The 114,854-nt window shown below is 66.4% G+C and carries 102 protein-coding genes, 1 other RNA gene and 2 pseudogenes (1 of these 105 cut by a window edge); 62 read left to right on the top strand and 43 right to left on the bottom strand.

Annotation, left to right across the window (positions count from 1 at the left end):
• On the top strand, window positions 1-1,098 hold the 3' portion of the coding sequence (locus ABD301_RS07415; RefSeq protein ID WP_344308366.1) for an ATP-binding protein. The gene continues 342 nt to the left of window position 1, outside the view; only the last 1,098 of its 1,440 coding nucleotides appear in the window; its start codon lies off the left edge, out of view; it ends in the stop codon at window positions 1,096-1,098.
• A gap of 19 nt (window positions 1,099-1,117) precedes the next feature.
• Here ABD301_RS07415 and ABD301_RS07410 read toward each other — a convergent pair whose 3' ends face one another.
• The 3 genes from ABD301_RS07410 to pknB all read right to left on the bottom strand — a co-directional run bounded on the left by ABD301_RS07410 (window position 1,118) and on the right by pknB (window position 7,487).
• The gene (locus ABD301_RS07410) at window positions 1,118-2,395 is read right to left on the bottom strand and encodes a lanthionine synthetase LanC family protein (protein ID WP_163566644.1); all 1,278 of its coding nucleotides are present in this window, start codon (window positions 2,393-2,395) and stop codon (window positions 1,118-1,120) included.
• 2 nt (window positions 2,396-2,397) lie between these two features.
• Window positions 2,398-5,514: a lantibiotic dehydratase gene (locus ABD301_RS07405; RefSeq protein WP_344308364.1), complete on the bottom strand. Its 3,117-nt coding sequence runs from the start codon at window positions 5,512-5,514 to the stop codon at window positions 2,398-2,400.
• Window positions 5,515-5,801: 287 nt separating this feature from the next.
• Window positions 5,802-7,487, bottom strand: coding sequence for a Stk1 family PASTA domain-containing Ser/Thr kinase (gene pknB / locus ABD301_RS07400; RefSeq protein WP_344308362.1), 1,686 nt, complete (start codon window positions 7,485-7,487; stop codon window positions 5,802-5,804).
• A gap of 198 nt (window positions 7,488-7,685) precedes the next feature.
• On the opposite strand from pknB, the gene ABD301_RS07395 reads away from it, so the two are divergent.
• Entirely contained in the window at window positions 7,686-8,717 is a 1,032-nt protein-coding gene (locus tag ABD301_RS07395; protein WP_344308360.1) for a hypothetical protein, read from the top strand.
• Between the two features lie 134 nt (window positions 8,718-8,851).
• Here ABD301_RS07395 and ABD301_RS07390 read toward each other — a convergent pair whose 3' ends face one another.
• The gene (locus ABD301_RS07390) at window positions 8,852-10,066 is read right to left on the bottom strand and encodes a glycoside hydrolase 5 family protein (protein WP_344308358.1); all 1,215 of its coding nucleotides are present in this window, start codon (window positions 10,064-10,066) and stop codon (window positions 8,852-8,854) included.
• A gap of 90 nt (window positions 10,067-10,156) precedes the next feature.
• Window positions 10,157-11,173, bottom strand: coding sequence for a LacI family DNA-binding transcriptional regulator (locus ABD301_RS07385; RefSeq protein ID WP_344308356.1), 1,017 nt, complete (start codon window positions 11,171-11,173; stop codon window positions 10,157-10,159).
• 223 nt (window positions 11,174-11,396) lie between these two features.
• Here ABD301_RS07385 and ABD301_RS07380 point away from each other — a divergent pair, with 223 nt between their 5' ends.
• The 6 genes from ABD301_RS07380 (at window position 11,397) to ABD301_RS07355 (ending at window position 18,956) form a co-directional block, all read left to right on the top strand.
• A complete protein-coding gene (locus ABD301_RS07380; protein WP_344308354.1) occupies window positions 11,397-12,698 on the top strand; it encodes an extracellular solute-binding protein in 1,302 nt (433 codons plus the stop codon).
• A 3-nt stretch (window positions 12,699-12,701) separates the two neighbouring features.
• Window positions 12,702-13,652, top strand: a complete 951-nt coding sequence (locus ABD301_RS07375) for a carbohydrate ABC transporter permease (RefSeq protein WP_279578974.1) — start codon at window positions 12,702-12,704, stop codon at window positions 13,650-13,652.
• Window positions 13,649-14,497: a carbohydrate ABC transporter permease gene (locus ABD301_RS07370; RefSeq protein ID WP_344308350.1), complete on the top strand. Its 849-nt coding sequence runs from the start codon at window positions 13,649-13,651 to the stop codon at window positions 14,495-14,497. Before ABD301_RS07375 ends, ABD301_RS07370 begins: the two co-directional genes overlap by 4 nt.
• A gap of 375 nt (window positions 14,498-14,872) precedes the next feature.
• Window positions 14,873-16,549, top strand: coding sequence for an FAD-dependent oxidoreductase (locus ABD301_RS07365; protein ID WP_344308348.1), 1,677 nt, complete (start codon window positions 14,873-14,875; stop codon window positions 16,547-16,549).
• Window positions 16,546-18,060, top strand: coding sequence for a patatin-like phospholipase family protein (locus tag ABD301_RS07360; protein ID WP_344308346.1), 1,515 nt, complete (start codon window positions 16,546-16,548; stop codon window positions 18,058-18,060). Before ABD301_RS07365 ends, ABD301_RS07360 begins: the two co-directional genes overlap by 4 nt.
• Entirely contained in the window at window positions 18,057-18,956 is a 900-nt protein-coding gene (locus tag ABD301_RS07355; RefSeq protein WP_344308344.1) for an alpha/beta fold hydrolase, read from the top strand. Before ABD301_RS07360 ends, ABD301_RS07355 begins: the two co-directional genes overlap by 4 nt.
• Here ABD301_RS07355 and ABD301_RS07350 read toward each other — a convergent pair.
• Complete coding sequence (locus tag ABD301_RS07350; RefSeq protein WP_344308342.1) at window positions 18,925-21,696, bottom strand: AAA family ATPase; 2,772 nt, start codon at window positions 21,694-21,696, stop codon at window positions 18,925-18,927. The genes ABD301_RS07355 and ABD301_RS07350 overlap by 32 nt on opposite strands.
• A gap of 256 nt (window positions 21,697-21,952) precedes the next feature.
• On the opposite strand from ABD301_RS07350, the gene ABD301_RS07345 reads away from it, so the two are divergent.
• Together ABD301_RS07345 and ABD301_RS07340 are read left to right on the top strand one after the other, a co-directional pair.
• On the top strand, window positions 21,953-22,525 hold the full coding sequence (locus ABD301_RS07345; RefSeq protein ID WP_163566659.1) for an RNA polymerase sigma factor: 573 nt from the start codon (window positions 21,953-21,955) through the stop codon (window positions 22,523-22,525).
• 32 nt (window positions 22,526-22,557) lie between these two features.
• The gene (locus ABD301_RS07340) at window positions 22,558-23,481 is read left to right on the top strand and encodes an AfsR/SARP family transcriptional regulator (RefSeq protein WP_344308339.1); all 924 of its coding nucleotides are present in this window, start codon (window positions 22,558-22,560) and stop codon (window positions 23,479-23,481) included.
• A 13-nt stretch (window positions 23,482-23,494) separates the two neighbouring features.
• On the opposite strand, the gene ABD301_RS07335 is transcribed toward ABD301_RS07340, so the two are convergent.
• The 4 genes from ABD301_RS07335 to ABD301_RS07320 all read right to left on the bottom strand — a co-directional run bounded on the left by ABD301_RS07335 (window position 23,495) and on the right by ABD301_RS07320 (window position 27,933).
• A complete protein-coding gene (locus tag ABD301_RS07335; RefSeq protein WP_344308335.1) occupies window positions 23,495-25,237 on the bottom strand; it encodes a peptidase M16 family protein in 1,743 nt (580 codons plus the stop codon).
• A gap of 5 nt (window positions 25,238-25,242) precedes the next feature.
• A complete protein-coding gene (locus tag ABD301_RS07330; protein WP_163566662.1) occupies window positions 25,243-26,172 on the bottom strand; it encodes a hypothetical protein in 930 nt (309 codons plus the stop codon).
• Between the two features lie 274 nt (window positions 26,173-26,446).
• Window positions 26,447-27,511, bottom strand: a complete 1,065-nt coding sequence (locus tag ABD301_RS07325) for a hypothetical protein (RefSeq protein ID WP_344308333.1) — start codon at window positions 27,509-27,511, stop codon at window positions 26,447-26,449.
• Window positions 27,512-27,612: 101 nt separating this feature from the next.
• Window positions 27,613-27,933: a hypothetical protein gene (locus tag ABD301_RS07320; protein WP_163566664.1), complete on the bottom strand. Its 321-nt coding sequence runs from the start codon at window positions 27,931-27,933 to the stop codon at window positions 27,613-27,615.
• A gap of 87 nt (window positions 27,934-28,020) precedes the next feature.
• On the opposite strand from ABD301_RS07320, the gene ABD301_RS07315 reads away from it, so the two are divergent.
• From ABD301_RS07315 to ABD301_RS07305, 3 genes are all read left to right on the top strand, one after another.
• Window positions 28,021-28,368 carry an MGMT family protein gene (locus tag ABD301_RS07315; RefSeq protein WP_344308331.1) on the top strand — a complete coding sequence of 116 codons (348 nt, stop codon included), beginning with the start codon at window positions 28,021-28,023 and terminating at the stop codon, window positions 28,366-28,368.
• A gap of 3 nt (window positions 28,369-28,371) precedes the next feature.
• On the top strand, window positions 28,372-29,490 hold the full coding sequence (locus tag ABD301_RS07310) for a phosphotransferase (protein WP_344308329.1): 1,119 nt from the start codon (window positions 28,372-28,374) through the stop codon (window positions 29,488-29,490).
• Between the two features lie 62 nt (window positions 29,491-29,552).
• A complete protein-coding gene (locus ABD301_RS07305) occupies window positions 29,553-30,602 on the top strand; it encodes a LacI family DNA-binding transcriptional regulator (RefSeq protein ID WP_344308327.1) in 1,050 nt (349 codons plus the stop codon).
• Here ABD301_RS07305 and ABD301_RS07300 read toward each other — a convergent pair.
• The 14 genes from ABD301_RS07300 to ABD301_RS07235 all read right to left on the bottom strand — a co-directional run bounded on the left by ABD301_RS07300 (window position 30,583) and on the right by ABD301_RS07235 (window position 45,975).
• Entirely contained in the window at window positions 30,583-31,356 is a 774-nt protein-coding gene (locus ABD301_RS07300) for a polysaccharide lyase family 7 protein (RefSeq protein ID WP_344308325.1), read from the bottom strand. The genes ABD301_RS07305 and ABD301_RS07300 overlap by 20 nt on opposite strands.
• Entirely contained in the window at window positions 31,353-33,323 is a 1,971-nt protein-coding gene (locus ABD301_RS07295; protein WP_344308323.1) for a heparinase II/III domain-containing protein, read from the bottom strand. The genes ABD301_RS07300 and ABD301_RS07295 overlap by 4 nt, the downstream gene beginning before the upstream one ends.
• Complete coding sequence (locus ABD301_RS07290; RefSeq protein ID WP_344308321.1) at window positions 33,323-35,104, bottom strand: heparinase II/III domain-containing protein; 1,782 nt, start codon at window positions 35,102-35,104, stop codon at window positions 33,323-33,325. The genes ABD301_RS07295 and ABD301_RS07290 overlap by 1 nt, the downstream gene beginning before the upstream one ends.
• Entirely contained in the window at window positions 35,101-35,862 is a 762-nt protein-coding gene (locus tag ABD301_RS07285; RefSeq protein ID WP_344308319.1) for an SDR family NAD(P)-dependent oxidoreductase, read from the bottom strand. The genes ABD301_RS07290 and ABD301_RS07285 overlap by 4 nt, the downstream gene beginning before the upstream one ends.
• A 12-nt stretch (window positions 35,863-35,874) precedes the next feature.
• On the bottom strand, window positions 35,875-36,744 hold the full coding sequence (locus ABD301_RS07280) for a carbohydrate ABC transporter permease (protein ID WP_344308317.1): 870 nt from the start codon (window positions 36,742-36,744) through the stop codon (window positions 35,875-35,877).
• Window positions 36,734-37,669 (bottom strand): carbohydrate ABC transporter permease, encoded by a 936-nt coding sequence (locus ABD301_RS07275; RefSeq protein WP_344308315.1) that lies wholly within the window; start codon window positions 37,667-37,669, stop codon window positions 36,734-36,736. The genes ABD301_RS07280 and ABD301_RS07275 overlap by 11 nt, the downstream gene beginning before the upstream one ends.
• Window positions 37,670-37,676: 7 nt before the next feature.
• Window positions 37,677-38,969 carry an ABC transporter substrate-binding protein gene (locus ABD301_RS07270; RefSeq protein ID WP_344308313.1) on the bottom strand — a complete coding sequence of 431 codons (1,293 nt, stop codon included), beginning with the start codon at window positions 38,967-38,969 and terminating at the stop codon, window positions 37,677-37,679.
• A 557-nt stretch (window positions 38,970-39,526) separates the two neighbouring features.
• Window positions 39,527-39,880: a YciI family protein gene (locus ABD301_RS07265; protein WP_279579045.1), complete on the bottom strand. Its 354-nt coding sequence runs from the start codon at window positions 39,878-39,880 to the stop codon at window positions 39,527-39,529.
• Between the two features lie 45 nt (window positions 39,881-39,925).
• Window positions 39,926-40,528 (bottom strand): hypothetical protein, encoded by a 603-nt coding sequence (locus ABD301_RS42325; RefSeq protein ID WP_425551899.1) that lies wholly within the window; start codon window positions 40,526-40,528, stop codon window positions 39,926-39,928.
• Window positions 40,465-42,231 carry a sigma factor gene (locus ABD301_RS07255; protein WP_344308309.1) on the bottom strand — a complete coding sequence of 589 codons (1,767 nt, stop codon included), beginning with the start codon at window positions 42,229-42,231 and terminating at the stop codon, window positions 40,465-40,467. The genes ABD301_RS42325 and ABD301_RS07255 overlap by 64 nt, the downstream gene beginning before the upstream one ends.
• Window positions 42,228-43,997 (bottom strand): glycosyl transferase, encoded by a 1,770-nt coding sequence (locus ABD301_RS07250; protein WP_344308307.1) that lies wholly within the window; start codon window positions 43,995-43,997, stop codon window positions 42,228-42,230. Before ABD301_RS07250 ends, ABD301_RS07255 begins: the two co-directional genes overlap by 4 nt.
• Window positions 43,994-44,770 (bottom strand): dolichyl-phosphate beta-glucosyltransferase, encoded by a 777-nt coding sequence (locus ABD301_RS07245; protein WP_279578992.1) that lies wholly within the window; start codon window positions 44,768-44,770, stop codon window positions 43,994-43,996. Before ABD301_RS07245 ends, ABD301_RS07250 begins: the two co-directional genes overlap by 4 nt.
• 289 nt (window positions 44,771-45,059) lie before the next feature.
• Window positions 45,060-45,512 (bottom strand): pyridoxamine 5'-phosphate oxidase family protein, encoded by a 453-nt coding sequence (locus tag ABD301_RS07240; RefSeq protein WP_344308305.1) that lies wholly within the window; start codon window positions 45,510-45,512, stop codon window positions 45,060-45,062.
• Window positions 45,513-45,525: 13 nt separating this feature from the next.
• Window positions 45,526-45,975, bottom strand: coding sequence for an anthrone oxygenase family protein (locus tag ABD301_RS07235; protein WP_163566675.1), 450 nt, complete (start codon window positions 45,973-45,975; stop codon window positions 45,526-45,528).
• Window positions 45,976-46,118: 143 nt separating this feature from the next.
• Between ABD301_RS07235 and ABD301_RS07230 the strand changes: the two genes are divergently transcribed.
• The 12 genes from ABD301_RS07230 to ABD301_RS07175 all read left to right on the top strand — a co-directional run bounded on the left by ABD301_RS07230 (window position 46,119) and on the right by ABD301_RS07175 (window position 54,955).
• Window positions 46,119-46,559: a cupin domain-containing protein gene (locus tag ABD301_RS07230; protein ID WP_279578993.1), complete on the top strand. Its 441-nt coding sequence runs from the start codon at window positions 46,119-46,121 to the stop codon at window positions 46,557-46,559.
• Window positions 46,556-47,821 (top strand): beta-ketoacyl-[acyl-carrier-protein] synthase family protein, encoded by a 1,266-nt coding sequence (locus ABD301_RS07225; RefSeq protein WP_344308300.1) that lies wholly within the window; start codon window positions 46,556-46,558, stop codon window positions 47,819-47,821. Before ABD301_RS07230 ends, ABD301_RS07225 begins: the two co-directional genes overlap by 4 nt.
• The gene (locus ABD301_RS07220) at window positions 47,818-49,056 is read left to right on the top strand and encodes a ketosynthase chain-length factor (protein WP_344308298.1); all 1,239 of its coding nucleotides are present in this window, start codon (window positions 47,818-47,820) and stop codon (window positions 49,054-49,056) included. Before ABD301_RS07225 ends, ABD301_RS07220 begins: the two co-directional genes overlap by 4 nt.
• The gene (locus tag ABD301_RS07215) at window positions 49,056-49,313 is read left to right on the top strand and encodes an acyl carrier protein (protein WP_163566677.1); all 258 of its coding nucleotides are present in this window, start codon (window positions 49,056-49,058) and stop codon (window positions 49,311-49,313) included. Before ABD301_RS07220 ends, ABD301_RS07215 begins: the two co-directional genes overlap by 1 nt.
• Window positions 49,313-49,771 carry an SRPBCC family protein gene (locus ABD301_RS07210; RefSeq protein WP_344308296.1) on the top strand — a complete coding sequence of 153 codons (459 nt, stop codon included), beginning with the start codon at window positions 49,313-49,315 and terminating at the stop codon, window positions 49,769-49,771. The genes ABD301_RS07215 and ABD301_RS07210 overlap by 1 nt, the downstream gene beginning before the upstream one ends.
• The gene (locus tag ABD301_RS07205; RefSeq protein ID WP_344308294.1) at window positions 49,768-50,229 is read left to right on the top strand and encodes an anthrone oxygenase family protein; all 462 of its coding nucleotides are present in this window, start codon (window positions 49,768-49,770) and stop codon (window positions 50,227-50,229) included. The genes ABD301_RS07210 and ABD301_RS07205 overlap by 4 nt, the downstream gene beginning before the upstream one ends.
• 23 nt (window positions 50,230-50,252) lie before the next feature.
• The gene (locus tag ABD301_RS07200; protein ID WP_163566678.1) at window positions 50,253-50,990 is read left to right on the top strand and encodes an SDR family NAD(P)-dependent oxidoreductase; all 738 of its coding nucleotides are present in this window, start codon (window positions 50,253-50,255) and stop codon (window positions 50,988-50,990) included.
• Window position 50,991: 1 nt separating this feature from the next.
• A complete protein-coding gene (locus tag ABD301_RS07195) occupies window positions 50,992-51,312 on the top strand; it encodes an antibiotic biosynthesis monooxygenase family protein (protein ID WP_163566679.1) in 321 nt (106 codons plus the stop codon).
• Complete coding sequence (locus ABD301_RS07190) at window positions 51,309-51,608, top strand: antibiotic biosynthesis monooxygenase family protein (protein ID WP_344308290.1); 300 nt, start codon at window positions 51,309-51,311, stop codon at window positions 51,606-51,608. Before ABD301_RS07195 ends, ABD301_RS07190 begins: the two co-directional genes overlap by 4 nt.
• Entirely contained in the window at window positions 51,605-51,796 is a 192-nt protein-coding gene (locus tag ABD301_RS07185) for a hypothetical protein (RefSeq protein ID WP_344308288.1), read from the top strand. The genes ABD301_RS07190 and ABD301_RS07185 overlap by 4 nt, the downstream gene beginning before the upstream one ends.
• Window positions 51,759-53,615 (top strand): asparagine synthase (glutamine-hydrolyzing), encoded by a 1,857-nt coding sequence (gene asnB / locus ABD301_RS07180; protein ID WP_344308286.1) that lies wholly within the window; start codon window positions 51,759-51,761, stop codon window positions 53,613-53,615. The genes ABD301_RS07185 and asnB overlap by 38 nt, the downstream gene beginning before the upstream one ends.
• 269 nt (window positions 53,616-53,884) lie before the next feature.
• A complete protein-coding gene (locus ABD301_RS07175) occupies window positions 53,885-54,955 on the top strand; it encodes an amidohydrolase family protein (RefSeq protein ID WP_344308284.1) in 1,071 nt (356 codons plus the stop codon).
• On the opposite strand, the gene melA is transcribed toward ABD301_RS07175, so the two are convergent.
• Window positions 54,948-56,276, bottom strand: a complete 1,329-nt coding sequence (gene melA / locus ABD301_RS07170; protein WP_344308282.1) for an alpha-glucosidase/alpha-galactosidase — start codon at window positions 56,274-56,276, stop codon at window positions 54,948-54,950. The two genes, ABD301_RS07175 and melA, sit on opposite strands and share 8 nt — an antisense overlap.
• A complete protein-coding gene (locus ABD301_RS07165; RefSeq protein ID WP_344308280.1) occupies window positions 56,273-57,088 on the bottom strand; it encodes an IclR family transcriptional regulator in 816 nt (271 codons plus the stop codon). The genes melA and ABD301_RS07165 overlap by 4 nt, the downstream gene beginning before the upstream one ends.
• A gap of 91 nt (window positions 57,089-57,179) precedes the next feature.
• Here ABD301_RS07165 and ABD301_RS07160 point away from each other — a divergent pair, with 91 nt between their 5' ends.
• From ABD301_RS07160 to ABD301_RS07130, 7 genes are all read left to right on the top strand, one after another.
• Window positions 57,180-58,121 carry a zinc-dependent alcohol dehydrogenase gene (locus ABD301_RS07160; RefSeq protein WP_344308278.1) on the top strand — a complete coding sequence of 314 codons (942 nt, stop codon included), beginning with the start codon at window positions 57,180-57,182 and terminating at the stop codon, window positions 58,119-58,121.
• The gene (locus tag ABD301_RS07155) at window positions 58,118-58,882 is read left to right on the top strand and encodes an SDR family NAD(P)-dependent oxidoreductase (RefSeq protein WP_344308276.1); all 765 of its coding nucleotides are present in this window, start codon (window positions 58,118-58,120) and stop codon (window positions 58,880-58,882) included. Before ABD301_RS07160 ends, ABD301_RS07155 begins: the two co-directional genes overlap by 4 nt.
• A complete protein-coding gene (locus tag ABD301_RS07150; RefSeq protein WP_344308274.1) occupies window positions 58,882-59,802 on the top strand; it encodes an SMP-30/gluconolactonase/LRE family protein in 921 nt (306 codons plus the stop codon). The genes ABD301_RS07155 and ABD301_RS07150 overlap by 1 nt, the downstream gene beginning before the upstream one ends.
• Entirely contained in the window at window positions 59,799-61,109 is a 1,311-nt protein-coding gene (locus ABD301_RS07145; RefSeq protein ID WP_344308272.1) for an ABC transporter substrate-binding protein, read from the top strand. The genes ABD301_RS07150 and ABD301_RS07145 overlap by 4 nt, the downstream gene beginning before the upstream one ends.
• Window positions 61,109-62,050 (top strand): carbohydrate ABC transporter permease, encoded by a 942-nt coding sequence (locus ABD301_RS07140; protein WP_344308270.1) that lies wholly within the window; start codon window positions 61,109-61,111, stop codon window positions 62,048-62,050. The genes ABD301_RS07145 and ABD301_RS07140 overlap by 1 nt, the downstream gene beginning before the upstream one ends.
• Window positions 62,050-62,883: a carbohydrate ABC transporter permease gene (locus tag ABD301_RS07135; protein ID WP_163566686.1), complete on the top strand. Its 834-nt coding sequence runs from the start codon at window positions 62,050-62,052 to the stop codon at window positions 62,881-62,883. Before ABD301_RS07140 ends, ABD301_RS07135 begins: the two co-directional genes overlap by 1 nt.
• Window positions 62,884-62,953: 70 nt before the next feature.
• Entirely contained in the window at window positions 62,954-63,847 is an 894-nt protein-coding gene (locus ABD301_RS07130) for an endo alpha-1,4 polygalactosaminidase (protein ID WP_163566687.1), read from the top strand.
• 131 nt (window positions 63,848-63,978) lie between these two features.
• Here ABD301_RS07130 and ABD301_RS07125 read toward each other — a convergent pair whose 3' ends face one another.
• From ABD301_RS07125 to ABD301_RS07115, 3 genes are read right to left on the bottom strand one after another with little or no spacing between them, the layout of a single operon-like run.
• Complete coding sequence (locus ABD301_RS07125) at window positions 63,979-65,373, bottom strand: glycosyltransferase (protein WP_344308267.1); 1,395 nt, start codon at window positions 65,371-65,373, stop codon at window positions 63,979-63,981.
• A gap of 4 nt (window positions 65,374-65,377) precedes the next feature.
• On the bottom strand, window positions 65,378-66,154 hold the full coding sequence (locus ABD301_RS07120; protein WP_344308265.1) for an ABC transporter permease: 777 nt from the start codon (window positions 66,152-66,154) through the stop codon (window positions 65,378-65,380).
• Window positions 66,151-67,122 carry an ABC transporter ATP-binding protein gene (locus ABD301_RS07115; protein ID WP_344308263.1) on the bottom strand — a complete coding sequence of 324 codons (972 nt, stop codon included), beginning with the start codon at window positions 67,120-67,122 and terminating at the stop codon, window positions 66,151-66,153. The genes ABD301_RS07120 and ABD301_RS07115 overlap by 4 nt, the downstream gene beginning before the upstream one ends.
• A gap of 165 nt (window positions 67,123-67,287) precedes the next feature.
• On the opposite strand from ABD301_RS07115, the gene ABD301_RS07110 reads away from it, so the two are divergent.
• From ABD301_RS07110 to ABD301_RS07080, 7 genes are read left to right on the top strand one after another with little or no spacing between them, the layout of a single operon-like run.
• Window positions 67,288-68,301 (top strand): methyltransferase, encoded by a 1,014-nt coding sequence (locus tag ABD301_RS07110; protein WP_344308261.1) that lies wholly within the window; start codon window positions 67,288-67,290, stop codon window positions 68,299-68,301.
• A gap of 1 nt (window position 68,302) precedes the next feature.
• The gene (locus ABD301_RS07105) at window positions 68,303-68,773 is read left to right on the top strand and encodes a GtrA family protein (RefSeq protein ID WP_163566693.1); all 471 of its coding nucleotides are present in this window, start codon (window positions 68,303-68,305) and stop codon (window positions 68,771-68,773) included.
• Window positions 68,770-69,771 carry a glycosyltransferase family 39 protein gene (locus ABD301_RS07100; protein ID WP_344308258.1) on the top strand — a complete coding sequence of 334 codons (1,002 nt, stop codon included), beginning with the start codon at window positions 68,770-68,772 and terminating at the stop codon, window positions 69,769-69,771. The genes ABD301_RS07105 and ABD301_RS07100 overlap by 4 nt, the downstream gene beginning before the upstream one ends.
• Window positions 69,696-70,685, top strand: coding sequence for a mannosyltransferase YkcB-related protein (locus tag ABD301_RS07095; protein WP_344308256.1), 990 nt, complete (start codon window positions 69,696-69,698; stop codon window positions 70,683-70,685). The genes ABD301_RS07100 and ABD301_RS07095 overlap by 76 nt, the downstream gene beginning before the upstream one ends.
• Window positions 70,682-71,917 carry a nucleotide sugar dehydrogenase gene (locus ABD301_RS07090; protein ID WP_344308253.1) on the top strand — a complete coding sequence of 412 codons (1,236 nt, stop codon included), beginning with the start codon at window positions 70,682-70,684 and terminating at the stop codon, window positions 71,915-71,917. Before ABD301_RS07095 ends, ABD301_RS07090 begins: the two co-directional genes overlap by 4 nt.
• Before the next feature lie 5 nt (window positions 71,918-71,922).
• Window positions 71,923-72,678, top strand: coding sequence for a glycosyltransferase (locus ABD301_RS07085; protein ID WP_163566696.1), 756 nt, complete (start codon window positions 71,923-71,925; stop codon window positions 72,676-72,678).
• Window positions 72,678-73,703 (top strand): NAD-dependent epimerase/dehydratase family protein, encoded by a 1,026-nt coding sequence (locus ABD301_RS07080; RefSeq protein ID WP_344308249.1) that lies wholly within the window; start codon window positions 72,678-72,680, stop codon window positions 73,701-73,703. Before ABD301_RS07085 ends, ABD301_RS07080 begins: the two co-directional genes overlap by 1 nt.
• A gap of 143 nt (window positions 73,704-73,846) precedes the next feature.
• Here ABD301_RS07080 and ABD301_RS07075 read toward each other — a convergent pair whose 3' ends face one another.
• The 5 genes from ABD301_RS07075 to ABD301_RS07055 all read right to left on the bottom strand — a co-directional run bounded on the left by ABD301_RS07075 (window position 73,847) and on the right by ABD301_RS07055 (window position 80,010).
• Window positions 73,847-74,878 (bottom strand): tetratricopeptide repeat protein, encoded by a 1,032-nt coding sequence (locus tag ABD301_RS07075; RefSeq protein ID WP_344308247.1) that lies wholly within the window; start codon window positions 74,876-74,878, stop codon window positions 73,847-73,849.
• A gap of 45 nt (window positions 74,879-74,923) precedes the next feature.
• Complete coding sequence (locus ABD301_RS07070; protein WP_163566698.1) at window positions 74,924-76,588, bottom strand: ABC transporter substrate-binding protein; 1,665 nt, start codon at window positions 76,586-76,588, stop codon at window positions 74,924-74,926.
• A gap of 126 nt (window positions 76,589-76,714) precedes the next feature.
• The gene (locus tag ABD301_RS07065) at window positions 76,715-77,653 is read right to left on the bottom strand and encodes a chitinase (protein WP_344308244.1); all 939 of its coding nucleotides are present in this window, start codon (window positions 77,651-77,653) and stop codon (window positions 76,715-76,717) included.
• A gap of 201 nt (window positions 77,654-77,854) precedes the next feature.
• The gene (gene rffA / locus ABD301_RS07060; RefSeq protein ID WP_344308242.1) at window positions 77,855-79,006 is read right to left on the bottom strand and encodes a dTDP-4-amino-4,6-dideoxygalactose transaminase; all 1,152 of its coding nucleotides are present in this window, start codon (window positions 79,004-79,006) and stop codon (window positions 77,855-77,857) included.
• Window positions 79,003-80,010, bottom strand: coding sequence for an LLM class flavin-dependent oxidoreductase (locus ABD301_RS07055; protein ID WP_344308240.1), 1,008 nt, complete (start codon window positions 80,008-80,010; stop codon window positions 79,003-79,005). The genes rffA and ABD301_RS07055 overlap by 4 nt, the downstream gene beginning before the upstream one ends.
• Before the next feature lie 169 nt (window positions 80,011-80,179).
• Here ABD301_RS07055 and ABD301_RS07050 point away from each other — a divergent pair, with 169 nt between their 5' ends.
• The 7 genes and pseudogenes from ABD301_RS07050 to ABD301_RS42320 form a co-directional block, all read left to right on the top strand.
• Complete coding sequence (locus tag ABD301_RS07050; RefSeq protein ID WP_344308238.1) at window positions 80,180-81,388, top strand: cytochrome P450; 1,209 nt, start codon at window positions 80,180-80,182, stop codon at window positions 81,386-81,388.
• 37 nt (window positions 81,389-81,425) lie between these two features.
• Window positions 81,426-82,499, top strand: coding sequence for a glucose-1-phosphate thymidylyltransferase (locus tag ABD301_RS07045; protein WP_344308236.1), 1,074 nt, complete (start codon window positions 81,426-81,428; stop codon window positions 82,497-82,499).
• A complete protein-coding gene (rfbB, locus tag ABD301_RS07040) occupies window positions 82,496-83,488 on the top strand; it encodes a dTDP-glucose 4,6-dehydratase (protein ID WP_163566702.1) in 993 nt (330 codons plus the stop codon). The genes ABD301_RS07045 and rfbB overlap by 4 nt, the downstream gene beginning before the upstream one ends.
• 5 nt (window positions 83,489-83,493) lie before the next feature.
• Window positions 83,494-85,200 (top strand): acetyl-CoA carboxylase carboxyl transferase subunit alpha, encoded by a 1,707-nt coding sequence (gene accA / locus ABD301_RS07035; protein WP_344308233.1) that lies wholly within the window; start codon window positions 83,494-83,496, stop codon window positions 85,198-85,200.
• Window positions 85,197-85,637, top strand: a complete 441-nt coding sequence (gene accB, locus ABD301_RS07030) for an acetyl-CoA carboxylase biotin carboxyl carrier protein (RefSeq protein ID WP_163566703.1) — start codon at window positions 85,197-85,199, stop codon at window positions 85,635-85,637. Before accA ends, accB begins: the two co-directional genes overlap by 4 nt.
• A 14-nt stretch (window positions 85,638-85,651) precedes the next feature.
• Window positions 85,652-87,010, top strand: coding sequence for an acetyl-CoA carboxylase biotin carboxylase subunit (locus tag ABD301_RS07025; protein WP_344308228.1), 1,359 nt, complete (start codon window positions 85,652-85,654; stop codon window positions 87,008-87,010).
• A 251-nt stretch (window positions 87,011-87,261) separates the two neighbouring features.
• Window positions 87,262-87,573, top strand: a pseudogene (locus tag ABD301_RS42320) (POT-type proton-dependent oligopeptide transporter); the annotation flags it as partial.
• On the opposite strand, the gene ABD301_RS07020 reads toward ABD301_RS42320, so the two are convergent.
• Complete coding sequence (locus tag ABD301_RS07020) at window positions 87,459-87,695, bottom strand: hypothetical protein (RefSeq protein ID WP_344308226.1); 237 nt, start codon at window positions 87,693-87,695, stop codon at window positions 87,459-87,461. The pseudogene ABD301_RS42320 and the gene ABD301_RS07020 sit on opposite strands and share 115 nt — an antisense overlap.
• A 140-nt stretch (window positions 87,696-87,835) precedes the next feature.
• On the opposite strand from ABD301_RS07020, the gene ABD301_RS07015 reads away from it, so the two are divergent.
• Entirely contained in the window at window positions 87,836-88,525 is a 690-nt protein-coding gene (locus tag ABD301_RS07015; RefSeq protein ID WP_344308224.1) for a POT-type proton-dependent oligopeptide transporter, read from the top strand.
• On the opposite strand, the gene ABD301_RS07010 is transcribed toward ABD301_RS07015, so the two are convergent.
• Window positions 88,461-89,273, bottom strand: coding sequence for an FkbM family methyltransferase (locus tag ABD301_RS07010; protein WP_344308222.1), 813 nt, complete (start codon window positions 89,271-89,273; stop codon window positions 88,461-88,463). The genes ABD301_RS07015 and ABD301_RS07010 overlap by 65 nt on opposite strands.
• 821 nt (window positions 89,274-90,094) lie before the next feature.
• On the opposite strand from ABD301_RS07010, the gene ABD301_RS07005 reads away from it, so the two are divergent.
• Window positions 90,095-93,160, top strand: a complete 3,066-nt coding sequence (locus tag ABD301_RS07005; protein WP_344308220.1) for an AfsR/SARP family transcriptional regulator — start codon at window positions 90,095-90,097, stop codon at window positions 93,158-93,160.
• Here the strand turns inward: ABD301_RS07005 and ABD301_RS07000 are convergent.
• Window positions 93,151-93,702, bottom strand: a complete 552-nt coding sequence (locus tag ABD301_RS07000; protein ID WP_163570192.1) for a C40 family peptidase — start codon at window positions 93,700-93,702, stop codon at window positions 93,151-93,153. The two genes, ABD301_RS07005 and ABD301_RS07000, sit on opposite strands and share 10 nt — an antisense overlap.
• A gap of 117 nt (window positions 93,703-93,819) precedes the next feature.
• On the opposite strand from ABD301_RS07000, the gene ABD301_RS06995 reads away from it, so the two are divergent.
• The 4 genes from ABD301_RS06995 to ABD301_RS06980 are packed head-to-tail and all read left to right on the top strand — an operon-like array spanning window position 93,820 to window position 96,814.
• Window positions 93,820-94,644 (top strand): Nif3-like dinuclear metal center hexameric protein, encoded by an 825-nt coding sequence (locus tag ABD301_RS06995; protein ID WP_163570198.1) that lies wholly within the window; start codon window positions 93,820-93,822, stop codon window positions 94,642-94,644.
• 15 nt (window positions 94,645-94,659) lie between these two features.
• Window positions 94,660-95,397 (top strand): zinc ribbon domain-containing protein, encoded by a 738-nt coding sequence (locus ABD301_RS06990; protein ID WP_163570199.1) that lies wholly within the window; start codon window positions 94,660-94,662, stop codon window positions 95,395-95,397.
• Window positions 95,394-96,293: a reverse transcriptase-like protein gene (locus tag ABD301_RS06985; protein WP_390624159.1), complete on the top strand. Its 900-nt coding sequence runs from the start codon at window positions 95,394-95,396 to the stop codon at window positions 96,291-96,293. The genes ABD301_RS06990 and ABD301_RS06985 overlap by 4 nt, the downstream gene beginning before the upstream one ends.
• Window positions 96,290-96,814, top strand: coding sequence for a GNAT family N-acetyltransferase (locus ABD301_RS06980; RefSeq protein WP_163570204.1), 525 nt, complete (start codon window positions 96,290-96,292; stop codon window positions 96,812-96,814). The genes ABD301_RS06985 and ABD301_RS06980 overlap by 4 nt, the downstream gene beginning before the upstream one ends.
• Before the next feature lie 27 nt (window positions 96,815-96,841).
• Here the strand turns inward: ABD301_RS06980 and ABD301_RS42315 are convergent, their stop codons facing one another.
• A complete protein-coding gene (locus ABD301_RS42315) occupies window positions 96,842-97,333 on the bottom strand; it encodes a universal stress protein (protein WP_163570206.1) in 492 nt (163 codons plus the stop codon).
• A 5-nt stretch (window positions 97,334-97,338) separates the two neighbouring features.
• Entirely contained in the window at window positions 97,339-98,595 is a 1,257-nt protein-coding gene (locus tag ABD301_RS06970) for an ArsB/NhaD family transporter (protein ID WP_344308214.1), read from the bottom strand.
• A gap of 144 nt (window positions 98,596-98,739) precedes the next feature.
• On the opposite strand from ABD301_RS06970, the gene ABD301_RS06965 reads away from it, so the two are divergent.
• From ABD301_RS06965 to ABD301_RS06950, 4 genes are all read left to right on the top strand, one after another.
• Entirely contained in the window at window positions 98,740-98,964 is a 225-nt protein-coding gene (locus ABD301_RS06965) for a DUF3311 domain-containing protein (protein WP_163570291.1), read from the top strand.
• 1 nt (window position 98,965) lies between these two features.
• The gene (gene mctP, locus ABD301_RS06960) at window positions 98,966-100,594 is read left to right on the top strand and encodes a monocarboxylate uptake permease MctP (protein WP_344308212.1); all 1,629 of its coding nucleotides are present in this window, start codon (window positions 98,966-98,968) and stop codon (window positions 100,592-100,594) included.
• A 32-nt stretch (window positions 100,595-100,626) separates the two neighbouring features.
• An RNA gene (gene rnpB / locus ABD301_RS06955) (RNase P RNA component class A) lies at window positions 100,627-101,036 on the top strand.
• A 16-nt stretch (window positions 101,037-101,052) separates the two neighbouring features.
• Window positions 101,053-101,640: a hypothetical protein gene (locus ABD301_RS06950; protein WP_344308210.1), complete on the top strand. Its 588-nt coding sequence runs from the start codon at window positions 101,053-101,055 to the stop codon at window positions 101,638-101,640.
• A 50-nt stretch (window positions 101,641-101,690) separates the two neighbouring features.
• On the opposite strand, the gene ABD301_RS06945 is transcribed toward ABD301_RS06950, so the two are convergent.
• On the bottom strand, window positions 101,691-104,303 hold the full coding sequence (locus ABD301_RS06945) for a GH92 family glycosyl hydrolase (protein WP_344308208.1): 2,613 nt from the start codon (window positions 104,301-104,303) through the stop codon (window positions 101,691-101,693).
• 307 nt (window positions 104,304-104,610) lie between these two features.
• Between ABD301_RS06945 and ABD301_RS06940 the strand changes: the two genes are divergently transcribed.
• The gene (locus ABD301_RS06940) at window positions 104,611-105,354 is read left to right on the top strand and encodes an SRPBCC family protein (RefSeq protein ID WP_344308206.1); all 744 of its coding nucleotides are present in this window, start codon (window positions 104,611-104,613) and stop codon (window positions 105,352-105,354) included.
• A gap of 31 nt (window positions 105,355-105,385) precedes the next feature.
• A complete protein-coding gene (locus ABD301_RS06935) occupies window positions 105,386-106,183 on the top strand; it encodes an alpha/beta fold hydrolase (RefSeq protein ID WP_344308204.1) in 798 nt (265 codons plus the stop codon).
• Here the strand turns inward: ABD301_RS06935 and ABD301_RS06930 are convergent.
• The 3 genes and pseudogenes from ABD301_RS06930 to ABD301_RS06920 form a co-directional block, all read right to left on the bottom strand.
• Window positions 106,175-106,675, bottom strand: coding sequence for a hypothetical protein (locus ABD301_RS06930; RefSeq protein WP_344308202.1), 501 nt, complete (start codon window positions 106,673-106,675; stop codon window positions 106,175-106,177). The genes ABD301_RS06935 and ABD301_RS06930 overlap by 9 nt on opposite strands.
• 282 nt (window positions 106,676-106,957) lie before the next feature.
• Window positions 106,958-107,941 (bottom strand): annotated as a pseudogene (locus ABD301_RS06925) (P1 family peptidase); the annotation flags it as partial.
• A gap of 348 nt (window positions 107,942-108,289) precedes the next feature.
• Window positions 108,290-109,744 (bottom strand): FAD-dependent monooxygenase, encoded by a 1,455-nt coding sequence (locus ABD301_RS06920; protein WP_163570212.1) that lies wholly within the window; start codon window positions 109,742-109,744, stop codon window positions 108,290-108,292.
• A 108-nt stretch (window positions 109,745-109,852) separates the two neighbouring features.
• Here ABD301_RS06920 and ABD301_RS06915 point away from each other — a divergent pair, with 108 nt between their 5' ends.
• The 4 genes from ABD301_RS06915 (at window position 109,853) to fgd (ending at window position 114,803) form a co-directional block, all read left to right on the top strand.
• Complete coding sequence (locus ABD301_RS06915; protein WP_344308200.1) at window positions 109,853-110,413, top strand: TetR/AcrR family transcriptional regulator; 561 nt, start codon at window positions 109,853-109,855, stop codon at window positions 110,411-110,413.
• The gene (locus ABD301_RS06910) at window positions 110,410-111,165 is read left to right on the top strand and encodes a helical backbone metal receptor (RefSeq protein WP_344308198.1); all 756 of its coding nucleotides are present in this window, start codon (window positions 110,410-110,412) and stop codon (window positions 111,163-111,165) included. The genes ABD301_RS06915 and ABD301_RS06910 overlap by 4 nt, the downstream gene beginning before the upstream one ends.
• Window positions 111,166-111,174: 9 nt before the next feature.
• Window positions 111,175-113,571: a xanthine dehydrogenase family protein molybdopterin-binding subunit gene (locus tag ABD301_RS06905; protein WP_344308196.1), complete on the top strand. Its 2,397-nt coding sequence runs from the start codon at window positions 111,175-111,177 to the stop codon at window positions 113,569-113,571.
• 230 nt (window positions 113,572-113,801) lie between these two features.
• Window positions 113,802-114,803, top strand: a complete 1,002-nt coding sequence (gene fgd / locus ABD301_RS06900; protein WP_344308194.1) for a glucose-6-phosphate dehydrogenase (coenzyme-F420) — start codon at window positions 113,802-113,804, stop codon at window positions 114,801-114,803.
• Window positions 114,804-114,854 lie beyond the last annotated feature (51 nt).

Here is a 114,854-nt window from a genome sequence, read left to right as displayed (position 1 = left end):
GCGGCCGAGTTCTCGGTCCAGTTCCGGACCTGGTTCCCGATGGCGACGCACCTGCTGCAGGGCGTGCTTTTGGGGCGGCGCAACACCGACTTCGTGATCGGCCAGCGGGAGCGGCTGCTCGCGCTCGGCGCGCTGTCCGCCGGTTTGACGCATGAGCTCAACAATCCGGCCGCCGCTGCCGTACGAGCGACCGCCTCGTTGCGTGAGCGGGTCGCCGGAATGCGCGCCAAACTGGCCAAACTCGCCCGCGGCGACATCAACCCGGATCTCCTTGAGCAGCTGCTGGACATCCAGGAGACCCTGGTCAAGCAGGTCGGCAACGCGCCGAAACTGTCCGCCGTGCAGTCCGCGGACCGCGAGGACGAACTGACCGACTGGTTCGACGACCACGATATTGACCAGAGCTGGGACCTGGCCGCGGTTTTCGCGCAGGCCGGCATCACGCCGGTCGAGCTGGATTCGCTGCTTTCCGCGGTGGGCGACGAATTCCTCGACGGCGCGCTGCGATGGTTGGGCTATGCGGTGGAAACCGAGTCGCTGATGGGCGAGATCGAGGACGCCACCACCCGCATCTCGACCTTGGTGGGCGCGGCGAAACAGTATTCCCAAATGGACCGTGCGCCGTACCAGTGGATCGACGTGCACGACGGCCTTGACTCCACTTTGGTGATGCTGAGCGGAAAACTCCGGGACAAGGATGGCAACAAAGTCATCAAGGTCGTCAAGGAATACGACCGAACCCTGCCGCAGATCCCGGCGTACGCCGGCGAGCTGAACCAGGTCTGGACGAACCTGATCGACAACGCGATCTCTGCGATGCATGGCCACGGAACGCTGACTATCCGTACGGCGCTGGAAAAAGACCAGGCGTTGGTGGAGGTCTGCGACACCGGTCCGGGTGTGCCGCACGAGCTTAAGCAGCGGATTTTCGAGCCTTTCTTCACCACCAAGGGCGTCGGCGAGGGGACCGGGCTGGGCCTGGACATCTCGTTCCGGATCGTGGTGAACCGGCACCACGGCGACCTGCGGGTCAAGTCGGTGCCAGGGGACACCCGCTTCCAGGTTCGGCTGCCGCTGACGGAGCAGCCCGACGCCTGAGGTCCGCGCGTCGTCCTGACTACGTCAGCAGAAGGGCCGCGTCCCAGCCGCTGGGCGCGGCCCCGCCGCTGACAAATCCCTGTAGCGCCAAACCGACTCCGGCCGCTCCCTCCAGGAACCCGGGGCGGTCCACCCCGGCCACCGGCGGGAGTCCGAATGTCAGCTTTTCCTCGTACGCGTCACAAATCAGGTCTACCAGCGGGCGACACTCGGTTTCCGGGAAACCCATGACCGTGGCGACCCGCAGCAGCCCAGCCCAGCCGTGGCACAGCCCGTAGTCGGTGACCCTGCCAACGGAAGTCCTCAGCGCCGCGGTCAGCGCCCGATCCGCCCACTCGCGCCATCTCGGGCTTTCGGCCGCAGCCGCGGCCAGTGATCGCGCACGTGCGATGCCCGCGGCGCCATAACACCACACGTCTCGGGACCGCGGCACGGCCGAACCGGAACGAAAATCAGCGAGAGACAACGTGTGCGGCCAGTACGGCCCGGCCGTGTCGACGGTCTGCCAGCGGTCCAGCAGGGCGACGATCCGGTCGATGGCTTCGTCCTGCCGTGGCACCCGTACGTCGTGCAGCCAGCTGATCGACAGCAGCGCGAGCGGTCCGGCGATCCCATGCGCGAGCCCGAAATTGAGGTGTTCGGCGCCGCCATCGAGCTGGCGGTGCCGGTCATGGCTGACCCACCAGGCGGGCACCAGGTGGCCGCCGACCCGCACGTCGGTCATCGCGACCGCGACCAGTGCCTCGATGAGTTCGGTCAGCGCCGCGAAGGTGACCGGGTCACCGGTTTCCTCGTACCGGCTGAGCAGATACCGACCGATCCCGCTGAACCCGGAAATCACGTCGTACGTCCACGTCTGGATCGGCCCCCCGGCCTCGACGCGCGACTGGGCACGGCGCGCCCAGTCGCCCACGCCCGCCGCGATCTGGTCGTCGAACTGGCCCAGCAGTCGAGAATATCCGCCGTATGCCAACGATGCCGCGTGCGCGGCGAAAGCGAGCGAGCCCATTCCGCCGAAAAGTCCGGCGTCGGTGGCCCATTGTGGATCGATCAGGCCGGCGGACAGGTAACTGTGGGTGGGCTGACGGTACTTTGGCTCGGCGACGGCCAGTTCGGCGAACAACAGCGCGATCGCCGGGTTACCGCAGGAAAGCGACAGGGAACTCCACGGCGGCTGCCGTCTTCCCCGTACCACCGGGCCGTTGTCCGCCCGGCTGGCCAGCGCCGCCACGGCGGCCGGATCGGCCAGTTTCGCCGCGATCGCGGCGACCACGCTGGCAGCGCGGTCGGTCGACATCGTCATGTCCCGAGGTGTTTCTGGCGATCCACGTACGTTTGGACTACCCCGCGGGCAACCGCGTAGGACACGTTCTCGCCATCCCGGTCGATGCCGGCCAGCCGGTTGTGGTGGAGATGCAGAATGCTGCTGTACGCCACCTTCAGTCGTACACCTTCGACGTTTTCCCGCAGCCGCCGGCCATAATCGGCCAGCGCGGTGGCGCGGTGCCGCCACGAAGCCAAAAGCTCGGCACCACCGGGCACCTCGGCGAGGCCACGCCACCGGTGTGCGGGATCCAGCAGCCGCAGCGCCTGCGCCCGCCGACCCTGGAAAGCCACGTGCCAGGAACCCTTGGGGTAGGTGTCGAGCAGCCACCGTGGCCATTGCGGGCCGCACAACTGCTCGGCAAGGTCGAGATGGTTGGCGGCCGACAACAGCTCGATGGGGAGGTCGGCCTTGCCGCTGGCGCGCAGTCGGAGCTGGGTGAGCACGCTCTGGGAGTCCGCCGAAAAAGCATGCTCGGCCGCCTCGAGCGCGTCCGGTCCGCCGTAGCGGTCGACTTCGGGCCGATAGGTGTCAAGGACAACGTCGCCGATCATCCCGGCCGCGGTCAGCCGGGTCGTCCAGTCGTGGACCGCGGTGGTCAGCTGGGTGCGCAGCATTTCCGGCTCGCCGTGAAAACGGACTCTGAGATGTGGCTTTTTGTCCTGATAACGAAGAAAGAACCAGCGATCGGTGATATTTTCCGCGCTGGCAAGCAACGCCGGCAGGTGCTCGCTGAGCAGGTCGTCGTGTCGCGCGCTGTCGGCGTAGATCCGCATCGACAGCCACTCGCCGCCTGGCTGGTGCACTGGTCGGGCCTTGGTAGGGCAGGAGTACGAGGCTGGTGGCGGCGGTCCGGTCGCCGTACGGGCGCGCAGCGGAACGACGATCTCCGTGCTGTGCCCCTGAGCCCATCCGCTGTCGTACGTGCCACCAGCCGGCTCTTCCTGGAGCACCAGCGTCGGATGCTTACGCACGTCGTCCCGCAGCAGCGCCACTTCCAGCGGCGACCTGAGATCCAACCGCAGCCGGCGGTCGGCTCTGACGGCGTAGACAATGTCGGGGATTCCCCAGTGCGCCCGCCAGCGTTCAAACCGGCTGGGCCAGTTCGTCTGGTCAGTGCGAAGGCGGTGGTCCAGCAGCCACCGCGCCGGGGTGAGGATCGTTCGTCCGTACCGAATTCTGGGCAGATACGGCAGGTGCTCGGCCGCACCCCAGCTCCAGAGCTGCCACGGTGGCGTGGTGTACGCGCCAATCTCGACCAACAGGCGTACGACATTGGGCAGGTGGTTGGCGATATTGACGGCGTGCAACGGCAACGGCGCCACCTCTTCGCCGGTACGAGCCGACAACACGAAAAGGCGGTGGTCAGTGGCGCCTACCACAAAATCGTCGATATCGAACATCCCTGGCTCACTGGGGTCGGCGAAAACACCCGCGGCGGCGAGGTGGTCTGTCACTCGCGGCACCTGCGTGAGGTTGCCGAGCCTTGCGCCCACCACTGCACTGAGCAGTTGGGCTGGCACCGCGTGGCGTACCTGCTCGGCGACCAACTCGGCGAGTGCTGGCCGCAGGACCGGCACGACCGGCAGCAGTCGGCCGAACATCGCGGCGAGCCCGGTGAAGTTCATCCCGGACAGCGCGAGCCGGAAATCGCCGGCCAGCAGACGTTCGGGCGATCCGGCGAGCAGCTGCGCGCACGCCTGGATCGGGCGCATGGGATCCTGCTCCGCGCCGGATCGGGAGAGCTGGTCGAGGAGATCGTCATCCAGCAGCACTTCGCGTTCACCGTGTGCGGCCGCCAGCTGTGCGACCGCGAACAGAGCGCGATCGCGATGCTCGTTGTCCTTCGTACGAAAGGAAATGGGTGCCGGTCCGGGCGGCAGTAGGTAACCGGCCGGTGGCCCAATGCCGCGCTGCGGATCCAGCAGCTCTTTGACTGGCACCAGGGTTTGCTTTCCATAATGAGAAAGAAACTCGGCGCGATAGTCGGCGAGCGGGTCCACCGGTGCCTGCCCGACCGGTGCGATCCGCCAGCCGACCTCGGCCGCGCGGGCCAGTTCGGTGGCCACGTCGACCGGCAACGTGAGGTCCGCGTCTATCGCCAGATCGACCTGGATCGCCCGATCCGTGGTGTGCAGACGATCCATGGCCGCGGTCGCGGTACGCCACCGTGCCAGGCCCGCGCCCACCGGTGTGCTGGCGTAATTGGCCAACGCTCGCTCGATCCCGGCCAGCGCCTGGCGGCCGGGATGGTCGGGGATCGGTGCCAGCACGTCAAGAACGTGCCGGATCGGGTCGTCGGCGGTGGAGGGTGGCCGCAGGTCCGTCAACAGGAAACCGGATTCCACCAGCTGGGTGAGCATCGAGACGACGACAGACTCGGTCACCCCTGGGAAATCACCGAGAACTCGCGCGACGAGCTCACCGAATCCGCGGGGCGTACGGGCTGTCTCCATCGCCAGTTGGACCGGGCGGGTGTCGCGTACCGTCTGCTCCCGCCCGTCGGGAAGCCCGTAGTCACCGTCGTCGAGAACATAGGGCAACACCAGCCGGTCGTGTCGAACGAAAGCCAGGTTGTTGCGAACGAGCCGCAGGTGCGCGAGAACGGCGGGGTCCCGCTCCCATGGCCGGATGACCGCGAGCACCCGCCCCATGTCGGCACGTACGTGTTTTCGATGCACTGTGCCGATCCGGACCTGGGCCGGGTCGGCGAACCGGACGGCCGCGACGCCCGCCATCAAGCCGAAAGGGGTCGACCGGTAGGTCATCCGGGCCACGTACCTGGTCGCGGACAAGGCGGCCCGACGCAACCGCTTCGCGGGAACTGGGGTGCCCTCGGCGACCTTGTCAAGAACGCCGGCCAGCCCACGGCTGGACACCGAGATCGCCTCCCGTACGACCGGATCCGCCGCCACTTGAGCCAAGAACGAGGTCAGCTCCGCCGGCTCGTCCCATGACCGGGGTGGTGGTAGCGGCGAAGACGCGGACTGCAGCGATAGCCGCGCCAGCGCGAAGGTGGCCGGTCGCTGGGTTTGTAGCGGTGGTCCAGCGGCCGGCCGGTTGGTCAGTTGCAGGCCGGACTCGCGGTGCATTCGAACGTACACACATTCGTGCACAGGTCAGTGTGGTCGGCCTTAGGGGCCGAATCCGACGGGCTCCACTCGGTCCGTACTTGGTCGTCCAGGCGGACATCCAGATCGAAGTCAGTAAGCAATGAAGTGCTCCCTTCGCTGAGGATTACGGTACGAACGTGAAGCCGGGCGGCGATCCGATGCGCTTGTACCGCTCAACTCGGCAGCACGCTCGGCCGAAGTATGACTGCTCGTCGGTGCCACCAGCCTGCATTTCGACTGGCCTCGAAAGGCCGACTTGGCCAACCTCAGTTGGTGGGGTCGCCGCCGTCGGTGCCATCGCCGCCGCTATTGCCGTTGTTGTTGTCGCCGTTCGAGTTATTGCCGTCTTGGCACAGGAAGGGCGCCCACCGCCGCATAGCCGGCGTGCAGAGCGGATTCTGGACCGGCTGGGGTCCTTTGCTGACGACGACCTTCACGGCGGCGCCGCGGCGCAGTGGGGTGCCGGCGACCGGGTCGGTGGAGACGACATTGCCGGCCGGCACGTTCTCGTCGTACGCGGTGCTCGTCTGCGGGGTCAGGGTGGCGGTTCGGATCGCCTGCACGGCGGTGTCCTTTGGCTGGCCGACCACCGCGGGCACGCCATGCCGCTCTGGCCCTTTGGACAGCACGAGCGTGATCGGCGTGTTTTTGGGCACCTGGGCGCCATCGGCTGGCTGCTGGCTGAGCACCTGGCCGGCCGGCGCCGTCTCGTTGTAGAGCGCCGGGCCGTACTGCAAGCCCAGGTGGGCCGTCCGGATCTTCGCCTCGGCCTGCGCCTGGGCGAGCCCGACCACGCCAGGCACCTGCGTGTAGCCGCTGGCCGCGGACCACCAGCCGATACCGATCGCCACCACCAGGACGGTGGCCAGGACCGCGCCGATCAGGACCGCGCGCGCCGGCCACCGGGACCGCTCGCGAGGCAGGTCGGCGAGGTCCGGCACCGGCTCGGAGTCCTCGACCCGGCGAGGCAGGAAACGGCGCTCGACGCCGGGCTGATCAGGTGGTGCGTAAAGCAGCGTGTCGTGTCGGCCCTGCGGGGTCGGCACAGGCGAGACGGGCGCGGTGGCGAGCAGGTCCATAGGGACCGTGGTCGCCATCGGGCCTGCGCTCGCCGCCCGCAGGTCCGCCAACATCGCGGCGGCGTCCACCGGCCGCTCGTCCGGGTCGCGGCGGGTCGCTCGTACGGCCAACTGGTCAAGCGCCGGCGGGATGTCCGGCATCCGGTCCGCCGGCGCTGGCATTTCGCTGTGAACGTGCTGATAAGCCACCTGGACCGGTGAGTCGCCCTGGAACGGCGGAGCGCCGGTCAGCATCTCGAAAAGTACGATCCCGGCCGCGTACACGTCGGCTCGCGGGTCGGAGCTGCCGACCGTGACGATCTCGGGCGCCACATACGCGACCGTGGCCATCATGACGCCCTTGGTGGTGGCCCGGCTGGACTCGGCGATCCGGGCCAGCCCGAAGTCCGCCACCTTTACCGTGCCGTCGTTGCCAATCAGCACGTTCTCGGGTTTCACGTCCCGGTGCACCATGCCGATCCGGTGCGCGGCGGCCAAACCGGCCAGCAGCGGGTCGAGGACGCCGGCCGCCTCAGCGGGGGACAGTCGGCCGCGGGACGCCAACACCTCCCGGAGCGTACGACCTTGGACGTACTCCATGACCAGGTAAGCGAGGCCGTGGTGGCTGCCCTGGTCGTACACGGCGACGACATTCGGGTGGGACAGCCGCGCGATGCTGAGCGCTTCTCTGACGAATCGGTCCACAAAGGACGGATCGGACGCGTACGCCGGGTGCATGACCTTGAGTGCGACCGTACGCTCCAGTCGCTGATCGACGGCGAGATAGACGGTCGCCATTCCGCCGCGGGCGATCAGCCCACGGATCTGATAGCGCTCACCCAGCACCGCCCCGGGCCGGATGTCGGCAACCACGGCGTCGTCCACGGGACTCACGCGCGTCAGCATACGGGCCACACACACGGTAGTGGCGTGATACCGCCTCTCATGCCGGGATTGTCAAGGCAGGACACGATCTACCAGGAAACACTGTCAAGCCTCTATACATCCGTCGCTGACTGTGGGAGATTTCCTCACCGCACGTGCGGACACATCGGGGGAAAACCGGCGTCCAACACCAAAGTGGGGCAAAACATGTCAGAACGTCGAGCATTGCTGGTTGGCACTCTGCCCGGCGGCACCGCCGATGAAGCCATGAGGTCCGCTGTTGAGCGGCTCGGACCACACCTCAGCCAGCTGCCGGACGGCGAGACCGGGGACCGGCGGATCTGGGTGGTCGGCCTGATCATGGCCTTCGAAGGGCACCCCGACCTGGAGATCGCCCACGAAGGCGACTGGTCGGACTACAAGCACCAGCGGAATTTCCGCGTACGCAAAGGACACCAGCTGCGTGGCGACAAGCTCGACCTGGAATATCTGAAGTGGTACGAGCTCAACCGGCCGGTCTTCGACAAGGTCAAGGACGACGCGAAGTTGTCCGATCTTTCCTTCCAGGTGGGCATTCCCGGCGACCTGGACATGACGATGTTCACCATGGGCCCGACCCGGATGCTGGGCAAGCGCGAGCCGTTCAGCGAGGCGACCGTACGTGACATCACCCAGATCCACGCCGCCGCTGGCGGGGATGTGGTCTTCCAGCTCGAACTGCCGGCCGAGACGGTGTTCGTGGCCAAAGCCGGACCGCTCGGCGGCGTCGTCGCCGGCAAGCTCGCCGCCGGCATCAACCGCCTGGTCAAGGCTTCGCCGGCGGGCGCCCGCTTCGGCATTCACCTCTGCCTCGGCGACCTCGGCCACAAGGCGCTCAGCGGGCTCAGTTCGGCCCGCCCGCTGGTCCGGTTCGCGAACGCCATCGCCGACGGCTGGCCCGCCGGCCGTACGCTCGAATACGTGCACGCCCCGCTGGCCGCCGGCGACGAACCGCCCAGCGTCGATCCCGCTTTCTACGCTCCGCTCACCGGCCTTGAGCTGCCCGCCGGAACCCGGTTCGTGGCTGGCTTTTTGCACGAGGAAAGGACAATCCAGGAGCAGCGCAAGCTTCTGGACGTCATCGAGGCGGCCGTCGGGCACGAGGTCGACGTAGCAGCCTCCTGCGGCCTCGGCCGCCGAACCCCGGAAGCCGGCTTCGCCACCATGGACCAAGCCCGCGCCCTCTGCGAAACCGCCTGATTCGACCCTGGCCACGCTTGGGTGATCCCCGGTAGTTGGCCGCCGCAGCGAGGGGTGAGTTTTCGCCGAGTGCGGGATTTTGTCCCGATCTCGGCGTTGAGTGCGGGACATTGTTCAGCGCTCGACGACCCGGGTTAGGCGGTGAGGGAGGTGCGGGCTGGCGGGACGATCGCCACTGGGCCGAGTTTTCGCAGGCCGACCCAGTCCTGGTGGAAGGTGCTGCCGGGGGCGACCTGGTCGCGGGTTTGCGGATCTCGCGGGTCGACGGGGCACATCAGGCCTCGGCGTGCGGCGTTGGCCAGCCGTGTCGGGCGGTTCGCGGAGCCTGCGCAGACCGAGGCGAGGACGTCGGCGACCGGTTTGCGGCGGTGGTCGACGGTGAACAGACCCAAGTCGTACTCGCGGTGCGGGAAGTCCAGAAGTGCCGGGTCGATGTCGTGCGAGCACCACCAGGTGATGCCGCAGAGAGCCGGATTGTCGACGACGGCGTCCACGGTGGCCTGCGCGAAGGCGGCGGCGGAGGCGGCTGGGATGTCGGGTTCGGCGGCGCCGACTTCCTGGAGCCAGACCCGGCGGTCCGCGGTGGTCGCCGCCGCCGCGGCGAGCTCGACGAGGTAGTCGGCGTGGGTGGTGGTGGCGGGTCCCAGCGGGGCGTCTATTCCGGCGACGCCGTTGAAAGTCCACGAGTGGACGGTCGTGATGTCGCCGAGGTCGACGGCCGCGGCCGGGCTGAACGGGTGCGTGGGCGAATACCAGATGTCGTCGTAGAACGAGGTCAGACAGGTGAGCCGCGGTGCGACGGCGCGTACGCCCGCGACCAGGTCGGCGGTGAAGCCGAAAGTCGCGTCCAGGGTGGTCGGATTGGCCGGCCAGAGGTTGTTCACCTCATTACCCAGGGTGACCGCGAAGACGTTCGGGCGAGTGCTGACCGCTGCCGCCACCGTCCGGGTGTAGTCGGCGAGGCCGGCGCGCACGGTGGGGTCGGTGAAGACGCTGGCCTGATGCCACGTCAGCACCCACGACGGCAGGAAGTCGAAGCTCGACAAGTGCCCTTGCAGCAGGTCGACGGCCACCCGAAGGTCGAACTCGGCGGCACAGTCGATCACCGTCAACAGGTCATCGATCGCACGTTGCCGAATCAGCCCGCGATTGGGCTGAATCCACGGCCAGATGGGAAAAACCCGGACGTGGTCGAGACCGATCGAGGCGAGGTCGGCGAAGTCGCGGCGGGCCGCGTCCGGGTCGAAGTCCAGCCAGCTGTAGAACCACCCGGACGACGGTACGTAGTTGGCGCCCATCCAGAGCGAACGACCGGCTGTACCGCCGCCTGACAGACCATCGGACGGCACGTGGTGACACCCTTCTGCCTTCCGGCCGGCACCGTGCGCGGCCGCCGGTAGACTAAAGCGATTTAGTGACGCCGGCAAGAGCCGGCCGGGTTAAACGGCGGGAGCGGCCGTGCTTTCGCGAGCGACCAGGTTCGGCGTGGGCAGCTTCAGGCCGGTCGTCGAGGCGCCGTCGATGACGTCCAGGAGCGTACGGGCGAGCAGCTCACCCAGCGCGAAAGTGTCGCGTGAGAGGGCGGTCAGCGCCGGATGCATGAGCCGGGCCAGCAACGAGTCGTCGAAGGAGACGATGGACAGGTCTTCCGGGATCCGCAGGCCCATCTCCAGCGCGACGCCGAGGCCGGCGACGGCCATGATGTCGCTGTCGTAGACGATCGCGCTCGGCCGTGGCCGGTTCGACAGCAGTCGGCGGGTGGCAGCGGCTCCTTCGGCATCGCTGAAATCCGTCGGCCAGGACCGCGCGCCTTCCAGATCCAGCCGCGCAGCGGCGTCCCGCAACGCGCGGATTCGGCGCTGGGTATGCCAAAGTTCGGGCAGGCCCGCGACGTGCGCGATCCGCCGGTGGCCGAGCGCGGCGAGGTAGTCGACGATGTGCAGCATCGCTTCCCGGTCGTCGGTCCAGACACTCGGTAGGTTGCCGTGCTTGCCCGGTCCGCCGAGCACCACCACCGGCAGCCGCGAACGTTCGAGCTCTTCGACCCGCGGATCCTGTGAGCGCAGGTCGAACAAAACCACTCCGTCGACGCGGTTTTCGGACTGCCAGCGCCGATAAATGGCCGCCTCGGCGGCGATGTCCTCGACCACCAGCAGTTGCAGTCCGGTGCCGCGCACCGAAAGTCCGGCCTGCAGGCCGGAAACGATCTGCGCGAAGAACGGCTCGACGCCCAGCGTTCGGGCCGGTCGCGCGGAAACCAGCCCGACCATGCCGGCCCGGGCACCGCGCAACGCGCGGGCGGCGCTGTGCGGCCGCCAGCCCATCTCCTCGGCGATCGCGAGGATGCGCTGCCGGGTCGCGTCGCTGACGCCGGGGCGGCCGTTGAGCGCGAACGAAACCGCGCCCTTGGAGACGCCGGACTGCCGGGCGATGTCGCCGATGGTCGGCCGGGTCATGGCCACCTCCCTTCGCGCGCTTCGGGTCGTACGGGTGCGCGTACGCGCCGGGTCATCCTACGAGGCGTAGGCCTTCTCCGGCGGGTCGACGGGCCCGCGAGGCCTGGCCGGATCTTTCCCCGAGGTGCTTGACAGCCCGACGTGACCCGGCGCATAGTTCCGCAACTAGATCAGTTTAGTAACCGTCCGTGGGCGGGGCTGCCGGTCAGAGGAGACAGGGTCGATGCGCAGCAGGAACAGGTGGGTCTCGGTGGTGGCCGCCACGGCGGCCGCGGTGCTGGCGCTGTCGGCCTGCGGGCTTGGTGGCAACAGCGGTGGTGGCGGCGCCAACCAGGTGGTGCCCAGTGGGGGTCCGCTCAAGGGCGAGATCACCTATCAGACGTGGTCTCTTAAAAACGACAAGTTCACCCCCTATTTCACCGCCCTGATCAAGGCTTTCCAGGCGCAGCACCCGGGTACGAAGATTAACTGGATCGACCAGCCAGGCGACGGCTACGAGGCCAAGGTGTCCAGCCAGGTCAGCAGCGGCAGCCTGCCGGACGTGGTCAACCTGCCGCCGGAATTCGCTTACCAGGTCGTCCAGGCCGGGGGTCTTTTGGACCTTTCGAAGAACATCCCGACGCTGACCCAGGACTACGTCAAAAGTGGCCTGAACGCGTACACGTATCCGGGTGTTTCCGGCACGTACGGCCTGCCCTGGTATCTCGGCACCGACGTGAACTTCTGGAACACGGCCCTGTTGCAGAAGGACGGCCTGAATCCGGCCAACCTGCCCAAAACCTTCGACGAGTTGGTCGCGCAAGCCAAGATCATGCACGACAAGTCCGGCGGCAGGGACTACTTGATGAGCCGGCCGCCCGGCATCCTGGACATCTACAACTCCGGTACGGCGATGATGTCCGCGGACGGCAAGAAGTTCGTCTTCAACACGCCCGCCGCCGAGGCCATCGTCGACAAATACACGGCCGCTTTCAAGGCCGGCTACCTGCCGGCGGACGTGCTCACCAAGTCATACGAGGGAAACTCGGCGCTGTTCGTCAAGCAGGTGGTCGGCTGGACGACCGGCACCGGAAACTACATTCAGGGCACCGCGCAGACGAACCCGACGCTGGCCAAGCAGATCATCCCGTCGCCGGCGATCGGCACCCCGCCGCTGTACGTGCAGGGAATTTCGGTTTCGGCGAAAAGCAAGAACCTGCCGCTGGCGCTGGCTTTCGCCCAGTTCTCCACCAACAACGACAACCAGGTCAACTTCATCAAGCTGGCGCAGGGATTTCTGCCCGGCACCACGGCGGCGGGATCCAGCCCGGTGTACAGCAAGAGCGACGGCACCCCGCAAGGTGACGCGGCGGTGATCGCGTACGCGTCGCTGAAAACCGCGGTGAATGTCAAGCCGGCGGCGTGGACCGACGCGATGGACACCTACCTCGCGCAGCAGATCGCGCTCGCGATGACCGGCAAGCAGACCTCCAAGCAGGCATTGGACAACGCGGTCGCGAAGAGCAACCAGCTGCTCGGGCCCTGAGCGTTGAGCACGCTCCGGCAGGACCGGCCGGCGACCGCGCGTCGCCGGCCTTCGCCGAGTGTGCCGGCGCGCCGGCGGATCCGGTTCCAGCGCTGGTTCAGCCCGTGGCTGTTGGTGGTGCCCGCATTGCTCTGGCTGGCTGTTTTCAGTCTGTGGCCAGCGATCAACACCGGTGTGCTGTCGTTCACCAACGTTCGTACGCTCACTGGCGGCGAGTTCGTCGGGTTGACCAACTACGCCCAGATGTTCCAGGATCCGCAGCTGCGGGACGCGATCGTCAACACCGTCCTCTACATGCTCGTTTGCCTGCCGTTGCTGGTGTTCCTGCCGTTGTTGCTGGCCTTGCTGGTGGAGCGGCAGCTGCCTTTCATCACGTTTTTCCGTACGGTGCTGTATTTTCCGGTGATCGCGTCCGCGGTCGTGGTCGCGTTGATCTGGCAGTGGCTGCTGGACGAACGAGGGGTGGTCAACGGACTGGCGCAGCAGCTCAACCTCACGCATGCGGCTGTTCCCTTCCTGACCGACCGCTGGCTGCTGCTGTTCAGCGCCATTGGCCTCACGGTGTGGAAGGGCGTCGGCTACTACATGATTATTTACCTGTCGGCGCTGGGAAATGTCCGCCAGGAACTGCATGAGGCGGCCGCGGTGGACGGCGCCGGCCTGATCCGTCGGTTCTGGACCGTCACCGTTCCGGGCGTACGCGGCACGATGGTGCTGGTCGCGGTGCTGATCTCGGTGAACGCGATGCGTATCTTCACCGAGCTCTACATCCTGGGTGGCTCCACCGGTGGGGTCGGCGGCCAGGACGTTTCGGTGGTGATGCTGATCCAGGGCGCCGGGTCCGGTGCCAACGGCCAACTCGGGTACGCGTCCGCCCTGAGTGTGCTGCTTTTCGTCATCACCGTGGGCCCGATGATCGCGCTGGCTCGGCTCAACAGGTCGGCCGACCAGTGAGCGCCCGCAGGTCTTTTGGATCGCTGACACCGCTCGGTCTGGTGGCGCGGTATGTCACGTTGCTCGGCGTGCTGGCCATCACGATCGGCCCGCTGCTATGGGAATTGGCCACCTCACTGAAAAGCAAGGCCGAGGACGTGTACGCGGCGACGCCTTCGTTTGTGCCGCAGCACCCGACTTTCGCGAACTATGCCGAGGTTGCCCGGACGATCCCGGTCTGGCAGTTCGCCACCAACTCGCTGATCGTCGCCGCGCTGTGCGTGGTTGGCAACCTGATCGGCGCGACCATCGCCGGCTTCGCGTTGGCTCGGCTCAAATTCCGCGGCCGGCGGCTGGTTTTCGGACTGTTCCTGTCGACTTTGGTGCTGCCCGGCGAAGTGACGATCATTTCGCAGTTCCAAACGGTGGTGAACCTCGGTGTTGGCAACACCTTGCTGGGGGTCGCGTTGCCGTCGATGATCGGCGCCTTGAACGTTTTGTTGATGCGCAACGCCTTTATGGCCATCCCGCTGGAGATCGACGAAGCGGCGTTGCTGGACGGGGCGAATGTCTGGCAGCGGCTGCTCTATATCGGCCTGCCGAGCGTACGCGGAATCATGAGTGTGGTCGCGATTCTTTCGTTCATCGGCGCCTGGGACGACTTTCTCTGGCCGCTGTTGGTGTTGCAGAGCCCGGACAAGTTGACACTGACGGTCGGGCTGGCGTACCTGCACAGCACCTTCTCGGCCGATCCCCGGACCATCGCCGCCGGCGCGATGATCGCCTTGCTGCCGATTGTGGTGTTGTTCGTCTCGTTGCAGCGATTCTTCTTCCGAGGCGTCGGCGAAGGAGCCGTCAAAGGCTGACCGCGCTCTCCACTCCACCGACTGGGCGCTGACAGCCACTATCGGGACGCTGGCGCTGTGACGAGGCACACCAGCATCTGTGGCCCCAGAAACCCGAGGAATCTGTGGAACCCGGTAAGGCGCATGCATCAGCGATGGCTGGTAACGATTGGACCTTTTTGTTCCAGCACTTACACGGAATGCAATCAAACGATTACACAGAATAGTCATGACCCTGCCCTTCAGGGCGGTCAAGGGGCGCTGAAAGTACCGCTGGGCGGGCCTTTTCGGGTCAGCGGGGCCGTCTCTCAGTCATTCTGAAAGCAAATCCGGGCCGCGATGTATCAGGCCATCCGGTCGGGCCGTCCTCATAGGAGAGCGCTGGAGGGGATGGAGATGGCTGACGCGGTGGGGTGGGTCGACGCGGTCGTGGTCGGCTCCGGGTTCGGCGGTGCGGCGGCGGCCTGCCGGCTGGCCGAGGCCGGCCGGTCGGTGTGTGTGCTGGAACGCGGCAAGACGTATCCGCCCGGCTCGTTCCCGCGTCGGCCGGACCAGATGGCCGCCAACTTCTGGGATCCCAGCGAGGGATTGCAGGGCATCTTCGACATCTGGTCCTTCCGGCACCTGGAGTCCGTGGTGGCCAGCGGGGTCGGCGGCGGCTCGCTGATCTACGCGAACGTCATGTTGCGCAAGGACGAGCACTGGTTCGTACGCGATCAGGGCCCGGCTGGCGGGTACGAGTCGTGGCCGGTCACCCGCGAGGACCTGGAGCCCTGGTACGACCGGGCCGAGAAAATGATGGGCGCGACCGGAAATCCGTATCCGTACACCGACCGGACGGCGAAGACGCAGGCGATGCGGCGGGCCGCGAGTCGGCTGGGAATGGACTGGTTTCGGCCGCCGCTCGCGATCGCTTTCGCCGGCGACGGCAAGCGGCCCGGCGAGCCGATCCCGGACTCCGCCGACAACATTCACGGCGTGGCGCGGCTTTCCTGCCGGTTGTGCGGCGAATGTGACATCGGCTGCAACGACGGCGCCAAGAACAGTCTCGACTTCACCTACCTCACCGCTGCCGTACGAGCCGGCGCACAGTTGCAGGATCGCAGCGAGGTCAAGGAAATCCTGCCGATTGACGGTGGCTACGAGGTGCGGTACGTCCGGCACCACGCGGACAACGAAGGTATTCGGCGGGGCACCGGGGTGCCACCGAAAACCGTGCTGCGCTGCCGGACCCTGGTACTGGGCGCCGGCACCTTCGGATCGACTTTCCTGTTGCTCCGCAACCGGAAAGCTTTCCCGGGCCTCAGCCCGGCGCTGGGCACCCGGTTCTGTGGCAATGGTGACCTGCTTGGATTTGTTTTGGACAGCCCGGACAAACTGAACGCCTCGTACGGGCCGGTGATCACCAGCACCATGCGGGTGCCGGACGAGCTGGACGGTGGCACCGGCCGCGGCTATTACATCCAGGACGGCGGTTATCCGGGTTTTGTTGACTGGCTGGTGGAAGCGGCGACGCTGACCGGTCCGGCGAAGCGAGCCGCCCGGTTCGCCGTCGGCGCACTGATGCGCAAGTTCGCCGGCGGACCGCCGGCCAGCGAGATCGGCAACCAGCTGGCCGCACTGGTCGGACAGGGCAAGTCGTCTTCCGGCGCGTTGCCGCTGCTGGGCATGGGCCGCGATGTCCCGGATGGCCGATTGCGGCTGGAGAACGGATATCTGGAGCTGGACTGGTGTGACGAGAGCTCCCGGGAGTATTTCGCGACCGTGCAGGCGTCGATGACGGCGATCGCGCAGGAGCTTGGCGGCCGGTTCATGATCAACCCTTCCCGGCACCTGCACCGCATTATTTCCCCGCATCCGCTCGGCGGGGTGCCGATGGGCAGTAATCCGGACCAGGGTGTGGTGGACGCGCACGGCGAGGCGTACGGGCATCCCGGCCTTTTCGTGGTGGATGGCTCGGTGATGCCGGGCCCGGTCGGTGCGAACCCGTCGCTGACGATCGCGGCGCTGGCCGAGCGGTTCACCGAACGCATTCTGGAGCGGCTCGACCAGCGGCTGGCGGTGGCCCGGTGACCGCGCCACCGTCGCCGCGGCGAGCACTGATTATGGCTGGCGGCGGCCTGAAAGTGGCTTACCAGGCCGGAGTTTTACAGGTCTGGCTGGATGAAGCAGAGCTGGATTTCGATCTGGCCGACGGCGCCAGCGGTGGTGTCCTCAACCTGGCAATGTGGTGCCAGGGCATGACCGGCACCCAGATCGCCGACAACTGGCGGGCATATCACCCTCTGCGGGCCGGCACGCCGAACGTGCGTGGGTGGCTGCGCGGACCGTACGCGCCCTCGCTTTTGACCCTCTCGGGAATGAAAAACCGGGTCCTGCCGGGGTTTGGGTTGGACTGGCACGCGATCCGGTCCACCAGACGAGAGGCGACTTTCAATCTTTTCAACGTCAGCCGGCAGGAACACCAGGTGCTGCCGGCCGCGCGAATGACCGATGATTTGCTGCTTTCCGGGATCGCACTGCCGATGTGGTTCCCGCCGGTACGGGTCGACGGCGACACGTACATAGACTCGGTTTTCGCCACCGACGCGAACCTGGAGGAAACCGTCCGCCGCGGGGCCACCGAGTTGTGGGTGATCTGGACGGTGAGTACGCGCGGGCAGTGGCGTCCCGGTTTCGTGTCGGAATACTTCACCATGATCGAGGCGGCGGCGAACAGCCGGCTGCGCGCCTCGCTGGACCGGATCGAGCGCAGCAATGCGGCGCTGACTGCTGGGAAACCGTCCGAGTTCGGCCATAAAGTCACCGTGCACCTGTTGGCCGCTGAGGTGCCGCTGCACTATTTGTTGAATTTCCGCAAGGCGAGTTTCGCCGAGGCGGTCGATCTGGGGGTACGGGATGCCCGCGCTTGGTGCGCCAAGCGCGGGATTCCGGTCCGTACGAAGGAGTTCCTGCCGCAACCGGCAGCGGTCGACTCGGTCAGCTTCCATGAGGTGATGACCGGCACGATCAGCCGCAACCGGGCGCCGGCCGGGCAATCCGCCAAGATGACGCTGGAATTGGACGTGGTGGTCAAGGACACCGCCCGTTTCGTGGCTGATTCAGCGCACGTCGCGGCCGTTTTCGGGGTCGTACGCTGTGCTGCTCTTGGTGGGGAACTGCCTATTCGGCAAGGAAGTTTCAACATCCTGGTGGACGCCGGGTCGACCGCGCCGCAGCCGACCAAACTGATGGTCTACGACCTGGAAGTGACCGACGCGAAAGGCCGCGCTTTGGCCATTCACGGGGTGAAAACCGTCCGCCACGATGCCACTCTGGACCTTTGGCCGGACACCACCACGTTGGCCACCGAGGTCCGGCACGACCATCGGCTGATCGCCGCTGGCACGTTGCGGATCAGCGTCCCCGGGCTGCTCCGCCAGCTTGCCTCTTTCCGGGCCACCGCGTCCACACCCACCGAGCAAGCCGAGGCGCTGGGCCGGTTCGGCACGTTCTTTTTAGGCCATTTATGGGAAGTCTACCGGCGGCGAGCCGCCGCGCCGATCCCGTTGCCGCGCTGGCTGCGCAAGACGGCGGCCAGGTGACCGGCAGATGGACCGTGCTGGCCCGCCGGCACGGGGTCTCGCTGCGGGTGTGCGGGCAGGGCCCGCCGGTGGTGGTGATCCCGGGCATGGAAGGCAGCGGGGAAAGCTGCCTTGATGTGGTACTTCCGGTCGTACGGACCGGAATCAGAGTCCCTGTGGAGGCGCCGGGTGGGCTCGGGGGCGCCTTCGCAGGGACGCCTGGACGGTCTCCGGACGCCGAGACGGGGGCGTCCGGAGGCCGCGTTATCCTGGTCGACTATTCGGCTGAGCGGCACCGGTTGTTGGGGCAGTTGGTCGGTACGATCGCGGGCCTCCTTCGGCAGGTGTTGCCTCCCGATGAGCCGGTGGTGTGGTGGGGTCAGTCATTCGGCAATCTGCTGATCGCGCTGGTGCGGCAGCGGCTCGACCTGGCACCGGGGCGGGCGGTGCTGGTGAGCCCTTTTACCGGTCTTCCGGCCGTACGCGTACGCATCGGTCATGTTGCGATGGCGCTCACTCCGTCGAGCGTTTACGCGAGTACGGCTCGACCCACCGGGCGGTTGCTTTTCGGTCCGGATCCCGACGATGCCGGCGGGCCTTTTTTCGGTGCGCTAGCGGCGATGCATCCGCTCACAGTGCGGCGGCGAATGGGCTGGTTGGCCGGTCAGGATTTCGCGAGTGCTTTTCTGGCTCTCCGCGATCCACTCGGGGTCTGGCTGGGCGATCGGGACCGGTTGGTCGATTTACCGCGACAGCTGGCATTCTTTTCCGCGCTGGCGCGCCGGCCGGGTGACCGGTTGACCGTGGTCGGCGGTTGCGGTCACGTCGTACTTCCGTTGCAGGCTATGGAAAGCGTACGCACCGGCGTGCGGGACTGGTTGAACCTCAACCCGCCGTCGGACGCCCGTCAGCAATAGCGCGGGCCAACTGGCCACGAGAGCGCAGTCCGAGTTTGCGATAGGTGTTCGACAGGTGATATTCGATGGTTTTGGGCGAGAGAAACAATTGTGCGGCCGCCTCGGCGTTGCTCGCGCCATCGGCGACCACCATCGCGACCTGCAGCTCCTGAGGGGTGAGTTGCCCGGAAGGCGACTCCCGGCGCGGGCGGGCGGTCGCGCCGCTGGCCCGGAGTTCGCCGTGCGCGCGATCGCTCCACGGCTTGGCGCCCAGGCGGTCGAACTGCTCGGCGGCGGTTTCCAGCGCTTCCCGGGCGGCCGCCCGGCGGCGCTGGCGGCGCAGCATTTCCCCGTAACAGAGCCAAGTCCGGGCCGCATCGAAGGGCTGCGCGGCGCGGCCGTGCCATTCGAGTGCTTCGGCGAAGGCCTTGTCGGCGTCGTCCGGCGAGGCGGCGAGCAGGCCGCGGCAGCGGGCCGCGATGGCCACTTCGGTCGGGCGGGCGGTGCTGGCGGCCTCGGCGGCGAGGATCTGGTACGGCGCGTCGGCGCGGTCCGGCTGGCCGGCTCGTACCAACGCCTCCACCAGATCGCCGGCCCAGTTGAGCAGCACCGGGTCGCCGAGCTCGTGTTCGGCGCAGAACCGGCCGACCTCGGCGAAGTGTGCGGTCGCCTCGACGGCGCGGCCTTCGGCCAGCTCCAGCAGCCCCAGCGCGCTCGCGACGCGTGCGTTGATGACAGTCGCGCCCGCGGTGGACTGGATCGCCCGCTCGGCGTGCTGCCGGCACTCCTGCCCGCGGCCCATCCCAGCCTCGATGGTGGCGAGCGTGACCAGGCTGTTGGGCACCTCGGTCTGCCAGCCGCTCTGCTCCGACAGCACCAGGGCATCGTGCGCGTACGAATAGGCGGCCGCCCAGTCGCCGGCCCGGAACTCCAACACCGCGAGCCGGGACAGCTGGAAGGGCAGCAGTCCGGCGGCGCTGGCCTGGCGGGCCGATCGTACGGCGTATTCCAGCAGCCGGCGGGCGTGCGCGGGCTCCTCCAGCGACTCCCAGCCCTGCGCGGCGACCAGCAGCAAGTGCTCGCTGCTGAGCGGATCCCAGTCCATAAGGCCGGGCTCGCAGCGGATCAACAGCTCCCTGGCCTCGTCGCCGTGCCCACTGATCGCGCGGGTCAGGGCGTAGACGAGCAGGACCGGGACAGCGACCAGATCGGGCTGGTCGGTGACCTGTTCGGCGGCCCAGCCGGCCACCTCGGACGCCATTCGTTGCTCGCCCATCATCGCTGTCACCAGCGCAACGTGAGCGCTCATAAGGGCCGCCCAGATGGGTTCTTGCGGAGCGATCCGGCGAGCCTCGGCGAGGGTCAGGTCGCGGGCCAGCGCGGGCTGGCCGCCCCACATGCCGATCCGGCCCCAGAGCGCCCGTGCCTCGGTCTGCAGGTGCGGGTCGTCGGTCTCCTCCTGGGCGCTGCTGATCAGCGCTTGACCGAGGTCGATCTGGCCGGACGGCAGGCTCTGGTACGCGGCTTGGATGAGCCGCCGGGCCCGAGTCAGTCCGGGCGGGGTGAGCCGGGCAGCCCGCCGGTAGAGGTCCATCGCGGTGGCGTAGCTGCGTCGCTCGACGGCGCCGGCCGCGGCCGCGTCCAGGTCCGCGGCGGTCTGCTCGTCCGGGCCGATGGACGCGGCTGCGAGATGCCACCCACGACGTTCGGCCGCGCGCGTACCACCCAGGTGCCGGAAAGCCTCGGCGAGCGCGCGATGGGCGGCCCGCCGGTCGGCCGGCGACGCCGACTGGTAGAGCGCCGAGCGAACCAGTGGATGCCGGAAGCTGATGCCCCGCTCGTCGATCAGCACCAGCCCGCTGGTCTCGGCCGGCTCGAGGTCGGTCGCGGACAGTCCTTCCAGGTCCAGCGCGGGCAACAGCACGTCCTCGGCGACCGAGGGCTGCGAGCCGACCGCGGCCAGCACGAGCAGGGCGCGCTGGGTGGACTGCGGTTGGGCGGTGATCTGGCTGCCGTACGCGAGCTCGAGTCGGCGGCTGATCGGCAGCGGTTGTACGGGCGAGACTTCCGGGCCGATCTTGGGAAACTCCAGCAGCGCGAGCGGATTGCCGGCGGATTCCTGGATTCGCTGGGCGAGCAGCGTACGGCTCCAGCCGGTGCTGTGGGCGTCCACCAGCTCCCAGGCGGCCGGCTCCGGCAGCGGTGGCAGCACCAGCTCCGGGATGGTGCCAAGCCAGCGCCGCAGCGGGGAGGCAGCGTCCTCAGGGGAGCGCGCGGCGAGGATGACGGCGATCCGCTCGGCCTTCAACCGGCGGGCCGCGAAGATGATCGCCTCCATCGACGGCAGGTCCAGCCAGTGCACGTCGTCCACCACCACCAACACCGGCCGCTCGTCGGCCGCGGCAGCCAGCAGGGTGAGGGTGGCCGCCGCGACGGTCAACCGGTCACCGCCGGCCGCCACCGGACCCCAGTTCAGCGCGCCCGCGAGGGCGTTCGACTGCGACTCCGGCAGCTGCGGCAGCAACTCGGTCAGCGGATCGAGCAGCCACGACAGGGCCGCGAAGGACAGCTCGGTCTCGGCCTCGTGGCCGGCCACTCGCAGTATCGAGAAGTCGGTCGCCGCCTCGACCGCGAAATCCACCATCCGGGTCTTGCCGATGCCGATTTCGCCGCGTATCAACAGCACGCCGGCCTGCCCCTGGACAGCGGCATCCAGCAGCGTACGGATGTCCGAACACTGCGTCGCGCGCCCCACCAACACACGAGAAGCGTAGAGGGGTCAGGCATCGAGCAGTAGTGACTGTCCGGACATTGGCTGCCCGTACGGGCAGATCTCGGTGAAAGCCCTGGACAGGCCGTCTGTCCGAGCCGGCCGATGGCCACAATTCGGGGCACACGAACGCATTTGGCTGCCCCGGGTGTTGCGGCCCAGGGGCACCCTGGGGTTTTCCCGGATCCACCGGCATCGGGGCGCTGGCAGGGTCTGCGGTGACACCGGCCGCGAGAGGTGACAAGCGATGCGTCCCGCCACTAAGAACCTGACCAGACACGCCAGAAGTGACGGCCAACTGGTGTCCGAGGCCGTCGCCGGAGACACCGTGAGCTGGGAAGAGCTGGTCCGCCGGTTCAGCGTCCGGCTGCACCGGATCGCCGGCACGTACGGCCTGGACAACGCGAGCGCCGCCGATGTGGTCCAGACGACCTGGCTGCGTGCTTTCGAGCGGCTGCACATGCTTCGTGACCCGGCCGCGGTCGGCGGCTGGCTCGTCACCATCACGCGGCGGGAGAGCGTGAGCGTGGTCCGTGGCCGCAGCCGGGAACGGCTGGTCGACACGTACGACAGCATCGACGCGCCGGACGACGGTCGTACGCCCGAAGACGAGATCGCCGCACTCGACCAGAACGCGCAGGTCAGGGCCGCGTTGCAGCGGTTGCCGCAGCGGGACCGCAAGCTGCTCACGATGCTGATGGCCTCTCGTACGCCCAGCTACACGGCCGCTTCGGCGGCGCTGAACATGCCGGTCGGCAGCATCGGGCCGACCCGGGCCCGCTCGCTCGCCGCGCTGCGCCGCGAGCTGGTGCACTCATGACCGACCAATCATCGAAACTTCGGGGAGAGACGATGACGACTTTCGCGGCCGCGGCCGAGCTGTTTTCGCCAGTATCGCTGGCATCTTCGCCGGCCCGGGTGTGCACCGCGGCCCGCTCCCGACCGGCCGGGAGGGCGCAGCTGTGGTGGCTGGGGGAGTCCATCGCCGGCCGCGGTACCGCGAACGCGCCGCTCAGCGCGATCCCGACACCCCATGGTCAGCTGCCCGCCGTACAAACCCTCGGCCGGTTTCGGGTGCTGCCCAGCGGGCAGGCCACACCAGCCGTGGAGTGGCAGTCGAAAAAGGCCCGTGACCTGCTGAAACTGCTGATCGCGCGGCGCGGCCGGGCGATCCCGCGGGAGGCCCTGATCGACGCGCTGTGGCCCGGCGACGACCTGGGCCGATGCGCCAACCGGCTGTCCGTCGCGCTGTCCACCATCCGCGCGGTGCTGGATCCGGACCATCGGCACCCGGCGAACCACTTCGTCAGCACCGGCAAGCACAGCGTCGCGGTCGCGAACATTCGGGTGGACGTCGAGGAATTCCTGGCCGCCGCCCGGCACGCGCTGAACGTCGACCACCCCACCGAACTCGTCCGTACCCGGATGTTCCGCCGCGCCGCCGCGCTCTACACCGGCGAGTTTCTGGAGCAGGACCAGCACTGCGACTGGGCCGTTGGCCTGCGCGAGGAAGCCAAGACGACTTATGTCGAACTTTTGCGTACCCTCGCCGAAACCGCGACAGTGTCCCGCTCGTACGACAACGCCATCCACTATCACCTGCGGATTTTGGAGCGGGACCAGTACGACGAGCAGGCGCATCTGGGATTGGTCGGAGTGCTCAAGATTTCCGGCCGGCACGGCGAAGCCCGCCGCCGGTATCGGTTCTATCTCGATCGCATGGACGAAATCGCCATCCCGCCCATGCCTTTCCCGGCCGGGGCACTGGGGCATTAGGTCCTGGTACCTGTTAGGGGCCATTGCGGCGAAAGGCTCGCCGCGCGAGCACGATCAGTGGCAGCGCGACAATCGCGGCAAGACACCAGACCGCGCCGACGACAAACCACACCCCAGCATCTGTCGGACCGCCGTCTCCGCTGGCCACCCCGAGGGTCGACAAACCGCCCGCACAGACCAAAACAGCGGTCACCACGGCCAGGATGACGAGCGTTATCTTCTCCAGCACACTGGTTTTCTCCGGCGGGCGGGCCGGGCTTGCCGGTCCAGTGGGATAGGCCGTCGGCGAAGTCACCCCGGGGACCGGGGTGCCCTGCGGCTCGGGCCGCGGAACGTCTTGGGCCGCCCGGGCCGGCAGCGGCACGACCACCTGCGGCGGCACCCGTGAATCGAGATAGGCCCATGCCCGTACGTCCGGATAGAAAAGTGTCGGCTCCAGATTAACTGACATGCCGTCCAGACCAACCAACCGGCGACCGCCGTCCGGCCGGCTCAGCATCGCCGCGCATTCGTTGTAGAGCACGGTAACCGTGCCATTCGGTGTGTCCAGGCTGACGCCCTGGTCGCCAATGATCAAGGCCGTCTGGGAGTCCTCCCAGGACGGCAGCCGTTGACCGGTCACCGTGCCGCCTGACCACATCGGAGCCGGCGCGAAGCCGGCCCAGTCAGCGCTCCTGCGCGCCGGCACCTGCAGCAGTGCCGCGCTGGCGGCCTCCACCGCGACCTCATGGACATCTTGCGTGGTCACCGCGTGTATTTCCGACGCAGTGCCGTTCGGCTGCCCGGTCAGCAAATTCGCGGCGTAACTGGGCAGGGCATGCGCATCGGCGTCCGGGTGGTTGAACGTCTCCAGTCGCTTTCCGCGCACTGCCTCGACATCGGCCGGATCGATGACACCGAGCCGAAGTTTGGCGAGAACGTCGAGGAAACCGCCGAGCACCGCATCCTGCTTGTCGGGTAGGGCGTCGGCGAGCGCGGTGATCGTCGCGTACCCGTCACCGCGTCGGCTGTAGGAGCCTGTAGTGGTGTACGAGAAGCCACCTTCCTGGCGAAGGCTACGAAAAAGCTCGCGTTCCAGCACACCGGAATAAATGGTGGCAGCGCCTCGGTGTCGGACCGTCGCCTCCATGACGACCGCCTTTGAGCCCTCCGCGTAAAAAGCCGGAGTGGCCGGCAGGGCTGAAGTCGCCGCGGGCACCGGCATCCGGCGCCCCTCGGGCAATGTCAGCCGCAGTCCCGCCGGCACGTGGTCACTCGTCATCCACAGCACCGCGTTCTCGCGGGTGAACCACGTACGAGTCCAGTCGAGAACGTCTTGCGGGCCGATCCGGTGCAGGCCCCATTCCGGGTAGCTGAGCAGTCCGTGTCCGGCCGCGCCATATCGCCACACCGGCATCGACTCATTGACCGAACGAGACGCGCTGCTTTCTTCGGTGCGAAGAATCGCCTTTTCGGTTTCCAGTCGACTCATGGGCAGGTCCGCGAGCGCGGCGCACACCGCATGGAGAAAGCCGACCACCTCCGATTCGCTGCCCTGAATCAGAAAATGCGTGTTCACCGCGCCGGTGGTGCCGTTGAAGTGATAGTCCGTCGGCGCGTGACCATGCAAGGCCAGGTGCTCGATCAGGTGGGTGATTCCGGTACGGGCCAACGTCTCGTCGGCCCGCCCCACCCGGAAGATCAGTCCCGCCGCCATCGGTCCTGGCATCGGCGACAGGAGCGTGGGCACACCGTCGACCTCGGTCTGTCGGTACATGTGTCTCAGGCTCCCGTCGCGGCGGCACGAGCGCGTGCGAACGCGGCCGCTTCGTCGGCGTAGTTGCTCCATGGATAACTCGCCAGATTGCCGATCGCGTGAAAATGCCGTGCCGCGCGTTGATAATCCGCCACTTCAGTGAAGTAAAAGGCAAAAAGGTTGTGTGCGGCCACCCACCCGTACTGCGGCCGATAAGCGGGGTGGTCGACGGAGCGATCGGCGGCGGCGCAGACCTCGCCATATGCCTCCCGCAAGTAACGTTCGCTCTCGGCGTCGCCGTCAATCTTGAACCAGCGTTCGATGTGCGCCTCGACAATCACCGCCGGGGTGAGATCGCCCAACGGGGCACTCGACACGCATTCCCTGGCGAACGCGAACATCGCTTCCCAAGTGCCGCTCCACTTCGTACACAGCAACTGCACCATCCGGCGCTGTGCGAGGAAGTTGTGCGGATCATGCTTGGCGAGCTGAGCGTACCGGCGAAGCGATTCACTCTTGCCGAGTTCAAGTCCCATCGACGTGGTCAGCCGGGCCTGCCAGGCGGCCACGTTGTCCGGCCGGGCCGCGGTGGCGTCGATCAGCAACTGTTCTGCCTTGCAGAGGTAGTCGCGCAGCGCGGCGAACTGCTCTCGACTGACCTTCTTGGCGCTTAGGGACGTACGAACGTCCCATCCCATGGTGATATATCGAATTCCCAGGAGGGTGTGGGCAAGTCCAGGTGTTCGCTCCTGTGGAACCTGTTCGGCCAGGAAATCCTCGGAGCCCTCGACCGCGTCAACGTTCGCGGCGAGAAAGCTGCGCGAACGGTGGTCCGGAAGGCTCGCGAAAAACGCCAAAACGCCCGGCCAGTCAGCCGCTTGGACAATCGACCGCAAATGGCCCACCGCGGGATACGCCGCCGCCGCGTCGAAATCAGGTTCCCCGTGTCTACTCACGGCCGGGAAGTTTAGCCCGACCGCCTTGCCGCCATCTGCGCCCAGACCACCGTCCGAGTGCTGTTGTTGACCTTGGCCAGTTAGCCCACCGGATGGGGCATTTGCCCGCTCTGGGAGGGCAAACTGGCCAAGATCAACAAAAGGTAGCGATACAACGACACCTCAGCTGGCCCTCTTGTCCGCGTCCAGAACCTCTCGCGTTACCGCCAGTATTGCCGGTGGAGAGCAGTTCTTGCGCTCGTGTTTAGTTACCCGCTGGCGAGGCTAACCGCGCTCAGCTGTCAAAGGAGGGCGGGGCGGCGCCGCGTCCGAAGCCCCAGGTCGACTGTCCGAGCCGGGGTTTTGGCGGCGTCGCCGGGCGTCGACGGAAGCTGGCCAGAGCTGGCGTGGGGTCTACGCAGGCGGTGATGGCAAGACAAGGCGTGGCGAAGGCGCAGTCCCGGCAGTGTGGGCCGGGGGTGGGGTAAGCGGCGAGGTCGGCGGCGGACATGGCCAGGGCCTCTTCGCCGATGAGGCGGCCGGCGGCGGCGATTTCGGGGCGGGTACGGCGAATCAGGGTGCGGCGGAGCGGGCCGGCGGTGCGTTGATCCACCCGGCTGGCACCGGAGGTGGGCAGTCCGCGGGCGTAGAGCCGGCGGTGCTGCGGGATCGATCGACCCCCGCCGCTGGGTTCGTGCTGGGCGACTCGCGGTGGCTCCAGCGCATCGATTTCCGGACTTTCCCGCTGCTGCTCGGAAACCGCCGTTCGGATTTCGTTGTGAATGGTGCCGGCGATCTCCATGCCGAGGTACGCCTGCTCCCACGCCCAGCAGCCGGCCACCGCCTCCTCGTCCAACACCAGCGCCTCCAGGTCCTGCCAGTCCGGCACGACCTGATGGCGTACGACCCAATAAATGTCGGTGGCGTCGACGGCGAGCAGATCGACCCGACCGGCGTAGCTGACTCGCCGGCCGTCCGCGGTCAGCAGGCCGCGGTTGGGCACCGACGGATCGGCGACCATGCCGTCCACGTCGTGGTCGATCTTGATCGGCGCGAAGTCGTCGAGCGTTGGCGCCCATTTGATGTACTGCCGAAGAATGTCCGTGCCAGTGGCGGACCCTGGCGCCTCGCCCATGGAGCGCTCGAATCCCTTGTACACCAACGGAAGGACGATCTGGCGCGGCCAGTCCCAGGTGCCCGGATAGTAGTAGACGGCCAACGCGTCCTTGATCGCGTTTTGCAGGCTGACCTGCGCCGGGTCCGCCGGTTCCAGGTCGCGGCGGTGCGCCGAGCCGAAGTCCCACTGTCGCCGGCAGCGTTTGAAGGCCGCTCGGTCGGTGGCGGTGACCACGAAATCCATCGGCCACCCACCGATCAGCGCCGCTGGTGGCGTTCGGCGGAGACGGTGTCGCCCGGGGTTGTGAACTCGTCGCGATCCATGGCATTTCCTCGCCGAACAATCTACTCCCGGCTCGGCCGCCTGTCGACGAGAACGGTCCGGTGGCTGACGGTCGGGTCGATTTCCAGCAGCATCGCCTGTGCCTCCGGCTCGACCACGGCGACGGTGAAGGTCTCGCCGGCGAAGGAGGTGATCGCGTCGAAGGAATCCCAGAATGTGTGCACGGTCAGTTCGACGATGTCGTCGTGGTCCCTGGACAGCAGGTACGCGCCGCCGAAGCCGGCCAGCTTGCGCAGCTCCGGCAACAGAGTCTGGTCGAAATAGGTGTGGTAGTCGCGGGCGCCGGCTTCGGTGGCGCGCGCTGACCAGGTCCTGGTGATCATTCCTGCAGTCTCGTCCCGCTCACCCGGCGAAGTAAAGGTATTCGGTGCGGTACTGTCCTGGTTTTGCTGGAATGACAGGAGGAGCGCGTGATCGCGGGTGTGGAGCACGAGGTGGTCGCGCGGGTTCGCGCGGTGATCGCCCGGATCCCGGCCGGACGGGTGGCCACGTACGGCGATGTCGCCACTTTGGCGCAGGCGCCGACGGCCCAGGTGGTCGGCCAGGTGTTGTCGTTGGAGGGCGCCGAACTGCCGTGGCAGCGGGTGCTGCACGCTAGTGGGACCTGCTCGCCGCACCTGCGTGACGACCAGTTGGCGAGGCTGCGGGCCGAAGGCGTGCCGTCGGTGGACGGCAAGGTCGACCTGCGGCGGTATCGCTGGGAAGCAGCCGTGCCGGCGCCGGTGGACGAGTCGCAACTGGGTCTGTTCGAGGTCTGACACGTGGAAAACGACGCGGATGGCGTCTTGTTGGACCTCGGCGACGGTACGACGGTGAGGTGCTCACGGTTGCCCGACCGGCTCGGTCGCGGGGCTGTCAGTGCGGAACTATTGCGCCACAACAAGGGAAATGCCGCGACCTTGGGCATCTGGCGGGTGCGCGGACCGCTCGGCTCCGCGGTGCTGAAGATCTCCAGTCCACCGGTTGACGGGCATGTCGGATTTTGGCCCACGAGCGACGATCCGTCGCACTGGAACTACTGGCGGCGGGAGGCTTTGGCCTACACCAGCGGGTTGACGGCCACCGCGTACGCCGGCACCGGCATCACCACCGCGGACCTGCTGGAGTCGACCGTACGTCCGGACGGCCTGGTGGAGTTCTGGCTGGCCGATGTCAGCGGCACCGACGGCTTTTCGTGGTCGGTCCCACGGATCGCGCGGTTCGCGTACGAGCTGGGGACCGGTCAGGCGCGCTGGGTTGGCCGAGTGCCGGGCACTGACTGGTTGTCGCGGCAATGGCTGGCCCAGTATTTGGTAGAGGGGCCGAGTCTTTCGGTGCGGATCCAGGACAACTTTTGGGACCACCCCAGGGTCACCGGATGGCGAGCGTCGGTACGGGAGCGGCTGGGCTGGCTGTGGCCCAACCGGGAACGGATTCTCGCCGTCGCGCGGGCCGCTCCGCGTACGCTCTGCCATCTCGATGTCTGGCCAGCGAATCTTCTGGACAGTGAAGGAAAATCCGTCCTGCTGGACTGGTCTTTCGTCGGCGAGGGAGCGGTCGGCGAGGACGTGTCCAACCTGATCGTGGACAGTTTCGCCGATGGGTTGATGGACCCGAGGCTGGTCGCGGAGGTCGCCGAGACGGCTGTCGACGGCTATCTCATCGGCCTGCGGGACGGTGGCTGGTCTGGCTCGCCGGATCAAGTGCGCACTACCATCGCGGCCTGTGGCGCGGCGAAATACAGCTGGCTGCCGCCGGCCATCCTCGGCCGGGTGGTCTCCGACGATCTCGGCACGTCCTCGTATAACCGGGACACGTCGATAGACGAGGTGGTCCAGCGGGTCGCAGGCCTGTTCGAACTGCTCGCCGAGTGGACCACGGTGGCGGACGCCGCCGGGTAGGCCCGAACGGTACGCCTGTTGGTGTATCGTTTTACCGGCGCTCGTACTCGGAAGGTGGACCGGTGGCCGTAACGATCCAGGAAGTGGCCAGGGCCGCGAACGTGTCACCCAGCACGGTGTCCAATGTGCTCAACGGCCGGGACAGCCGGATGCTGCCGGAGACCAAGGTGCGGGTCGAGCAGGCGATCGCCCAGCTGGGCTACCGGCCGAACCGGGCGGCCCGGCAGCTGCGTACCGGCCGGATCCAGATGCTCGGGTTGGTGGTGCCGTCGGTGGCCAACCCGTTCTGGGGCACTTTCGCGCAACTGGTGGAAAGTGTGGCACTGCGGTCGGGTTTTCGGGTGCTGCTGTGTAACAGTGAGCGAGATCCGCAACGCGAAGCCGAGTATTTGGAGGAACTCTGGGCCGACGGGGTGAGCAGCGTGCTGCTGTGCTCGTCGCTGCCCTCGATCTCCCACGTGCAGCCTTTTCTGGAGCGCGGCATGACGATCGTCGCTTTCGACCGAACCAGCCAGCTCGGCGATCCACCGTCCCTGACCAATGTCAGCGTCGACAACTCGCTCGGGGCGCAGCTTGCCACCAGCCACCTGCTGGAGCTGGGTCACCGCCGGCTGGCGTTCGTGTCCGGTCGGGTGCACAGCGTCAACCGCAAAGAACGGCTGGACGGTTTTCTGTCCACTGTGGACCGCGCCGGCATTGCCGCGAATGAGGTCCTGGTGTGGAAAGACAGCGGTTCTGGCCGGGCCGGAGATCTTGACGCTGCCGAGGTCGGCCGGGCGGCGGCCCGCGAGCTGTTGAGCCGCCCCTGCCCGCCGACGGCTTTTGTGGCTACTAATGACATGTTCGCGATCGGTGTTTGCGCGGGCGTAAGGGACGCCGGCTTGCGGGTGGGTGCTGACGTCTCGGTCGTCGGGTTCGACGACATCATGCTGGCCGATCTCACTTTCCCGGCGCTGACCACGATTCGGCAGCCGCTGCCGGGCATGGCCGCGGCGACCGTCGACTACTTGCTCGACGGCGCCGCTGGCCAACCGGGACAGTCCGTGCTGATGCGACCCGAACTCATCGTCCGGGCTTCCACCGGTCGATGTGCTACTGGTGAGTCACAGTGACCTGGTAGATGATGACCTCGCCGTAATTCGAGCTGCTGCACGGATCGGAGTTGCCGCAGTTCGCCTGGGTGTAAGCGCCGGCCTTGAAATAGTCGCTGGAACTGCTGTTGGCGATGGTCGTCTGCAGCACACCGTTGTAGTACGCCTGGATTTGGCCGCCGCTGGCCACGAATTTCGCCTCGAACTGGGTGCCCAGCTGGTAGTTGCTGGTGACCAGCTTGTGGTGCGTGGTGTTTCCGTCAGTGACGTAGAGATTCGTGCCCTCAAGCCGGAAAACCGTCACATCGTCGTCGGCGTCGTGGATCTGGCCGGCGACGACCTGCGGCTTGTCGTTTGGCAGGTGGGTGATCGCTTCGTCGATGACCATGGTGTGAGTGCCGGAGTCCGCTGACCAGCTCGCGTTTTCGGTCCCGTTGTTGGCCATTTCCCGCAACTCCGACCGCGGATAGCCGGAACCGCTGGTGGTGACACCGTTCACCGCGGCGCGGAACTGCACGCCGTGACAGCCGGAGGTAGGCACGAACCACGGCGACTTCACGTACGTCTTCAGCGCCGGCTGCTTGATTTCGGTCGGGCTGCCCGACGAACCAATGGGCAGGGTTTCCTTCCAGTTGGCCAAACTCAGCACATCTGCTGGATATTGGCAGGTCTGAGGATGATGTCCGGCGCTGGCCGGCGCGGTGGCGGTCGCGGACACCGCCGCGATGACGGCGCCCAGGACGAGAGTCCGCTGGACGTGGGCTCGGATGGTCATGGCAAGCGCCTTCCTGTGGTGGGGCGGATCCGCCGGACCGTGGCATCGGACCGCGCGACCGCGTCGACGATGGTCATTTCCTGGATGTCCAGTTGGACCTGGAAATCCCACCCGTCGTGCGTCCAGCTCACCAGATCCGGGGAGAGGTGGGCGGCATCGTCGGGTGTCTTTTCCAACGCGGAGCCGGGCAAAAGCAAGCTGACGAAACGCGCGGACCTGACCGGGCCCAGTTCTCGGCGCAGCGTGTGCAGCGTGCGGCCGACAGTGAGGCTCGGAGTGCTGGCGGTGGGGTTCGCACGTACGACAGTGTGGTCCGGCCGGATGATTCCCTGCTGAAACGTGGATAGCACGAGCGCGCCGGATCCATTGCGTACGACGAATCGGCCGTCCGACAGCGCGATCGTGGGCTGGTCGCTGTGCAGCAACCAGGTCCAGGTGCGTTCGCTCTCGGCGGCCAGGTCGTCGATGACGAGCAGACTTCCAGTCGGGCTGAACAAAATTTGGCGGGTCGCTCGTACCACTCCCAGCTCCGGTGGATACATCGCCGCGACCTCACCGACCGCGTGCACCCACCCTTGTTCGGTTTGTACGTCATAAACCCGCGCCAGGTGGCTTTCGGGCAGGTCGCGGTAGACGTGATAGCGGCCATCGCCGGCATAGCCGGTGCCGTCGACCAGCACGACATTGTGGTTCGACGTCAGTTTTTCGTTGGCATAGCCGTCTTCGACGACCAGCGGCGAGCCGTGTCCATTGAGGACGAACGTGTTGGCGTCTGGATGGTGGTGGCCGGCGTTGAGCGTTTCCCAGCCGCGCTCGGCCCACAGCCAGTGGCTTGTTTCCCAAGCGCTGTGGCCGCCGCCGGGGGAAGCTTTGAACGACAACGAAACGGCGTTGTCGTCCCAGCTCGTCCGGGCGGTGACCAAGCCCAGGTCCGGAAAGTACGCCGACAACGGCAGTTTGTCCGGCGGCTCAGCCGGCACGGTCGGGTCGTACCAGAGCAATTCCAGATAGCCCTCCGCGCGGACGCCTGGCTTCACCCCACTCTCGTGCCACTCGCGACCAAGGAAATGTTCCCGCACGTGCTCGGCCAGCCACTGCGCCTGCGGGATGCGATAGGCGCTCGCGAGTTTGTGGTAGAGCGCGAGGCTGTGGCCGCTGCGCCGGTCATGGCAGTCGCCGTGGTCGACGATGTGTTCCCAGCCAGGCAAACTTTGGTGCAGCCGGTAGAAAAATGTTCGGCGCAGGAAGGCGCAGGACTCGAAGAGGTCGACGCCGTCCTGGTCCGCGATCAAATCGAAAGCGATGGCGAGCCACGGCACGCCATAGCGCCAGTAGACAATTCCTTCGCTGTCCGACCCGTCGGCCGGCAACATCTTGGAAACTGTACGGAAGTTGTCCACCGCCCGCGCTGACCAGTCTTTCGCGGCCGGATGTTCGTCGCGCAACGCATAACCAGCGGTGAGCAGCCCGGCATAGCAGATCCAGTTGTGGTTTTGCCAGTACGAGGACGACCACCATTGACCCTCGGTTTCCACCGCGTACCGGTAGATGCGGTCCGCCTGCAGGATCAGCTTTTCCCGCAGGGCAGTTATTTCGGGCGCTGGCAGGGCATCGCGCAGCCAGTCGTACGCGAGGCCAAGCCCATGCAGCAGCCAGCCGGCGTCCAGGTCGTGGTCGGGCAGATGGGCCCGGCCCCAGTGCGGGTACGACACGGCCGCGGCGATCCAGCGGCGAGCTTGTGCGAGGAACTGCGGCTGGTCCGTCAACCGGTACGCCAGCGCGAAACCTGCCGAGGCCGGGCCAAGATAGGTGATGGATGCTTCCGGGTGCTCTTTCGGCGGATTCTCGGTGGTGTAATAGTCACACTGGTCAAGCAACCGGTGGAACTGGGCGGCTCGCGGGTCCCGGATTTCGGTGCGCAGCCTCGCCAGCCGGCCGTCGCCGAGCAGCAACTGGGGATCGGTCATCAGTCCCACTCTCTGTCCGCGACCGGCCAACGGACCGTGCCACCGTCAGAATGTCCGATGTGGACGATCAATCGACCGTCGGTCTGTTCGACCCGGAGCCCGGTGGCGGTTCGGGAATAGGCCGATACGAACACCGCTTGTCGGCCGAAAACTCGCCACCGCAGGTGCGGACGGGTCCGCTGCGGATCGTCCGCTGGGCCCAGGTCCGGGCCGGTGCCCAGCGCCGCCGCCGGGATGCTGGCGTGGTGTCCGGTCAGTCCGCCGTCGCCAGGCCACCAGGTTTGGTAGCCGATGGCGGTGTGTCGCACCTGGGTGTCCACATCGGACCGCAGGTGCAGGACGAAGTCGCGGTCCCGGTCAGCCGCCACTCGTACGACGTCGACCAGGTGTTCCGGGTCGGCCCGTACGTGCCGCTCGAACCGAACACCGGGATAGACCTCCGCGCTGGCACCGACCACAGTGGACGGTCCGGGCCGCCAGTAGAGCAGCTGGCCAGTCGCCTCGCGCTGGTCCGCCCCATCCACCGTGAGGGTAGGATGCGCGGCCGTGCGGCGGTAGTAGTCGCGCCTCAGTGAATGGGCGTAGGGCGGCACGCCGTACGCAGGCTGCCAACCGGCAGTCGGACCGTAAAGATAGAGCGCGAGTTTGCCCAGGTGGCCATGCGATCCGCCGTGCGGCCCGAAATCCAGGATCGCCCGGTAGCCGGTGCCGCTGAGCACGGCGTAGCCGGCGTCGGGAAACAGCCGGCTGGATCGGCCGGTTTTGGTCAGGTCGCCCAGATCATCACCGCCCAACCATCCGGCGGCTTCGGCTTCGCGCCAACTCTCCCCACTTTTTGGCCGAAGAAAGACCAAGCTGGGGGAGTGCGGGAGTTGTGCCGCCAACAGGCATAGCTCGGCTATCTCGTCGTCCCAGCGCGCGCCGCCGTACGGCGTGTCCTGCAAGGCCGGCAGCTGGCCGTTTTTGGTGGCCAGCACGGCGACCACCTCGATCATGTCGTGGAGGCGATGGGACAGTCCCGGTGGCAACGTCTCATGTGGACAGTCACGGATGGCCAGCAAATACGCTCGAAGCACGAAAACGTGATAGTACGTGCTGCCTTCCCATTCCCACCCGTCGCCGTTGATCGCCGCCGCCGCGTGTTCCCCGATGCCATAGGGCCCGGCCACCCAGTCGGCGGCCTCGTCGGCTTCGCCCAACAGAGCCAAAGCGTGACTCACGGACGCGCCCGCCGCGTTCAGCCAAGCTGTGTAGTTATGCCGAAAATCGCCCCGCTCGACCAGCAGTTGACGAGCCGAACGAGCACTTTCCCTGATGTCGCGGAGAAGTTCCGCCGCAGGCAGGAGCCGCTCGCGGTCGACGGTGCCGGCCAGGGTGTGCACGGCATGGGCCAGCGAGGTGCCCCAGATCGCTTCGGTCAGTGCCTGCTGGAAAAGTCGGCCGGACAGCATCCACCCCTGAGCGTCGGGATGGGTGGTCGCGCCGAGCCGTGCGTAAAGGTCCGCGTAGCGGTTCAGGCCGTCGATGGCGAGGTCGGCGGCCTCCCGGTCGCCGGCACGGGCCCGCACCGCGAGCCGCCGCAGTGACCGGGCCGCCGCCTGGTGCGCGAGAACCGCCCAGGCGCCGGTGTACGGCTCGCCGGTCAGCACACAGCCGTACGAGCAAGGGAAGGAATCGTTGTGTGCGGGCAGAAGTTCCACGCCGTGCACTGGGCACACGTACTCGTGCCACCAGCCGCCGGCCCGGTCTGGGATGGTCAGGTGGCGGCCAACGGCGCTCACCTGACCCACTGCGCTCCGGTCAGGTCGAGGGTCGCGCCGGACACGAATCCAGCCGCCGGCGAGCTCAGATAGACCACCGCGGCAGCGACATCCTCGGGCGTCCCGCCACGGCCGACCGGAATGCCCGCGACCATCGCCTTTTGCGCGTCCGCAGGCGTGAACGTGTCGTGGAAGGCAGTGCCGGCAATGAAGCCCGGGGCTACCGCGTTGACCGTGACGCCCTGTGGACCGACTTCTTTGGCCAGCGCCTTGGTAAACCCGACAACACCCGCCTTCGCGGCCGCGTACGCCGTCGCGCCGGCGCCGCCGCCGTTGTGGGCGGCCAGGCTCGCCATCGTGACGATCCGGCCGCGGCTTGCGATCAGACTGGGCAGTGCCGCCCGGCAGGTCAGGAAGGTGGAGGTCAGGTTCACGTCGAGCACCTGCTGCCAGTGGTCGTCGGTCATCTCGGCGACCAGCGCGCGGCCCACCAGGTGGCCGGCGTTGGTGACCAGAATATCCAGTCCACCAAGGAAATCGGTCGCATCGGAGACCAGGGTGCTGACCTCGGCGGAATCGCGTACGTCCGCTTGGAAGGTCTTGGCCCGGCGGCCGGCGGAAATGATCCGCGCGGCGGTGTCCTCGGCGCCGTCCTCGGACTGTCCATAGTGGATCGCCACGTCGGCGCCGGCGTCGGCCAGCGCCACCGCGATCGCTCGTCCGATGCCATGGCCAGCGCCGGTCACCAGCGCACGGGAGGCGGTCAGGTCAGCAGTCACTCGCAGTCTCCTTCACTTGAGGCCGGTGGTGGCCAGGCCGCGGACGAAATAGCGCTGCGTCAGCAGGAAAAGCACGATCATCGGCAGGCTGGCCAGGGTGGTGCCGGCCATCAGCAGGTTCCACTGGGTGCCGCCGCTCTCGCCGGCCTGTTTCAGCACGGTCAGGCCGACCTGGATCACCCGCAGGTCGTCGTGGGTGGTGACCAGCAGCGGCCAGAGAAAGTTGTTGAACGATTCCTGGAAAGTTAGTAGCGCCACCGTGACGAAGGCGGGTTTGACCAGCGGGCTGGCGATCTGCCCCCAGATCCGCCACTCGCCGAGCCCGTCGATGCGGGCCGCCTCCTCCAGTTCGTGCGGGATGGACAGGTAGAACTGCCGAAAGAGGAAAACCGCGAACGGGGTGACCGCGCCCGGCACGATGAGTGCCCACCAGGTGTTGATCCAGCCGGAGCCGCCCTCGCCGAGGATGTTGTTCCCGCCGAACAGCGGCATCAGCTTCACGATCAGGAACTGCGGCACGATCTTGGTGTAGGTGGGGATCATCAACATCGCCACGAAACCGAGGAAGACCACCTGTCGGCCGCGGAATCGGTAGCGGGCGAGGGCATAACCGGCCAGTGACGCCAATATCAGGTTCACCACGACGTGGCCCATCGCGATGATAATGCTGTTCCGGAAATAGAGATCGAAAGGAGCCGCCTGCATGGCGCTGGCATAGTTTCCGAGCTGCCAGCTCGATGGCAGCCACTGGGTCGGATATGCGGCCACCTCCTTGCTGGTTTTCAGAGAGGTGACGGCCATCCACAGAAACGGCAGGATCATCCCGGTCGCCGTAAGAACAAGCAGTGCATGGGTGGCGATCCGCAGCGGTCTAATCCTCATCGCGGCCTCCGGTGAGTGTGCGGTTGAGCAGCGTCAGCCCGAAGAGGAACACGAACAACACCACCGATTTCGCGCAGGCCAATCCCATTTGGAAGTTGACGAAGGCGCTTTTGTACACCTCGTACGTCATCATCGTGGTGGCGTTGGCGGGTCCGCCCTCGGTCAGCACGTACACCTGGTCGAAGACCTGAAAGGCGCTGATCACCGAGACGACGGCGACGAAAAACGTCGCTGGCCGCAGCATCGGGAGCGTGATGCGGCGGAATCGCTGCCACCCGTTCGCGCCGTCGAGCGCGGCCGCTTCGTACAGGTCCGCCGGGATGTTCTGCAGGGCGGCCAAATAGATCAGCATTTTGATCCCGATGCCCTGCCAGATGCCGACCACGATAACCGACGGCAGCGCGAACCCGGGATCGGCCAACCAGGCCGGGCCGGTGATGCCGAGCAACGCCAGCACCTTGTTGGCCAGCCCGTTCTGCGGGTCGTAGATCTGCAGCCACACCATCGCGACCGCCACGGTTGCGGTGACCTGTGGGAGAAAATACGCGGCGCGATACCAGGAGCGCGCCTGGATCTGCAGGTTGAGCAGAACCGCGAGGAAAACCGCGATCGCCATCGCCACCGGCACGGTGAAGAACGTGTAGACCGCGGTGTGCACGATGGAGGCTTGGAAAACCGGATCGGCGAACGCCGTCACGTAATTGCCGAGCCCGACGAACCGCAGTGGCTCCAGCACGCTGTAGTTGGTCACTGACAACACAAAAGTGGCCACTACCGGGACGGCGATCCAGATCAGCGCGTGCAGGCCCGCCGGCGCGACCATCAACCAGGCTGCCCGACGCTGGGTGGCGCTCACGCTGCCGCGCCGGCGGGGCCGGTCGACGGCGTCCCGGCGAATTTTCGGAAGCACTTGAAGCGCGGTCACCGAACCGCTATTTCTGGGCCGCGTTGGCGATCGCGGCGGTGGCTGTTTTCGCCAACGCGTCCAATGCCTGTTTCGGCGACTGCTGCCCGAGCAATGCGGCTTGTACGGCCGCTTTGAACTCGCTGCGGATCTGCAGCCAGGCCGGCGTCCCGCCCTCGTGCCGAGCGTATTTCAGGTTGGACAGGGCGAACTGGACCAGCGGATCGCCCTTCACGTACGGCGAGTCCAAACTGGACAGTTGTGCCGGCACGTTCCCGCGTTGTTGGCTCGCGGCCAGCGAAACGTCGGCGCTGCCGAGATAGCGGGCCAGTGCCTGGGCGGCCCAGGGGTGCTGCGACTGCGCCGAGACGCTCACCAGGGTGCCGCCGGCGAAAATCGACGGCTTGCTTTGGTCGAACAGGAAAGGCGCGAGCTGGTCCTTGGTTTCGGGATGGGTCTTGAGAATCGTCGGCCACCAGTTGTTATGAGCCACCGCCATCGCGGCTCGTCCGTCCGCGATCGGAAGCGATGTGGTTGTGGTGGAAGAGAAACCGGCGTCGATAACCTTGTCTTTGCGCTGCAGGTCGGTTAGCCACTGCAACGCGGCTACCCCGCGTTCGTCCTGGAAAGTCGGCTTCCCGGCGGTGAACAGCGCCCCGCCGAAGGCGAACAGGACGGTCTCGAACATCTGCCGGGTGTCCAGGCTGAGGAAGTCCAGGCCGGTACGGTTCAGCCGGCCGCCCTGCCGATCGGTGAGCTGCACGGCGTACTGCCGGATTTCGTCCAGTGTGGATGGCGGTTTGGTCAGGCCGGCCTTGCCGAGGAGGTCCTTGCGGTAGAGGCCCATCCGGCTGTCCAGCATCACCGGCAGCGCGTAGAGCTTGCCGCCATATCGGCAGGAATCCAGGATGTCGGCCGCGTACGTGCCAGTGCTGGGAGCCGGTGTGAGCTCGCGGAGCACGTTACGGGCCGCGAACGGCTCGACCCAGCCGACCCCCAGCATGAGCACGTCCGGCGGCGCGCCGCCGGCCAGCCCAGTGGTGATCTTGGCGTCGAGCTTGTCGTAGGTGGTGTAGTCGACGGACACGGTGACCTTGGGATACTGCTGCCGAAACTTGGGCAACAGCACTGACTCCAACAGATGTTTCCCATCCGTACCGTCGAAGATCGGCGTGAGCAGGGCGATCGAGCCCTCGGCCGGGCCGGTCTCGGCCGACCCCGGCTGGGATCCGGCTCCGCAGCCGGCCAGCCCCAGCGCGGTGAGCCCAGCTCCCGCGGTCAGCAGGCTCCGGCGCGACAACCCCACGGGCGTCCGGTCCATGGGCTCCGCCTTTCGCCGCCAGCCAGCGCCGCCGGTGCATCGATTTACCGCATGTTGGGTCCTGAGGCTAGGAGCCGCCGCACTCCCTGTCAATGGCTGTTCGACGGCAGGAAGATGCCAGCCGACCAACGACCCACGGCCGCCTCGCGGGGTCGCCACGACTGACCGGGCCACCGCTGTCGGCACCTTCGGGGACTGCGGGTTAATGTCGTTACACCGGGCCGAAACGGACACTTCGCTGGGTGTGTCAGCTCGCAGCTGCGGGAGGCACGGTCGCCCGCTGGCCATCTCCGGGCGCTGAGCAACTGCTGCCCGGCACAGCCACCGCGGGTGCGCGGACTCGGTGCGGTTCAGTGCTGGGCTCGGTGCTGAAGCACGGGCTCGTCGGAATTTTGCTGGTCTCGTAAGAGATCTTGGTGAGAGTGCCACGGTCGTGCAGCTTCATCGACTGCGGCACAATGTCCCGCACTCGGCGTCGACTGCGGGACATTGTGCCGCACTCGACACCGAGCATCGCGCGAACCCGACTTTGCCGAGGCCCTGCGGTGTCCGTCGTGTCACATGGTGATTTCCTCGTTGGCCATCACGCGGCGGACTTCGATGGGGGAGAAGGCGGCCTCCGGGAGGCGGGCGGCGATCTCGGCGGCGCGGTCGATGCTGGCGCAGTCGATCAGGTAATAGCCGGCGAGGACTTCCTTCGCCTCGGTGAACGGTCCGTCGGTCACCGCCGGAACGCCGGCGGCGGACACCCTTACCGTACGGGCGCCGATCGCGGTCAGCCCTTCGCTGCCGAGGTATTCGTCGGCCGCTGTCAGGTCTTTGATCACGTCCTGGTGCGCGGCCATCACCTGGTCGGCGCCGAGCTTGGACATCTCGCCCCACGTGCGGTCGTTTCCGTAGATGAGCAGCATGTATTTCACGTGGGTTCCTTTCGGTGCGGGACTTTCCCGACCAGTTTAAGGAGGTGGCATCCCGTCGTACCGGCCGGCAAAGGTTTTCGCTTGTCGCTCGGTGAACTCCGTCGACAAGGCGGGTTGTTCAGCCCGCTGAATTTCGCCGTCCAGTCGCCGACTCGTCAGAAACGAGTGAGTCGCATTCGTATCGGGCACCGTCAGCTGGCCGGGAAATGTCGCTGGTGCGCCGGTGTCCGCTATTCGTGGCATCGTCGCCGCGAGAGTGGCCGCCACCGCGGCGGCGCAAGTGATCAACATCGCCGCGAGAAACAGCAGTCGCCGCAAGGTTTGCTGCAGCCGCCACTGCGGGCGCGGTGGCGGCACGAACGGCACGGCGGTGGTTCGTCGATCTTGCGTCGGCGATTCGACGGGGCCGCCGAAATGACGGACGAATCCGGTTCCGACCGGTGGGATCGGTGCCAACGCGGAGCGAGAATGCAATTGCTCACTGTTCCGGATTCCTGCCGGCAGGAATCCGGTAGGGGCCTCTTGTTTGCCGTTCTGGGAAAATGTGCGCGGGCGCGGCCAACTGGTGTGTTCGGTCAACACGACCTGATGCAGGTTCTGTAACCGCGGTCCAGGTTCAACGCCGAGTTCAGCGACCAGAGTTCCGCGCGCTTCGGTGTACGCGGCGACTGAGTCGAGGAAGGGGTCGACGAAGGGGTCGCCAACATAGTCGGCGATGGGGTGACTGACGGGTCTGCGGGCCAGTGGAAGTTCGGCGTCGCGGTGGCGTCACCGGCCATCCGTACGAGCGCCGCCGCGCCGCCGATCTGGGTCAGGTAGGCGGCGTCGCTGACCTGGACGAAAAGCCCGCTGCCGTCGGTGAAACTGATCCTGGTCGGGGTCACCGCGGCCGGTTTCCCGCCGATCTGGGTGGTGGCCGCCGGGGTGTCCGGCGGCTGCTGCAACCCGACGCCGACATAGCCGGTGTCGCTGTTTGGCGGCATCGGCGGATCGTCGCTGCCGTAGAGCACCTCGACGACCCGGGTGGCCCACGATTTCGTCCCGATCGGGCTGATGGTGCCCACGACCTGCGTGCCGCCGAGCGCGGACGCCTTGATCTGGGCCGGCATCGGGACCGCGTCGTGCGCGCCCGGCCACACACTCAGCGCCACCTTGTACGCTCGGTCGCGGCTCGCGCTGGGGCCTCGCAGCGACACGAATCCCCAGGCCCCGGGCGCGTACTCCCAGGCCAGCTCGACCGCACCGGACCGGATCATCGGCGGGGCCAGCCAGCGCGCTCGATGGCCGTCCACCGAGTCGGCGGACTCGCCACCGGGGCTCCATTCCTGACCGTTGCGGTACGGGTACCAACCGGCCGCATAAAGGGTCACGGTCGCATCGGTGGCCGGCATCGCCTGGTCGTCGGCCGGCACCAGTTGGATGACCTGCCGATATCGGCCAGTCTCGTACGTGACCGGGGTGAAGCCGCCGGCCGAGCCGACGTGGAAGGCCTGGCGCCGTACGTCAAAACTGCCCGAATGGGCGGCCGGCGTGGGCGTCTGCGGCTGGTGCACCGCGAAGGCCACCCCGGCCACCAGCGCCACCACCGCGATCGCGCCGGCGATGGGCAGCGCGGCCTGCCGGACCCGGACCTGGCGGCGGCCGGATCGTACGGCCCGGCGCACGTCCACCGCGATCGGGCCGTCCGGCTCCGAATCGCGCAGCGACGACAGCAGTCGTACACCGTCTTGCTCGTCCTTATGGTCCACGCCGCTACCGCTCGTCCAACACGGCGACGGCTTGGTCGCCAAGCAGCTTGCGGAGTCTCTTGAGACCCTGCGCGGTTTGACTCGTGACGTTGCCTTCCGAACACTCCAGGACCCGGGCCACCTCGCTGACCGGCAGGTCGCAGAGGAAGCGGAGCACCAGCACGCGCGCTGCCGGGGCGCCACCCGGGACAGCGCGGTGTGCACGACCGCGCGCGTCTCCACATCCGGGGCCGGTGAGGTGGTGACGTTCGGGATGTCGTTAGGCGTGCCCACGAGTCGTACGCGCGCCCACGCCATCCGTTGCTCGTTGAGGAACGTCCGGACAACCATGGTGCGGACGTACGCGTCGAGGTTCTCCGCGGACTTCGCGCGTTGCCAGTGGACGAAGAGCTTGGTGATCGCGGTCTGTGTGACGTCCTCGGCGCGATGGGTGTCCCGGCAGAGCAGAAAGGCCAGCCGGCGAAGCCAGGGCAGCGCGGACGTCACGTAGTCCACATAGTCCTGCTCGTCGTCGGCCCGCACGGCCCTCCGCTCTTCGCCGATATCCGCAGACCACAAGATATCGGCGAACGCCGGAACAATCGCATTTGTCATACGACTCGCACTTTCCAGAACACCACACCGCCGGCCGTACGGCCAGGGCCCAGCAGCTGCTCGATGGTCTTCTGCAAGGCGGCGTCATTCTCGTACGGCGGCAGCACGACCAGATCGGCTCCCCAGTAGGCGAAGTCCTGTTGGGCGTTCAGCCGATCCTGGTCGGTGATGATGGCGACCTGGCCGCTGTCCCGAACCCGGCGCAGCAGTTCGGTGGTGGGCCGCGGCGCTGGGCCGTAAGAGCCCTGCCGGGTGCCGTCCCATGGTCCGACGAAGTAGCCCTCGGGCAACGCGAAACCGAGGCCGGCCTCGATTTGCCAGTGCGCGGCCCGCATGTCCGTCGGCTCCGGAGTCGGGACCGTGATGATCACTGGGAGCTTCTTCCCGGCCGGCACGTACTGGCGCCAGATGCCCTGGCTGAAGAACGCCGGCGTGGGCGCGTGTGTGGTCGCGAGCAGCGGGATCGGGAAGATCGGCACCAGCGCGGCGGCGAGGGCGATCGACCAGACGACCTTGATCCGGTTCGTCCGGGCAAGCATCAGATCGGTGGCGACCGCCAGCAGGATCCCGATCGTCGGTACGCAGATCATCGTCAACCGGGAGTCCAGCATGGACTCGAAGAGCGGCAGGTGGCCGAGGATCGCCCAGGGCATCGGAATGCCGGTGTCGTGGCCGTGCACCGCCACTGTCGCTCCCAGCGACAGCACGGTGATCGCGAGGGTCGTCAGCACCAGCGCCCGGGCGGCCAGCACCCGCCACACCAGCACCGCCACCACCAGGAACACGATGACCAGCGGCCAGCCGAAAAAGGAGTTCTCCTCGGTCGGGTACGCGTACGCCAGCGCGGTCGGATGGTCGCCGGCCAACGCGCGGCTGGGGAAGGTCACCAACGCCGCGAGGTCGTTGCCGTAGTTGCCGTGCTGCAGGCTGTCGTAGCTCTGCGGGCCGGCGAACTGGAACCACAGCGGGTAGGCGACCAGCGGTACGAAGACCGCGAGCGAGATGCCGATCCCGGGCAACAGCTGGCGGGCGGACGCCCAGGCGTCCCGTGGCCGTACGACGGCGTACGCGACCGCGAAGACGGCTATGCCGAGCGCGGCCATCAGCAGGGCTTCCTCGCCGAGGAAGAGCTGGTAGGTCACCAGCAGGCCGAGAATGACGCCGTTGCGGATCCTGTGCTCGCCGGTACGCATCTTCAGCAGCTGCCCGATGATCAGCGGCAGCACGAAAAAGACGGCCAGGTTCGGGTGGGCGTTGGCGTGCGAGACGATCGGCGGTGCGAAGCCGGCGAAGGCCGCGCCAATCGCCGCCGGTACCGGTGAGATGCCCAGGTGGCGGACCATCAGCCAATACCAGCAGCCGGCCGAGGCGGCCATGCCCAGCGTCAGCACCAGCGCCCAGGTGATCGTCGGACCGAAGATCAGGGTGACCGGCGCCAGCGGGATGGACAGGCCGAACATCGCCGTGTTGGCCATCATGTTCACTCCGAGCGGATGGCCTTGCAAGGTGCTGAGCAGCAGGTTGTCGCCGTGGGTGAGAGCGCGCGCGGTCACTGCGAAGAACCACTCCCAGTCGTACTGGTCCTGGCTGCTGGTCGTCAGATAACCGTCGCCGTGCGAGAGGATCCCGGCCCACAGGCCGCTGAACAGGTAGCAGGCCAACACCACGTACACCCCAACGAACGTGGCGTGGATCGGCCAGCGGCGCCACGCCGGCAGCCGGACCGGCTCGGCCTCCGCGGTGGCGGGCGGGCTGTCGACCGTCACAGCTTCTTCCCCCGGTGCGCCAGTCGTACGCGTACGACGTCCATAAGGACTCGGAGATAGTCCAGCGGCCGGACCTTCGACCCGGGCTGGTGCGCCCATCGCACCGGCACCTCGGAGATGGTCCAGCCGAACTGCCGGAACAGCCGGAGGATCTCGACGTCGAACCCCCAGCCGTCGATGACTGACAGCGCGAAGACCTGGCGGGCCTTGTCCCCGTCGAACATCTTGAAGCCGCATTGGGTGTCCGCGATGCCGGGCACCGCGAGCAGTTGGATCAGCCGGTTGCCCAGGCGCCCGAGCCACACTCGTACGCGCCGCTGGCTGACCTCGATCAGGGCCTGCTGTCCGGCTCGGGAGCCGATCGCCGCGTCGAAACCACTGTCGAGCTCGGCCCGCAACACCGCGATCTCCTCGATCGGGGTAGCCAGGTCGGCGTCGCAGTAGAGGACGCGCTTTCCGTGCGAGGCGAGGATGCCGCGGCGTACGGCATCGCCCTTGCCCTTGTTCTGGTCCGCGCGCAGCACTTTCACCCGCGGATCCGTGCTGGTCAGTCGCTCGACCAAGGCCGCGGTGCCGTCGGTTGATCCGTCGTCGGCGACGATGACCTCCCACGCCACACCTGACGCGTTCAGGTGGCGGTGCACCGCGGCCAGGCTGGTGCCCAACCGGTCCTGCTCGTTGTACGCCGGGATGATCACCGAAAGATCGATGACCTGCGCCTGGACCGGCGGTTGCGCGGAGACCGGCTGGTTCGCCGGGGTCGGGCTATGCATGGGCCGGAGGCTTACGCTTTGGCTCATACTTCCCTGACACCGACGACCACCCGGCGCGTTGTATGACCTGGGTCACATTTTTGCCGCGGCTGGCCGCACCCGGAAAAAAGCCGCCCTCGGACTCGGGAGTCCTCGGCGGCGCGGACGTTCTCGCTGAGCGCGCACTCACCGGCAAGATGCTGCCAGACTCGGCGCAAACTGCCACCGCCGGCGCGCGCGCTCTGCCTCTTTGGCACTTGGATGAGCCAGCTGCTTGCTTCGTACTCAGATGAGCCAGTTCTCTGGAGGCTCAGATGAGCCAGTGGCCGGAGGCCATGACGACCCGCTCGCGCATTTCCGAGCGGTCCCGCCAGGCGAGCACCCGGCGCGGCTTCAGAACGAGGTAGACGCAGCCAGGGACCCGGCTGGGATGCAAGGGCAACCGCACTGCTTCTGGGGTGACATTGGCGGTCGCGGGGAGTACGCAGAGGTCGCCGTCGATCAGGACGACGTCGGTGGGGGAGCCGAGCGCCAGCCGGGCCCGGCCGCCGTTGCGTACCGTACGAGCGGCCTCTTTGGTCGACATGACGATCTGGCTGCCGTCCCAGACATAAGCGAGCGGCACCAGGTGCGGTCCGCCGGCCGAGTCCGCGGTGGCGAGCCAGCCGTTTCGTTCGGTGCGAAGCATTTCCAGGACGTCGGCCTTGCGCTGGGCGAGCGGGCGGACCGGGGCGCCGGTCTGGCCGCGCTGAGTCTGGGTCACGAATCTCCTTCGGTCAGTGGAAAGTCAGCGCCACCGCGAGGGCCGCGAAAGCGACCAGCGCGAAGGACGTACGGGCGAGGTTCCAGCGGCCCCAGGACCGCCGCGGGTCGTGCCAGCCGGCCGGCACCTCGTCGAGGGCTTTCACCCGTTTGTTGATAGGTACGTTCCGGGTCTGCGACACGATGGACACGCCGACCAGGAAAACCGCTGCCAGCACGAAAAGTGCCCGCGCCGGTGGGCGGCCGTCGAGCACCGCGAGGATGACGGCCAGAACGGTCGAACTGACCACGATGATCGGCATCATCGGGTCGTACGCGCGGCCGATCAGTTTGTGGGCGGCCACGTACTGTTCCGGCGACATCGCCTGCAGCGCCGGCCAAACGCCGACCGCGTGGGTGAAAAGGACACCGGCGGCGATGCCGCTGGTCACCAGCACCAGGGTGCCCAGGGTCTGTACGAGCATGCTTCTTCCCTCCGATTTCGCCGCAGCGTGACAGAAATCCCTTGAGCCGCCCTAGAGAACGGACCTTCTAGTGGCGTGCGAGCGGGGTTCAAGGGTGGCCGGGAATGGTGCGGAAACGACAGACGTGCCGAAAGGAGTCCTTGGTGACCGCCACGCGCCCCACTGAGCTCGCCCAGAAGATCGCCGCCGCTGACATCGCGCCGAACCGGCGCCGCGGTGGCGACATCCGTGTCCTGCTCAGCCCGAAAACCGTCGGGTCCACCTCGGGTTTCATGGGCACCCTCAGGCTGGAACCGGCGGAGTTCGTCGCCGAGCACTACCACCCGTATTCCGAGGAATTCCTCTATGTGGTGAGTGGCCACATCACCGTCCGACTGGACGGCCGGCCGGTCGACCTCGGTCCGGGGGAGGCCATGATGGTGCCGATCAAAACCAGGCACCGGGTGGAAAACCACGCAGACGAGCCGGCCCAGGTGGTCATTCACCTCGGGCCGCTCGCACCCCGGCCGGAGCTGGGTCACGTGGACACCGAGCCGCTGCCCGGTGGCCACGAACCGATCCAGGCCGTCGGGGAGGTCCGGTGATCCGGCGCCGCGTCGCCGTCACCGGCATTGGCGTGATCGCTCCCGGTGGCATCGGCCGGAAGGCTTTTTGGAGCCTGCTCACCGAAGGTCGGACGGCGACCCGGCCCATCACGCTTTTCGACGCGACCGGTTTCCGGTCCCGGATCGCCGCCGAGTGCGACTTCGACCCGGCCGCGGAAGGCCTGTCCCCGCAGGAAATTCGCCGGATGGACCGGGCCGCGCAACTGGCCGTGGTGAGCGCCCGGGAGGCGCTCGCCGACAGTGGCTTGGAAACTCTCGTACCGGCCCGAACGGCGGTCACCCTCGGCAGCGCGGTCGGCTGCACGATGGGACTGGAAGAGGAATACGTCGTCGTCAGTGACACCGGCCGGAACTGGCTGGTGGATCACTCGTACGGCTCCCCGCATCTTTACCGCTATCTGGTGCCGAGCTCGCTGGCTGCCGAAGTGGCCTGGGTCGCCGGCGCGCAGGGTCCCGTTTCGCTTGTTTCCACTGGATGTACGTCCGGGCTGGACGCCATCGGCTACGGTGCCCGGTTGATCGCCGAGGGTTCGGCCGACGTGGCGTTGTCGGGCTCCACCGACGCACCTATCTCGCCGATCACAGTCGCGTGTTTTGACGCTATCAAGGCGACTTCAGCGAACAACGAGGATCCGGCGCACGCCTCCCGGCCCTTCGACGGTGAGCGCGACGGCTTCGTCCTCGGCGAGGGCTCCGCTGTTCTTCTTCTGGAGGAATGGGAAAGTGCTCAGGCCCGCGGTGCACATATCTACTGCGAGGTTTCCGGCTATGCGACGCGGAGCAACGCCTACCACATGACGGGGTTGAAGCCGGACGGCCGGGAAATGGCCGAGGCGATTCGAATCGCTTTGAACGCGGCGAAACTCGACCCGACCAGTGTGTCGTACCTCAACGCGCACGGCTCCGGCACCCAGCAGAACGACCGGCACGAGACCGCCGCTTTCAAGCGCAGCTTGGGAAATCACGCGTACGAGGTGCCAGTGAGCTCGATCAAGTCGATGGTCGGTCATTCGCTTGGTGCGATCGGGTCGATTGAGATCGCCGCTTCCGCGCTCGCCATCGAGCACGGCGTGGTGCCGCCCACCGCCAACCTGCACAACTCGGACCCGGAATGCGATCTGGACTATGTCCCGCTGGTCGCTCGCGAGCATCGTACGGACGTGGTCCTGAGCGTCGGCAGCGGATTCGGCGGCTTCCAGACCGCGATGGTTCTGCGGGCACCGCAAGGGAAAGCGGCATGACCAGCCGGGCCCTGATCACCGGCATCGGCGTGCTCGCGCCGACCGGGCTCGGCCACGACGACCACTGGGCGGCGACGCTGCGCGGCGAGACCGCGATCGGTCCGCTGCAGCGCTTCGACCCGTCGACGTACCCGATCCGACTGGGCGGCGAAGTGCCGGGTTTCGTGACCAAGGACCGGGTTCCCGGCCGGCTGGTGCCACAAACCGACCACTGGACCCATCTAGCCCTGGCCGCCACCGATCTTGCCTTGCTGGACGCCGATATCCGGCCCGCCGAGCTGCCCGAATACGAAATGGCGGTGGTGACCGCGAGCTCGTCCGGCGGGGTTGAATTCGGCCAGCGGGAAATCGAGCGGCTGTGGGCCAACGGACCGCGGCACGTCGGTGCGTACCAGTCGATCGCCTGGTTTTACGCGGCGACGACAGGACAAATCTCGATCCGCCATGGAATGCGCGGGCCGTGCGGGGTGGTGGTGGCCGAGCAGGCCGGCGGGCTGGAGGCTTTCGCTCAGGCTCGCCGGGTGCTCGACGACGGCGCCCGGATCGTGGTCAGCGGCGGCACCGACGCGCCTTTCAGCCCGTATGGACTGACCTGCCAGCTCAGCAACGGCCGACTCAGTCGGATCGACGATCCGGATCGCGCGTACCGGCCTTTTGATGGTGAGGCGGCCGGCTATGTGCCCGGCGAGGGCGGCGCGATCGTGATTGTCGAGACGCCCGCGTCGGCGGCCGAGCGGGGTGTGCCCGGGTACGGCGAGATTGCCGGCTATGCGGCCACTTTCGACCCGCCACCGTGGACCGGGCAACCGTCCGCGTTGCGCGCCGCGATCCAGGGCGCGCTGCGCGACGCCGAGCTGGATCCGTCCGAGGTCGACGCCGTTTTCGCTGACGCCGCTGGCGATCCGGATCTCGACGCGGCCGAAGCCGCCGCCATTTGCGCGGTATTCGGCGCGTACGCGGTGCCGGTGACCGCCCCGAAAACGATGACCGGCCGTCTTTACGCCGGCGGTGCGCCGCTGGATCTGGTCGATGCCCTGCTGTCCATTCGCGACGCCGTGCTGCCGCCCACCATCGGCGTCCGGACTTTGTCGCCGGACTGCCGAATCGACCTGGTTCGCGACCGCCGTCGCCAACTGCCGGTTCGGACGGCACTGATTATCGCCCGCGGATACGGCGGATTCAACGCGGCTCTGGTCGTACGTGCCTGCCAGGTTCCCACCAAAAGGAGCAGCTGATGTCTGAACGTACGCTCACCGAGCTCAGGGAGCTCATGATTGCCAGCGCCGGAGTCGGTGAGGATGAGCTGCGGCTGGGCGGCGACATTCTCGACACGCCGTTCACCGACCTGGACCTGGATTCGTTGGCCGTACTGGAAATCGCCAGCCGGGTCGAGCGGGACTGGGGCGTGTCGGTGTCCGACGCCGTCGCCAACGGTTTCAAGACACCCCGCATGGTCCTGGACTTTGTCAACAACCGCACGGCGGTGCGGTGATGGCCGCCGGACACACCGAAAGCTCGGTCGTCATCGACGCACCCATCGACGTGGTCTGGGAAATGACCAACGACGTCACCTCTTGGCCCAACCTCTTCACCGAGTACGCCGAAACCGAGGTGTTGTCCCAAGATGGGAACACCGTTCGCTTTCGACTGACGATGCACCCCGACGCCAACGGCAACAAGTGGAGCTGGGTGTCCGAGCCAGTCATGGATCCGGTGGCCCGTACGGTCCGCGCTCAGCGGATCGAAAAGGGATGGTTCGAAGAAATGGACATCTACTGGAACTATCGCGAAGTTGACGGTGGCACCCAGCTGAACTGGATGCAGGATTTTCAGATGCGGGCCGACTCGCCGGTGTCTGTGGAGCAGATGACCGAGCGGATCAGTGGGAACTCGCCCGTACAAATGGCCGCTATCAAGGCGAAAATCGAAAGCGCGTCGGTTTCGAGATGACCGTTTTCCTGCTGCCGATCGCGTTGTTGGCTATTGGTCTGTCGGCAGGCACGCTGGTGGGCACGACGATCGGCGTCGTGCCGTTCTATCACACGCTGCCCGCGAGCGATTACGTACGCGCACATGCTTTCGCGGCCGGTCGGTACGATCCGTTCCAACCGGCGTGTTTGCTGGTGACGGTGGTCGCGGACGTACTCGTCGCGATCACCGCACCGGTGCCGGCAGGTCGGGTGCTGGCTGGAGTCTGCGCCTTGTTGGCGGCCTCGGTGGTGACGGTTTCGGTGACCCGTAACGTGCCGGTGAACCGGTGGCTTCGATCGCTGGACCCGGAGCAGCTGCCGACGGACTTCGCCGACCGGGATCCGCGCGCGTACTGGACGAAATGGAACCAGGTGCGAACCGCGCTCGCGGTGCTCGCGCTGCTCGGCAACGTCATCACCGCCGGCCTGCTGATCTGACCTTCGACGAGAGGTTTCCTGCGATGGAACTGAATCTGGATGGAAAGAACGCCGTCGTCACCGGCGGCACCCGGGGCATCGGCCGGGCAGTCAGCCTGGAGCTGGCCCGGGCCGGCTGCAATGTCGTTGCCTGCTACCGAAGCAACGTTGAGGCGGCCGCGCAGCTGGAGAAGGACCTGGCCGAAACTCCAGGAAAGCACAGTGTGATCCAGGCCGATGTGGCGGTGCCGGCGGACGTGGACCGATTGGTCGACGAATGCCGTACCCGACTGGGATCGCTGGACGTGCTGGTGCATAACGCCGGCTCGATCAGCCACATTCCGTTGGCGAAACTGGGCATCGAGCAGTGGCGGAACGTGCTGGACAGCAACCTGACCGCGATGTATCTGTTGGTCAGCCGGTCGCTGGACCTCTTTTCGGACCAGGCCTCGGTGATTGGCGTCGGCTCGAAGGTCGCCTTGGTTGGCGTACCGTTGCGCGGCCATTACACCGCGGCGAAAGCCGGCATGATCGGGCTGACCCGGTCGCTGTGCAAGGAACTCGGTCCCAAGGGCATCCGGGTGAACCTGGTGGCGCCCGGCATTATCGACACCGACCAGGCCGCCGGACTTTCCCCGGAAATGCGCGAACGTTATCGCTCCATGACCTCGGTCGGCCGGCTCGGCGAACCGGACGACATTGCCGGCGCGGTGGTCTTCCTCGCCAGCGACATGTCGCGGTTCATCACCGGCGAGACCATCAACGTCGACGGAGGCATGTGAGATGGCCGTTTTCCGGATCATGCTGCGGATGCAGATCAAGGCCGGGATGGGACCGGAGTTCGAGAAGGCGTGGTATTCGATTGGCGACGTGATCTCCGGGCACCCGGCCAACCTCGGTCAGTGGCTGCTTCGCAGTGGAGATGAGGAAAACCTCTACTACATCATGAGCGACTGGGTCGACGAGCCGGAGTTCCGCGAATTCGAGAAGAGCGCGCAGCACCTGGAACACCGGCAGAAACTGCACCCGTACCGCGAACAGGGCAGCATGGCGACCATGCACGTCGTCTATGACATGCTGAAAATCCGGAGCGGCGCGCGATGATCGGCCGGGTCCGTGTGGTCGTCTATTATGCCGCTCCCGAGGAGACGTTGGTCGACGCGTACGAACGGGTCAACAAGGAGATGGCTGGCACCGCTGGCCTGGTCGGCGCGGAGCTGTTGAAGTCCACTTTGGACACCGACCGGTTCGCCGTGCTGAGCGAGTGGACAGACCTGCCGTCTTTCCAGCAGTGGGAGGAGGGCGCGCGGCACCGAAACCAGACGTCCGAGCTGCGGCCGTACGAGGACGGGACGAACGGCCGTCCGTACGGGATTTATCAGGTCATCGGGCAGTTGTGACCTCTCGGCGGGTAGCGGTGGCGGTCGGCCGGTTGGTCCTGCGCGGTCTGCAGGACCTCGGCCGCTGCCACGCGATGGCCGACTGGGCGGTGTTCGCGGAGCAGATTCCGGTGGACCAGCACGAAAAAGCGCTGAGTGAGGAGAAAACGGATGTCCGGAATCACGGGTTGGGTGGATTTCGAGCGTGACCTGCACCGGGACGGCGCCACGGTCCGCGCGATGACCGCCACGCTGGCCGGCCGCGGCCCGGACGCCGAGGAGCTGTGGCTCAGCTCGAGGGCGATCCTTGGCCACCGCCGGCTCGCGGTCGTCGATCGTGAGGGTGGCCGGCAGCCCAAGGTTGCCGAGGAAGACGGAAAGCTGCTCGCCGTCGTCGTTTTCAACGGCGAGATCTACAACGCTGATGAGCTGCGTGGTCAACTTGTCTCGCACGGCCATCGGTTCCGCACCCGCAGCGACACCGAAGTGGTCCTGCGTGCGTATCTTCAGTGGGGCGCTGAAGCACCCCGACGGTTCAACGGCATGTTCGCCTTCGGAATTTGGGACGTACGCAAGGAAGAGCTGCTGCTCGCCCGTGACCACATTGGCGCCAAGCCGCTCATCTACTACCCGACGCCTACCGGGGTGCTTTTCGGTTCCGAGCCCAAGGCGATCCTCGCGCACCCGTCGGTGCCCGCAGTGGTGGACTTCGACGGACTTCGTGAAGTCCTGTCGCAGTCCGGCACCCCTGGCGAGGTGGCTTTCCGCGGCATGAAAGAGGTTCGCGCCGGGCACCTGGTTCGCATCCGCCGGCAGGGACTGACCGTCGAGAAGTTTTGGGGCCTGGAGGCGTACGAGCACACCGACGACCTCAAAACCACCATTGGCACGGTTCGCGAGTTGCTGGAGGAATCGGCCGCGCTGCACCTGATGGCGGATGTGCCCATTTGCTCGCTGATCTCCGGTGGCCTGGATTCCAGTGGCCTCACCGCGCTGGTCGCGAAGGTGCTGAAGGCGCGGGGCGCCGGCCCGGTGCGTACGTTCACCGTCGACTATCGGGGCCTGGCGGAGAACTTCCAGCCGGACGAGGTGCGTACGACCCTGGATGCGCCCTATGTGGCCGATCTGGTCCAGCATCTCGGCGCCGAGCACACGAATGTCATGGTCAGCACCGAAGATCTGCTCGACCCGGTGATGCGGGCCGCCACCATCCGGGCCCGGGACGTGCCGAGCCCGCTCGGCGACATGCAGACCGGGCTGTACCTGCTCTATCGGGAGGCCGCGATCCATTCCCGAGTGGCCCTCACCGGTCAGCTCGCCGACTCGCTTTTCGGTGGCCTCAAATGGTTGCAGGACCCGCAGTTCGCCAACGCCGACACCTTCCCCTGGGTGGCGTTGGCCCAGAAGCGTGCCTGCGCCGACGGCATCGGCAACGGCCTGCTGCATCCGGCGCTGCGGGCTCGGCTGGACATTCCCGGCTACTGCACCGAAAGATTCCACCAGGCACTCACCGAGGTGCCGACCATCGCCGGTGAGGACAAGCTGAACCGGCGGATGCGCGAAATGACGTACATGCAGCTGACCCGCTATCCGGAAACGCTCATCAAGAACGACGAGCGGTTGAGCGGCCAGGTCGGCCTGGAGGCCCGTTTCCCGTACTGCGACCCGCGTTTGCTGCAGTATGCCTTCAACACCCCGTGGGATATGCAGATTTTCGACGGCCGGGAGAAGAGCGTGCTGCGAGCCGCCGTCGCTGACCTGCTGCCCAAGTCTGTGGTGGAACGGAAAAAGAGTCCGTTCCCGGTCAGCGTCGATCCCACGTACGCGAAGGTCCTGCGCTCCGAGCTGACCGAACTTCTCGATGATCCTGGGGCGCCCGCCGCCGCACTCATCGACCGTGAAGGCGCCCGCGCGGTCCTCGACGACCCGGAAAGCCTCGCCAATGGCTGGCGAAGCCGCGCTAACGTGGAAATGCTGGTCCAGGTCAACACCTGGCTCCGCGACTACGGCATCCGCCTCGACATCTGATCTCCTTCCGGGTTCACCGGGCTCTCACGCGAGCTCACTCCGATCGCGGATCGTCTTTCCGGTGCGTCGGAAATCGGTGAGGTCGCCGCCTGCGAGGAGGTCGTCGACGTCCTCGGAGGTCACCGGTAGGCCGGGAGCGAACTGCCGGGGGCGGCTGCGCCGGCGGTCGGTGCGTACGGCGGTCGGCGGCGATAGCGATATCGCGCCCAGATCGTCGATCGCCAGTCGAAATATCGGCGCCCAGTGGCAGAATGCGATATGAAGTCTCCATGACTTCTCTCGACCCGAAAAGCCTGCCCCTCTCGCGCTATCTTCCGCGGCGGGCCGTGCGCCTGCCCACAACCGAAAAACGGCACGCCGCGATTCCGTGCGTGGACATTCACAACCACCTTGGTAAATGGTTGACCGGCGATGGCACCTGGATGACTCCAGATGTCGCAGAGCTCATCCGCATCATGGATCGCTGCCAGGTCGACCACATTGTCAATCTCGACGGCCGGTGGGGCACCGAACTTCAGGAAAACCTGGAAAGGTACGACCTCGCACACCCTGGCCGATTCTCCACTTTCTGCCATGTCGACTTCCGGGTCCTGGCCGAAAGGGGCAACGCGACGCAGACTCTGGTCGACCAGCTCCACGAAGCGGCCAAGGTCGGCGCTCGCGGGCTCAAAGTCTGGAAGAATCTCGGCCTGGAATTTCGCGACCAACGCGGTGAGCTCGTCCTGCCCGATGACGATCGGGTGGCGCCGGTCTTTGACGCGGCAGCGGAGCTGGACCTCCCGGTTCTTATCCATACCGCCGATCCCGTCGCGTTTTTCGAGCCGATAGACCAGCACAACGAGCGCATCGAGGACCTCGCCACGAACCCGGACTGGTGGTTCGGCAAGCCCGGGCTGCCGACCTTCGATCGCCTGATCGACGCGCTGGAAGCGGTGGTGGCCGGCCATCCGAGGACGACTTTTATCGCGGCACACGTGGGATGCGCGGCGGAGGATTTGCGGCGGGTCTCGCGAATGCTGACCGCGTACGAAAACCTGCACGTCGATCTCGGTGGCCGGATGCCCGAGCTCGGCCGGCAGCCACGAGCCGCCCGCCGGCTGATCGTGGACCATCCACGGCAGGTGCTCTTCGGCACCGACCTCTATCCAGTGGTAGAGCAGGAATATCATCGCTGGTTCCGGTTCGTCGAGACCGACGACGAGTGTTTTGGGTATGCACCGGACGACGAGATCCCGCCGATGGGCCGTTGGGATATCAGTGCCCTGGACATCCCAGCCTCCCATCTTGCCGCCCTGTATGCCGGAAACGCTCGACGAATTCTGCGTCTTCCCGTCAGCTGAAGGAAAACCACGGGCGAGGCGAGAGTGGCTGGCGAGCCCACTCGGGAAGCAGGGTCCCGTGAGCGGCGACGAGGTCGTCGCACAGGTTCCAGATCTGGTCCACGGTCAGGCTGGCGGCGGTGTTGGGGTCGACCATCGCGGCCTGCCGGATCATGCGCGGGTCCTGGGTGAGTGCCGCTTGGACAGTCAGCTCTCCCACACTGAGAAAGGCGCGGTTCAGCGCGGCGCACTGGACGGGGAGATCGCCAACGTGCCAAGGATGGACGCCACCGCGGTCGACGGTCGCCGGCACCTCGACGGCCGCGCCAGCCGGGAGATTGGTGATGAGGCCGGTGTTGGCCACGTTCACCTGAATCTGGCGCGGGGTGCCGGTGACGATGCTGTGGATGACCTGCGGAGCGTATTCCGTCGCCTCGCTCTCGATGTCGACCTTTCCGCCTGCCGCCACAATGTCCCTCGTACGCTCAAAAGTCGCGACGTTCTCCTCGCTTATCTTTATGTACGTATCGATCGGGATGCGTAGCCGAGCGATTTCGCTGGTATTCTTCAGATACCACGGCACGTACTCACTCGAGTGCTCGCTGGTCTCGGTCGGGTAGTAGCCCAACCGGCGATACATGTCCACCCGTACGCGCCGCCGCAGCTCTGGATCGGCGGCGATCCGGGTGTTCAGCAGTGGGTAGAGATCCTCCCCATCCCGCTCGAGTGTGAGCAGCCACGCCTGGTGATTGACACCCGCGGAGTGGAACGTGACTTCCTCGTGCGGGATGCCCATGACCTCGCTCAACCCCACGACTGTCCAGTAGACCGAGTGGCACAGTCCGTACGCGCGCAGTTTCGGGGCGATCCGGGACAGATACCAGATGTTCATCGCCATCGGATTGGTGTAGTTCAGCAGAATCGCGTCCGGGCAGACTTCGGCCATGTCCGTGGCGAGGGCACTGAGCAGCGGGAAGGTTCGTAGCGCCCGGAAAATCGCGCCGATGCCGAGGGTGTCCGCGATGGTCTGTCGCAGTCCGTACGCGGCCGGAATGTCGAAATCCGTGCGAGTCGCGGCCAAACCGCCGACTTGGACGATGTTGATGACGAAGTCGGCGCCCTCCAGTGCGGCCCGGCGGTCCGCGGTGGCTACGATCGTAGGCGCGGCACCGAGTTGTTCGGCCACCGAGCGGGCCACTCCATCGGCGGTCCGCAGCCGGCTGTCGTCGATGTCATGGAGGCGCAGCTCGAGATTTTCCAGGTCTGGAAAGCGAAGAAGGTCGGCGACGAGGTCGCGGGTGAATTCGACGCTGCCGGCGCCGATAAAGCTGATGACGGTCACGACTGCTCGGTCCTTCCGGGGGGCGGGGATGCGAAGTCGAAATGGGTGATGAGGTCGAGCAACTCGGTGCCGATCCGCTCGATGCCCAGCGTGAGCATCGAGTCGCGCATGCCGGTGACGCTGACCGCGGTGTGTGGCGACAGTTCCCCGAAAACCATCGGAACGCGCGCCGCGACGCAGAGCAGCCCGAGCTCGCTTTCCTGGTCATCGACCGAGAAGCCGGTTTCCCGTACGGCATCCAAGGCATCGGACAATGCCCCGGCGGTGGTCGCGGTGTGGTGCGTACGCTGAACCAGCGGCCCGTGTTCGCTGACCCATTCGCCGACGGCCGCGCGGTCGGGGAGAATATGTGCCAGTAACGCCTTGCCCACGCCGGTGGCATGGGCAGGGTTTCGGCCGCCGATCACCGAAGTGATACGAACGCCGATATTCGCCTCCACTTTGTCGACATAGCTGATCTCACCGCCGGCGAGGCACGCCAGGTGGGTGGTCTGCTGGAATCGGTCGCGTACGGACAGAACCAGCGGGTGCAGCACCTGCCGCAGGTCGAATCCAGCGTGAAAGGTGAAGGCTGCCTCCAATGCGGCCGCGCCCAGCAAATAGACGCCGCCAGATTCCTGTTGGGTGGCGAAACCGCGGGCGCGCATCGAGGAAAGAATCCGATGCAGAGATGGCTTGGGCACGCCGAGGCCGGCCGACATCTGCTGCAGGGAAACGCCTGACGGGTGCCGGCCGAGGAAGGTCAGGACCTGCAGGGCGCGGTCGACTGCCTGGTGCGCCGGGACGGCTGGGGAACCCAGGGGTGTGCTCATCGAGTCACAATCACATTCCGCTCATAGAAACGCTAGTCCGCTGACAGGATCGATGCTACCTTGCCACCCATCGACTGGACGGAGGGATTTGATGCACGCCTTGGTCTTCACCGGCGCGGGGCGCGTCGAGTTGCAGAATGTGCCGCCTCCAGACGCGGCCGAAGACGAGACTGTAGTGACTGTCCGTGCCAGCGGAATCTGCGGAAGTGAACTGCATGGATTCCGTACGGTGGGCATGAGAGTGCCACCGCTCATCATGGGGCACGAGTTTGTCGGCACCACCGATGCCGGCGACCGAGTGGTGATCAACCCGCTGATTTCCTGCCAGAGCTGCGATTCCTGCCTGCGCGGCGAGCCTCAGGTGTGCCGGACCAGGGGATTGCTCGGGGTGAGTCGCCCGGGTGGTTTCGCGGAAACTGTCGCGGTCCCGACCGGAGCGCTCTATCCCTTACCGCTGGGGGTTGGTTGGAGCGCGGCCACGTTGATCGAGCCGCTGGCCAACGCCGTACACGCCTGGTCAGCGCGCGGTGACGGGGATCGGGTCGGGGTGATTGGCGCCGGGGCGATCGGTTTGGTTTGTGCGCTGGTGGCCCGTTTCCACGGCGCCGAGGTGACCGTCAGCGAGACTTCCACGGACCGGAGAGAGGTGGCCGAGTCGCTCGGCCTGACTGTGACCACCGCACTTCCTGGTGAGTACGACACGGTTTTCGACGCCGTCGGCGCGCAGGTCACCAGGGTCAGTGCGATCGAGAGATGCCGCCCGGCTGGCACCGCGGTGTGGCTGGGCCTGGCCGCCGACGACGTGCAACTGGCCGGAAATCCGGTCGTCCGGCAGGAAAAGCGAATCGTCGGATCGTTTGCCTACACGCCAGCCGATTTCGCCGCCGCCGTCGATCTGGCGACCACTCTGGACCTGTCGTGGACCACCGACGTGCCGCTGTCCGAGGCGGACGCCGCGTTTTACTCGCTGGCAAACGGAAACACCGCGATCGCGAAGGCGGTCATCGTGCCCGACTCGGTGGTGGGCACATGATGGGCCTCGCCGGTCGTGGCGTGCTGGTCAGCGGCGGCACCAGCGGGATTGGGTTGGCCGCGGCCCAGCGGTTCCTCGAAGAAGGCTGCCGGGTGTACATAACCGGGCACGAGCCGGACGCACTGGCCGCAGCGCTGGAAAAACTCGGCAAACGAGGGGAGATTTCCGGTCAGGTGTGCGATGTCAGCGACCACCAGCAGGCGATCGCCGCGGTGGAGGCCGCGGACGCGGCCGTCGGTGCGCTCACGGTGGTCGCCAACAATGCCGGTATTTCCTGGCGAGAGCCATTTCTGCAGCTGGAAGTCGCGCACTGGGACCGGATCATGGCTGTCAACCTGCGAGGAATGTTTTCGGTGGCGCAGGCCGCCGCGCAATTGCTCGTACGCGCCGGACGCGCCGGTTCCATCATCAACATGGCGTCCACCAACGCGCTTGGCGGTGAGGAGGACTACGCGCATTACAACTCCTCGAAAGGCGGAGTCCTTCAACTCACCCGCAGCATGGCCGTGGAACTCGGCCCGTACGGCATCCGGGTCAACGCGATCTGTCCCGGATATATCGACACTCCACTGAACCAGACGATCGCCGGCGGGCTACCGGGCGACTTCGCCCAGCGGTATGCGAACGAACGGATTCCGTTGCGCAGGGTGGGCAATCCCGAGGATGTCGCCGCCGCATATGCATTCTTGGCCAGCGACGACGCGGCTTTCGTGCATGGCGCCGTGCTCGCGGTCGACGGCGGTCAGGTAGCGGTGATGTGATGCTGGTGCAGGACGTGCGGGGGCCAGTGTGCGATTTGGGGGAAGGTCCGTGGTGGGACGCGCGAACGCACCGCCTTGTCTGGGTCGACCTGCTCGCGGGTTTTGTTCACATGCTTGACCCGGGCACCGAGGGCTGCCGGACGGTGGTCGTGGGCCAGCCGGTCAGCGCGGTCGTACGCGCCGGCGAAAACTGGCTGCTGACTGTCGAAACCGGCTTCGAACTGCGCGATCCGGAATGGAAAACCCTGTCGTCGTACGAGATTTTCCGGAAGCCCACGAAAGTCCGGATGAACGACGCCGGCTGCGATCCGGCCGGTCGACTTTACGCCGGCTCGTTGGCGTACGACGACAGGGAAGGCCTGGGCTGCCTCTACCGACTCGACCAGGACGGCGGTTGCCATGAACTGGTGACCGGGTTGGGCATTTCCAACGGTCTGGCGTGGTCGCCCGACCACCGGACGATGTACCACGTGGATTCCGCGGCCCGGGTGATTTATGCCCGTGAGTACGACGAAACCACTGGCTCACTCGGGGCGGCGCCAGTCTTTTATACCCACACCGACGACGACGCGATGCCGGACGGGATCGCGGTCGACGCGCAGGGCGGCCTGTGGGTGGCGCTCTGGGACGGCGGCCGGGTGATCCGACTGGACGCCACCGGCCACGTCACCGCGCAGGTTTCGGTGCCAGCGCTGCGGGTCACGAGTGTCGCGTTCGGCGATGAGGACCTGCGTACGCTCTATTTGACGACGGCTCGTACAGGCCTGAACGAGGCGACCCTAAAAGCCTATCCAGGCAGCGGTCGCGTGCATTTCTTCCATACCGACGTCCCCGGCCTGTCAGTTGCCGGCGCGGCGCTGTTTTCCCTTCCTGACTCGTCCCCAGCGAGTCCGCACGGATGTCCAAGGAGGGCAACGTGACGTTGACGAACCGCCGTCTTGTCGCTGTTTTCACCGCTGCCGCACTGGCTGTCGGGGTCGCCGGCTGTGCTGGCTCCGGCCAAGGAGCCAGTGGGCCGCTTGACCCAGCCGCCAAAGTCACCCTGACGTGGTGGACCGGGCAAGCCTCGGACGCGGAGAAAACCCTGGAAGGGTTGGCCGCGGACTTCCACAAGCTGCACCCCAATGTCACGATCAACATCTCCGCCGGCGCGTCCACCACCGATGACCTGCTGCAGAAACTCTCGGCTGGTTTCGCCAGCAACCAATATCCGGATGTCTCGTACGCTTACGGCAGTTGGGCCAGCGAGTTGGCCTCCTCTGGCCGTACTTTGGACATCAGCCAGCAGATCAGCGATCCGGCCGTGCGCTGGTCGGAGCTGCCACCGGCCGGTCGGGCGACCGCGGCCGCCAGCGGCAAGGTCATTGGTTTCCCAGCGATCGTGGACAACCTGACCTTGCTCTACAACAAAACGGTGTTCGACAAGGCCCACGTGGCGTACCCGACGAACAGCTGGACCTGGGACGACTTTCGCCGTGCGGCGAAACAACTCGCCAATCCGGCCACCACCACGTACGGCTTCGGCTATCCGGTCGACGGCAGTGAGGACACCACCTGGCATCTCTGGCCGCTGCTGTGGCAACTCGGTGGGAACGTGATCAGCGCGGATGGCAGGAAATCCGCTTTCGACAGTCCCGCGGGCGTACGAGCATTGGACTTCCTGCGATCGATGGCCGTCGACGACAAGAGCGTCTATCTCGACCAGACCAGCGAAAAGTACGGTCCGCTGTTCGCCTCCGGGCGGATCGGGATGATCATCTCAGGGCCGTGGATGCTGCACGATCTGTCTCAGGCGGGTACAAAGTACGGCGTGACCTATCTGCCGGCATTTAACGGCGTGCATACCACTGTCGCCGGCCCCGATTTATGGGTGCTGCTGAACCATCAGGACGCGAGCCGCGCCTACTGGTCGTACCAGCTGACAAAGTGGCTTACTGATCCGACCCAGGACGCCCGTTGGAACCTCGCCCAGGAGAACCTGCCACTGCGCGCCTCGGAACAGTCTTCCGCCGCATACCAGGAACTTCGGAAAAACTATCCGGGGATCGACGTGATGGTCGCGAACTTCGCGAACGCCACCAAACCGCGTCCGACGGTGACTGGGTATGTCGGGCTGTCCCAGGCAGTGGGCACCGCGATTTCCCAGGTCATGCAGGGAGCGTCGACGCCAAAGAACGCCTTGGCCGCGGCCGCGACCAAGGCCGACCAGGCATTGGCGGGGGACTGATGGCGATCCTCGCCCGGCCAGTGCCGTCCAGCGTTTCGGCGCCCTCCAGGGCAAGCCGACGGCCACGGCGGGCCGTCGGCCGGCTGGGCGTGGGCCTGTCCTTCACTGGTCCGGGGACCTTGATCGTGGTCGGTCTCTCGATTTTCCCGGCGATCTGGGCATTTTTTCTCTCGCGGGAGAAATGGAACGGCTTCACGCCGGCCACCGACATTGGCTGGCTGAACTACCAGCGGATGGCCAGCGATCCGGACCTCGCGGCGGCGGTCGACCACACGCTGCTTTTCACCGCGCTTTTCGTACCGGCCTCGATTCTGCTCGGCTTGCTGCTGGCGGTGGCGTTGAACCGGCCGATCAGGTTCGTGGGCTTTTATCGTACGTGCATTTTCGTGCCGTTCGTGGCATCGGCGGTCGCCACCGGGATCCTCGGGAACTATGTCTTCAACCCGCAGTTCGGGGTGGCCAACAACATTCTGCGAGTGCTCGGGCTGCCGGCCCAGGGACTGTTGGAAAGCCAGCAGCAGGCGATGATCGTCATCGCGGTGATGGCGCTGTGGCAGCAGCTCGGCTTCACGGTTGTCGTCTACCTCGCGGCTTTACAGGACATGCCGGCCGATCTGGTGGAGGCGGCCAGAGTGGACGGCGCCTCCGCGCCGCGGATCTTTCGCCACATCGTGCTGCCGCAGCTGGCGCCGGTGACGGTTTTCACCACCATCTGGCAAACCATCACCGCGCTGCAACTCTTCGACCTCGTCTTCGTCACCACCAAGGGCGGGCCGCTGGGATCCACCGAGACGGTCGTCTACTACCTTTGGGACCAGGCATTTCGGGGGCTGCGTTTCGGCTACGGATCGGCGGTCGCGTACGGCCTCTTCGCGGTCACCATGCTGATCACCATCGGCATGGTCGTCTATTCCCGCCGGGCCAAAGTCGAGGCGTTCTGATGACCGCCCCCGCCACCAAACGCCGGCGCTTGAACCCCTGGCACCTCTTGCTTGCCCCCACCGCGTTGATTTTCCTTTTCCCGCTCGTCCAGTTGGTGATGACCTCGGTGGAACCGGAGGCGGACATCAACCGCTTCCCGCCGCGGTTCTGGCCGTCCCGGATCACGTTCGACGGCTATGTGGAGCTTTTCCAGCAGTCGGGGATCATTCGCTGGTTCCTCAACACCGTCATCGTGTCCGGCACGTCGGTGCTCGCGCATCTGGTGCTGTGTTCGCTGGCCGGCTATGGCTTCGCGCGGCTGAAGTTTCCCGGCCGGAACCTGGGTTTCCTGATGATCGTGGCCACCATCATGATCCCGACCCAGCTGCTGATGATCCCGACGTACGTGATGTTCAGCCGGCTCGGGATTATCAACACGCTTGCCTCCGCGATCGTTCCATGGCTGGCGAGCGCCTTCGGGATCTTCCTGATGCGGCAGTTTTTCCTTTCCCTGCCGGTGGAGTTGGAAGAAGCCGCCAGGCTGGATGGCTGCTCGCCCTACGGGACCTTCTGGCGGGTGATCCTGCCGCTGGCCCGGCCGGCGTTGGCGACTCTCGCGATCTTCACCTTGATCGGATCCTGGAACGACCTCATCTGGCCACTCATCGCGATTAACGACTCGCACAACTACACGTTGCAGTTGGGTCTTTCAGACTTCCTCGGCACCCGGCGGACCCGCTGGTCCCTGCTGATGGCCGGGAACGTGGTGGCCACCGCGCCGCTGATCCTCTTCTTCATGGTCGCCCAGAAACAGTTCGTCGCGACCATGACCTTTTCCGGCCTCAAAGGCTGATCGTACGACAAAAGAAGGGAGGTCCGCGCTTTCGTTTGTCCCGCCCCACAGAGAAACAAAGGGAGATGCCATGCGAGTCCTCGGCTGCCCAGACGCCCGCCCGGCCCGCCGGACGTTCCGTCTTTTACTCGCAGCCACTACCGTCGGCCTTCTCGGCCTTTCGCTGGTTGTCGCGGCCAGCCCCGCAGCTGCCGCAGTAACCCTGCCGCCCGCTCATGGTCAGTTCGACTACCAAATCGGCGGCGCGTATCCCCCGGCGGCATCGGTCGCCATCGTCGACCGCGACCGGACGTCCACCCCGGTCGCGGGCAAGTACAACATTTGCTACATCAACGCATTGCAGACTCAACCAGACGGTGACAATCCGCCGGCCGAGCCTGACTACGGCACAGTTTCCTGGTGGGTCAAATACCACAACGACCTGGTGTTGAAGGACAGCAAGGGAAAGCCGGTGATTGACACCGACTGGAAAGAGGCGTTGCTGGATGTTTCGACGGACGCCAAACGCCAGTCGATCCTCACCATCGAAGAGGGCTGGATCGATGGCTGCCAGACCTCCGGCTTCCAGGCAATCGAACCGGACAACCTCGACTCGTACAGCAGGTCAGGTGGCCGGCTCACTTTCGCTCAGGACAAGGCATTCATGGTGCTGTTCGTGCCGTACGCGCACACCAAGGGACTGGCGGTGGCGCAGAAGAACACCAACAGCGAGTTCGGCACCACCGGTAAGACCGAGGTCGGCTTCAACTTCGCGATCGCCGAGGAATGCGGCTTCTACGACGAATGCGGTGACTATGCCGCCGCGTACGGGAACAACTACATCGAGATCGAATACACCGACGAGAGCGCCAAGAAGTTCAAGGCCGCCTGCACGGACCATGGCGCGACCGTGTCGATCATCCGACGCGATCGCAACGTCGTTCCCAAGGGCGATCCTGCCTATCATTACGAGCTCTGTCCCTAAATAAATGAGGATCGCTGCGCGCCGGGCCGCTGCCCGGCGCGCAGCCGGGATCGTGAATCATGGATTGATGGACCAGTTGCCGGTCGAGCTTGTCGGTAGCTAACGCCGAGACCTCGATCCCGCCGCTGAGATCATACAACCGGCGCCTTTGTCTCGGCGAGCCTTTCCAACAGGACAGCGGCTTCCACCGGCGGGTCGTGCCGGGCGAAGTCGGTTTGGACGCGAACGGCCGCGCGCTGGTAGGACGGGTTGCTCAGGACTGCCCGTACGGCATCACGGATCTTTCCCACCGTGGGCCGATCGGTCTTCAGGTCGATCCCCACACCGGTGTGCGCGATCCGGGCGCAGACCGCTGGCTTGTCCTCCGTACGGCCACCGCCGATCAGCGGCAGACCGTGCGTCAGCGCGGCCAGGATGCCGCCGATGCCACCGTTGGTGACCATCACGTCGACGTACGGCAGCAGCAACGCATACGGGATGGACTTGGCCAGCCGTACGTTCGCCGGCAGCGGCCCGAGATCGGCCGGATTCGCGGCGGTGGCAACGACAAGGACATCGTCGTCAGCGAGTGCGTCGAGGGTGGGGCGCAGCAGGCTGGTCGGATCGGTTGCCACCGTGCCCTGGGTGACGTGCACGACCGGCCGGTCGGCGCTGACCACGTCCTGCCACCACGGCGGCAGTTCGAAAACATCGGGCCCAGGCGGCAGAAGTGGGCCGACATGGTGTACCTGCGCCGGAAGTTCTGGGCGGGGGTAGTCGAAAGCCAGGGTTCCGGTCTGTAGCTGAAGAAATGGCGAGATGGTGGCGGCGAAGCCGGTCTCGCCAGTTGGCTGTGGACCGAGGCCGAACCTGGCCCGCAGTTCGTCCAGGGCCTCGGTCAACTGAGACATGTGGACATTGGCTGCTTCCCAGTTCATCCGCCGATAGCGGTCCTGCACCCCGGGATCGTCGGAATAGGGCAGAACTTCCGGTGGATCGGCGAAAACCGCGGGCGACACGAGCGGCGGGATAGCGGAGGTGGGCAGGCTTGGCAGCGGGCTGACGCCCAGTCGTGCCCACGGGGGGCCGCCCAACTCGTGCAGCAGCCGCGGGCCTAGGCCCGCAGTCGACTCGTTGATGACCACATCCGCGTCGAAGTCGGACAGGATTTCGGTGTAGTCACGCAACTGTCCGGGGGCGGGCTCGACAAACAGCCGGCGCAACGCACCCACGACAGCTTCCCAGCTGCGGCTTTGTTTGGGTCGCGGGGTGAGGTCCTGGAATCGGGGCGCGTGTTTCATCGGGACGAAAGAGGCACCCGTTTGACTTACTTTGTCGGCGAAGTCAGGCCCAGTGTGCCACCGGACCTGGTGGCCGCGGGCGGCGAGCGCGGTAGCGATCGGGAGCGCTGGATAGATGTGTCCGGTCTCGGGCATCGTGCTGATCAGGAATTTGGCCATCTCACCCTCATCTTTGGAGCCGTGTGCCGCACCCGAATGGTCCCGGTCCACCGAGACGTACGAGCAGGCCGACCCCGCTCGGTCCACCCGGTCATAGCGATCGCTGGTAGGCGCGGAAAGACTGGACCGTGACGGCCGCGCAAACGACGGCGAGCACGCACAACCAGCCCAGCCGACTGAAAACCAGGCCCCAGTCAGCGTTCGCGGCCAGCGCCGTACGGCCAGCCTGCACCGCCCAGTCGATCGGGTTGAACCGGGCGACCGAAGTGATCCAACCGGCCGCGAGCCGCTGAACCATGAACGCCGAGCTCATAAACACCAGCGGCAGCAGGATAAACTGGATGGTCGCGGTGAGCGACTGCGGTCGCCGGATCACCAGCGCGAATGCCATCGACAGCGATCCGATCGAGAGCACAATAAGGGTGGCCGCCACCAACATCACCAGTACGCCGGGAAAACCGCCGGGCAGATGAGCGCCGACGGCGACGGCCAACACCAGGACGACCATTGCCTGCACCATGACGGTGATCACCTGGTGGCCCAGGTGACCGGCGATCAGCGCGGCCCGCGAGACCGGAGAGATCAGAAATCGGTCCAGCACACCATGATCCAGCTCAAATAGCATGTCGCCGCCGCTCCAGGCACCGCGGGTGAGGGCCATCATCACCAGCACGCCCGGGGTCAGGTAGTCGAGGTAAGAGGTGGCGCCAAAACCCCCGAGTTCGGTCACCCGGCCGAAAAGCTGGCCAAAGATCAGCAGCCAGATTGCCGGCTGCACCAGCCCGATGGCGAGAAAAAGCGGCTGGCGCAGGGTGGACCTCAGCAACCTGGTCGTCATGAACCACGACTGGGTGAGCGTGGCGGTCATCGAGTCGTCTCCTCTTCCAGCTCGCTCAGCGAGCGGCTCGCGTAATGCAGGTAAACATCGTGAAGGGACGGTCGCGCGACGGTGACCGAGACGGCGTTGACACCGTCCGCGGCCAGCGCCGCGAGCACCAGCGGGACGGCCGCGGCCGCGTCGTCGACACGCGCTCGTACGGCACAGCCTTCGATGGTGACCTCGCGGATCGCTTCGAGTCCAGCCAGCGCGCGGTGGGCGGCTGGTACGGCCCGCGGCTCGATCAGGTCCACCTGCACCGCGTCGCCTTTGAGGTCGTCTTTTAGTTGGCTGGGACTGCCTTTCGCGACGACGCGTCCGTGGTCCAGGATCACCACCCGATCGGCGAGCCGGTCCGCCTCCTCGAGGTGGTGCGTGGTGAGCAGGACGGTAAGCCGTTCAATGGCCGCCAAAGCGGCGATCTGCTGCCAGATTTCGGCCCGGATCTCCGGATCCAGCCCGGTGGTCGGCTCGTCCAGGAAAAGTACCTGTGGCCGATGGATAAGGCTCATCGCGATGTCGAGTTTGCGTTTCGTACCACCGGAATAGTTGCCGGCGACCCGGCTCGCCGCGGCGGTCAGGTCGACCTGCTCGACCAGCTCGTCGACCCGGCGGGCGAGTTTTCGGCCGGACATGCCGTGTAACCGGCCCTGCAGCGTGAGGTTCTCCCGACCGGTCGCGCTGCTGTCCACCCCGGACCGTTGCGCTACACAGCCAATCATTCGACGGACTTGCTGGGGGTCGCGTACCACGTCGATGCCACCAATGTGGGCCGATCCGGTGTCCGGCCGGGCCAGCGTGGTGAGGATCTTCATCGCCGTCGACTTGCCCGCGCCGTTCGGCCCGAGAATGCTGAAAACACTGCCGGCCGGGACGGCGAAACTGACGCCGGCGAGCGCCCGTACGTCTCCTGGATAGGTCTTGGCGAGGTCTCGGACCTCAATGGTCGCTGATGGCAACGTCATCCTCCTGCCGCGGGCGGTCCCGGACACAGTCACAGAAATCGGTGGAGAGGCCCTCAAGACAGGCTCGAGGGCATGCCCTCGAGCGCGAGCCCAGTGGTCTGCGAGTCCACGGCCACAGGATGTGCCGCAAAAGTCCGCCGCTGCGAGGAGAGGCGCTCGATGAAGCAGACAATCGCCGGAAAGACCGAGCTGATCAGGCTCGGCCTCGACCACTGCCGATCGAAGGTTTTGCTGAGTGCGGTCGAACTCGGTGTCTTCACCCATCTCGCTGCCGCGCCCGCCACCGAGACCGAGCTGCGTTCGGCACTGGACCTGCACCCGCGGGCCACCGCCGACTTCCTGGACGCGCTGGTGGCTATTGGCCTACTCAGCCGCGAGCAGGGTTTCTACCAGAACACCGCGATTTCGGACGCATACCTGGACGCCCGCAAGCCCGGCTATGTCGGCGGATTCCTGATCATGCACAACCTGCAGTACGGGAAATGGGCCCGGTTGACCGAACTGTTGCACGTCGGCTCGGTGACCCAGGACGTACGCGACGAACAGAAAATGCATGACGACATGCAGGCCGACCCGATGCGGATCCGGCGTTTCATGGCCGCGATGGACGGCATCAACCAGCTGGTTGGCCCGGCGCTGGCGGAAAAGTATGATTGGAGCCAGCTGCGGACGTTCGCCGACCTCGGCGGCGCTCGCGGCAACTTGTCCGCGGAATTGGTCAAGGCGCACCCGCATCTGGAGGCGACGGTCTTCGACCTGCCGGCCGTACGGGAAGTTTTCGACGAGCACATGGAAAAGCTGGACCTGGCCGGCAAGGTCACCTTCCAGGGCGGGGATTTCTTCACCGAGTCGCTGCCAACAGCCGACGCGTTGATCTTCGGTCACGTGTTGCACGACTGGAATCCCGGCCTGCGTAAGGATCTCGTCCGCAAGGCGTACGAAGCTCTGCCTTCAGGCGGATATCTGCTGGTCTATGACCCGATGATTGACGACGAGCGGCAGCGGAACGACTACAGCCTGATCACCAGCCTGCACATGATGCTGATCAGCCCCGGTGGCAGCGAATACACTGCGGCCGACTGCCGGTCGTTGATGATCGAGGCAGGTTTCGCCGAGACAGACACGATCCCGTTGACCGATGTGGACACGCTGGTCGTCGGGCGCAAGAGCTGAGATGACCGGCGGATTGCTCGCCCAGCTGCGGCGGGTCGGGATTTCCCGGGAGCTGGCGGTCTTCGTGGTGATTGGCGTGCTCAGCACGGCTGCCCACCTGGCCCTCTACGCGCTCCTGCGGTCGGTGTTGCCGGCCTTGGTGGCGAATGTGCCGGCGGTGTTGGCCGTGATGGTGGTCAACACCGCGGCGAACCGGCGATTTGCCTTCGGCTATCGAGGCTCCGAGCGAGCCGTCCGGCACCACCTCGAGGGTGGCATCACGTTCCTGTTGGGGCCGGCGACCAGCACTTTGGGTTTGTGGCTCCTGCAACTGCTCGCTCCACATGCGACAAGACTCGCCGAGTTGGCAGTCCTGGCCGCGTGTACGGCACTGTCCACACTCCTGCGCTTTCTGCTGCTCCGCGGCTGGGTTTTCCATCCCCGCCGCAACCTTTCCGTCCCTCCCACCACAGTCCGGGAGCCCGCGCGATGACCACCCACCTTTCCCCGCCGGCGACCACCGCCGAGAAAACCGCTCCTGCCGCGACCGGCGTTCGCGTTGGTTGGCTGCGGAGATTGCTGCTGGGCCGTCCGGCAGATCCGCGGTGGGCCCGACCGGCACTCTGGGCGATCCTGGTTCTCGCGGCCGCCCTCTACACGTGGGGCCTTGGCGCGAGCGGCGACGCGTACCAGTACTACTCGGCCGCGGTCCTGAGCGGAACGAAGAGCTGGAAGGCGTTCTTCTTTTCTTCGCTTGACCCGGCTTCCTTCATCAGCGTGGACAAGCCGCCGCTGGCGCTCTGGATTATCGGCCTGAGCGTACGGGTATTTGGCTTTAATACGTGGAGCCTGCTGTTGCCGCAGGCCGCCGAAGCGGTGGCCGCGGTCGCGGTTCTCTATGCGGCCGTACGCCGAACGGTTGGTCTTCCCGCCGCACTGATCGCCGCCCTTGTCCTGACCCTGACGCCGATCACGGTGGCGATCACCCGGGACGATACGCCCGATCCCTTGCTCGTCCTGCTCCTCGTGCTGGCCGGCTGGGCAGTCCTGGAGGCCACTCGCACCGGGAAGCTCACCTTATTGCTGGGATCGGCCGTGCTGGTTGGCCTTGGCTTCAACACCAAGATGCTGCAGGCATATCTCATTGTGCCTGCATTGGCCCTCACCTATCTGGTGGCAGCGCCCGGAAAGCTGGTCCGCCGGCTTGGTCACCTGGTCGCCGCCGGAGCGGTCCTCGCGGTAGCGAGTTTCTGGTGGACGCTGATCGTCGACTCGGTGCCGGCCAGTGCTCGGCCGTACATCGGTGGCAGCTCGAACAACACGGTCCTGGACAGTGCCATCGGGGCGAACGGCATTGGCCGGCTGGGAAATCCGGGTCCGGCGACGAATGGATGGGCGACCCGGGCCTGGGACGGATGTTCAACGAATTCATCGGCACCCAAATCTCGTGGCTGCTGCCGCTCGCAGTGCTGGTTTTGGTGGCGGCGCTGATCCTGCGCGGAGTACGGCCGCGGACCGACTTTCCCCGCGCGGTGCTGATTCTCTGGGGGTGCTGGCTGCTCACGCATGTCGCCGTGCTGAGTTCGACCAGCGGTGGACCGCATCCGTACTACACGGCGTCGATGGCTCCGGCGCTCGCGGCCCTGGTCGGGATCGGATGCGTGACACTTTTCCCCCTGCGATGGGCATTGCCGGTGATGGTGGCGGTTTCTGGGCTCTGGGGTTCGATCCTGTTGATCCGTACGAGCACCTTCTTGCCCTGGCTGGGATGGATCGTCCTCGCCGGCACCGTGGCCGCGGTCGTCGGTCTGCTCTTGCCGCGGTGGAAACCGGTCGCCGCCATCGTGGCCGCCATCGTCGTACTCGCCGGACCCGCTGTTTTCTCAGTCATCACACCGTTCCAGCGGATCATCTTCACCAACCCGCTCGCCGGTCCGGCGAGTACCTGGATGGGCGGACCCGGCGGAAAGGGTGGCTTCGGCGGTGATCCGAACGGCCCGTTTCAGGATCTGAGTAGTCCGACCGGAGATCCAGCCAGCTACCGCAAAATGCTCGACTATCTCCAGGCGCGGCAGGGCTCGGCCACCTGGCTGGTCGCCGTCCCCAGCTCCCAGTACGCCGCGCCGATCATTCTGCGAACCGGGCGGTCCGCGATGGCGATGGGTGGATTCATCGGCAGCGATCCGACGCTCACCCTTTCCCAGCTGCGGAAGTATGTACGGCAGGGTCAGGTCCGCTATTTCCTCGTCTATCCCGGCCAAGTTCCACCCCGGTTCGCTGACCCGGTGCTCGCCGGTTGGGTGACGGCGCACTGCCCGGTGGTCAAGCCGGCAGCGTTTGCGGCCGCTTTCACCCAGGACGCCCTCGTCCTGCACGACTGCGGTCCTGCGAAAGGGTCATCATGACGATTTCTCTGGAAGCTCCTACCAAGTCCGGCAACCAGCCGAAATTCGCCCGTGACGTGGTAGTCATCGGCGGCTGCGGGCACGTCGGGCTGCCATTGGCGATCGCGCTGGCCGATCGCGGGGCGAATGTGGGGATCTACGACGTGAACGCGAGGTCCGTACGCGACGTCAACGGCGGCCAGATGCCATTCGACGAGTCCGGCGCTCCCGATGTTTTGCGGCGAGTGCTGGCAGCGGATCGGTTGAAGGCATCGGTCGACCCGGCGATGATTTCCAGTGCGGAGCACGTTGTGGTGGTGATCGGTACGCCGGTCGACCGGCACCTGAATCCTGACCAGGCCGCGATTGGGGACGCGTTGGCCGCCTGCGCGGATCATTTCCGCGACGGGCAGCTGATCGTGCTGCGCAGCACGGTTTATCCAGGGGTCACGGCGAGCGTGGAGAAAATGGTCGCCGGACTCGGCATCGAACTGGACGTGGCTTTCTGCCCGGAGCGGATCGCCGAGGGGCGGGCGATGACCGAGCTGTTCGATCTGCCGCAGATCGTCTCCAGCCGGACCGCTCGCGGCGTGGAACGGGCCGGCCGGCTTTTCCGCCTGTTGACGGGCAGCGTGGTCGAGATGACGCCAGAGGAAGCCGAGCTGGCCAAACTTTTCACCAATGTCTGGCGATATGTCAAGTTCGCCACCGCGAACCAGCTTTACATGATGGCCAACGACCGTGGGCTGGACTTCGAACGGATCCGGGCTGGCCTGACCGCCGAGTACCCGCGGGCGGCGGACATGCCAGGGCCCGGTTTCGCGGCGGGGCCGTGTCTTTTCAAGGACACGATGCAGCTCGCCGCGTACAACAACAACAACAATTTCGCGCTCGGGCACACCGCGATGGCGATCAACGAGGGGTTGCCTCTCTATCTCGTCGACAGGGTCGAGCGTCGCTTCGATTTGTCGTCGATGACGGTCGGCATCCTGGGGATGGCGTTCAAGGGTCGATCGGATGACATCCGGTCGAGTTTGTCCTACAAGCTCAAGCGGATTCTGAAGTTCAAGGCCGCCCGGGTAATGTGCACCGACCCGTACGTCACGGTTGATCTTGACCTGCGCCCGCTGGACGAAGTGCTTGCCGCCGACCTGATTTTCGTGGCTGCTCCACATGAAGAATATCGCGGCCTGAGCATTGACAAGCCGGTTGTCGACGTGTGGAACATGATGGGCAACGGGGTCCGGGTGTGACCGTCATGACGCGGCCGCGGGTTTCTGTCGTTATTCCGGCCTACAACGAGGGCAAGGACATCGTGCCGGTCCTCGACCGGCTTTTCGGGGCTGTCACGCTGGTCTGCGAGGTCCTGGTGGTCGTGGACGCGCCGGACGACACGACAGTCGCCGTCATTGAGGAATATGCGCAAGGTCAGCCGGGCCTGAGATGCACGGTGAACACGTACGGCCGCGGCCCTGCGAACGCCATTCGCTTCGGCATCGAGGTGGCCACCGCACCGGTGACTGTTGTCACCATGGCCGACGGCTGCGACGATCCCCGGCAGATCGACGACCTGACCCGGCTGGTCGAGCGTGGTGTGTCCGTCGCGGCCGCGTCCCGCTATATGCCCGGGGGCCAACAGGTCGGCGGGCCGTGGCTGAAGGCCCTGATCTCGAAATGGGCCGGTCTTTCGCTGTGGCTGCTGGCACATCTCGGGACCCGCGACGCGACCAATTCCTTCAAGGCGTATTCCACGGACTTCGTCCGTTCGGTCGGCATCGACAGCCGAGACGGTTTCGAGATCGGCATCGAGCTCATCGCCAAGGCCAAGAGGCTGCGCCGCCCGGTGGCCGAGCTGCCGACCATCTGGTTGGACCGGCAGGCCGGTGTGTCCAACTTCAAGATCGCCCAGTGGATTCCCAAATACCTGCGCTGGTATCGGTTCGCCTTCGGGCCGCGGCTGTCGGTCGCGCAGATCCGGGCCAGATCAGCCAGAAGTCTGTCGAAAGGCGCGTGATGGAGAAGGTTCTCGTCAGCGGTTCGGCCGGATTCATCGGCGGCTATGTCGTCGAGGAACTGTTGAGCCGAGGCTACTCGGTGGTCGGCATCGACAATTTTTCCAAATACGGAAAGGTAGCGAAGTCGTACGACGACCATCCCCGTTACCAGTTGGTCGAAGGCGATGCCACCCAGGTAGACCTGATGACCGACCTGCTGGCCGACTGCGACCATTTTATCGCCGGTGCCGCGATGATCGGCGGCATCTCGTATTTCCACACGTACGCATACGACCTGCTGGCTACCAACGAACGGATCATCGCCGCCTCCTGCGATGCGGCGATCGCCGCGCAACGCAAGGGAAAACTCGGCAAGGTCACCTATCTTTCGTCGTCGATGGTCTTCGAGAGCACCACCGACTGGCCGTCGTACGAAGGGCAGGAGCGCGAGGTCCCGCCGCCACTTTCCTCGTACGGCTTCCAAAAACTCGCGGTCGAATATTTCGCCCGAGCTGCCTGGGACCAATATCAGCTGCCGTACACAATCGTCCGGCCCTTCAACTGCGTTGGCATCGGGGAAAGTCGCGCCCTCGGCGACGAGCGAATCCTTTCCGGCAACGTCGAGCTGGCGATGAGTCATGTTGTTCCAGACCTGGTCCAGAAAATCGTCAAAGGCCAGGACCCACTGCATGTTCTCGGCGATGGATCGCAGGTCCGCCACTACACGTACGGCGGCGACCTGGCCACCGGCATCGTCACGGCGATGTCCCATCCGGCCGCCCGCAACGAGGATTTCAACCTTTCCACCGCGGAATCCACCACGGTCCGCCAGTTGGCCGAGGTGATGTGGCACCGGATCCGGGGTCACGAGGTGCCGCTCCGGTTCGTCCATGACAAGCCGTTCGCGTACGACGTGCAGCGCCGCGTGCCCGCCACCGAGAAGGCGAAGCGGGTCCTCGGTTTCGAAGCCACCACCTCGCTGGAGCACATGCTCGACGAGGTCATCCCCTGGATCGTCCAGGCCGTTGACACCGGCACTATCTAGTACCCAAAGCAAGAACGAGCAGGTCTGGCGGGTACGCATGACCTGCAGGCATACACGCTAAAGGGTTCGGGCCACTCGATAAACCTGGCCAGCAACACCGCGCTTTACCGGGATCGGGTCACGCAGTGGTTCGGTACGCATTTCTAGGAGTCATTTCGGCTGGGGGCCGCGGTCACCACTGTCGCGGCCTGCCAGTACGGCACAAGCAGGATGATCCCCATCACCGCAGCGAAAATTCCGCCGGTGACGGCGATCGCGGTGAGCCAGCAAATCAGCACGAATTCGACCACCAGGGCCCGATAGAGTGCGCGCCGGAATCGGCGATCGGTGGCGCGCAACGCAAGATAGGGCGTGCGCCCAGCCGGCAACAACAAACGGCCCAGAAATATGAGCAAGGCCAGCGCGATCAAGCCGGCGCCGACGCGAACGGCGGGCGCCAGCGCCGGCAGTGCCCAGGTGGCCACCGCTGCGGTGGCCGCGAGCAGCACCATCAGGCCGGTCAGCATCCAAAATGGTCCGATCGCCGCCAGGATGACCGGCCACGCCGAAAGCTGCGGGTCGTGATCGGTCGGCCGCAGCCGCGCGAGCGCGCCGTAGCGGCCCAGCGACTGGCGGATCTGGCCCTGGCTCGCGGCCAGCTCGGCCAACCCGCGATGGGCGTGCGCGGACTGCGGGTCCCGGCGCAGCGCCTCCTCGTAAGCCGCCGTGGCCGCACCGAAATCCCGGCGTTCGCGCTCGACCAGCGCGATGGTGAGCCACGGCTGCTCGGCTTCTGGATCCAACGCCAGGGCGCGTCGCGCGGTCTCGATCGCTTTCGCACTCTCGCCGCCGCCGGCATAAGTCTGGGCCAGCAGCGACAATCCGCCCGCCCACAGCGGAGCCAGCCGCACCACCCGCTCCGCGGCCGCCACTGCCGCCGGCCAGTCGCGACACCGCATCCGCACGTACGCGATCTCGACGTAGCCACCAGGCCCATTCGGCGCGGCCGCCACCGCAGCCTCCGCGGCGACCTGCGCCTCCGCGTATTTTTCCTGCTCAGCGAGCGTACGAGCGAGCAATCGCAGCAATTTCCCATGGGCCGGCTCGGCCACCAGCCCGCGCCGCGCGACCTGCTCGGCTTCGGCGTACCGGCGCAGGTCGAACAACGCCACCACCCGAGCCGCTTCGTCCGCCACCCTGCTATTCGACCACGACGCCACCGGTCCGTGCAGTGTCGCCGCCTAGGTGGTGACGCCGACGTTGAGCAGGCTGATATCGAAATACTCGGAGTGCATGCGCGCACCAGTCACCTTGGATCCGGTCAGGATCACGACTTTGACGTACTGGAGCGGAATGATCGCGGCTGACTCCATCACAAGCCGGTCCACCTGTGCCCACAACGTCTGGGCCTTCCTGGTGTCGGGCTCGGCTTCGGCGGCGCGGATCGCCTGGTTCACCTTCGGGTCATCGAGCAGCGAGAAGTTGGAGTTTCCATCGGAAAGGATTTGCCGACCGTCAAAGAGCGGCGGATAGAGGGCCGCGCCGGATGGCCAGTCGGGGATGAAACCTGTATTCACCAGTTCGTCCTCGGTGCCGGGTTTGCCTACCGTGGAATAGAACTCTTTGCGGGCTATGGGGGTAGGCAGCACGGTGATACCGGCCCTCGCGAATGCGTCCTTCACCGCGGCCGCCGTGCGATCGCTCACCGGCGTTTGGGCATAGTCGTATTTGATCGTTCGCGGGCAGTCCGAGGCCTGTGCCAACAGTTGTCGGGCCTTTGCCGGGTCGCCGCGCGGATCGGTGGCCGGAGCCGCCCGATAGGCCTTCATCGAAGGCCCCGCGACTGTGTTCGCGTAGTCCCCGGTTGCCGGCCCACCGAGAACGGTCACATATGTCTGCTTGTTCATCGCGTACGAATAGGCCTGCCGGCAGCGTACGTCCGGAACTTTTCTCGTGTTGATAGCGATGAACGAGGTGCTGCCGGTGTAGCCGCTGAACGTTCGCGAACGCAGTTTTGGATTGCCGAGAACCTGCGAGAGCTGCTCGGGCGACACTGTGGTGTTGGCGAACGGGATGGTTTGCTGGTCGGTGTCGCGGTCCTGGATCAGCCGGTCGGTGATGACCTCGCGGCTCAGCCCGAAGGTGAAACTGAGGACATCTGGCAGGTTCTTCCTGATGTGGTCCAGACCTTGGTCCCAGTACGGGTTGCGTACCAGCGTGAGGCTCTGGTCGCGAACATGGGTCTTTATCATGTACGGGCCGTACGAGAACGGTTGGTCGTCGTATTTTGTTCTGGTGTCCCGATCCTGTCGGACGGCCGCGAAGATCCCCATGGAGACGGCGTAGCGAAAGTCCGGGACCGGATATTTCAGTTGGTAGGTGATCGTCTGTTCGCTGCAGGTGACCGAGGGAATCCCGCGCGGATCCTGATAAATTCCGGAATAGGTGTCGCCACCTCGCAGATATGCTTTCTGATAGGTCGGGCCGCCGGGAAGCAGGTCGGAGAACGAACGGTTCACGCCGTACCGGAAGTCCGCGCACGTCACGGGCCGGCCGTCCTGCCATGTGAGGTTGTCTCGCAGGGTAAAACTCCACTGGGTGGCGTCCGCGTTCGGCCGGCCGGTGTCGGTGGCGGCGTCCGCGCCGACCTCAGTGCCGGCGAGACCGGGGGCATTGACATAAGACGTCAGTGTTGGCGCGTAAAGAGTCTCAAGGTGCAGTTGGCTGGGTGGATAGTTACGTGCCGGGTCGAGATGGTCGAAATCGGACTGGTCCAGAATATGCAGGGTCCCGCCGCGATGATCCTGGCCGGCGCTCGGACGATCGGAGCCGCTTGTTCCACATCCACCAGCGAGCAGAAGGACAACGATTCCGGCGATCAGTCGGGTGGCAGGGTTCTTCCTCATGGTCGAGAAGATTGTCTGATCGGTGGGCAAAATTCGCCGGCGAAAGAGGCAACCAAGAGGGCAGCATCGTCGGCCCGGCGCAGCCAGATGTGATCGGTCACATCGGGCAGCGTCGGGCTGGTCGGGTCAGATTCTGTTGAAGATCTTCGAATAGGCGTAGCCGACCTTCTTGTCGTACGAGTCGACCTCCCAGAACGACAGCTCCTGTACGCCCTTGGACGCGGCGAACTGTTCCAGGGTGGTGGCGTTGCCCTGGGTGAAGTTCTCGTTGTCGTCGTTGTGACCGGCGATCGGGGTGAGCCCGATCAGCTTCCATGCCTGCGATGCGGAGATCCCGTACAGCGAGGCGAGCTGCTTTTCGGTGCCGTTGGCCGCGGATTCGGCGTCGTTGAGGGCGTTCTCGCCGTCACCGAAGTCCATCGTCATGATATTCACCAAACCGACCTTCACCCCCTTGGCTTTGGCGTCCTTCAAGAGGTTCATCGCGTTGCCGGGCAGCCCGCCCGGATCGACCGGCAGCGTGTAGTCGACCTGTACGGCCGGATCGGCTTTCTGCAGGGCGGCGAGCGCCTGGTCGCGGCGGGCGATCGACGAGCTGTTGTCCAGCGGTCCGCCCTCAATGTCGAAGTCCAGCCGGTGCACGTTGTAGGTGGTGACGATGTTCGCGTACGCGGCCTGAAGGTTGGTCGCGGACGTACAGGTCAGTGCGAGTTCACCGCCGGCGGCGCCACCAAAGGAAATGATCGCGTCGCCACCGGCTGCCTGCAACGCGTTGATTTGCGATTTGAAGGTGCCCACTGAATAGTCGCCGTCCTCCCATTTGGCGGTGCAGCCGCTCTTGGGAATCAGGAAGGCAAGCGTGTAGTGGTTGACGCCGGAGGCGTTCCGGTCCGAAACCATATCGCCGACGCTGCTACTGCTCAGCTCCAGATAGGGCGCCGCGTATTGGCTCGGGAAAGCGGCCGGGGCGGCGACGGCTACTTTGCCCGTACCTAGCGCCAAAGCCGCGGTCGCTAGCAGCGAGACGCCGGCGACGAGTGCGGATTTCCGGAATACACCTAGCATGGTGGGTCCTCCCTGGTGCTCAATGGCGGCACGGTCCTGGTGCGCGGGCGGCTCACAAGGCAGCGACGTTGGTGCTCAGACCCACCTTCATCGGTATTCACAAACATGAACATTGAACATGTGTGTGAATCTCATCACCGTTCGGAACAATAGGGGCCAACCCCGACGGTGGTCAAGAGGCTCGTAAAAGACCGCCGGACGTCAGAGAGCGACCCGTGAAGGTGCGTACGCCAGCACAGAATCGACCACATGATCGACTTCTTCGGCCGCCATGCCGGCGAAAAGCGGCAGCCGGACGAGGACGTCGGCGACCTCCTCGGTGACCGAGCAACCGCCCGGAGCGACGCGCGCATGCCGGAGACCGGCCGGTGCGTTGTGCAGCGGCTGGTAATGGTGGACGGCTCGTACGCCGCGCTCCGAGAGATGCCGCAGGAAATCATCTCGCTGGACCGGATTGGGCAGCAACAAGTAGTAAAGATGGGCCGGCTGAACGCATCCGGCCGGTACGGTCGGCCGCCGGACACCGCGTTCGCAGGCCCAGACCGCGAGCCGCTGGTCGTACGCGCTCCACACCTGGCCGCGTTTTTCCTGAATGCGCTCAAAGGATTCCAGCTGTCCGAGCAGGTACGCGGCCAGCAGCTCGGACGGGAGGTAGCTCGACCCGAGGTCCCGCCAGCAGTATTTGTCCACCTGGCCACGAAAGAACCGGGCCCGGTCGGTGCCCTTCTCGCGAATGATCTCGGCCCGCTCGGTCAGCCGGTCGTCGCCGATGACCAGCGCACCGCCTTCGCCGCACTGGACGTTCTTGGTCACGTGGAAGCTTTGGGTCGCCATCGCGCCAAAAGAGCCGAGCGGCCGGCCGTGGTACGAGCCGCCGAGGCCGTGCGCGTTGTCTTCGATGACGCTGAGGCGATGGCGGCTCGCGATCGCCATGATCGTCGCCATTTCGCAGGCCACACCGGCATAATGGACGACGACGACCGCCCGCGTCCGGCTGGTGATCGCGGCTTCGGTCAGCCGCTCGTCCAGATTCAGGGTGTCCGGGCGTATGTCGACGAAGACCGGCGTGGCGCCGCGCAATACGAAGGCATTCGCGGTGGACGTGAAAGTGAAGGACGGCATGATGACTTCATCGCCCGGCCGCAAATCCAGCAACAGAGCGGAAAGTTCGAGAGCATGCGTACAGGAGGTGGTCAACAGTGCAGAGGTGGCGCCAGTCAGGCCAGCGACCAGGGCGGTCGCCTTCTTGGTGAAAGGCCCGTCGCCGCCGATGATTCCGCTGTCGACCGCCTGCCCCACGTAGTCCAGTTCGGCACCGGTCAAGTAGGCACGGTTGAAAGGCACTTCGGTCATGACCCCTGCACTCCGCTCTGTCGGAGCGCTTCGGCGGCGATTTCCAGCGTACACACGCGATCCGGGCCGTACGGGGTGATGGCAAGTGTGGTGACACCGGCGGCGGCGTAGGCTTTCATCTTCTGCGCGATCCGGTCCACCGGGCCGATGAGTCCGGTGGCGTCCACGAATGCGAAGGGGATAGCTGCCGTCGCAGCGGAGATTTCACCGGCCGCATAGAGATCCTGGACTTTGGCCGCCGCGGCTCCCAAGCCCATTCCGGCGGCCAGCCGGAAATAGAAGTTCTTCTCCCGGTGGCCGATGCTCATAAAGCGAGCCGCGTGCGGTTTCAGGGCGAGCGAGGCCTTTTCGGGGTCGTCGTCAACGGACACGCCAGCGGTCAGGTTCATCTCGAAGGATTCGCGGGGCCGCCCGCTGGCGTCCCGGCCGGCCAGGATCAGCGGCAGGATCTCCGAAATCCGCTCCGGCGAAGAGAAAACGCCGATCCAGCCGTCGGCCACCAACCCAGTCAAGTGCAGGTTGCGTGGGCCGACCGCGGCCAGGTGAACCGGAATGGGGGTGTTGCTGGGCATCCGGAAAGGGTTGCCGGTGCGACCGGCCAGCGGGATCTGAAAAAGCTCGCCAGCGTAACGAACTTCGTCTCCGGCCAGTGCCATCCGGACGATGTCGACATACTCCCTGGTTCGCGCGAGTGGCCGCTCGAAGGACACGCCGTGCCAGACCTCAGCGGTGTGCGAGTTGGAGATTCCCAGCCCCAGCTGGAATCGGCTACCGGACAAGGTCGCGAGGGTGGCGGCCGTCATCGCCATCGCGACCGGCGTACGAACCGGCAGCTGGCAGATGGCCGACAGCTGGATTTCGTTGGTACGGGCGGCCAACCAGCCCAGGACGCTGACGGCGTCGGCCCGAAATCCTTCTGGCACCAGGGCCAGCCGGTAGCCGAGCCGCTCGGCGTCGACCGCGATGCCCGGGTCCAGATGCGTGACGTTGACGCCCAGTCGCATCCTCAGCTCCTTCTTTGCGGTGACGGCAGCGTTAGCCGGCATGGTTTCAACGTGGCCTTGAGAAACGGTCGACCGGCGCTGCCCGATTGAGCCTTGAGTGCGGCGCGGTCCGGGTTCAAGCGCTGCCGGCAACTATCGCCTCATTACCGGACATCGCGTGAGGAGTCTGATGGACACCCAGGCTGACAGGTTGGCGGGCGCCGCGACTGGATGCCCGTACCCGTTCCACCGGCCAGCGCCTCTGGAGCAGCCCAAGGAACTGGCCGACCTGCGTGCCGAACCAGTGGTGAAAGTCCTGCTGCCCAGCGGCGACCAGGCGTGGATGGTGACGCGGTATGCGGACGTACGCGCGCTGCTCGCCGATCCCCGGATCAGCCGCAATCTCAACCGGCCGGGCGCGGCCCGCATCAGCAAGACGAACAAGCTTTTCCAGGACCCCAGAATGGATCCGGACCCGCCAGAGCACACTCGGATCCGCCGACTGGTCATGAAGGCGCTGACCGCTACCCGGGTGGAGCGGATGCGTCCGCGAGTGCAGCAGATCGCTGATGAGCTGGTCGCCGATCTGGTCCGGCAAGGCCCGCCGGCCGATCTCAATGAGACTTTGGCTTATCCACTGCCTATCCGGGTGGTGTGCGAGTTACTGGGCGTGCCGGTCCAGGACCAGCAGAGATTTCGGGTCTGGACCAGCTCTTTCAAGTCGATTAGTGGCTCCTCCGAGCAGAACCGGCTCGCGCTGGACAACTATATGCGTGAGCTCATTGAAACCAAACGCAAATCTCCGGCCGACGACCTGATCAGCGCGATGATCGCGGCCCGGGACGAAGACGACGGCCGGCTCAGTGAATACGAGTTGCACTGGTGGTCCCGGCTGCTTGTCCTGGTCGGGTACGAAACCACCGCCGTACAGATTGGCGGTGCCATTGCGATGATGCTCGCCCATCCGGACCAGTTCGCGTTGGTACAGGAAGATCCGGACCTCATGAAGAGTGCCGTCGAGGAGATCCTACGCTGGAAGCTGGTTGGCTCCTCGGTGACCATGCTTCGTTATGTCACCGAGGATGTAGAGGTCGGCGGGGTCACCATTCCGGCTGGCTCCAGCATTATCCCGGCCGCCGACTCGGCGAACCAGGACGAGTCGGTCTTCGAGCATCCCGAGGTTTTCGACGTGACTCGGAAGGACAACATTCACCTGACCTTCAGCGCCGGCACCCATTTCTGCGCTGGCGCGGCTTTGGGACGCGTCGAGCTGGAAGTGGTTCTGGCCACTTTGCTGCGGGAGTTGCCGAACCTGCGGCTGACGGTGCCGGTCGAGCGGATCCGGCGGGACGAGAAGCACCTGCTGGAGAGCTTTCTCGAGATCCCGGTGACCTGGTAAGCCAGTCAATTTTGCCCATTCTGGAAGGCATCTGTCGATGAAAGCTCTCGTGCTGGCCGGCGGTTCCGGCACCCGGCTGCGGCCGCTGACGCACACCGTTTCCAAGCAACTGGTGCCTATCGCCAACAAGCCGGTGCTCTTCCACGGATTGGAGGCGGTCCGGGATGCCGGCATCACCGAGGTCGGTGTCATTATCGGACCGCACGGTGCGGACGTACGCCGAGCGGTCGGCGACGGCTCCCGGTTCGGTCTGCATGTCACGTACATTCCGCAGGAAGCGCCGCTGGGTCTCGCGCATTGTGTGCTGATTGCCCGCGATTTCCTCGAAGACGACGACTTTGTCATGTATCTAGGGGACAATGTCATCTCCGGCGGGATTGAACACCTGGTCCGGGAGTTTTGGGCGACCCGTCCGGACGCACTGGTCATGGTCGGGAAAGTCCCCAATCCCAGCGAATACGGCGTCGCCGAGCTCGACGCCGATGGCCGGGTCCTGCAACTGGAGGAAAAGCCGAGCCAGCCAACCAGCGACCTGGCGGTGATCGGAGCGTACGTCTTCTCGTCAGCGATCCATCAGGCGGTGCGCAGTATCCGCCCCAGTTGGCGCAACGAGCGGGAGATCACCGACGCGATCAGCTGGCTGGTCGAGCACGGGTCCGCGGTCCGCGGTCACGTGTTTTCCGGCTATTGGAAGGACACTGGCCGGATCGCCGACTTGTTGGACGGCAACCGCGCGCTGCTGGATCTCATCGATCCGGCCAACGCCGGCGAAGTGGACGACGAGAGCGAGCTGATCGGCCCGGTGATCGTGGACGCCGGAGCGCGGATCACCCGCTCCCGGGTGATCGGGCCGGCGGTGATCGGATGCATGGCCTCGATCACCGACAGCACTGTCGGGGCGTACACCTCGATCGGCGCGGAATGTGACATCACCAGCACCGATATCGCCGACTCGATCGTGCTGGAGGGCTCGACGGTGTCCGGGGTGGACGCGGTCCGGCAGTCGGTTATCGGGCGCTACGCCCAAGTGCATTCCAGGCCCGCGCTGGACACCGTGCCATCCCGGCGGCTGGTGCTGGGCGACAACACCGAGGTGGTGATCGAGCGATGAGGGTGATGGTCACCGGCGGCGCCGGGTTCATCGGCTCCCACTACGTCCGGAGCATGCTTTCCGGATCGTACAAAGGATATGTCGACGCGCAGATCACGGTTGTCGACAAACTCACGTATGCCGGAAACACCGGCAACCTGCCGATCGGCGACCCGCGGCTGACTTTCGTCAAGGGTGACATCTGCGATGTCGGCCTGCTGCGAGAACTGTTGCCCGGCCACGACGCTGTCGTCCACTTCGCCGCTGAGTCTCATGTGGACCGTTCGCTGGTCAGTGCCGGTGAATTCGCGGTAACCAATGTGCTCGGCACTCAGAGCGTTCTGGACTGCTGCCAACTCGTCGGCATCGACCGCGTGGTGCACGTCTCAACCGACGAGGTGTACGGCTCTATCGACTCCGGATCGTGGCATGAAAACACGCCGTTGCATCCGAATTCCCCCTACGCGGCTTCGAAAGCGGCCAGTGACCACTTCGCCTTGGCGTACTTTCGCACCCACCGGGTGCCGGTGATGGTCACTCGCTGTTCGAACAACTATGGACCGTACCAATTCCCGGAGAAGGTCATTCCGCTCTTTATCACCAACTTGCTGGAAGGGCAGAAGGTGCCGCTCTTCGGTGATGGCCGGAACGTCCGCGAGTGGCTGCACGTTGACGACCACTGCCGGGCTGTCCAGTTGGTGTTGGAAAGTGGCACGCCCGGCGATGTCTACCACATTGGCGGTGGGGTCGAGATGACCAACGCGGACCTCACCAGGAGGCTGGTCGAGCTGTGTGGAGCGGACGGGAACCAGGTCGAGCACGTCCCCGATCGCATGGGCCATGACCTGCGCTATTCCCTGGACGACAGCAAAATCCGTACCGAGCTCGGATATCGGCCGGAGGTCGACTTCGGCGCTGGGCTGGCCGAGACGGTTCAGTGGTACCGGGACAACCCGGCTTGGTGGGAACCTCGTCGCGAGGACCACTTCCGTTTCCCGCGGGGCTGGTGACCGCCATGACCGCCGTCGTCGCGGCCGTGTCCGATCTGGACTGGATCTGCTGCCTGAAATGCCGAGAAATCGTCTATGCCCGCCGCTATGCCCGATCGCTGCAGGTCTGTCCGGGCTGCGGTATGCATGGGAAGCTGACCGCGCCCGAGCGCATCGAGCAGCTGCTTGATCCTGGCTGGTCCGAAATCGAGGTGGCCGACGCGGTCGAGGATCCGCTTGGTTTTGTGGACAGCAAACCGTATCCGCGCCGGCTGCGAGAGGCGCGCGAACGTACCGGCCTGACCGAGGCAGTGGTGTGCGTACGCGGTGAGATTGACGGCCGCCGGGTGATCACGGCGGTGATGGACTTCCGCTTCCTCGGTGGAAGCCTGGGAAGTGGTGTCGGAGAGCGGATCACTGTCGCCGCCGAGACCGCCGTTCGCGAGCGCACGCCTTTCCTGTTGGTCACCGCTTCGGGCGGTGCGCGGATGCAGGAGGGTGCGCTTTCGCTGATGCAGATGGTGAAAACCAGCCAGGCGATCGCGATGCTCGATGAGGCCGGCATCCTCACGATGGCCTTGGTGACCGACCCGACATACGGTGGAGTCGCGGCCTCTTTCGCCACCCTCCCCGACGTTATCCTGGCCGAACCAGGTGCACGGGTGGGTTTCGCCGGCCCGCGGGTGATCGAGCAGACCACCGGCCAGCAGTTGCCGGCGGGATTCCAGACAGCCGAATTTCTGCTGGGGCAGGGCCTGGTGGACAGCGTGGTGCCGCGGCCGGCGCTGCGGCGGACGATCGCCCGGCTTTTGTCGGCGCACGAGCCGAAGTCACGTCCGCAAGCGGCGCCGGAGCCGGCCGTACCAGTGATCACCGATCCGGCACGGCTGCCCGAGCGCGATGGGTTGGCGGCCGTACGACTGGCCCGGCACGCCGATCGGCCGACGGCTGACGAGTACGCGACCTTCATGCTGGAGGAGTTCCTGGAACTGCACGGCGACCGGGTGAGCGGCGACTGCCCGGCGATCGTCGGCGGCATTGGCCTGCTGCACGGTCGGCCAGTTGCCCTGATAGGACACCAAAAAGGCCGGGACACCAGAGAGCGAGTGCAGCGGAACTTCGGGATGGCGTCACCGTCCGGCTATCGCAAGGCGGCCCGGTTGATGCGGCTGGCAGCCAAACTCGGGCTGCCGGTGGTGACTTTGATCGACACGCCAGGCGCGGATCCCGGGATCCAGGCCGAGGAACGCGGCCAGGCCTGGGCGATCGCGGAAAACCTGCGGCTGATGTCCGCGCTGCCGGTGCCGGTCGTCGTGGTGATTACCGGCGAAGGCGGCAGCGGCGGTGCTTTGGCCCTAGGAGTGGGAAATCGCGTGCTCGCTCTGTCAAACGCCGTCTATTCGGTGATCAGTCCGGAGGGCTGCGCGGCGATCCTGTGGAAAGGCCCGGAACTGACCAGGGAAGACACGGTCGGCCGGGCGGCCGCGGCTCTACGCCTGCACGCAAGGGAACTTCTGGCGTACGGCATCGTCGATGGTGTCATCGCCGAGCCACCGGACGGTGCGCACACCGACCCGGTGCAGACGATGTCGCTGGTGCGGTCGGTGGTCGCGGCCGCGGTCCGGGAGCTCGCCGACCTCGATGCGGCGCGGCTGGTGGCGGACCGGCGGCAGCGATTCCGCCGATTTGGCGCCCCTCAAGGACAGCTGGCAGACAACGGAGACCCTCGATGACCGACTCGCCCGAGCTACTCGAAGAGCTTTGCCGCCATGCCGTACAAATCCTGGACGGCACCCGCGGTCCGGTCCGCAGCGTACGCCTGCGAGCCGGCGACATCACCGTGGAGGTGGAACGGCCAGAGGCCACCTCTGTTCAGCACGCGGTCGCGGTGGTGGAGCAAGCTCCGGCGGCCGAGACGACCGATCCGGCCGAGTCGATTTGTGCGCCGACAGTGGGCACTTTCTTCCGTTCGCCCGAACCCGGCGCCGACCCGTTCGTTCGAGAGGGCGACCAGGTGCAGGAGGGCCAGCAGGTGGCGATCCTGGAGGCGATGAAGCTGATGAACCCGATCGAGGCGGACCGGTCCGGCCGGGTGGTCCGGGTCCTGGTGCCCGACGGGGAGTCCGTCGAATACGGCCAGCCGCTGTTCGTGATCGCTCCGGCGGCCTGATTTCCCTCTGGAGGATGACAATGTTCTCGGCTGTTCTGATCGCCAATCGCGGTGAGATCGCGTTGCGGGTCGCCCGTGCCTGCCGTGAGCTGGGCGTACGTACGGTGATGGTGCATTCCACCGCTGATCGCGACTCGCCCGCGCTGCGTCTCGCCGACGAGTGTGTCCACATTGGACCCGCGCCGTCCCGGCGCAGCTATCTTTACCCTCCGGCTATTCTGGAAGCCGCGTTGCGGACCGGCGTCGACGCGATCCATCCCGGCTACGGCTTCCTCTCCGAGGATCCCGATTTCGCCGAGATGTGCGAGGCGCAGGGACTCATTTTCATCGGCCCGCCCGCACACGTGATGAGCCGGCTGGGCGACAAGGCGCAGGCCCGCGAGGTGGCCTCGGCGGCCGGCCTGCCGGTGCTGCCGGGTAGCTCGCGGGCTGTCGAAAATGGTTTGGAGGCCAAGGAAATCGCTGAGCGGATCGGATATCCGGTCATCATCAAGGCGATTGCCGGCGGTGGCGGGCGGGGAATGGCGGTCGTGCGCGCTGGCCGTGAGTTGGCCCGTGCGTACGCGACTACCCGTGCCGCGGCGCAGGCGACATTTGGCGATGGTCGCGTCTATGTCGAACGTTTCCTGGAGAGCACTCGGCATGTCGAGGTGCAGATTCTGGCCGATCACCACGGGAATGTGGTCAGCTTGGGGGAGCGGGACTGTTCGGTGCAACGCCGCCGGCAGAAGCTGATCGAGGAGACGCCGGCCACCGGGCTGCCGGCGGGGCTGGCCGAGAACATTTGCGCGGCAGCCGTCCGCGGTGCTCGCGCCTGCGGCTATGTCGGCGCCGGTACGTTCGAATTTCTGGTCGACGACAAGGGAGATTTTTACTTCATCGAGGTGAATTCCCGGATCCAGGTGGAACATCCGGTCACCGAGATGGCCACCGGCATCGACATTGTCGCCGAGCAGCTGCGAGTGGCCTCCGGCAGCCCGCTGTCCTTCCGGCAGCAGGACGTGGTGCCGCGCGGAGTAGCGCTGGAATGCCGGGTCAACGCGGAGGACCCGGACCGGGATTTCCTCCCCACCGCCGGGCTCGTGGACGAGTTCGTGCCGCCGGGCGGCCCGTTTACCAGGGTGGACACTCATGGCGCGGCCGGTTTGCGGGTGACCGCGGACTATGACTCGCTGCTGGCGAAGGTGATCGTGTGGGCACCGGATCGCGAGCAGGCGATCGCCCGGATGGAGCGGGCGCTGGACGAGTTCCGGATCAGCGGGCACGGGATTCGTACCACGACTGGCTTCCTCCGCGAGATGCTGGGAAATTCCCTTTTCAGGGACGCGAAACACACGACCTCGCTGGTCTCCGATGTCCTCGATCTCCGCTGACCGGATCCAGCGTGGCCGCTTTGGCTATCCGCGCTGGCTGTCCACCATCCTGCTGGTCGACTCGTGGGAACGGCTGAGTTTCTACGGCATGCAGGCGATTCTGGTGCTTTACGCGGTGACGCCGACCGCTTCCGGCGGGCTGGGCCTTCCTGCCGGCGAGGCTGCCGCGCTGTTCGGCGTCTACCTTGGATCGGTCTTCGTCCTGTCCATGCCGGGCAGCTGGGTGGGAGACCGGATTCTCGGGGAACGCCGTGCCATCCTGCTCGGCGGGGGTCGTCATCGCGGCCGGACATTTCAGCCTGGCGGCGGCTGTTCCGGCGTTGTCGTACGTCGGCCTGATTCTCATCGCGGTCGGCACCGGTTTGCTCAAACCGAATATCGTCGCTTTGCTAGGCCGGTTCTATCGGGACGACGAGGCGGCCCAGCGGGCCGGCGCGATCTCGCTCTTCTACGTCACCGGCCAGGTCAGCGCCCTGCTCGCGCCGCTGATCATGGGCTGGCTGGGCGAAGGAGTCAACTGGCACCTCGGGTTCGCCGCGGCCGGCGTGGGCATGGTGCTGGGAATCGCACAGTTTTTGCTGGGATGGCGCAGCTTCGGCGAGGCCGGCAGGTCGGCCGGCCAACCCCTTCTTCGCACCGAGCGACGCAAGGCTGGGCTGACCGCGACAGCGGTGCTCGCGGTCATGGCGGTGGCCGTGGTGTTGGACGTGGTTTCCGGCTCTTTCTCGCCGATGCACGTGGTGGTCGCTTTTGGGATCGTGACACTGATCTTGCCATTTGCCTATTTCTTTGTGCTGATCCGCGGCCGCCGGTGGGGCCGTCCAGATGGTCCGGTTGCGCGCGTTTTTCTGGCTATTGTTGGCGGTCTCGCTGTTCTGGACGATGGTCGGCCAGGCTGGCTCGATGCTGCCCCTCTTCGCGAAGCAGTCGACCGACCGGGGCTTCCTCGGGTTTACCTTGCCGGCCAGCTGGTTCCAGTCCGCCATCCCGTTCTTCATGTTGCTGGTGGCGCCGATTTTCGCGTACGCCTGGGTACGCCTGGGCGCACGGCTGAGCACGCCGGGGAAGTTCGCGCTGGGTCTGTTTTTCGCAGGCGCGAGTTTTTCTTTGATGAGCGTGGCTGCGGCGATGGCCGGCACCGGCGTCCTCGTCTCACCGTTGTGGCTGGTGGCGGTGTTCTTCCTGCAGGCGTGCGGGGAAGTGGTGATCGGTCCGGTGGCCATGAGCGCGGCCGCCGAGGTCGCTCCCCGGGAGTATGTCGGCCGGGTGATCGGGTTGGTGTGGCTTTTCAGCGCGCTTGGCGCGGGTCTGGGCGCCCAGGCCGTACGTCTCGGCGACGCGTTGCCACCCGACTATTACTATCTTGGTCAGGGCATCGTGGCCCTCGCCGCGGCCGCCGCGATGATGCTTTTCGGGCGGCGGCTGCGGGAGGCCTTCGCGATTCGTCCGGCTAGCCGGCCCATTGGCCAGCCAGTGCGGGAATCTTCGACCGCGATCGGTCCAGCGCCACACTGAAGAGGTAATTGCGTACCGCCACGGTCACCCGATCGGTCTCGGTCCATTCCCGGTTTTTCCACACGTACATGCGATAGCCACGGCTGGTGAGGTAGTCGACCAGGTCGGTTGCCCGCAGCCCGTACTTTCCGACGTGTCGGTCCTCGATTTCCAGCAACAGCGCCGGGGAATGCGCCGCGATGGTCTCGCTGGCTCCTTCCAGGACGGCCAGCTCGGCGCCTTCCACGTCGATTTTCAGGAAATCCACCTGCCCGACACCGGCGTTCCGGCAGGTCTCGTCGACAGTTGTCACCGGCACGCCCACCTCCTGGTGTGAGGTGAACCGTTCGTTCGGGCCGAGACTGGTCGCGTCCTGTGCCAGGAAGGCCCTGCCACGGATGGGAAATCCCCATTGCCGCGGCACCGTGAGCGGCTGCCAGCCCGATTCCCGCCCGACCGCGGACCGATGCAGCTGGATGTTCTTGCCGCCAACCAAACGTTTGGTCAGCGCGAGTAACCGGTACGATCCGGTGAGTGGCTCAAAACTGTGCACCGAGCCGGTTTTTCCGACCAGATGCGCCAACGGGAACGTGTACATACCATAGGCGGCACCAATATCGAAACAGGTGCCACCGGTGGGAACAACGCTGCGGAGGCCGAGAATTTCGTTCTCGGTAAAAGGGGTCGCGGCGGCCGACATCCGCAGCCCGGACGCCACACCAGCGGTCCGGATGGCGATTCCTCGCGAGGAGGTCTGAGTTTGCGTCATACCCAACTGACACGATCAGACACTCTTCACATTGTGTGACGAATCCCACGATCTCGGATCGCGTGTCGCCGGAACGCGTCAGCCGAGGCTGACGCCACGCGTCGCGTTGATCTGGGGAGAGACAGTGGCTCGGGACATGGTGCGCACTCCTTTCCGTCGTTCGTGCGGATCGGAAGCTTGTAGTACGACAAGTATGGATCCTGGCGGCCACCCCGAACCCAAGTTGGCTGATGATTCAACGACTCTGGCACGAACGACCGAGGTCCAAAGTCCCGTCCCGGACACAACTCCGTTATGCAGCCTTACGTAGTGCCTCCCTGACCTGACCAACACCGTTCAGAACCCGCTCGACGAAACTTGCCGCTCCCGAACTCCAGCTTCCTCGGTGGGGCCGACAGGTACGTCGAGCCGGCTTGAGTGCCGTACTTTATCCCGCACTCGACGCCGAGTGCGGGATAAAGTCCCGCACTGGATGCTTGTCGCGCGCGCGTCTACTTACGTAATGAAAGCCCGCCACCCACCCCCCACCCTTCTGAAAGGGCGGGGGCTCAAAATTTCACGTCGGTACGACAGTTTCGCGCCGCACCCTATGTGGAGCTGCACAATCGGAATCCGATTGTGCAGCCGCCGTACGGGGGGCCGGGAAAATGCCGCCCCCGAACTCGAGCCAATCGCACGCCGCCGACAGTTTTGGCGAGTGGGTCAAACCCCCGAGGGGGCGGATAACCGAGAATATATGACAAAAGCCACAGTTGGTCACGCAAGGTGAAGCTTGCGTGATTCGCGGCCAGAGTGTTGCGGGCAAATGCCATCATTGCCGCATGCCAGCGCGCCGTCTGGATGTACGGCTGCTCGGTCCGCTGCAGGTGAGCGTGGACGGGCGGCAGGTGCCGGTGGGGGCCGGGAAACGCCGTGCCCTGCTCGGCTGTCTCGCGCTGCACGGCGGCCAGGTGCTGTCGGTGTCCAGGCTGGTCGAGGCGTTGTGGGAGGGCGAGCCGCCGGCGGGGGTGCGCAACCAGATCCAGGTGTACGTTTCGGCGCTGCGAAGGGTGTTCGCAGCGGCTGGCTTGCCGGACGAGGTGATCCGTACGGACCCGGCCGGCTATCGCCTGCGCCTGCCGGCCGGCAGCCGGGACATCGACCGGTTCGCGGTACGGGTGACCGAGGCCGAGGGGCGGCTCGCGGACGGGCAGACGGCTGCTGCCGTACGCCACCTCCAGGACGGGCTCGCGCTGTGGCGGGGGCCGGCCCTAGGCGGGGTGGACGCGCCGTTCGCGGCCGCCGCGGCGGCGCAGCTGGAGGAGCGCCGGATGGCTGCGCTGTGCCTGCGGATCAGCGCGGACCTCGCCCTCGGCCGGCACGCCGACCTGGTGTTCGAGCTGCGATCGCTGGTCGCCGACCACCCGCTGAACGAGGGCCTCGCGGCCAGACTGATGGTCGCGCTGCAGGGCACCGGGCGGGTCGCCGACGCGCTCGCCGTCTACCGGGCGACGAGGGGCGCGCTGGTGGCCGAACTCGGCATCGAGCCGGGCGAGCAACTGCGGGACCTGGAGCGGACCGTGCTCGCCGGCGGAACCACCGACCTGTACGTGCACCGCTGGTGTGGCGCGAAAATCCCCACCAAACGCCCGCGGCAGTCCGCGGTGCCGCGGCCCAACCAGCTGCCGGCCGACCTCGGTGTTTTCGTCGGCCGCACCGAGCAGGTACGCGAAGCCGCCGAAGCCCTGCGCCGCGATGGCCCGGCGCCACCCACGGTGGTGATGGTCGGGCCGGCTGGCGCCGGCAAGTCGGCCTTCGCGGTGCACCTGGCCCATCAAGTACGAGACGACTATCCGGACGGCGTGCTCTATGCCAACCTCCGCGGCACAGAGCAGCCAGCTGACCCGTCGGCGGTGCTTGCTGGATTCCTGCGGGCGCTGGGGGTGCCACCGGCGTCCATCCCGGACGATACCGACGAACGCTCCCGGCTGGCCCGCTCGGCGCTCGCGGACCGCCGGGTGCTGGTCGTTCTCGACGACGCGTCGGGTGCCACCCAGGTGCAGGCATTGTTGCCAGGCACCGGAAGTTGTGGCGTGCTGATCACCGCCCGTGCGGAGATTCCAGCGGTGGCTGGAAAACGGATCGCGCTGGGGATGCTCGCCCAACCGGACGCGCTCGCGATGCTGGCCGGTCTCGTCGGCGCCGATCGGCTTGCCGCCGAAACGGCCGCGGCCCAGGAGATAGTCGCGCAGTGTGGATATTTGCCGCTAGCCGTCCGGATCGCCGGCGCCCGGCTGGCCGCCCGTCCACATTGGACACTGCAACGGCTGGCGGACGCGTTGGCTGACGAGCACAGCCGGCTGGACGTGCTGGCGACCGGCGATCTGGCCGTCCGGGCGAGTGTCGAGCTGAGCTTGCGCGGACTGCCCGAGCGGGTACGGGAAGCCTTCGCCACACTGGGACTGCTGCCGGTCGGGGCCTTTCCCAGTTGGGTGCTCGCGCCGCTGCTGGACACCAGCGCGGCCGAGGCCGCCGAGCTGCTCGACGCGCTGGTGGACGTGCACCTCGTCGAGGCCGACTCCTATCATTTGCATGATCTCGTACGGCTTTTCGCTCGAGAGCGAGCGGCCGCGACGATCAGCGCGCAGCGGCGCCGGATGGCCGCGCTCCGGCTGGTCTGGGCCTGCCTGGACCTGGCTCGGACCGCGGATACCCGGATGGACCTGGGTTTCGTGGACATACCAGCGGATCCGGCGGTGCGATGGCAGCTGCCGCCGGCCGCACGGGATCGGATCCTGGCTGATCCGGCCGGCTGGTTCGGTGCGGATTTCCGGCTGCTGGCCGACGCCGTCGAAATGGCGGTGACCTGGAACCAGCCGGTGCTGGCTGGCGCTCTCGCCGGCGCGTTGGCCAACTACTGCGAAATCAACGCTTTCTACGACGATTGGCGGCGGACCCACGAAACGGCGCTCGCGGCGCTGGCGATCGCCGGGCCGGCGAGCACCGAGGCCACCACCGATCTCGTGGTGGAAATGGCGTTGCTGCGCAATCTCGGCGAACTGCACACCATTGAGGACCGGTACGTGAAGGCGGTCGGCTATTTCGAGTCGGCGCTGGCGATCGCCGTACGGCTGGAAAACTCCGACTACCAGGGCGCCGCACTGTCCGGGCTCGGCTATCTTTTCCGGATCCTCGGCCGGTACGACGAGGCCGTCCGGTCTTTCGCGGCGGCCAGTGACATCTGCTTGGCGACCGGAAACCGCAGCGGTCTGGTCTACGCACAGCAGGGCATCGCCACGATTCACCGGGAACAGGGCCGGCTCGACCAGGCCGAGCGATGCCTGCAGGCGTCCCTCGCGCACTGCCGGGAGCCACTGTATTTACATGGTCTCACCCAGTGCCTGCGTGGTCTCGGCGCGATTCAGTTGGCCCGCCGCGAAATCGCGCCGGCCATCGAGACGCTGACCGCCGCGAGCGAGGCCGGCGCGAAACTCGGCGCGGTGGACGCCACCCATTCGCGGCGCTGGCTGGCCGAGGCCCGGACCCGCAACGGCGAGCCGGCGGTCGCACTGTCCATCTTGGACGGTTGCCTGCGGGTGTACGGGGAGAAGGGCCACACTTTCGGGCTGGGCATGACCTGGCACAGCATCGCCGGTGCCCGGCTGGCTGCTGGCGACGCGGCCGGGGCCGAGGTGGCGGCCCGTTCGGCCGTACGCATCTGGGAAAGCCTGGGCACCCCGTACGCGCTGGCCGAGACTTTGGTCGTACTAGCCGAAATCTGCCGTCAGCGTGCCATGCCCGCCGTCGCTGAGCGGACGGCTCGGCAGGCGGCGGACATTCGGGAGTCGCTCGGCATCGAGCCACTCTCATCCCACCGCAATAACCAGACAGGACCTGGTCAGCTGTAGTGGTAGTAGCCGACCAGGTCGCTGCCGAGTGAGTCGGTACGGATAAAGGTGCCGGTGTGCGAGGCATTGATCATCTTGCCGCCACCGATATACAGCCCGACGTGATGCGTGTTGCTCAGCGTACCGAAGAAAACCAGGTCGCCGGCCACCGCGTTCGCCTTGCTCACCTTGTGCATCCGGGCCAGCTGGCTGTCGGTGTTGCCGGCGCCCAGCACGTCCTTGCCCCACGCCCGGGCGTAAACCCAGCGGGTGAAGCCGGAGCAGTCGACTCCGGTGGTGACGTTCGCCCGGCACGGCTTTGGACCGGTGTAGCCGGAGCAGGTTCCCTTGCTCGGCCCGTATTTCGAGCCGTGACCGCCGCCCCAGGAATACGGCACCTTGCCGCCCTTCCAGGGTGCGACCGCCTTGGTCGCCTGGATGTCCTTGGCGATCGAGACGGCGGTGGCTTGATGGGTCGCCGCCGCGACCGGTGCGGTGGGCACCGCGACAAACCCGAAGGCCAGCGCCGCGCCGAGGATGGCTGTGCAGATTGCCTTGCGCATGAATCCACTTCCCTTCCCTCATGGGGTACCGCTGACATCACCTTGCCGAATGGCTCTTTATAAACGCTGAATCGCGGCCGTTGACGACGTTGGAAAGACCGCCCTTAGGCTGCTCACGTGAGAGTCGCTGACGTCGTCGACACCGTGCACGGGTGGTATCCACCGGAGACCGCCGAGTCCTGGGACGCGGTTGGGCTGTCCTGCGGCGACCCGGACGCGAGGGTCCACCGGATCCTGCTGGTCGTGGACCCGGTCGCCGAGACCATCGCGGAGGCGAAGGAGAACGGCGTCCAGCTGATGATCAGCCACCATCCGCTGCTGCTGCGGGGAGTCCATTCGGTGGCCGCGTCCACCCCGAAGGGCAGCCTGGTGCACCGGCTGATCTCGGACCGGATCGCGCTGCTCACCGCGCACACCAACGCCGATGTGGCCAACCCGGGCGTGTCCGACGCGCTGGCTGCTCGGTTCGAGCTGCGGGACACCCGCCCGCTGGTAGCGGCCGCGGTCGGTGGCCACGGCCGGGTGGGGGATCTGCCGGCGCCGCTGCCATTGCGGGATTTTGCCCAGCTGGCCGCCAAAGTGTTGCCGGCGAGCGCGGTGGGCGTACGAGCCGCTGGTGATCCGGACCGGCTGATCCGGCGGGTAGCCGTCTGCGGTGGTGCCGGTGACAGCTTCCTGGCCGATGCCACGGCAGCTGGGGTCGATGCGTACGTCACCGCCGACCTCCGTCATCACCCGGTCTCCGAGCACCTCGCGGCGGGCGGGCCGGCGCTGCTGGACGTGGGGCACTGGTCGAGTGAGCGGCCGTGGCTGGATCAGTTGGCCGCCCGGTTATCGGCCACCTTCGGCGCGCGCGTCGGTGGCTCCGGCGATGCCGCTACGGTGAAGGTCCTTGTATCGGACCGGGTCACTGACCCCTGGACCGTGCACGCTCGACGATAAGGAGCCGCCACCGCTGTGAAGGCTGACCCCGCCGCCCAACGCCGGCTTCTGGACCTGCAGGCGATCGACACCGCGCTCGGCCAGCTGGCGCACCGCCGTGGCGCGCTGCCGGAGCTGGCAGAAATCGCCGACGGTACGAAGCAGTTGACCGGCCTGTCCGACGCGGTAGCCGCCGCGCGCGCTGACGTCGACGACCTTGGCCGGGACGTACGCCGGCTGGAGATGGATGTCGAGCAGGTACGCAACCGCGCCACCAAGGACCAGCAGCGGATGCAGGCCGGCGGCCTGCCATCCAAGGAGCTGGAGCGGCTACAGCACGAGGTCGACTCGCTGGCCCGCCGGGCGTCTTCGCTGGAGGACGACGAGCTGGAGCTGATGGAGAAGCGCGAGGAGGCCGAGACCGTGCTGGCCGCGGCGGAGTCGGCCAAGGCGGCGGTGGACACCACGGTGGTGGCCGCGACCGAGCGGCGGGACGCGGCGTTCGTCGAGATCGACGCGGAGACCGACAAACGGGGTGCCGAGCGCGCGGCAATCGTCCCGAACATGCCCGATGACCTGCTCAAACTGTACGAGCGAATCCGGTCGACCAGCGGTATCGGCGCCGCGCTACTGCGGGCTCGGCGCTGTGAGGGCTGCCGGCTGGAGCTGGCCGGCTCCGACTACGCGGCGATCAAGAAGGCCTCACCGGACGAGGTGATCCGGCACGAGGAATGCGGCCGGATCCTCGTCAGGACGGACATGTCAGGCCTGTGAGCGACAGCGAGGAGATCACCGCTGTCGTCGTGGAGGCCGATGGCGGATCGCGGGGGAACCCGGGAGTCGCCGGTTACGGCGCCCTGGTCCGAGACGCGCGTACGGGCGACCTGCTCGCCGAGCGCGCCGAGGGCGTCGGTTTCGCCACCAACAACGTCGCCGAATACTCCGGTCTGGTCGCCGGCCTGACCGCCGCCCGCGATCTCGGCGCCCGCCGGGTCGCGGTCCGGATGGACTCCAAACTGGTCGTCGAGCAGATGTCCGGACGTTGGAAGATCAAGCACCCGGACATGGTGCCGCTGGCAGCGAAGGCCAAAGAGGTCGCTCGCGCCTTCGACAAGGTCACGTACGAATGGATCCCGCGGGCCCAGAACTCCGCCGCCGACGCCCTGGCGAATTCGGCCATGGACGGCATACCGGTCCATCGCGACCTCACCGGCGAGGCACCGATGGCCACAAGTGGTCAGGTCGCTACCACCCTGCTCCTGGTCACTGTCGACGCCGCCGCGGACGTACCTCACGACCTGGCCAAATACCTCGCCGGTCGGGGTGCTGCAGAGGCCGTTCTGACCGCTGGTCAGCCGACTGTGGCCAACGCCGCTCAGGTGCTCGCCGACGCCCTCCGGGCGCCGGTCGAGACCGAGCCTGACCTGCTCGAGGCTGGCCGTACGGACGCCCTTCTGGCCCGTTTTAAGGCCCGTGGCGGCACCTTTGTGGTCCTTGCGGATCGCGAGCGGGTGGCGGATATCCTTCGAGTTGGGTGGGAAGCACCGCCCCGGATGATCGAGCGGTTGAGCCTGGACGTCTGGGGAGTGACGGAAGTGGAGTTCAACGGCTCACCAGGCTCGGTCTGCGTACGAACGGTCAATGACACCTCAGCGGCGAGGGCGGTATGACGGCGACTCCGATCCTGCCCAGCGGCGTGCTCCCGGTCGCCACCGCCATCGACCTGGTCCAGGTCACCGCGGCCGAGACCGCCCAGGTTCAGGCCGTGTTCGACGCTTCCGAAGACTTCGCGATGCTGGTCGACGGCTTCCCGGCCCCACCCGACGAGGCCGAGAAACTCCTCGCCAAGGTCCCGCCCGGCAGCGACCCGGGCGACAAAGCGGTCATGCTGGTACGCCTGGGCACCGCCAACATCGGTGTCCTCGACGTCGTACGAGACTGGCCCCAACGCCGTACGTGGATGATCGGCCTGCTGGTCCTGGTGCCGGCCGCCCGCAGCCGCGGCGTCGGCGCACGGGTGCTCGCGACCGTCGACCGCTGGGCCATCGAGTCAGGCGCTGAGAAACTGCGGATCGCGGTCGCGCCAGCGAACATTCGCGGCCTCCGGTTCTGGCGCCGGCACGGATTCAGCCCGGTCGACGTGAGCCGTTCTGGCCCGCACCGACTCGAACGACCAGTCATCGGATTCTGAGAAAGCCGACCGCTAGAGAACGCAGTCCTAACGCCGAGGGGGATGGGGTGGCTTGGGTGGGATGGAGCCCAGATCGGGAGCTTCCTCGGGCCAGATAAGCATCACTGAGCAGGGCGCATGGTCCACTACGAAACGGGTCGCATGCCCCAAGCTCCGTGGCCCCAGCCGCGACCGGTCTCCGTCTCGTGCCACCACCAACAAGTCGGCATCGGCGGCAGTGGCCACCACGACACGCTCAACTGCGCCGGCGAGGTGCTCAACCCGGCAGTCGAATCCGAGCCGTTCGACGGCGGCGCTGAGCACGGCGTCTCCAGTCGCCGCGGACGCTGCTCGTACGACATCGCCGGGATCGTGACCGGGGCGGTGGCGCCCTAGAAGCCCGCTGAAGGCGCCATGCGTTGCTTCTGAGACATCGGAAGCCTGGACGTAGAGAAGCGTGACGTCGGGGGAGTTGGTCGTACGGACGGCGTCGACGCAGGCTTCCCAGGTGTTGTCGGTGAGCCAGGCCAGTACGCGCATGGCGGTCAGCCTCCCAGGCCGGTCAACTGGAGCGAAAGCCAGAGCGCGCACACACCGGCGACCAGCGCGGTGGGCACGGTCAGGGCGCCGAGGCGGAGGAACTCGCCCATTGCCGGGCCTGCCTCTCGCGCGCGCAGGATGCGGCGCCATAAGAGCGTCGCCAGCGACCCGACGTAGGTCAGGTTCGGGCCGACGTTGACGCCGAGCAGCACCGCGAGCAGCAGACCGGGATGACCGGCGGCCACCGGGATCAGGAGCAGGGCGGCCGGGAGGTTGTTGACCAGGTTCGCCAGTACGGCCGCGACCGCGGCGGCGAGGAGCAGCGCGACCAGGCTGTCGCCGGACGGGAAGACCGCCGCCAGCAGCGCGCCGAGACCGTGCCGACTGACCGCCGCTACCACGATGCCCAGGGCCAGTACGAACAGGCAGAACAGTGGATTCGCCTCAAGGATCGCTTTCCAGACCGTACGTACCGGCGGCTCGGTACGCACGAACAGCCGCCGGACCAGGAGCACGACAGCCCCGGCCCCAGCGACGATGGCCGGGTCGACGCCGAGCGGACCCGCGGTCGCGAAACCGAGCAGACAGCCACCCAGGACCACGATCGCGAAGACCGGCGGCCGGCCGACCGGTTGCTGGGTGGCCCGGGCCGGGGAGCTCAGGTCGGTGTCGAAGAACCGCCGGAAGACCGCGTATTCGACGCCGATCACGACCAGCCAGGGCAGCGCCATAAGGACCGCGAAGGCGGCGAAGGACAGGCCGCTGGTGCGGTACGCGAGCAGGTTGGTCAGGTTCGAGACGGGCAGCAGCAGCGACGCGGAGTTGGCGAGGTGCGTGCAGGCGTACACATGCGGCTTCGGTCTAGCCCGCATCAGGGTGGCGGTGGAGAAGACCACCGGCGTGAGCAGGACGACCGTGGCATCCAGGCTGAGGACGGCGGTGGTCAGCGCGGCGACGCCGAAGACGACGGCCAGCAGCCGTTGCGGACGGCCAGCGGCGATCCGCGACATGGCGGCGCCGGCCCACCGAAAGATGCCTTCGGTGTCGCTGAGATGGGCCAGCAGAAGGATGGCCACGAGGAAACCGACGGTGGGCGCGAGCCGCAGCGTCTCGGTCCAGGCCGCGGTCGCCGGGAGCAGGCCCGCGAGCACCGCGACCGCCGCTGCCGGAACCGCGACCGCTGCCTCCGGGACCCGCCGGGGTGCCGCGATCGCTACCGCGAGGGTCGCCACGAGCAGCAAGATCGACACCGTGGCTGACACGGCCTGAACCGTACGCGACTCACTACGTAAAGATTCGCTGAGCCAGTTGGTGTGAAGTGCTTCGCATTGTCGGTCCGGGGTATTAGGTTCTCACCCGCGCCGGTTTCGGCGTGTTGGCGTAAGAGGGAGGTCGCGGTGCCCGATATGCAGGGAAAGCCGGATCAGGATCCGGTGGTCAGGGACCCTGGCCGCCTCTGGAACCTCTTGTTGTTGATCCCGATCGTGCTCCCGCTGTGTCCGTTCCTGTTCAACACCAAGGATCCGGAGCTGTTCGGGTTCCCCTTCTTCTACTGGTTCCAGCTGCTCCTGCTGCCCGTCCTGGTGATCGTCACCGTCGCGGTCTACCACCTGACGAAGCGGAGGAGTTGAGATGCCACAGCTCGCTGATCACTGGGTGCAGCTGACGATCGTCATCGTGCTGTTCGTGCTGGTGTCCGGGATGGGCTTCGTGGCCGCTCGGTGGCGGCGGGTCGGCAGCCTGGACCACCTCGACGAGTGGGGGCTGGGCGGTCGCAGCTTCGGCCCCTGGATCACCTGGTTCCTGCTCGGCGGCGACCTCTACACCGCCTACACGTTCGTCGCCGTTCCCGCGCTGCTGTACGCGAGCGGCGCCCTCGGCTTCTACGCGATCCCGTACACGATCATCGCATTCCCGCTGGTCATGCTGCCGCTGTGCCGGATGTGGTCGGTCAGCCACACGCACGGTTTTGTGACGCCGGCGGACTTCGTACGAGCCAGGTTCGGCTCGTCCACGCTGGCCCTGCTGGTGGCGATCACCGGCATCGTGGCCACCATGCCATATATCGCGCTTCAGCTGGTCGGCATCGAGGCGGTGCTGACCGCGATGGGCGTGCCCGGGCAGATTCCGCTGATCGTGGCGTTCCTGATCCTCGCCCTCTACACGTACAGCTCCGGCCTGCGCGCGCCGGCGCTGATCGCCTTCGTCAAGGACGCCCTGGTCTACCTGGTGATCATCGTCGCGGTGATCGTCATTCCGGTGAAACTGGGCGGCTGGGACATGGTGTTCGGCGGCGCCGAGAAGGCGCTGGCGACGATCAACCCGCTCACCCACGCGGCCAAGGGCAGCCTGTTGCTGAACGGCAACAACCAGTTGCAGTACGTGACATGGGCGCTCGGTTCGGCGTTGGCGTTGTTCCTCTACCCGCACTCGTTGACCGGTGTACTGGCCTCCAACAGCCGCAAGACGATCAAGCGGAACATGGCCGCCCTGCCGGCGTACAGCCTGGTCCTGGCGTTGATCGCGTTGCTGGGCTTCATGGCGCTCGCGGCCGGCATCAAGCCGATCAAGGGCGACAGCACGACGATCGTGCCGGTGCTGTTCGACAAGATGTTCCCGAGCTGGTTCACCGGCATCGCGTTCGCCGCGGTGGCGATCGGCGCGCTGGTGCCGGCGGCGATCATGTCGATCGGCGCGGCCAACCTGTTCACTCGCAACATCTACAAGGAGTTCTTCCGCCGGGACGCCTCGTCTAAGGAACAGGCGCAGGTCAGCAAGCTGGCCTCGCTGGTGGTCAAGATCGGCGCGGTCGGCTTCATCCTGATCCTGAACACCCAGTTCGCGATCGACCTGCAGCTGATCGGCGGCATCATCATCCTGCAGACGCTGCCGTCGGTGGCGTTGGGCCTCTACACCCGGTGGTTCCACCGTTGGGGCCTGGTCGCCGGCTGGGTGGCCGGCATGCTGGTCGGCCTGGTGATGCTTTATCAGATCCCGAACCCGGCCACCGGGCACCTGCACTTCGGCGGCTCGGCGTACAGCCTGGCCAACTTCGGGCTGCACAGCAAGGTGCAGATCTACGTCGGCTTCTTCGCCGTCGTGGTGAACATCCTGGTCGGCGTCATCGCGACCTTCATCTGCAAGGCCCTGAAGGCGCCGGACGGCGTCGACGCGACCAAGCCACGCGACTATGAGGTCGAGGCCGGCGACTTGGGCGTACGCGACGTGCCGGGGCTGGTGGAGGGCGTCAAGGCCACCTAACTAGTGGGCGACTAGGATTGCTGGTGGACGGACGAGTTGGTCGGGCGGCCGCGGCGGTGCGCACCTGCGCACGGTCGAGGAAGGTCCGGGCTCCTCAGGGCAGGGTGGTTGTTAACGGCAACCCGGGGTGACTCGCGGGACAGTGCCACAGAAAACAGACCGCCGGCGCGGGATTTCCCGCGCCGGTAAGGGTGAAACGGTGGTGTAAGAGACCACCAGCGCCCCGGGTGACCGGGACGGCTTGGTAAACCCCACCCGGAGCAAGGTCAAGAGGGCGTCGCGACATGGGCGCTTGCGCAGGCGTTGAGGGCGGCCCGTCCGAGCCTGCGGGTAGACCGCTAGAGCCTGCCGGCGACGGCAGGTCGAGATGGATGGTCGCCGGCCGGGGCAGTGCCGCGAGGCGCCCCGGCCACAGAACCCGGCCTACGCACCAACTCGTCCGTCCCTCCAGGAGGACCGTGACTGTCTACTGGATCGGCGGCGGCAGCGGCGCCGGGAAGTCGACCATCGCTCGCCGGCTGGCCGGTGAGTATGGCCTCGGGCATTACGCGACCGATGACGCGATGGCCGATCACGCCAGTCGCTGTGGTGACTGTCCGTACGTGGCTGAGTTCCTCGCCATGGACATGGACGAGCGATGGCTGAACCGCTCGCCGCAGGTCATGCTGGACACGTTCCACTGGTTCCGTGGTGAGGGTTTCGAGTTGATCGTCCAAGAGCTGTCGACCGAGGTGATCGTGGAGGGTTTTCGGCTGTTGCCGCGACTGGTGAAGCCGCACTTGGATGAGCGTACGCACGCCGTCTGGCTTCTCCCGACACCACATTTCCGGCGCCAGGCATTCCACAGCAGGGGATCGTTGTGGGAGATCGCCGGCAGAACCAGTGATCCCGAGAAGGCCCTGAGCAATCTGTTGGAGCGGGACGCGATGTTTACCGAACGCTTGCGCGAAGAGACCAAAGAGCTTGGGTTGAATGCCATCGAGGTGGACGGCTCGATGAGCGAAAATGACCTGACCGCCGCGGTCGCGGCGATTTTCGGCTTGTAGAAAAGGTGTTCGGGGACAGTTTCGCTGCCCCCGAACACCCTGTGAGCTAGCTAGCTGGGCAGCGTCCAGGTTTGCGCGCCGGTGCCGTTGCAGTCGTAGATCTGCAGCCGGGTGCCGTCCGCGGTGGCGGAGTTGGGTACGTCCAGGCAGCGCCCCGAATTCGGGTTGCGCAGCGCGCCGTTGGACTGGTGTTGCCAGACCTGGGCGTTGCTGCGGTTGCATTCCCAGAGTTGTACGAGCGCGCCGTTGCCGGTGCCACTGTTGGAAATGTCGAGGCACTTACCCAACGCGCCGATGCTGTTGTCAGAGCGCAGGGTCCAGTTCTGCGAGGTCGAGGCGTTGCAGGTGTAGAGCTGCACGGCGGTGCCGTTCGCGGTCCCGCCGTTGGCCACGTCCACGCATTTGCTCGCGAGGCCCTTGATCGGCCCAGTCGCACCATTTTGCACGGTGTAGTCGAACGACGGCGGTGCGTCGGCGGCGGCCGTACCCCAGGTGGTGTTCGGGGTCGCGCCCATGGTGAAGTCGAGATTTCCGCCGGAGGCGACGAAAGCCTCGCTGAGCCACGGCTTCGTGGAAGCCTGCCCGTTGACGTTCAGCGACTGGACGTATTTGACGCTTTCGGAGGCGTTCGGGGCGGTGATGGTGATCGTCGCGCCGTTGCCGCGGGTGATGGTGATCTGGCTGAAAAGCGGGCTGGCCAGCACCAGTTCCGAGCGGCCCGGGATTTCCGGATACATGCCCAGCGACGCCCACACGGCCCACGACGACATCTGCCCGAGGTCGTCGTTGCCGACCTCGCCGTCCGGGGTGGGCTTGTAGATCGTAGTCACCGCGCGCCGGACCACGTCCTGCGTCTTGTACGGCGCACCCGCGAAGGCGTAGGCCCACGGCGTTTCCGAGGTCGGCTCATTGCCCAGGTACGCGTTCGGCTTGTCCGGTCCCGCGTTGAGGTCCGAGAAGAAGCTGTCCAACCTGGGCAGCACGGCCGAGTTTCCGCCCATACCGGCGAAAAGTCCCTGGTAGTTGAACGGGACCATCCAGGTGTACTGAGCGCCGTTGCCCTCCACGTACGACGTGCCGGAGCTGGGGTTGAAGGAAATCCAGCTACCGTCGCTGTTGCGCGGTTGGAGGTAGTTGTCATGCAGCAGGTTTCGCCAGCCCTGCGAGCGCAGCAGGTAGTTGTTGGCCACCGAGGTGTTGCCCAACCGGCCGGCGAGCTGGGAAATCGCGAAGTCGCTTGAGTAGTATTCCAGGCTGCTGGCCGTCGAGCCCCAGACGCCGTTCACGCCTTCGGGGATGTAGCCCTGCGCGTTGTATTGTGCGTAGCCGGGCCGCTGGGAGCCGTTCGCGGTGCCGGCGACCGCCTTGCCGAGCAGGTCGGAGGCGTTGAATCCGGTGCCACCAAAGGCATACATGTTCGCCGCGATGGTCGGCAGCGGGTCGCCGTTCATCACGCCGGTGCCGCCGTTCGCGAGCGTCCACCGGTCCAGATAGCCGGCCTGCGCGGCCTGGTCGTCGATGGTTTGCCCAATGTCAGAGGCGATTCCGGGATCCAGGAAGGCGATCAGCTGCACCTGTGACCGGTAGACGTCCCAGCCGGAGAAGGTGGCGTATTCGGTGTGGCCCGAGGCGGTCGTGTGGATCGCTTTGTCGAAGCCAATATACTGCCCGTTCACGTCGGAGAAGGTCTCCGGAAACAGCAGCGAGTGATAAAGCGCGGTGTAGAACGTGGTCGTCTGCGCGGCCGTACCGCCGGCCACCGAGATCCGCCCCAGCAGCGCGTTCCAGTCCGCGCGGGTGCCGTCCCGGACCTGCTCGAACGTCTTGCTGCCCTGCTCGGTGGACAGGTTCGTCTGCGCGTTCGCGATGCTGACGAACGAAATTCCCACCCGCGCGGTCACCGTACGACCGCTTGAGGTGTCGAAATGCAGGATGGGCTGGGTCTGGGTCGGCTTGTCGACGCCAGTGATCGTGTGGTCGAAGGTGGCGGTGAAATACACCCGGTATTTGTTGCCGGCGCCGCAGAAACCGCCGCCGTCCTCATAACCGGTGATGCTGTTCGTGCCGATGGTGTAGGCACCCATCGCGTTGTTGAATGCCTTCGCCACGTCGATGAGCAGCGAGGCGGTGTCGGTGCCCGGGTAAGTGAAACGGGCGACGCCGGCACGCTTACTCACCGCGAGTTCGGTCTTGAGGCCGTTGTCGAAGGTCACGCCGTACGCTCCCGGCGCGATTTTCTCGTTGGCGTGCGAGAACGTGTACGACGACACCAGGCCGGTGCCCAGCGTCGGCATGAACGGGATGTTGCCGTAGTCGCCGCAGCCGGCGCCGGAGATGTGCGTCAGGCTGAAGCCGCGGATTCTGTTGTCGTCGTACGAATAGCCGCCGTGCTGGTAGGTGACCGTGTCGGGGCTCCACTGCAACATGCCGAAAGGCGCGTCCGCGCCTGGAAAGGTGTTCCCGGCGCCGCCACCGTTGCCGAAGTCGGTGGCGCCCGGCTTGCTGCCGACATATGCGTTCACGTACTGCGCTGGGTCACTGACCGTGGTCGCCGTTTTCGCGGGTGCGGCGCTGGCCGGGGCGACGGCCGGCGCCATCGCCATGGTGGCGGCCAAGGCGCTGACCAAACAGGCGACGAGGCCGGATCGGGGTCTTAACGGCATGAGGGATCCTCCGGGCTGGGGTCGGGGAGCGCAGGCACGCTATCAACCAAATGCCGCTTCGGTAAGCAGAAATCCTGGTATGTGCCAAGACAGGCCAAAGTCTGGCGGCTTTCGAGGGTAATTATCCAAAATTCGGCGGAAACCGCGCGAGCGATCCTCGAGAATCCCTCTGCAGACAAACTTTCTTGTCTTGACGGTTGACCTTGTCTACGGTTAGCTATGTGGCGAGGGTGGATCCGCTGGTCGCAGCGTCGACCACAGCTGAGACGCTGTCGGTGACCGGAGTTCGAGACAAGGGAGTGCTGAGATGGGCCGCGAGTTCGAGACGGTCAGTGAGCAGGAGGTCGCCCCGACCCCCGAGCAGATCTGGGCGGCGATCGCCACCGGCCCGGGCATCAACTCGTGGTTCATGGGTCGTACGGACGTGCTGGCCGGTGCGGGCGGTGTGATACGAACGGCCTTCGGTGCGTACGCGCCGGAGTCGACCGTCACCGGCTGGGAGCCGAACCAGCGGCTCGCGCACCGCACCGAGACCGCGCAGGACGGCCGGTTCGTCGCGTACGAATTCCTGCTCGAGGGTCGCGAGCAGGGCAGCACCGTCGTCCGGATGGTCGCCAGCGGCTTCCTGCCCGGCGACGACTGGGCGGACGAGTACGAGGCGATGACTCGGGGCTTGCGGCTGTTCTTTCGGACGCTGGTGGAATATGTCACCCACTTCGCGGGTCGCGCAGCCATCCCGGTCACTGCTTTCGGTCCACCGGTGGAAAACTGGGACGCGGTCTGGCCAATGCTGGGCCAAGCGCTCGGCCTGGACCGGGCCGCCGTCAGCGGAGACCAGGTGCGGGTTCCAGTGCCGGATCATGGACTCGTCGACGGTGTCGTCTATTTCGTCAATCCGGACACGGTCGGCATCCGTACGGACGACGCCCTCTACCGCTTCATGCGCGGCTTCCGTGGACCACTGGTCGCCGCCCATCACGTTTTCGCCGACATCGATCCGATGCGCGCCGAGCAGGCTTGGCGGACCTGGCTGACGGAGGTCGTGTCATGAGCCATTCTCGCTTGGCCGAAAGGAAAATCCCATGAGCATGGTCACTTCCGCCGACGGCACCCCGATTGGGTTCTCGCGAACCGGCAGCGGTCCTGGGCTGATCCTGGTCGACGGCGCGCTGTGCTATCGGGAGTTCGGGCCGACCCCGAAAATCGCGGAGCAACTGGCGTCCGATTTCACCGTCTACACGTATGACCGGCGGGGCCGCGGCGAGAGCGGTAACCACGGCCCGTACGAGGTGCGCCGGGAGATCGAAGATATTGCCGCCCTGGTCAGGGAAATCGGCGACTCGGCGTACTTGTTCGGCCAGTCGTCCGGGGCGGTGCTCGCGCTGGAAGCCGCGAACAGCGGTCTCCCGATCAGCAAACTTGCCCTCTACGAGCCGCCTTTCATCGTCGACACCAGCCGCCGACCGGTGCCGGACGACTTCGACGAGCAACTCCGTATGATGATCGACGCTGGCCGCCCCGGTGACGCGGTCAAGGCGTTCATGCGCATCGTCGACACCCCAGCGTTTTTCGTCGCGATCATGCCCGTCATGCGGTCCGTGTGGTCGAAACTGCAGGCTGTCGCGCACACTTTGCCGTATGACATCACCGTCATGCATCCGAACCAAAGCTGCCGGCCGCTGCCCGAATCCCGGTGGGATTCGCTGACCATCCGCACTTTGGTGATGGATGGCGGGAAAAGTCCCGGATGGATGCGTACGGGCGTGAAATCTCTCGCCGATCTGCTGCCGGACGCGCTATATCGGACGTTGCCTGGTCAGACCCACCTGGTGAAACCTGGAGTGCTTGTTCCGGCGCTGGCGGATTTCCTCTCAGCCTAGAACCGGCTGTACGTGCACGGTCCCGCTGAACCACAGGCACTGCAGTTTCCGTGTGTCGATTTTCGTGCAGCCGGCCGGCGGGGTGCCCCACTCGTGGTTCGGCGGCAGCACCATCACGGCCCGATGGGCCATCCGGTAATCCCCGCCACAGGTCGACGAACAGACATAGTTCCCTTTGGACTCCACCGAAAGACATGGCTGCGAGCCAGCGCACTGACCCAACACTCCGGTGCGGACGACGGAACCGTTGAGATAGACCAACGCCGTCTCCTGCAGAGAGGTCATCGGCTCGCCGTGCAACCCGCGCGTACACACCATCGTCGCGTCGTAGTTGGAAGTCGTGCTGGTCAAGGTCGTCCCGGTGTACGACGCGCTGACGTGCCCGTTGATGTTGCCGTTGCAGGTCAACGGGGGAGGCGGAGCGGCGCTGGCCGGTGCTCCCGACACAGCCCACAGGACAGCAGTGGCGGCTAACGCCCACATTCGTTGCATGTGGGCACTATACGGGACAAAAGCGACTTACAGTCGGCCTCGGCGAGGGCCAATTCGGGCCGAGATGAGCAGCAGGGCGAGCAGGATGCCGACACCGGCGATGCCGATGCTGATCCAGGCGACCGCGCGGTTCGAGGAGGCGCTGGCGACCGGCGGGAGGCTGCCGGGTGGTGCCGGCGCGGCCGTGGTGCCGGCCGACGGGGACGCCGAGGCGCTCGCCGGGGCGGTCGCGACGACCGGCCCGGCGGCCCGACCGTACTCGCCGGTGGGGACGTTCGCGCAGGCAGATGGGTATTTGTCGCAGTAGCTGACGATCGACTTCGCGGAGGTCGCGGCGAGCATGGCGTGCGCGATGGCCCGGGTCAGCGTGCTCGCGGCGGCCGCGTACAAGCCGTCGAGGCGGTCGGTGGCGGTCGGGTCGGACGGCGAAAGCTTGTTGCCGGTGCCAGTGGACAGTGCGAAGACCGTGTCACCGTCGACCAGGCTGTGCGACGGGTTGACCGCGCGCGCCATGCCGTCCTGGCCGGCGCCCGCCATTCGGGCCGCGCCGGCCTTGTCCAGCGGCGCGCTGGTCGCGATGACCGCGATGGTGGTGTTCAGCGACTGACCGCCGGCGGACTGAGGATGGCACTGCGCAGCGGTTGGCGTACGCAGGTCGCCGAACTCGCTGGGCAGGCCTTCTTTTACACCGTAGAGCGAACAATCAGCGGGGTCCACAGTGGACCCGGCGGCGTTGACGATGACGATCGCGCCGACCACGTCGCCGTTCGCGAGCTTCACGCTGGCCGTACCGAGACCGCCCTTCAGGCCACCGGCCCGGGCGCCGGTGCCGCCGCCGACGGTCCCGGAAAGCACCGGGCCGGTGGTCGAGGTGGTGATCGCGCGGGTCCCGAAGTCGGCTGTCGGCCGGGCCCCGAAACCGCCGCCGCGGCCGAGGTCGAAGATCACCGCTCCCGGCACGATCGGCACCACCTGCTCCGCCGACGGGCCGACTGCGACGCCTTCGTGATGCTGTTCCAGCCAGCTCATCACGCCACCGGCCGCGTCCAGCCCGTACGCGCTGCCGCCGGTCAGCAGCACCGCGTTGACAGAGGGATTGGAGTTGAGGGGGCTGAGCAGGTCGGTCTCCCGAGTGCCCGGCGCCCCGCCACGCTGGTCGACCCCGCCGACCGCGCCATGGACGGCGTGCACCACGGTCGTACCGGTCAGGTAGTCGCCGTCGGTGCGCTGGTACGACCCGACCGCGATGCCACTGACATCGGTGATCGAGTTCGTCGGACCGGGCTGCTCACCGGCGGTCGCGTCGCTGGGCTGCGCACTGGCCGACGGCCGTACGGACGGACCCGCCGACGTGGACGGCGATGGTGACGTGGATGGGCTGGGCGACGGCGCGGCAGCCGCCGGCATACTGACGGCGACCAAGCAGAGGCCAGCCAACGCCGCCGCGGCCCAGCGCTGCGGAGTCGGCGCCATCGGATCCTCCCGGGGGTTGCTGCGGTTCCCCCTGATCATGTCAAAACGGGCCAGCCGTACCGGCGCCGCACCGCCGAGGCATCCCGCAGTTTCAACCGGTGAGTAGGCACTCGCGGCCAAAACGGGCGGGCGGCACCCGAACTAGGAGTGAGCACCGCTCAGCTGGGAGGCGGTGCCGCACCAGGATTCGAGGGCGGCGGTGAGGCCGCGAGCGTCGATGCCGGCCCAGGCTACGTAACCATCCGGGCGGACCAGGATGTACGGGCGGGGTGCGCGTACTGGCACGGCTGTCACCACTCGATCGGCCCATTCGGCGGCGACATCTGAGTCACCGGGTGTGAGCAGCACGAACTTGCCCTCACCCAGCGTCCGGTAGAGCCGCCGGTCGGAGCCGGTCACGGCCAGGTCCGGCACTCGGTGGCCGACCAGCCGGTCCGCGCCGCGCGCCGCCGCGTAGTGCACGCCGATCGCCGAAACAGTCTGTGCCACCTGGTTCCTGATCGCCGGCACAAGCCCGATCACGGTTCCCAACGCTCGGCGCAGGAGCCGCTGCGGGACGGTCGTCGACCTCGCCAACCGCAGCAGCAGGCCGCTGGTCCGCAGCACTGCGCGGCCGACCGGGTGCCGTTCGGATTCGTACGTGTCCAAGAGGCCGTCCGGCGCCCAGCCATGGACAGCCGCGGCGAGCTTCCAGCTCAGGTTGGCGGCGTCTTGAAGACCGGTGTTCATGCCCTGCCCACCGGCCGGCGAGTGGACGTGTGCCGCGTCGCCAGCCAGGAACACCCGGCCGATCCGGTAGTGCGGGACCTGTCGTTCGTCACTGTGGAAGCGTGACAGGAACCGCGGGTCGTGCATACCGTAGTCGGTGCCGTGCGTCTGCTTGGTCACCGCGGCCACCTCGGCCAGGTCGACCGGCGCGCTGTCCGGCACCTGGTTGTGCTTGTTCCAGGCCATCACCCGATACCAGCCGTCCCCGAACGGCGCGATGAAAACGAACCCGTTCGCGTTGCCGTTGACGGCCAGCAGCGCGGCTGGTTGCTCGGTCAGCCGTACGTCCGCGAGCATCATCGACCGCACCGCCGAGCGGCCGGGGAAGGGCAGCCCGAGGGCCTGCCGAATGGTGCTCTGGACGCCGTCCGTGCCGACCAGGTAGCGGCTCCGGTACGTTTCGCCGGACCGTACGTCCACCTCGACGCCGTCCGCGTCCTGCCGGAGTGCGACGACCTCGGCGCCGCGGACCAGCTGTGCGCCGGCCGCGACCGCCCGCCGCAGCAGCACGTGCTCGACGTTGTATTGGGCGGTGACCAGCAAGTACGGGAAGCGTGCCGGCAGCTGGTCGAGATGGACTTCAGTGCGTCCGAAGAGCTGCAACGCGGAGAGCTTCTGGCCCATGCCGATCAGCTCGTCGGCGACACCGCGGGCGTCGAGCACCTCGAGGGTGCGCGCATGCACCGCGAAAGCCCGGCTGAGGTTCGACTCGGTGTCGCGGCGTTCCAGGATGGTCGTACGCACCCCGGCGGCCGCGAGGTCGCCGGCGAGCAGCAGGCCGGCCGGGCCGGCGCCGACGATCAGGACATCTGTGCTGGTGGAAGGCATTTTGTTCCTCCTCGTCAAGGTTGCCAACAATTGTTGGCCAACGACTGTTGACAACAGTAGATGGAGATTCGCGTGCATGTCAACACTTGTTGGCCTACAGTCGTTGACATGACCTCACCCAGTGGGACCCGGCGGTCCGATGGCACCCGGGCAGCGATCCTCGCGGCCGCCCGGCAGCGGTTCTCCGAGGACGGGTACGAGCGCGCCACCATCCGCGCGATCGCCGCCGACGCCGACATCGATCCGTCGATGGTGATGCGGTACTACGGCAACAAGGAGAAGCTTTTCGCCGCCGCGGCCGAGTTCAACCTCGAGCTGACCGGTCTGGAGGACGGCCCGTTGGACGAGATGGGCGCCAGACTGGCCAGTCACGTCATCCGGCTCTGGGACGGCGACGAGACGCTGATGGCGCTGTTGCGCGCGGCTGTCACGAATGACCCGGTGGCCGAAACGGCGCGCAGGATTTTCGCCACCCAGCTGGGTCCGGTGCTCAGGTCGGTCTGCCCGAACGAGGAGGAGGCGGCGAAACGGGCCGGGTTGATTTCCTCGCAGGTGCTCGGCTTGGTGTTGACCCGCTATATCCTCAAATTCCCGCCGGTCGTCGCGCTCACCAAAGAAGAGGTCGTGCACTGGCTCGGCCCGACCCTGCAGCGTTACCTGACCGGATGAAAGACGATCTGGGCGAGGAAGTCACGCTCGCCGGCCGGCCGCGGCGGATCGTGTCGCTGGTGCCGTCCCTGACCCAGAGCGTCGCGGTGACCGGTCGCGATTTGCTGGTCGGAGCGACGGATTTTTGTACGCACCCAACGGATCTGGCGGTCGCGCGGGTCGGCGGCAGCAAATATCCCCGGGTGGCCGACGTGCTCGCGTGCGAGCCCGATCTCGTGCTGGCCGACATGGATGAGAACCGCAAGGACGATGTGCTCATGCTGCGCAACGCTGGTGTGCCGGTCTGGGTGGTGAACCCGCGTACGGTCCCGCAGGCTTTGGTGTCGTTAGGCCGAATGCTGCGGATGTGCGGTCTCGGCAAGCCGGCGTGGCTGACCGACGCTGAAACCGTGTGGGCCTCGCTGCCGGAAAAGACGGAGACGGTACGCGTCGCGATCCCGGTCTGGCGACGGCCGTGGGTGCTGCTGGGCGGTGCGACGTTCTCCAGCGATCTCCTGGCGCGGCTGGGATATGTCAACGTCTTCAGCGGCGAGCGGTTTCCGAGGCCGAAGCTGGCGGAGATCCAGACATCGGGCGCGGAACTGGTGATCCTGCCCAACGAACCGTACGAGTTCACCGCCGAGGACGGCCCAGAGGCCTTTCCGGACACCGATTGTGCGCTGGTGGATGGCAGGTTCCTGACCTGGTACGGCCCGACGCTGGCCACCGCGCCGCAGGTTTTGGGTGCGCAGTTGAACCGTCGAATGACATAGGGTCGTGGTATGCCTGGATCGATTCTTGGGAATGCTGTCGTACGCGTCGAGGACCCTGATCTGATCCAGGGGCGAGCGACGTATATCGACAACCTGCGCATCGACGGACTGCTGCACCTGGCGTTCGTACGATCGCCGTTCCCGCACGCCACGATCACCCGGATTGACACCTCCGACGCGGTTGCCGCGCCTGGGGTGGTCGCCGTTTTTGTCGCCAAGGACCTGGGAATCCCGGCCCATGACACGTTCCTGCCGGTCAACGCGGCGTGCAAGCGGCCGCCGCTGGCGCTGGACAAGGTCAGGTTCGTCGGGGACATGGTCGCGGTGGTGGTGGCCGAGACCAAGGCGGCGGCCGTCGACGCGGTCGAGTTGGTCGACGTCGACTACGACCCGCTGCCGTCGGTGACCGATCCTGAGCTCGCGCTGGCTCCCGACGCGCCGCTGCAGTTCCAGGAGTTGGGGTCGAACATCGCCGCTGGAGAACGGGAAGCCGACGACACGGACGTACTCGCTGACGCCGAGGTTGTCGTACGCGCGCGAATCGACAACCAGCGGATGGCGGTGGTGCCGATGGAGGGCAACGCGATCGCGGTCATTCCGGCCGGTGGAGCGCCAGCTGAGGGAACCGAGGTGGCCGGCGAATTCGAGACGACCATCTATGTCTCGACCCAGATGCCGCACGCTTTTCAGTCACTGGTAACAGGAGTATTCCCCGACATGCCGGCAGATCGGGTGCGGGTGATCGCGCCGCATGTCGGTGGCGGTTTTGGCGGCAAGGCAGGTTTGGTCGCCGAGCACAGTGTCACGATCGCGGCCGCCCGCAAGATCGGCCGGCCGGTGAAATGGATCGAGACGCGGTCGGAGAACCTGATCGCGATGCCGCACGGGCGCGCTCAGGTGCAGTACGTCGAGATGGGGCTCAAGCGGGACGGCATCATTACCGGTCTGCGCTGCCGGATGATCGGCGACACCGGTGCGTACGCGGGTTTCGGTGGTGTGCTGCCGATGCAGACGACGTATGCGATGGCTCAGGGCGTCTACAAAATTCCCAAGATTTCCTATTCAGCCGCTGCCGTACTGACCAATACGACGACAGTTGGCGCTTTCCGCGGTGCTGGCAGACCGGAAGCGGCTGCTTTCCTTGAGCGGATCATGGACATCGCCGCCGCCGAGTTGGACATCGACCCGGTTGAGCTGCGTCGGCACAATCTCCTGGAGGGAGATATCTTCCCGTACAGGACAGTGGTCGGTACGACGTACGACTCCGGAGATTATGCGGCTCCGCTGGAAAAACTGCTGGAGCTGGCGGACTATCCGGCGTTGCGGGCCGAGCAGGCGAAGCGGCGGGCGAATGGGGACGTACGTCAGCTGGGCCTTGGCCTTGGTGTGTATGTCGAGGTCACCAGCGGTGGTGGCGGGCAGGAATACGGCGCTGTCACCGTGCATGACGACGGCTCGGCGACCATCGCGGTGGGCACGTCCGGGCACGGGCAGGGGCACCCGACTTCGTTCTCGATGCTGGTGTCGGACGCGCTCGGCATCCCGATGGACCAGATCACGTTCGTACAGTCGGACACCGCTTTGGTGCCACGCGGCGGCGGCACCGGCGGCTCGCGATCGCTGCAGGTGGGCGGAAACGCGGTGAACCTGGCCGCTGGAGCGGTGCTGCGGCGGGCGCGGGATCTGGCGGCGAATCTGCTGGAGGCGAATGTCGACGACGTGATGCTGGCCGAAGGCGGTGGACTGGGCGTTCGGGGCGTACCCACCGCCACGGTGAGCTGGTCGGAGCTGGCCGTGGCGGCCCAGGCCGACGGCGGACCGCTGGAAGCGGCGTTGGATTTCCAGCAGGCGGACGGAACTTTCCCGTTCGGAGCCCATCTTTCGGTGGTCGAGGTGGACACCGAAACCGGCTTCGTCAAGCCGCTCCGGCACCTCGCGGTCGACGACTGCGGGCGGATCCTGAACCCGCTTATCGTGCAGGGACAACAGCACGGCGGGATGGCGCAGGGCATCGCGCAGGCGCTCTGGGAGCAGTTCGTCTACGACGAGGACGGCAACCCGCAGACCGGCACGCTGGTCGACTACACGATTCCGACCGCGGCCGACCTGCCGCCGTTGCAGACCGCCAACACCGAAACCCCGACGCCGCTGAATCCGTTGGGCGCCAAGGGAATCGGCGAGTCCGCCACGATCGGGTCGACGCCGGCCGTACAGAACGCGGTGGTCGACGCGCTGGCCCATCTGGGCGTCCGGCACATCGACATGCCGTGCACCCCGCAACGGGTCTGGTCGGCGATCTCGGCCGCGCGGTCGGGCACGCTGCCCGCCCTCTGGCGGGAGCCACCGGCCGCGCTGGCGGACCTGCCGGTGCGTACGAGCCGAGCCTCCGGTGGCGAAGCGATCTAGTGTCCTGGGTCCGAAGTTCGTTGCTTTATTCGGTGATCCAGACGGTGGCCTGAGTGCGCCGGAGGATCGTCCTCATACTGGTGGTATGTGGGCGATTCTCCGGTGCTCTCAGTCGCCGTCTGGGCGCCGGAGAAAGTAGCGAACTTCGGGCGCAGGACACTAGATCCGGTATGTGTTGGGCGTGGTCCGGTGTTGGGACTGAGACAGGTAAGACGAGACAGGGAGCATTCGTGGGGCTGAAAGTTGGCTACAAGGCGTCGGCGGAGCAGTTCGGGCCGCGTGACCTGGTGGAATATGCCGTACGAGCCGAGGAAGTGGGCCTGGACAGCGTGGTCGTCTCGGACCACTTCCTGCCCTGGCGGCACGAGGGCGGACACGCCCCGTTCGCGCTGACCTGGATGGCGGCGGTGGGGGAGCGTACGAGCCGCGTACAGATCGGCACCAGCGTGCTGACCCCGACCTTCCGCTACAACCCGGCGGTCATCGCACAGGCCTTCGCGACCATGGCGGTCCTTTACAACGACCGGATCATGCTCGGGGTGGGCACTGGTGAGGCGCTGAACGAGATCGCCGTCTCCGGCCGGGAGTGGCCGGAGTTCAAGGAGCGGTTCGCCCGGCTGCGCGAGGCAGTGCAGCTCATTCGTGCGCTGTGGACGCAGGACTCGGTCGACTTCGACGGCGATTACTACAAGCTCGTCAATGCGCAGATCTATGACCGGCCCAAGACGCCCGTACCGGTCTACGTGGCCGCCGGCGGCCCGGTGGTCGCGAAATACGCCGGTCGCGCCGGCGAGGGCATCATCTGCACGTCCGGCAAGGGCATGGAGCTTTACACCGACAAGCTGATGCCGGCCGTCGCCGAGGGCGCGGCCGCCGCCGATCGGGACCCGGCGCAGGTCGACCGGATGATCGAGATCAAGATCTCGTACGACCGCGATCCCGAGGTGGCGTTGGAAAACACCCGCTTCTGGGCGCCGCTATCCCTCACTCCGGAGCAGAAGCACTCGGTTGGCTCCGCACAGGAGATGGAGCGGCTCGCCGACGAGCTTCCGATCGATCAGGTCGCCAAGCGCTGGATCGTCGCGTCCAACCCCGAGGACGCCGTTGCCCAGATCAAGCAGTACGTGGACGCCGGCCTCAACCACCTCGTGATGCACGGCCCCGGCGCTGACCAGAACCGCTTCCTCACCCAGTTCTCCGAGGACGTCCTCCCGCTGCTGCGCGCTCTCTAACCCCAAGCGTGCATGGGGCTGGATTTCCGTCGAGTGCGGGACTTTATCCCG

The sequence above is a fragment of the Fodinicola feengrottensis genome (assembly GCF_039530045.1).
Classification (GTDB): Bacteria; Actinomycetota; Actinomycetes; order Mycobacteriales; family HKI-0501; genus Fodinicola; species Fodinicola feengrottensis.
Note: the sequence above shows the minus strand (reverse complement) of the source record. Positions and strands in the feature narration are given on the sequence as shown.

Coding starts and splice junctions, on each gene's coding strand:
- ABD301_RS07165 (WP_344308280.1), bottom strand. CDS start 57,088: ATGAGCACACCCCTGGGTTCCCCAGCCGTCCCGGCGCACCAGGCAGTC.
- ABD301_RS07120 (WP_344308265.1), bottom strand. CDS start 66,154: ATGACCGCCACGCTCACCCAGTCGTGGTTCATGACGACCAGGTTGCTG.
- ABD301_RS07015 (WP_344308224.1), top strand. CDS start 87,836: ATGGTCCGGTTGCGCGCGTTTTTCTGGCTATTGTTGGCGGTCTCGCTG.
- ABD301_RS07100 (WP_344308258.1), top strand. CDS start 68,770: ATGACCACCCACCTTTCCCCGCCGGCGACCACCGCCGAGAAAACCGCT.
- accA (WP_344308233.1), top strand. CDS start 83,494: ATGACCGCCGTCGTCGCGGCCGTGTCCGATCTGGACTGGATCTGCTGC.
- ABD301_RS07235 (WP_163566675.1), bottom strand. CDS start 45,975: ATGCTCGTACAGACCCTGGGCACCCTGGTGCTGGTGACCAGCGGCATC.
- asnB (WP_344308286.1), top strand. CDS start 51,759: ATGTCCGGAATCACGGGTTGGGTGGATTTCGAGCGTGACCTGCACCGG.
- ABD301_RS07405 (WP_344308364.1), bottom strand. CDS start 5,514: ATGCACCGCGAGTCCGGCCTGCAACTGACCAACCGGCCGGCCGCTGGA.
- rffA (WP_344308242.1), bottom strand. CDS start 79,006: ATGACCGAAGTGCCTTTCAACCGTGCCTACTTGACCGGTGCCGAACTG.
- ABD301_RS07090 (WP_344308253.1), top strand. CDS start 70,682: ATGACGATTTCTCTGGAAGCTCCTACCAAGTCCGGCAACCAGCCGAAA.
- ABD301_RS07190 (WP_344308290.1), top strand. CDS start 51,309: ATGATCGGCCGGGTCCGTGTGGTCGTCTATTATGCCGCTCCCGAGGAG.
- ABD301_RS07080 (WP_344308249.1), top strand. CDS start 72,678: ATGGAGAAGGTTCTCGTCAGCGGTTCGGCCGGATTCATCGGCGGCTAT.
- ABD301_RS07130 (WP_163566687.1), top strand. CDS start 62,954: ATGCGAGTCCTCGGCTGCCCAGACGCCCGCCCGGCCCGCCGGACGTTC.
- ABD301_RS07155 (WP_344308276.1), top strand. CDS start 58,118: ATGATGGGCCTCGCCGGTCGTGGCGTGCTGGTCAGCGGCGGCACCAGC.
- ABD301_RS07255 (WP_344308309.1), bottom strand. CDS start 42,231: ATGACAAATGCGATTGTTCCGGCGTTCGCCGATATCTTGTGGTCTGCG.
- ABD301_RS07005 (WP_344308220.1), top strand. CDS start 90,095: ATGCCAGCGCGCCGTCTGGATGTACGGCTGCTCGGTCCGCTGCAGGTG.
- ABD301_RS06965 (WP_163570291.1), top strand. CDS start 98,740: ATGCAGGGAAAGCCGGATCAGGATCCGGTGGTCAGGGACCCTGGCCGC.
- ABD301_RS06940 (WP_344308206.1), top strand. CDS start 104,611: ATGGGCCGCGAGTTCGAGACGGTCAGTGAGCAGGAGGTCGCCCCGACC.
- ABD301_RS07200 (WP_163566678.1), top strand. CDS start 50,253: ATGGAACTGAATCTGGATGGAAAGAACGCCGTCGTCACCGGCGGCACC.
- ABD301_RS07140 (WP_344308270.1), top strand. CDS start 61,109: ATGGCGATCCTCGCCCGGCCAGTGCCGTCCAGCGTTTCGGCGCCCTCC.
- ABD301_RS07195 (WP_163566679.1), top strand. CDS start 50,992: ATGGCCGTTTTCCGGATCATGCTGCGGATGCAGATCAAGGCCGGGATG.
- mctP (WP_344308212.1), top strand. CDS start 98,966: ATGCCACAGCTCGCTGATCACTGGGTGCAGCTGACGATCGTCATCGTG.
- ABD301_RS07265 (WP_279579045.1), bottom strand. CDS start 39,880: ATGCTGCTCATCTACGGAAACGACCGCACGTGGGGCGAGATGTCCAAG.
- rfbB (WP_163566702.1), top strand. CDS start 82,496: ATGAGGGTGATGGTCACCGGCGGCGCCGGGTTCATCGGCTCCCACTAC.
- ABD301_RS07105 (WP_163566693.1), top strand. CDS start 68,303: ATGACCGGCGGATTGCTCGCCCAGCTGCGGCGGGTCGGGATTTCCCGG.
- ABD301_RS06915 (WP_344308200.1), top strand. CDS start 109,853: ATGACCTCACCCAGTGGGACCCGGCGGTCCGATGGCACCCGGGCAGCG.
- ABD301_RS07160 (WP_344308278.1), top strand. CDS start 57,180: ATGCACGCCTTGGTCTTCACCGGCGCGGGGCGCGTCGAGTTGCAGAAT.
- ABD301_RS07205 (WP_344308294.1), top strand. CDS start 49,768: ATGACCGTTTTCCTGCTGCCGATCGCGTTGTTGGCTATTGGTCTGTCG.
- ABD301_RS07245 (WP_279578992.1), bottom strand. CDS start 44,770: ATGCATAGCCCGACCCCGGCGAACCAGCCGGTCTCCGCGCAACCGCCG.
- ABD301_RS06935 (WP_344308204.1), top strand. CDS start 105,386: ATGAGCATGGTCACTTCCGCCGACGGCACCCCGATTGGGTTCTCGCGA.
- ABD301_RS07300 (WP_344308325.1), bottom strand. CDS start 31,356: ATGACCATCCGAGCCCACGTCCAGCGGACTCTCGTCCTGGGCGCCGTC.
- ABD301_RS06945 (WP_344308208.1), bottom strand. CDS start 104,303: ATGCCGTTAAGACCCCGATCCGGCCTCGTCGCCTGTTTGGTCAGCGCC.
- ABD301_RS07320 (WP_163566664.1), bottom strand. CDS start 27,933: ATGATCACCAGGACCTGGTCAGCGCGCGCCACCGAAGCCGGCGCCCGC.
- ABD301_RS07055 (WP_344308240.1), bottom strand. CDS start 80,010: ATGCGACTGGGCGTCAACGTCACGCATCTGGACCCGGGCATCGCGGTC.
- ABD301_RS07025 (WP_344308228.1), top strand. CDS start 85,652: ATGACAATGTTCTCGGCTGTTCTGATCGCCAATCGCGGTGAGATCGCG.
- ABD301_RS07095 (WP_344308256.1), top strand. CDS start 69,696: ATGTTCAACGAATTCATCGGCACCCAAATCTCGTGGCTGCTGCCGCTC.
- ABD301_RS07215 (WP_163566677.1), top strand. CDS start 49,056: ATGTCTGAACGTACGCTCACCGAGCTCAGGGAGCTCATGATTGCCAGC.
- ABD301_RS07085 (WP_163566696.1), top strand. CDS start 71,923: ATGACGCGGCCGCGGGTTTCTGTCGTTATTCCGGCCTACAACGAGGGC.
- accB (WP_163566703.1), top strand. CDS start 85,197: ATGACCGACTCGCCCGAGCTACTCGAAGAGCTTTGCCGCCATGCCGTA.
- ABD301_RS07280 (WP_344308317.1), bottom strand. CDS start 36,744: ATGAGGATTAGACCGCTGCGGATCGCCACCCATGCACTGCTTGTTCTT.
- ABD301_RS06905 (WP_344308196.1), top strand. CDS start 111,175: ATGCCTGGATCGATTCTTGGGAATGCTGTCGTACGCGTCGAGGACCCT.
- ABD301_RS07210 (WP_344308296.1), top strand. CDS start 49,313: ATGGCCGCCGGACACACCGAAAGCTCGGTCGTCATCGACGCACCCATC.
- ABD301_RS07345 (WP_163566659.1), top strand. CDS start 21,953: ATGCGTCCCGCCACTAAGAACCTGACCAGACACGCCAGAAGTGACGGC.
- ABD301_RS07135 (WP_163566686.1), top strand. CDS start 62,050: ATGACCGCCCCCGCCACCAAACGCCGGCGCTTGAACCCCTGGCACCTC.
- ABD301_RS07070 (WP_163566698.1), bottom strand. CDS start 76,588: ATGAGGAAGAACCCTGCCACCCGACTGATCGCCGGAATCGTTGTCCTT.
- ABD301_RS07395 (WP_344308360.1), top strand. CDS start 7,686: ATGTCAGAACGTCGAGCATTGCTGGTTGGCACTCTGCCCGGCGGCACC.
- ABD301_RS07045 (WP_344308236.1), top strand. CDS start 81,426: ATGAAAGCTCTCGTGCTGGCCGGCGGTTCCGGCACCCGGCTGCGGCCG.
- ABD301_RS07175 (WP_344308284.1), top strand. CDS start 53,885: ATGACTTCTCTCGACCCGAAAAGCCTGCCCCTCTCGCGCTATCTTCCG.
- ABD301_RS07410 (WP_163566644.1), bottom strand. CDS start 2,395: ATGTCGACCGACCGCGCTGCCAGCGTGGTCGCCGCGATCGCGGCGAAA.
- ABD301_RS07335 (WP_344308335.1), bottom strand. CDS start 25,237: ATGTACCGACAGACCGAGGTCGACGGTGTGCCCACGCTCCTGTCGCCG.
- ABD301_RS07050 (WP_344308238.1), top strand. CDS start 80,180: ATGGACACCCAGGCTGACAGGTTGGCGGGCGCCGCGACTGGATGCCCG.
- ABD301_RS07020 (WP_344308226.1), bottom strand. CDS start 87,695: ATGACCGCGAGCACCGCTGTCGCGGTCAGCCCAGCCTTGCGTCGCTCG.
- ABD301_RS07365 (WP_344308348.1), top strand. CDS start 14,873: ATGGCTGACGCGGTGGGGTGGGTCGACGCGGTCGTGGTCGGCTCCGGG.
- ABD301_RS07385 (WP_344308356.1), bottom strand. CDS start 11,173: ATGACCCGGCCGACCATCGGCGACATCGCCCGGCAGTCCGGCGTCTCC.
- ABD301_RS07380 (WP_344308354.1), top strand. CDS start 11,397: ATGCGCAGCAGGAACAGGTGGGTCTCGGTGGTGGCCGCCACGGCGGCC.
- ABD301_RS07065 (WP_344308244.1), bottom strand. CDS start 77,653: ATGCTAGGTGTATTCCGGAAATCCGCACTCGTCGCCGGCGTCTCGCTG.
- ABD301_RS07340 (WP_344308339.1), top strand. CDS start 22,558: ATGACGACTTTCGCGGCCGCGGCCGAGCTGTTTTCGCCAGTATCGCTG.
- ABD301_RS07110 (WP_344308261.1), top strand. CDS start 67,288: ATGAAGCAGACAATCGCCGGAAAGACCGAGCTGATCAGGCTCGGCCTC.
- ABD301_RS06930 (WP_344308202.1), bottom strand. CDS start 106,675: ATGCAACGAATGTGGGCGTTAGCCGCCACTGCTGTCCTGTGGGCTGTG.
- ABD301_RS07270 (WP_344308313.1), bottom strand. CDS start 38,969: ATGGACCGGACGCCCGTGGGGTTGTCGCGCCGGAGCCTGCTGACCGCG.
- ABD301_RS07000 (WP_163570192.1), bottom strand. CDS start 93,702: ATGCGCAAGGCAATCTGCACAGCCATCCTCGGCGCGGCGCTGGCCTTC.
- ABD301_RS07325 (WP_344308333.1), bottom strand. CDS start 27,511: ATGGATTTCGTGGTCACCGCCACCGACCGAGCGGCCTTCAAACGCTGC.
- ABD301_RS07295 (WP_344308323.1), bottom strand. CDS start 33,323: ATGACCGATCCCCAGTTGCTGCTCGGCGACGGCCGGCTGGCGAGGCTG.
- ABD301_RS07010 (WP_344308222.1), bottom strand. CDS start 89,273: ATGACGCAAACTCAGACCTCCTCGCGAGGAATCGCCATCCGGACCGCT.
- ABD301_RS06920 (WP_163570212.1), bottom strand. CDS start 109,744: ATGCCTTCCACCAGCACAGATGTCCTGATCGTCGGCGCCGGCCCGGCC.
- ABD301_RS06910 (WP_344308198.1), top strand. CDS start 110,410: ATGAAAGACGATCTGGGCGAGGAAGTCACGCTCGCCGGCCGGCCGCGG.
- ABD301_RS06980 (WP_163570204.1), top strand. CDS start 96,290: ATGACGGCGACTCCGATCCTGCCCAGCGGCGTGCTCCCGGTCGCCACC.
- ABD301_RS42315 (WP_163570206.1), bottom strand. CDS start 97,333: ATGCGCGTACTGGCCTGGCTCACCGACAACACCTGGGAAGCCTGCGTC.
- ABD301_RS07150 (WP_344308274.1), top strand. CDS start 58,882: ATGCTGGTGCAGGACGTGCGGGGGCCAGTGTGCGATTTGGGGGAAGGT.
- ABD301_RS07220 (WP_344308298.1), top strand. CDS start 47,818: ATGACCAGCCGGGCCCTGATCACCGGCATCGGCGTGCTCGCGCCGACC.